A 114,501-nucleotide genomic window follows, 5' to 3' on the forward strand; every position below is an offset into this window, starting at 1 on the left:
AACGGCATCCCCGCCGCTTTGAGCCTTAAACCCGGAAAATTCCAGCTCTCCGTGGCCCAAAATCGGGGTGCACCTCACAGGGTTGCGATGGTGATACCCATATTGGTTGCGCCGCCGGGATCAGCGGGATTGTCTGCATATCCGCCTTCTTCACTAAAAATATAAGGCATGACTTTCTGGAAATTCGACTTCATTGAAAAAGCCTCTAATTTAGTATTTATCGAAAAAAAACAGTAATTTGTAGCTCAGGATATCATTGGTTCTTCAGAAGAAAATAGTGTGAAAACTACTTGTTCATGCATTCAATCAAGATTGGTTCAAAATCATTATTTGATCACGATGTGTCTTGCGTACCGCACGATGATGCGGCTTCATGAGCATCTCATCGCTGCATCATTGACAGGCGGGCAAAAGTGAATTCGGAAATCTTTGGATATGCACCGGACGGGCAGGCGGTTCACCGGCTCACGATCTCCAATGGCCCGCTGACGGCCAGGATCATCAATTGGGGCGCAGCCATTCAGGATCTGCGCATGGAGGGCCATGCGGCTCCGCTGGTGATCGGCTATCGCGACTTTGCCGATTATCCGGCCCATTCACCGCATCTGGGTGCGATTGCGGGTCGTTCGGCCAATCGCATCCGCAATGCCCGGTTTGATCTGGACGGAACGACTTACGAGGTAGAGCCGAATTTTCAGGGCCGCCACAATCTGCACGGCGGCAGCAAGGGGCTCGGCAATCGCGTCTGGAAGATAACCGGAAACGGTCCGGATTTCGTGACGCTTGCGACAGTGGCAACCGATGGCGAGATGGGGTTTCCCGGCAACCTGAATGTCAGCTGCACCTATATGCTCACCGGGGATGGGACGCTAATCGTGCGGCTGGAAGCGGTGACCGACAAGCCGACCGTCTGCAACCTGCTGCATCACAGCTACTTCAATCTCGATGATGGCGGCGAGGGCGATATTCTCGATCATCAGCTCAAGATCGACGCCGACGCCTATATGCCGGTCGATGATGCTCTCATTCCGGACGGACGCGTTCTGCCGGTCAAAGGAACGCCTTTCGATTTCCGGGAGTTCCGTCCGATTCGCTTTGAGGAGAATGGCAGTCAGGTCCAGTATGACAGTAATTTCTGCCTGACCGCAGCGCGGGGACCATTGCGCCCATGCGCGTCGGTCAAGGGCGCTCGTTCCGGTATTCGTCTCGATATCTCAACGACAGAACCGGGCGTTCAGTTCTATGCAGGCAACACCATGGCCAATGATTGCATCGGCCTGATGGGCAAGCCTTACGGAAAACACGCGGGTTTCTGTCTTGAGCCGCAGATATGGCCGGGATCGCTGGAATATCCGTATTTCCCGCAGGCAATATTGCGTCCGGGTGAGATTTACGCCCAGACCAGCCATTTCAGCTTTTCACGCGAAAAATAATCAATCAGCAAAAGCGGCGCGTGCGGTTTCCATCGGAGCGAGCGCGCCGCGTATCTCAACGACACGCGCTGCAACCAGATGCGCCTTGCGGGCTGCATCCACCGGAGCAAGCCCGTTCAATCGCGCAGCAAGATAGGCACCGTTGAAGCTGTCGCCAGCGCCGGTGGTGTCCACGGCTTGCGCCACAACGGACGGTACTGACACACTTTCATCGCCGGAGACGACCAGAGCCGGTTCGGTGCCGTCCTTGACGACGATCTCTTTCACGCCGAGTGCGGCAAGGCGATCTGCACAAGCAGCGGCATCCTTGTCGCCAAAGAGCGCTTGTTCATCGGGAAATGTGGGTAGGGCAATATCCGCAATGCGCATCGCTTCGCTGATGATCTCCTGCGCAACTTTCCGGTCTGGCCAGAGCTGGTGGCGGAAATTCGGATCGAATGCGATTCGTGAGCCAGCGGCGCGGCACTTCCGCAAGACATCGAAAAACGTGTCGCGATGCTCGGGCAGGATGATGGCGATTGAAATGCCCGAAAAATAGATGATGTCACGGCCGGTCAGGCTTTTTTCAAGGGCTTCGCGGTCGCTGGCGAGACGCCTTGCGGCGGCGTCGCTCCGCCAATAGGTGAAGGAACGCTCGGCGCCGTTGAGCGTGATTGCGTAAAGACCGGGATGAAGTCCGTCAATAATGGGGCTATGGGCGATTCCGATTCCATTTGATGTCAGGAATACGCGCTGCTTCTGGGAGAAGCTGTCTTCGCCGAAAGCGGTCACATATTCGACAGGGTAGGATTTCTCCATCAGTGCCCGCATGTACCAGGCGGTGTTCAGCGTATCACCCGCAAAACCCATGCGCCATTGATCGCCTTCATTGCCTGAAAGCTCGATCATGCATTCGCCGATAGACGCAAATCCGCCCATGTCAGTCTCCTCACTTCCAATGGGGCTAACGCCTATACTAATTTGCCGTTATGTAAAATTGGTTTGTCGGTAGTCATCCAGCCTTTATCGACTTGCCACATTCATTGTGTAAGCATCCCCCGACTGCATCGCCCTCAAAATCGGGATAGCTTTTCAAAAGCACGATGCATTACCTGATATTTTGGAGTTCCGCTGACGTCGTGTAGCGAACCTCAGCCAAGGATTTGACATGCGTTATGCGATTTATTTCACGCCGCCATCCAATGATGCGCTTTTGAAGGTTGCCGCAAACTGGCTCGGGCGCAATGCGTTCAGCGGGGAACCGGTCAAGATGCCTGCGATTCGCTCGCTCGCGACCGCTGAAATCGCCCAGCTGACCGAAGAGCCGCGCCGTTATGGTTTTCATGCGACCATGAAAGCGCCGTTCCGTCTGGATGAAGAACATACTGAAAATGACCTGCTTTCCGCATTGATGCATTTCGCATCGTCGGCGTCACCGGTCGTCATTCCCCGTTTGAAGCTGCATGCAATTGGCCCGTTCTTCGCGCTCGTGCCGGAAGAGCCGGTTGCTGAGCTGAACCAGCTCGCCAATGATGTTGTCGTTGCCTTCGACCGGTTTCGCGCACCGCTCACTGAGGCGGAAATTGCAAAGCGGCGGCCGGAGCGTCTCAGCGAGACGCAGCGCCACAATATCGAACGCTGGGGCTATCCCTATGTTTTTGACGAGTTCCGCTTTCATATGACCCTGACCGGCCCGGTGGAGGAGAAGGACCGCGCTCGCGTGGAGCGGACGCTGGACGAATTTTTCACGCCGCTGCTGGATGACGCCGTAGAGGTTGCGAATCTCGCTCTGTTCGTGGAACCTGAGAAAGGGGCTCCTTTCGAGATTCATTCGCTGCATCCTCTGACCGGTGGCCAGGTTGCGTCTGCTCGGGCCTCACGAGCGGTTGGGAGGCCGTAAGCAATGGGAAATGAAACGGTTCTGCGCAACGCCCGTATCGTGCTCTCCGACGATGTCGTTCTCGGTTCTCTGAAGCTCGTCGGCGGCAAGATCGCCGATATCTCTACCGGCACCTCCAGTATTGGCGAAGATATGGAAGGCGACTTCCTGACGCCGGGACTGGTGGAACTGCACACAGATCATCTCGAAGGACACTATGCTCCGCGCCCCAAGGTGCGCTGGAACCCGATTGCCGCCGTACAGGCGCATGATGCCCAGATTGCCGCCTCCGGGATCACCACCGTTTTCGACGCATTGCGTATCGGTTTCGATGACGACGCCGAAACGGGTATCGACGATATGCGCAAGCTTTCGTCGGCGATTGCCGAAGGCCGCGATGCGGGCCGTCTGCGCGCCGACCATTTCCTGCATTTGCGTTGCGAGGTTTCCGCACCCGACTGCCTTCCTGCCTTCGAACAGTTCGGCAATCAGGCGCTGGTCAGGCTGGTATCGCTGATGGATCACGCGCCGGGGCAGCGGCAGTTCACGGATATCGAAACCTACAAGACATATTTTATTCGCAAGCTGAAATTCTCGGAAGAAGAGTTCCGGCTCTATTGCGAGCGGCGTATCGGGCAGTCCCAGCAATATTCCGCGCCGACACGCAAGGCGATTGCCGAATTGTGCCACCAGCGCGGGGTTATTCTGGCGAGCCACGATGACGCGACGACAGAGCATGTCGCGGAAGCACAGGCACAGGGAATACGCGTCGCGGAATTTCCCACGACACATACAGCTGCGAAAGCGTCAAAAGATTCCGGAATGTCGGTGCTTATGGGGGCGCCGAATGTCGTGCGCGGCGGTTCGCATTCGGGAAATGTGTCTGCGCGCGAGCTGGTCGAAGCCGGGCATCTCGATATCATATCGTCGGATTATATCCCGGCCAGCATGATGCAGTCGGCGTTTTTTCTCGCTGATGTCGTCGAGAATATCTCGCTTCCGCAAGCCATTCGTCTGGTTTCCGCCAACCCTGCCAAAGCGGTAGGGCTGGATGATCGCGGCGAGATTGTTGCCGGCAAGCGGGCTGATCTGGTTCGTGTGCAGATTGCCGATCACGTTCCGATCATCCGCACCGTTTGGCGAGAGGGACGGCGGGTTATTTAGAGCATCGATCTGATTGGATCAGACCGACGCTCTAAATATTTCTATTTCAAGCATAATCTTATCGATCCTCGTTTCACTCCGGTCGGATTATGCTCTAACCCACCGAGATGAGCGTGGTCGGTTCCAGCGCCAGTCTGCCATCATCCAGAATATCGAGCTGCAGAGAGCGGTAGCTTTCAATGCTCAGATGGGATGTCTTTGGGGAGTGCGGATGTGTTGCGGTGACCACGACAACGCTCGCACCGGCAGTTTCTCCGGCAACGATACCGGCTGGCGCATCCTCGAACACAAGGCAATTGTGCGCATCGAAACCAAGTCGTTTCGCGCCAAGCTGGAAACATTCGGGGCTCGGCTTGCCACGCTCTACATCTTCGGCGGAAACGATGGTCTTCGGCATCGGCAATCCTGCTGCGGCGACGCGGCGGGTTGCAAGTTCAAGTGGCGCCGAGGTGACGATTGCCCAACGGTCTTGCGGCAATGAACTGAGAAAGTCATACGCGCCGTCGATAGGTGCGATACCGTCCAGATCTGCCATTTCGGCCTGAAACAATATCTCCGCCTCGCGGATCGGGTCCACGCCCGGCAGAGCGAGGCGACGGACGGTTTCGACGGCTCGAACACCGTGGATCGTCGGCAGGAAAGTGACCGGATCGATGCCATGGCGTATCGCCCATTCGCTCCACACACGTTCGGTCGCTTCAATGGAACTCAATATCGTGCCGTCCATGTCGAAAAGAAACGCATCGAATGATTTGCCGAAAGGGGAAAAGGAGGTCACGCTGAATGTCCTTTAACTACGCAGATGAGAATCGGGAGAATGCTTCTGTGATTGATCATAATGTTTATTGGGTGAGAAGACAGTCTTTGGAGCAGCCAGAGTCCCCACATCGGGTATGAAAATTCGCTTCGGCTCACTATATTGAGGAGCGACTGCAATATTGGTGAAACTTGATCATTTCGATCAATTGTGGCTTTTGGCACCCTTCCGAATTCAAATAAATGCCGAAAGCGTCGACGGCGACTGAATCGCATTCTCAGGATTGTTGTATAAATGACTGAAATAAAATCAAAAAAACGCAACTATCCGGATGTGCGCTTTGCTGTTGCGCCCATGATTGACTGGTCGGACAGACATTGCCGCTACTTTCACAGGCTCTTTTCCAGGCACGCATTGCTCTACACTGAAATGGTCGTGGCGGATGCCATCATTCACGGCCCGCGTGACCGATTGTTGGGTTTCGATGCCGCCGAACATCCTGTGGCACTGCAGCTGGGCGGTTCCGATCCGGTGAAGCTGAAAGAGGCTGCGAAGATCGGCGCCGATTACGGTTATGATGAAATCAATCTCAATGTCGGTTGCCCGTCGGATCGTGTGCAGTCAGGTACATTTGGCGCTTGTCTCATGCAGACCCCGGATGTGGTGGCGCGTTGCGTTTCAGCCATGAAAGAGGCCGTTTCCGTGCCCGTTACGGTCAAATGCCGTATTGGCGTTGACGATCAGGATGTGGAAGTTGCGCTCGACACTTTGACCGATCTGACGCTTGACGCGGGCGCTGATGCGCTTTGGGTCCATGCCCGCAAGGCCTGGCTGAAAGGATTATCGCCCAAGGAGAACCGCGAGATTCCACCACTCGACTATGATCGCGTCTATCGCCTCAAGGCGCGGCTTGGTGATGTTTTCGTCGGCATCAACGGGGGGATCAACACACTGGACGAAGCAGAGCAGCACTTGCAGACGGTCGATGCGGTGATGCTCGGTCGCGCCGCTTACCATAACCCCGAGATTTTGGCGGAGGTGGATGCGCGCCTTTATGGCGGCGATCAGGCGGATACCTCGATCGCTGATATCATCGATGACATGTGCGTTTACACTGATCGCCATATCGCGGCAGGTGGCAGGCTTTCGCATGTGAGCCGCCATATGGTCGGGCTTTTTACCGGACAGCCGGGCGCGCGGCGCTGGCGGCAAATCCTTTCGACAGACGCCACCAGGCCGGGCGCAAACAGCGACGTGCTGCGTCAGGCCTATGCCGTCGTGACTGAAGCGGCAGCAGAAGCTGCTTAGAATACGTTTCGATCTGATTGGATCAGATCGGCGCTCTCAGTATTTGTTTCGACGCGCATCTTATCCGAAAACCGTTTCACACTTTTCGGGATGCACTCTAATCAATCAGAATAAGCTGGTCGCCGCGGACAGTGAACCCGCCGAGGGTTTGCAGGAAGTTCATGCCGAGCAGGCTGCCGGTCATCAGGCCTTCCTTTGTCACCATGGCGCGCACATTCTGGCGTTCGATATCGCCAATCTGCAATGTAGCAATATTGATGACTGCTGCACTTGCCGTGCCATTGGCCGTCATGATCGGAACGGAATAGTTGAGCGAGGCGGTGTCTATGCCTGCGCGCTCTGCATCTTGCTGTGACAGGACAACCGAAGATGCGCCGGTATCGACCAGAAAGTGAACGCGTTCGCCGTTTACGCGCCCGTTGACCTCGAAATGACCGTTTGCAGCCTTTGCAAGCGTGACAGTCAGGGCACCATCGGCATTGCGGCCCGAAATAGGACTGCCGGGGATTAGCCCGGCCGTGACCCGGCTCGCGACGTCCTGCAGCTCATAACGATACTGGTAGCCAGCGACGAGACCGAGGATAATCACGGCCCACATGGCCATATTGCGCGCAAAGTCGGTCAGCTTGATGCCGGAGCCGAGCAAGCCAGCGGCAAGCACGACGCCCCAAATGCCCAGATAGGCTGCGCGGGCAAACACGTCATTGCCCATGCCAAGCGTTGAGCCGCTGTCATTGTTGGACATCAGCAGCAGGACAACAATCGCGACTGCCGCAATAATGAGCCAGAAAAAGCGCCCCATCAGCCAATTCTCTTTTCTACAATAATCTCATGCCTGTCGGCGAGAAGCGCCCAGACGGCCATTCGCTCTTCTGCACTCATGCTGGACCAGCGTGCGATTTCATCCAGCGTCCGGGCACAGCCGAGGCAGAAGCCGGTTTCCGTATCTATCGTGCAAACCAATATGCACGGGGATTCGATGGTTGTCGTGTCCATGAATGCAATGTGGTTGCATCAAAGGGCCATGACAAGCCCGGCGAGGACGGCAACCGAACCGATCTGCTGCGCCGTGCCTAGCGTGTCACCCGTCTGTCCGCCGATTTTTGCGATACAAAGTCTGGCAAAGCCGAAAAGCAGACCTGTTGCCAGCACTAGCGCATTGATGAGCGAGAGAAATCCACCCACCGGAATGAGCGTGAAGACAAGAAAGACCAGCCCAATCCCGAAACCGCAAACAACGGTCTCCCATTGTGGCTGGCCAACACTGTCGGACAGTCCACCGGGACGCGCGGAAGGAAGGGCGTGCCAGAATGCCAGCATGCCTGATCGGCTTGCCGCCTCGCAGCCGACCAGCGCAAGTGCTGCGTATCCCGCGCCTGCGCGGTCGATGATCGCCATCAGTAGAGCCGCTTTCAAACCGACGAAGACAATCAGCGTCAGCGCCGCGAAAGTTCCAATGCGGGAATCTTTCATGATATCCAGCCGACGATCAGGCGAAGAAGCACCGAAGAAACCGTCAGCAGTATCGCCCAGACCGTCTTCATGGAGCGCGCCGGTCATAGCCGCCAGGGCACCAATCGCGAGCAGCGCGCAGGCAAGGGGTGGCAGGTTCACTTTATAGGCCATGAAAAGCACAGCGCCTGCCAGCAGGCCCAGAACCGCTCCCGCGAGCGGAAAGGCACGGGCATCGCGCGGCAACGAATCATCGCCGTTCTCGAACCAGCTCTGTGGAAGCGGCAGGCGGCTTAGAAAGCCCAGACTCCGGATCGTGTCGCCAATGAGACTATTTCGCTGCAAGTGACTGTTCCACTTTGTTTCCCGAAACGGATTTCCGCGATAATTCGCCTCAATGTTGCTTCAACTCAAAGAGGTGATTTGAAAATTCGCGTCAGTGCTTATAGGACGAGCCCAACGAATTTACACCTCCCATCATTGATTGGACTGAACTTATGAGCGCCAGCGGCCTACCTTTTGACGATTTCCGAGAATTGATCCGAAATCTGCCGGGGCCTGATCTCGGGGCGGAAAGGGCCGTTCGCGAGCGTGAAGCTACACTGACCAAGCCTGCCGGCTCGCTCGGACGCATGGAAGACATCGTGGCATGGCTTGCCGCATGGACTGGCAAGCGCACACCGCAGATCAATCGCCCGCTGGTTGCGGTGTTTGCTGGCAATCACGGGGTTACGGCCAAGAACATCACGCCATTTCCGCCAAGTGTCACGGCACAGATGGTCGAGAATTTCGCCGCCGGTGGCACAGCCATCAACCAGATCTGCATTGCCAACGATCTGGGGCTGAAGGTTTTCGATCTGGCGCTGGAGCATCCAACCGGCGACATTACCGAAGAACCGGCCATGGATGAGCGCACCTGCGCCGCGACCATGGCTTTCGGCATGGAAGCGATTGCCGGTGGAACCGATCTCCTATGCATCGGCGAAATGGGTATCGGTAATACCACGATTGCGGCGGCAATCGCGCTGGCGCTCTTCGGTGGTACGGCGGAAGACTGGGTAGGGCCGGGCACGGGCTCAACGGGTGAACTGCTGCAGCGAAAGCTCGCCGCCGTTCGTCAGGCCGTAGCGCTCCATCAGGCACACCTACAGGACCCGCTGGAAGTGCTGAGCCGTCTCGGCGGTCGTGAAATCGCAGCCATGGCCGGTGCAATTCTGGCGGCGCGCATGGAGAAAATTCCGGTCATCGTCGACGGTTTTGTGGCAAGCGCTGCCGCAGCTATTCTCTATGCCGCCAATCCGGAAGCCATCGACCATTGCCTGTTCGGCCATGTTTCTGCCGAGCCGGGCCATCGCAAGCTTCTGGAGAAGATGGGCAAGCAGCCGCTTCTTGATATGGGAATGCGCCTTGGTGAAGGAACTGGTGCGGCGCTCGCAGCCAGTATCGTCAAGGCGGCAGCGCTGTGCCACAGCGGCATGGCCACGTTCGAACAGGCTGGAATATCCGGTTCGAAATAACGGTCACCGCATCGTCAAAAAAGCCCGCCATTTGGCGGGCTTATCATTTAAATCAAAGATTTAAGAGCGTCAGTTGTTGTCTTTGTCGAGTACCATGTAGTCGAGCGGCAATTCGGTGGTGTACTTGATCTGCTCCATGGCGAAGGACGAAGACACGTCGCGAATTTCGATCTTGCTGATGAGGCGCTTGTAGAAAGCGTCATAAGCGCCGATGTCCGGCACGGCTACACGAAGCAGATAATCCACATCACCGCTCATGCGGTAGAATTCGATGACTTCAGGGAATTCCTGAACCACTTCAGAAAAGCGCTTCAGCCATTCATGGCTGTGGGAGCTTGTGCGCACCGATACGAACACCGTCACCCGCGCATTGACGCGGATCGGATCGAGAATGGCGACACGGCGCTTGATGACGCCATCTTCTTCAAGTTTCTGGATGCGGCGCCAGCATGGCGTCGTGGAAAGGCCAACTTTCTTGGCAACGTCTGCCACCGCAAGTGTCGCGTCTTCCTGCAATAAGCGCAGTATCTTCCTGTCGAGCCTGTCCATGCGTTTCCGTTCCCGGTTTTAGAAATCGTTTCCCGAACTGTGCGAATAGGTGAAACGTCATACCTTATGGTTCGCAATGATCCGAAGTTACAGGAAAAATATTCTGATGAAAACGAATGGAGTAAAAATTATTTATCGTCTTGGATGAGGTCTCGCACTTTTGCCTGAAGAACAGGCACAACTTCAGCATCGAACCATGGATTTCGCTTGAGCCAGCCGCTGTTGCGCCAGGATGGATGCGGCAAGGGCAGGGCGATTCGACCTGCCGGATTGGGCGTCTCCAAGAAATACCGCCAGTTCCTGACGGTTTCAGTCAGATTGCGGCCCCGATAGTCGGGCAGATGATAGGCAAGAGCGTATTGTCCGACGACGAGAATGAATTCCAGCTGCGGCATTGCCGCGAAAACACGGTCATGCCAGGTCTGGCGGCATTCGCGGCGCGGCGGGAGATCACCGCCATGCTTGTCATAACCGGGAAAGCAGAAGCCCATCGGGACGATGGCAAAGCGTGACGGATCATAAAACTCCTCACGTGAGACGCCGAGCCATTGCCGCAGGCGATCGCCAGACGGGTCGTTGAACGGCAGGGAGGTATTATGCACGCGAATGCCGGGAGCCTGACCGCAAATGGCAATTCTCGCTGTATCCGAGACGATGCAGACGGGATTGGGCTCGTGCGGTAGGGGCGGCGGAAACTGCGGTGTGTCGCGACAGATGCGGCAAGCCCGGATCGAGTGACTGAGTTCGTCCAGTTTTTCCATGAATACTATCAGTTTCGGGGCAGGATCATTTCGATGAAGGTTCGAATATGTTCCCTAATATAGGTAAAGCCATCGCCGATTACAGCCAGCAACGGTTCGCGGCCGGACGGCTGTTCAATTTCAAGATCGCGATAGTCCTTGCGCCATAGGGACGGTTGCTCAAACTGACCGGCCCAGATGCCAAGCCGGTTGCGGCGGGCGTCGCGTTCCTCGCGCTGATAATCGCCGTAGGAGACGGCCCAGCCCTGTTCAACCATCCAGCGGTTGAGGTCGGTTTCCCCAAGATAACAGCGCGCCAGATCGCGATTATACTGATCTCGTCCCTCTTTCTCGCACCGAATCGAGGACTTCCCGATTCTGGCCCGCAAGATGTTGCGGGCTTCCTTGCCGCAATCGTAAGGGGTTCCTGCCCGAACACACTGCTGTTGCATCTCCGGTGCGTCGATACCCTTGAGACGTATATGTTTCTTGCTGAGAACGACAGTATCGCCATCAATCACATAGACCGGCCCGTTCAATGCCTCTTTAGGCGCCGATTGGATTGGCAGATAGGCGATAAGCACGGCTAAAAAAGAAAATAGTAATATAGTCAATAAGATACTGCGAAAGCTTATGCTGTTGCTTTTGCGAGCCGGACGATAGGGACGTCTGTAAGGGCGACGGTATTTGCTCATAGATAGCTTCGCGACTCCCCGGCATCCTTCATTTTGTGCAGACTGCGAGCTCCTGTCGCTGACGTCAACAAGAGCAGATTGTTGATCGGAACAACAGTCAGTTTGTTGTCAATTAGCAACAGTCTTTACCGTTGCTTTAGGTTAGAAAGAGCTCAGGCACATTTTGCCCATTTCCCGCCACAAACTGGCGTCACCGATCATGGAAAGGCAGAAGCCACCAAAGTATTGAGAGCTGTCAGGCTCCAGCAGGATAGGCAGGAATGACGAAGGGCGCGTTGTTGCACAGCAAACGGATTGGGAACAGGATCACCCCTGTTCGCGCACCCTTTATTCTTTCCAATGATGGTAAGGCTTTTTTCGGCCAAGATCGGGTCTCAGTCTTGACGAAAACAGCGTGCATTCTGTCCTCTATGAATGTTTCCTCTGAATGTGAAAGACCAGCGTTGTGATGCGTATCCGCAGTTTTTCATATAGCGCCCTTGCTATGGCTCTCGGCTTGGCCATTGCCTGTAACAGCGCCTTTGCTTTCGACCTTAATGACGATTCCGAAAAGTCGAGAAGCCCGTTTGAACTCTTCAAGTTCGGCTTTTCCGCATACAAGAATGGTCATAAGGACGAAGCGATCAAGGCACTGCGTTATGCTGCGGATCGCGGCCATCAGGGTGCGAAGTGGAAACTGGCCCGCATGTATGCCGATGGCGACGGCGTACCGGAAAATGACTATGAAGCCTATAAGATTTTCGAAAAGATCGTTCGCGAAGGTTCGGAACCGGGTTCGGAAAACGACTCTTATGTGGCTGACGCTCTCGTGGCGCTTGCAGGTTATGTGAAGCGCGGCATTCCGGGCTCGCCGGTCAATGCCAATCCGGGTATGGCACGCAATCTCTATGTGCAGGCCGCCTCGAATTTCGGTGATTCCGCTGCCCAGTTCGAGCTTGGCAAAATGCTGCTCGACGGCGACGGCGGAGAACGCAATTCCATTCAGGCCGCACGTTGGTTCCAGCTTGCCGCCAAGAAGGGTAATGCCGGTGCGCAAGCCATGCTCGGCAACATGCTGTTTCAGGCAGGCAAGACCGTTCGTGGCCTCGCTATGATGACCGCAGCTTTCGAACGCTGCCCGACCGAAGATTGCCCATGGATACGCGATATGCAGGAGCAGGCATTCTCGATTGCCGGCGAAGCGGACCGTCGTAATGCGATTGCACTCTCCAGTGACTACGTCACCAAAGGCGACTTCTGATTTAACTGGAAACGCTATGGTCTTGATTTAGCGTCAGTTCTCAGACCGAAAGCGTTATCGTCACCGGCACATGGTCGGATGGCTTCTCCCACGCACGAACGTGCTTTTCCACATCACTCGATATGAAACGATTGGCCGCCTCCGGCGACAGCATCAGATGGTCGATACGGATGCCGTTGTTCTTCTGCCAGGCCCCAGCCTGATAATCCCAGAACGAGTAAATCCCGCTATCGTCGGTTGACGCACGGATTGCATCGGTAAAGCCCAGATTTTCAAGCCTGCGGAATGCCTGGCGCGATTGTGGCTTGAAGAGCGCGTCGCCCACCCACTGCTCGGGATTCTTGGCATCGTCCGGCTCGGGAATGACGTTATAGTCACCGGCAAGCACCAAAGGTTCTTCAAGAGCAAGGCGATCTTTCGCCCACAGCTCAAGCCGCTGCATCCACGAAAGCTTGTATGGAAATTTCTCCGTGTCCACGGGATTGCCGTTCGGCAGGTAAAGTGAAACGACGCGGACAACGCCCTTGTCTGTCGAGTAGACGCCTTCGATGAAACGTGCCTGCTCATCGCCATCGTCGCCGGGAAGACCGCGATTGACCTCATCCGGTGATTTCTTGGAAAGAAGCGCGACGCCGTTGAAGCCCTTTTGGCCGTGTGTTTCCACATGATAGCCGAGCGCTTCAATCTCCAGGCGCGGAAACTGGTCATCGACCGACTTGATTTCCTGCAGGCAGGCAATATCGGGCGAGGACTCCTTCAGCCAGTGCTGGAGGTTCTCGATACGGGCTTTGACGCCGTTGATGTTCCAGGTCGCGATTTTCATATCGCTATGATTATGCGCTTGGGGAGGTGAGGGCAAGCAGGGCGCAATCGCGCGTCACAGCTTTTCATCGGCCACAATTTCGATATCCGGGGAAAAATCGGCTCAAGACTATTTGTATTGGCGGTTTTGCATTCCTATTTGCTCTGGACAGGAGCCAAACAGGAGATATTCGAATGTTCGACGCCAAGAAACTTCTCGAGCAGTTTCTGGGATCACAAGTACCCGGTACGTCGGGAAGTGTCCGCGACAAGGCCGGGCAGGTGACAGACCTGGCAAAAAAGAACCCGCTTGCAACGGGAGCCATTGCCGCCGCCATTCTTGGCACGAAGACCGGGCGCAAGCTCGCGGGCAATGTAGCGACCGTCGGCGGCATCGCTGCCATCGCCGGATTGGGATATCTTGCCTACAAAAATTACAAGTCCGGTCAGGCACCGCAGACGGCCGAACAGCCGGTCGCGAAGGAGCCCGAGCTTCTTCCTCCGCCCCCGGCCGATTCTCCGTTTCACCCGCAATCTCCCGCTATGAGCAACAGTTTTGCGCTGACACTCGTGCAGGCGATGATTGCTGCCGCCAAAGCCGACGGTCATATTGATGATGCCGAGCGGGCCCGCATCATGGAGAAGGTGAAGATTTCCGGTCTTGATGACGAGGCGGAAGCCTTCCTTGAGAAGGAGCTTGCCGATCCCGTTGATCTCAATGTTCTGGTTTCAGCCGCGCAGACTGAGGAGCAGAAGGTCGAGCTTTATACGGCTTCGCGTCTTGCAATAGACCCCGATAACAGGGCTGAACGTGGATATCTGGATATGCTGGCTGGTCGTCTCGGCCTGCCGGATGCCCTGGTGGATCACATCGAAGCGACGGTCGCTTCGGTAAAGGTTTGAGGCCGGTTGTTTTCCGGCAGCCATGAAAAAAACCGGCCGCCACATGGCAGCCAGTTTTTAAATCTTCTATTCGCGTATTCGCGCGCCCGTCAGATGGCGAAGCTGGTTCCGCAGCCGCAGGCCGAAGTGGCGTTCGGATTGCGGATCTGGAACGACTGTCCCATCAGATCGTCGACGAAATCGATTTCCGAACCATCCATATAGGGAACTGAAATGGAATCGATCAGCACCTTGGCGCCGAGCTTCTCGATGACGATGTCGTCGTCGGTCTGCTCATCAACCAGATCGTATTTATAGGAGAAACCGGAACACCCGCCGCCCTCGACAGAAACGCGAAGGGCAGTCTTTCCCGGTTCCGATCCGAGAATCTTGGCGATCCGCTTTGCTGCGGAATCTGAAACGGTAATGCCTGTCATCTGCCTTGTTCCGTTTGCAATTGCGAATATCGAACCGGGTGATTTCTCCAGATTTCCGATAGCCGCATACTTGCCTTCATGATTAGCTGATAGCTATGAACGCGAACTGCGGAAGTCAATATTCGCACCGGTTTTGTGTAATCATATTACAGTGAAGGATGCATCGCAATGTCGCTGGAAGGAATAGGCTTCGGTTATCGCGAACGCGCGCCCTATGCCTGTGATCCTGCACGGAGCCGTGGTCGTCTGGTGCCAGAGCCGGAAAGCCCGACCCGCACGCCATTCCAGCGCGATCGCGACCGTATCATCCATTCCACAGCATTTCGTCGTCTGAAACATAAGACGCAGGTTTTTATCGCTCATGAAGGCGATCATTACCGCACGCGGCTTACGCATACGATAGAGGTCGCCCAGATTGCGCGTGCGTTGGCGCGCGCATTGCGGCTCGATGAAGATCTGGCCGAGGCGGTAGCGCTTGTCCACGATTTTGGCCACACACCCTTTGGCCATACGGGCGAGGAAGCGCTCAACGATCGCATGAAGGCGTTCGGCGGGTTCGACCATAATGCACAGTCGCTCCGGATCGTGACCAAGCTCGAACATCGATATGCCGATTTCGACGGGCTTAATCTCTCGTGGGAAACGCTGGAAGGGCTGGTCAAGCACAACGGGCCGCTGTTGGGCGCTCATGCAGCACATCCGGATGCCGCTGTTCCGTTGCCGATCCTCGACTTCAATAAACGCTATGATCTGGAGCTCACGCGGTTCGCCAGTCTCGAAGCGCAATGCGCGGCCATTGCCGACGATATTGCCTATAACGCTCATGACATCGATGACGGCTTGCGGGCAGGGCTTTTGAGCCTTGATGCGCTTGACGAAGTGCCGTTGACGAAACGCCTGCTCGATCTCGTGCGGGCGCGTTATCCCGATCTCGATCCCGTGCGAACCGGACATGAGCTGGTGCGCAGGCAAATCACCATCATGGTGGAAGATGTGATCGAGGAGGCCCAGCGCCGTCTGGCAGTGGCAAAACCGCAGAGCGTTGAAGATGTGCATGGCCAGTCGCACGCACTGGTGGCGTTTTCCGATACCATGTGCACCGACGAAAAAGTGCTGAAGCGGTTTCTGTTCAAGAACCTCTATTTCCACGACAGCGTCGTGGTGCGCAGACATGCCGCCGACAAGATATTGCAGGACCTTTTTGATACCTGTTTCACCAATCCGTCGATCATGCCGTCAGAGTGGCAATCGGGCTGCGAGACGCTGGATGAGGCGGCGCGGGCGCGGCGGGTCGCTGACTATCTTGCCGGGATGACTGACAATTATGCCGTGCGAGAACACCGACGATTGTTTGACCACACACCCGATTTAGCTTAATCGGGGGCCAAACGAAGCGGCATCTATCGGCAGTTTGACCGGATTCCGTACAGGATTAGAGCATTTCCAGCAAAAGTGCGAAGCGGTTTTGCGTCGGACAATGCGAAAGAAACAGCATTTCCAGCAAAAGTGCGAAGCGGTTTTGCGTCGGACAATGCGACAAAACAAAGCCCGGCGTAAGCCTGACAGGACAGACCATGAATATCTTTGCAGATTTCGACGCACGTATCAAAAAGACGTTGCAAGATATTGATCTGAAACCGAAAGACGGTGGCGATTTAGACCTATCGCGCATCGGTGTCGAGCCGCCGCGAGATGCTTCCCATGGTGATATCGCAACCAATGCTGCGATGGTGCTCTCCAAGGCCGTCGGTCAGAATCCGCGTGAACTTGCCGGTCGCATCGCCGAGGCTCTTGCCTCGGATACCGACGTCGACACGGTTGATGTCGCCGGTCCGGGCTTCATCAATCTGCGTCTGAAGGCCACTTACTGGCAACGCGAACTCTCGGCGATGCTGAATGAAGGTAAGGATTTCGGTCGCTCCAAGCTTGGTGCAGGATCGAAGGTCAATGTCGAATATGTTTCGGCAAACCCGACGGGCCCGATGCATGTGGGCCATTGCCGTGGCGCAGTCGTGGGTGATGTTCTGGCCAATCTGCTGAAATTTGCAGGCTATGATGTGGTTAAGGAATACTACATCAACGATGCCGGTGCGCAGATCGATGTGTTGGCGCGGTCCGTCATGCTGCGCTACCGTGAAGCACTCGGTGAAAATATCGGTGAAATTCCGTCTGGTCTTTATCCCGGCGACTATCTCGTTCCGGTCGGGCAGGAGCTTGCCAAGGAATTTGGTTCGAAGCTTCTGGAAATGCCGGAAGCCGAAGCGCTTGCTCTCGTAAAGGATCGCACGATCGATGCCATGATGGCGATGATCCGTGCCGATCTCGATGCGCTCAACGTGCACCATGACGTGTTCTTCTCCGAGCGCAAGCTGCATGTTGATCACGCACGGGCGATTCGCAATGCAATCAACGATCTGACGCTCAAGGGCCATGTCTACAAGGGCAAGCTGCCGCCCCCGAAGGGTCAGCTTCCGGAAGACTGGGAAGATCGCGAGCAGACATTGTTCCGTTCGACGGAAGTGGGTGACGATATCGACCGTCCTCTGATGAAGTCCGATGGCGCTTTCACCTACTTTGCAGGCGACGTGGCCTATTTCAAGGACAAGTACGACCGCGGCTTCAACGAGATGATCTATGTGCTGGGTGCCGATCATGGCGGCTACGTCAAGCGTCTGGAAGCGGTCGCAAGGGCTGTTTCCGACGGCAAGGCGAAGCTGACGGTGCTGCTCTGCCAGCTGGTCAAGCTGTTCCGTGATGGCGAGCCTGTGCGCATGTCGAAGCGGTCAGGCGAATTCATCACGCTGCGCGATGTGGTGGATGAAGTCGGCCGCGATCCGGTTCGTTTCATGATGCTTTACCGGAAGAACGATGCGCCGCTGGATTTCGATTTTGCCAAGGTGACGGAGCAGTCGAAGGATAATCCGGTCTTCTACGTGCAATATGCTTCCGCACGTTGCCATTCGGTTTTCCGTCAGGCTGCCGATCAGCTTGGCCTCGCCGATCTCGACCGAGTCGGTATGGCTGCGCATTTCGACAAGCTGACCGATGAGAGCGAAATTGCACTCGTTCGCAAGCTTGCCGAATATCCGCGTCTGATCGAGGCTGCGGCCATTCATCAGGAGCCGCATCGGCTTGCTTTTTACCTCTATGATCTCGCCAGCGCGTTCCATTCGCAGTGGAATAGAGGCACAGAGAACCCGGACTTACGTTTTATTAAGGTTAACGATCCAGACTTGTCATTAGCCAGGCTAGGGCTGGTACAGGTTGTTTCCGATGTGCTGACTTCCGGATTGACGATAATCGGTGCGGACGCTCCAACGGAAATGCGCTAGAGTATAGTTCGAAGGTGAAAGCCTTTTGAGATGGATTATACTCGAAGAATGGTCTCCGCAGCTCACGGGCCGCACTATGTGGTTCGAGATGACTTCGGAGGTCAGGCGGCTGTCACAAAGCTTTTCAGGTCGAAAGACTGATTGAAGGCAAAAGTTGGCAAGTCGAACAGGTGGAAGGCCATAATGAACGCAAGTCATTGGTCTTCCTTCTGGCGCAGGAAACTTCCGTCAACTTTTGCCCACATTGCCTCGCTACAAAGCAATGTATGGAGACGTCTTGCGACGTCCAGGGTTTGAGTTAGGAACACGCTATGACGGACAGCAGTGCAAATCCCCGTAATTACGGCGAGCGTCCGTTGCACGAAGACGATCCACTGATGGAACTGTCGCGGATCATGGACTTCGGCACGCCTGCTGATGACAACGTCGCTTGGAATGAGCGCCGACCTAGTTACTTTGAAGATAACCGGACAGAGCCGGGCTTCGATCCATCGCTGGATCTGGAGCGCGAATTGCTCGGTGACTTCAATGATTATTCTCAGCCTACGGACCAGTCCCAGTTCGCAGCGACCCCTGCACAAGATGATTCTCATCTGTTGGATGAGCCTCTGATTCATGAGGAAGAACTTGCTTCGGCTCTGGAAGACGAGCTTGATCTTCAAATGGATGAAGATGAGCAGGCGCCGGAATTGGAAACGCCCTCATTCGAAGCACTTGAGTTCGAAGAAACTGACCGAACTGAACCTGTGCCGCAATTCGACTACAGTGATTATTCGGCTGCACGCGATTCGAACGAAGAGACCTATGCCGCATCGTCGTCGGTCTACGCTCGCCGGGAAACTGTCGAGCCGCTTCATGTCGATCAGACCGATTACGATCCGACCATCTATCAGCCAGCCATAGAGCCGCATCAAGAGGCTTATCAGCCTGCGCGCGATCATGATTGGAGCGTTCAGGCTGTTGAGCCTGCCGAACAGTCCTATGCCGCCGCTGCGCCGGTTTCGCTTGAGGACGAGCTGGAAAATCTCCTTTTCGGCGATGAGCCGCAGCCAGTGTCTCACGACGAGACCCGGTTTTCTCATGTCGCGCCGGCAGAGGAGCCCTACGTCCACCACGACGTGGTGCCGGTGCAGAATGTTGGATATCAGGACGAGACCGAGCTTGCAGATTTGCATTTCGATGATCTGCAGCTCGATGAGCCGGCTTACGATGCTGCACCACAGACGGCTGCACCCGTTGAAACCTATGCGCCTCAGTCTCAGGTCGTGCCTGCAGGATATCCGTACTATACGCGAAGCAATTTCTCCTCGGGCATTGCAGGGCAGGACGCAGTGGCGACAGCCCCGCAGGCTGACTATGCGCCGGTTACAGAAACAGCGCCTTCTCTTGGCGACGACGACGATTTCTCTTTCGACGACGATTTTTCGTTTGATGTTGAGGAAACAGCAGCTGCAATCGCTGCTGAAGGAACCGAAGACGATCTTTCGGAGCTGGACGAAATCAGCCTTTCGGAAGATGATTTCGGTTTCGAAACGTCCGGCGATGTTTCCAGCATTCAGGATGAGAACGCTTTCAGCGAAGATGATTTCTTCATGGAAGATGATCTCGATCTAAGCTCGGAACCTGAAGAAGAAGCCACCGCCTACGCACATGCGGTGCGTTCGGACGACGATTACAGTTCTTCATCGACTTCGTTCCAGCAGTTCGGCAGTGCTCATACGGCTGCGGTCAGCGCCCCGGCACCCGAAGTCGAAACCTTGAGCGTGGCCGAAGAAAAGGTCGAGCAGACGCATTCCCTCGATTTGCCGGAAATCAACTACGGCGAAGAAGAAACCAACGCCGGTTTGACTGATCTCGAAGCCGAATTCGCCGAGGTCTTCAACACGGTTGGTGTGGATGAATCGGCAAAAACAGACGCACAGAGCGAAGCTGACAGGGCTTTTGAGGACATATTCCGCGAAAGCGCTTCGAGTTATCTGCCAAACTCCGGTGCCAGCCTTGGTGCTGCTGTCGGTGCTGCAGCAGTGGGCGTCGGCGCTGCCGCAGCTGCGGGAGCGTATGGCCGCTCACAGGCAACAGCCCAGGCGCCAGCACAGCCAAAAGCCTCCAATCCGTTGGGCAATGAAGACGACTTCTATAACCATTGGGCAGCCCAGGGTGCACAGACCCTTGAGGGAGGCGACTTTGGCGAACGCGCTGCGATGCAGGCGGACGACGATCTTGGCAGCGCTGCCGAAGCTTATCGCAATCGCCCGGTTCGTGGCCGTCGTGGTCTTATTCTGGCCAGCGTGGCCGGTGCGGCGGTGCTTCTTGGCGGGATCGGCTATCACTTCCTCGGAGGTAGCGGGTCCGGTGAGCCGGTCGTGATTCGTGCCGACAATCAGCCGATCAAAATGCAGCCGGAAAATCCGGGCGGTGCCACGGTACCGAACCAGGACAAGGCGGTTTATGACCGTGTTGCCGGTACGCTGCCGAATAATCCGGAACAAAAGTCCCTGATTACTTCCGGTGAAGAGCCAGTCGACATTTCCGGCACGGATGACAGCGAGAACATGGCGGACAATACGCCTGACGAGCCGCCAGTGACGAATAATGCTTCGGCCGAGAATCAGAACACGAACCACAATGCGCCGTTGGTCCAGCCGCGCGAAGTGGAAACCATGATCGTTCGTCCAGACGGCTCTATTGTCCAGCCTTCTCCGGCTCCGCAGGAAACAGCCTCGCAGCTGCCACCAGCAAACACTGCTCAGCCGGCGGCTCCCGCCGGTGGTGATGAAATTGCTGCGCTGGCCGCTGGCAATGCACCGGCAGAACCGGCTGCGCAAACACCTGCACCGGCTCCTGTGGCACAACAGCCTGAGCCGGCTGCGGAAGCGCCGCGTCTTCCTGTCCGTGCTCCGGTGGTGCCATCACGGCCTGCTGAACAACCGGTCAACATCGTCGGCAATGTTCCGCAGCGCACGCAGGCCCCCGCTGCAACCAATCCTGCTCCGGCAGCGCCGCAGGTTGCATCGGCAGCAGGTGCAGGCGGTTATTTCATCCAGATTGCTTCGCAGCCATCTGCCGAGCTGGCACAGAAGTCCTATGCCAATATGGCCCAAAAGTATGGCAGCGTAATCGGTGGCCGCAGCGTCGACATCAAGCGTGCCGACATTCCGGGCAAGGGCACCTACTATCGTGTCCGCGTTCAGGGTGGTTCCAAGGAAGATGCATCCGCACTTTGCGGACGCCTTAAGTCCGCTGGCGGCAGCTGCTTCGTAACGCAGTGATTTGTCGGACATTGAATATGGAAAGGGCGGCCTCGGTCGCCCTTTTTCATGGTCCACTACCAAGCCTTGTTCTTTTCGGTTAAACCGGGGCAGGGTTGTTTGAGTACAGCATTTCCAGACAATTTTGGGGAAGAGCGCATGAAAGAGTGCAAGGCATGGATTGCCGGTGTGTCGGGAACGAAACTTACTGAGGACGAAATCGCGTTTTTCCGCGATGAAAGACCTTGGGGCTTTATTCTTTTTGCGCGCAATGTCGAAAGTCTGGAACAGGTTTCCGAGCTGACGGCGCACATGCGCGACCTGACGGGCCGGCACCAGACGCCGGTTTTCATCGATCAGGAAGGTGGACGCGTGCAGCGCCTTCGCCCGCCGCTCGTTCCAAACTATCCTTCGGCCTCGGAAGTCGGTGCGATCTATGCGCGTGATCGCGAAGCGGGTCTGCGAGCTGCGTGGCTTCATGCCCGCCTGCATGCATTCGATTTGCTGAAGGTTGGCGTCAATGTGGACTGCCTGCCGGTTCTGGACGTGCCCGTCGAAGGCGCACATGATGTTATCGGCGCGCGAGCCTATTCCAAGAACCCGCAGGCGGTTGCAGAAATGGGGCGAGCTGCTGCTGAAGGCTTGCTTGCCGGTGGTTTACTGCCTGTGGTCAAGCATATGCCGGGGCACGGCCGTGCGTTTGCCGACACCCACAAGGAGCTGGCGCGTGTCACGGTTCCCCTGAATGAGCTGGTTGCGCATGATTTCGTGCCGTTCAAGGCGCTCAATGACCTGCCAATGGCAATGACGGCGCATGTCGTATTCGATTGCATCGATCCGCAGCGCCCTTCGACATTGTCACCGACTGTCATCAACACGATCATTCGCGATGTCATCCAGTTCGATGGTCTTGTCATGAGCGACGACATTTCCATGAAGGCGCTTTCGGGTGGACTCGGTGACATTGCGGACGGCATCATCGGTGCCGGTTGCGATATGGTTCTCTATTGCGCAGGTGTGATGGAAGAACTGAAGCAGGTTGCAGCGCGCGTGCCGGTTCTTGAAGGCAAGGCGAAGCGTCGTGCCGATCTGGCGGAAGTCTATGCGGGCGACCCCGATCTTTCCGATGAGGACGAACTGCGCGCAGAATTCAACGCCATGTTCGAACTGATAGCGTAATCGTCAAAACTTGGTAAACTGACTTCACCGGCGGACTGAACCGCCGGTGGACCTTATCAGCAGGGAAACGGGTTTGGCGGCATCGGGAGCAGACACAGACGGCAAAGACGGCACGCTCGTGCCGATGGATGCGCTGTGGCAGGGCGATTCCGAACGTAGCGAAAGTGAACCGTCGCTTCTCATCGATGTGCAGGGGTTTGAAGGCCCGCTTGATTTGCTGCTCCATCTTGCGCGGAGCCAGCGCGTCGATCTCGCCCGTATTTCCGTTCTTGCGCTTGCAGAGCAGTATCTGGTGTTCGTGGAACAGGCACGCGCCTTGCGCCTCGAACTTGCGGCCGACTATCTCGTCATGGCGGCATGGCTTGCCTATCTCAAATCGAAGCTGCTGATCCCGAAACAACAGGGTGATGATGGAGCGACCGGCGAAGAACTGGCTGCTTCGTTGCATTACCGTTTGAAGAGACTTGAAGCCATGCGCGATGCGGCGGCGAAACTCGTCAACCGCAACCGGCTGGGGCGGGATGTTTTTGCGCGCGGTATGCCGGAAATGGTCATGGTGGACAGGACCAGCCAGTTTTCTGGAACGCTGTACGATCTTCTTACCGCCTATGCTTCGCAGCGCCAGCGACAGGCCGTGTCGCAGGTGCAGATTGCCAAGCGCGCAGTCTGGTCATTGAAGGAAGCTCGTGTGGCACTCGTGCGTTTGATGGGATCGGTGGGCGACTGGATTTCTCTCGATCGCTTCCTGATCGATTATGCGCTTTCGCCCCGAGAAAGAGCTTCGGCGCTCGCGAGTTCCTTCGCCGCCAGTCTTGAGCTTGTGCGTGAAGGCAAACTGGAAGTCAGGCAAAACGCTCCTTTCGAGCCGATCTATATCCGGGCGACAGGAGATATCAGCGAATTGGATGAGGACGAGGATGTCTGAGGCGGAACGTCGAAATCTGGCTGAAATCGATAGTGACGACGATCAGATCGAAACGGAAGTTTCTGTCTTGACGCAGGGGCTTGCTGATCTTGCGCGCATTGTCGAGGCCATTGTTTTTGCGTCCTCTGAACCGGTTTCCGAACGCGCATTGGCTGAACGTCTGCCTGCCAATGTTGACGTCGCGCCAGTTTTGAAACATTTGCAGAAAATATATGAAACGCGCGGCGTGCACCTTGTTCAGGTTGGCAGTGCGTGGGCGTTCCGTACGGCACCCGATCTCGCCTTTCTTATGAGCCGCGAAGCTGTGCAGCAGCGCAAGCTGTCCCGCGCCGCGATGGAAGTGCTTGCCATCATCGCCTATCACCAGCCGGTCACGCGCGCCGAGCTGGAAGATATCCGTGGTGTGGAGACCTCAAAGGGCACACTGGATGTCCTCATGGAGACCGGCTGGATCAAATTGCGCGGACGCCGCCGTACGCCCGGTCGTCCGGTCACCTATGGCACGACCGACTCGTTTCTCGACCATTTCGGCCTTCCGGAAATCCGCGATTTGCCGGGACTGGAAGAGCTGCGCGGGGCAGGGCTGCTCTCGGCACGTATGCCATCGAGCTTTGCCGTTCCGGTGCCGAATATCGACCCGGATGAGCTGACAGAAGATGAAGAGCCGCTCGAAGATATCGATCTGGAAAGCCTTGGCTTGCTCGCCCCACGCGGTGAATAGTCTCAGTATGGCCTTTGGAGCCAATTTTATTTGTCGCAAAGCCGTTCACCGTCACACTTCTGTTTGAAAGATTTGTTGAAAGCGCTTAAATCGTAACTGGCATTGCAGGAACATGCCGCGCGTTCGCGGCAATGAGAGGAATAAAATGGGTAGCTTTTCCATCTGGCACTGGCTGATCGTCCTGGCGGTTGTCCTTCTTCTGTTTGGCCGCGGCAAGATTCCCGAGCTGATGGGTGATGTTGCCAAGGGCATCAAGAACTTCAAGCAGGGCATGTCCGACGAAGACGCCAAGGATGACGCGCGGGATTCGGGTCGTACGATCGACGCCAAGGCTGACGAAACCGTCAACGACGTCAAGAAAACCACCAAGTCCTGATCTAACGGATAAAGCATGCTGCGCACGTGCAAGCGCGCGCAGCATATTTTGCCATTTACAAGTGCGGTTTTCCGCCGAAAGACGGGACGCGCGCGCGAATTGCGCGGGGTATCAAGAATATGTTCGACATCGGTTGGTCTGAACTTCTGATTATTGCGATCGTGATGATCGTGGTGGTCGGTCCCAAGGATTTGCCGAAAATGCTGCGTGCATTCGGCAAGGCGACAGCGCGCATGCGTGCCACCGCCAATGAGTTCAAGCAGCAGTTCGACGAAGCCTTGAAAGAGGCTGAGCTTGACGACGTCAAGAACATCATCGACGAGACCCGCAAGCTAGACCCGCGCTCGAAGATCACGCAGGTATTCGATCCGATTCGAAGTGCGGGCGAGGATCTGCGCTCGGGCCTTCAGTCCACGTCTTCCATGTCTCCGGCGACACCTGAAAAAGTCGCTGAAGTGACGACGCCGGTTGATGCCGGTGGCGCACCGGTTCCGCCTGCTGTGGAAAAAGCCGCAGCGCCCAAGAAGGCGACCCGAAAGACTGCACCGAAGGCAGAGAATAAAGCGGCCGAAGTCACTGTAGCCAAAACGAAGGCTGCGCCGAAGGCGGCTTCCGTTGCAAAGCCTGCTCCCCGAAAGCCCGCAGCGGCGAAAGCGGAAACGGCAAAGGCTGGAACGGTCAAGGCTGCTGCCGCCACAACTGCCAAGAAGGCCACGAAGAAGACAGGAACCAAAGCGTGACACGCGACGAGGACGAAATCGAACAGAGCGCAGCGCCTCTGCTTGAGCACCTGATCGAGCTGCGCCGCCGCCTGATCTGGGCAATTCTGGCATTTTTCGTGGCATTTATTTTCTGTTTCGCTTTTGCCAAACAGCTCTTCAACCTGCTTGTCGTGCCTTATCAATGGGCGCTCGACTGGGCGGGCATGGATCGCTCGAAAGCGGAACTGATCTATACCGCGCCGCAGGAATTCTTCTTCACACAGGTGAAGGTGGCCATGTTCGGCGGCATCGTGCTGGCATTTCCGATCATTGCAGCACAGATTTACAAGTTTGTCGCGCCCGGCCTCTACAAGCATGAGCGCATGGCGTTTCTGCCGTTCCTGATTGCATCGCCGATCCTGTTTTTGACAGGCGGCGCGCTCGTCTACTTCTTCTTCACGCCGATGGTGATGTGGTTCTTCCTCGCAATGCAGCAGACTGGCGGCGCCGGTGAAGTGCAGATTTCTCTCCTGCCGAAGGTATCGGAATATCTGAGCCTTATCATGACGCTCATCTTTGCGTTCGGTCTGGTCTTCCAGCTGCCGGTGGTAACGAGCCTGATGGCCCGTGTCGGACTGGTGACGTCGGCTGGCCTGAAGGACAAGCGCAAATATGCAATTGTCATTGCTTTCGTCGTTGCAGCGGTCCTGACCCCGCCCGATCCGGCGAGCCAGATCGGCCTTGCCTTGCCAACAATCCTTCTCTACGAGATTTCAATCATCGTGGCTCGCATGATCGAGAAGAAGCGGGATGAGGCGCAGGAAGCTTCCGACGCTGAAAACAACGCTTCATCGTCCTGATTTGTCACTATGATTCTGTGAGGTCGCAGGTTGTGCGGCCTCGCTTCTGTTCAATTTCACGAAACGGCTTTTCCCATGCTCGACATCAAATGGATTCGCGAAAACCCTGAAACCCTCGACAAAGCGCTCGCCAAGCGTGGGGCTCAGTCGCTGTCGTCCGAATTGATGGCGCTGGACGAAAAACGCCGCGAATATGTCGGCAAGGTTCAGGCTGCGCAGGAGCGCCGCAATGCCGCTTCGAAGGAAATCGGCAAGGCCATGGCTGCGAAGGACGCGGCGACGGCTGACAAGCTGAAGGCCGAAGTTGCGGAGTTGAAGGATTTTCTTGCGCAGGCTGAGGACGAAGAGCGTCGCCTGACCAAGGAACTGAACGACGCTCTGTCGACCATTCCCAATATTCCGCTCGAAGACGTGCCACTCGGCAAGGACGAAAGCGACAATGTCGAAGTTCGTCGCGTCGGCAACCAGCGAAACTTTGCCTTTCAGCCGAAAGAACATTTCGAGTTGGGTGAGGCGCTCGGTTACATGGATTTTGAACGCGCTGCAAAGCTCGCAGGTTCGCGCTTTACCGTGTTGAAGGGGCCGCTTGCGCGTCTCGAACGTGCGCTTGGCCAGTTCATGCTCGACCTGCACACGATGGAACACGACTATACCGAAACGATGCCGCCGTTGATGGTGCGCGATGAAGCTGTCTATGGCACGGGCCAGCTGCCGAAATTTTCGGAAGATCTGTTCCGCACGACGGATGGTCGCTGGCTGATTCCAACCGCCGAAGTCCCGCTGACCAATCTGGTTGCCGATGAAATCGTCGATACCAAGTCGCTTCCCCAGCGCTATACGGCGCTGACCCCATGCTTCCGTTCGGAAGCAGGTTCTGCCGGTCGCGACACGCGTGGCATGCTGCGCCAGCACCAGTTCCTGAAAGTGGAAATGGTGTCGATCACCGATGCCGACAGCTCGGTTGAAGAGCATGAGCGCATGACCGCCTGTGCAGAAGAAGTGTTGAAGCGCCTTGGCCTGCCGTTCCGCACCGTCGTGCTCTGCACCGGCGATATGGGCTTCGGCGCACAGAAGACCTACGATATTGAAGTATGGCTGCCCGGCCAGAACACTTATCGCGAAATTTCCAGCTGCTCGGTCTGCGGTGATTTCCAGGGCCGTCGCATGAATGCCCGCTATCGTCCGGAAGGCGAGAAGTCGACCCGTTTCGTGCATACGCTGAACGGTTCGGGTGTCGCCGTCGGACGCGCGTTGATCGCCGTCATGGAAAATTATCAGGAAGAAGATGGCAGCATTCATATTCCTGAAGCATTGCAGCCATACATGGGCGGCCTCACGCGGATAGAGAAAGCTGCGTGAATCACATTTATTGATAAATGAAGGAGTGACGACGTGCGAATTCTGCTGACGAACGATGATGGTATCCACGCTGAAGGCCTCGCAGTTCTGGAGCGGATCGCACGCAAGCTCTCCGACGATGTCTGGGTTGTCGCTCCGGAAACCGACCAGAGCGGCCTCGCGCATTCGCTGACGCTGTCGGAACCGCTTCGCCTTCGCCAGATCGATGATCGTCATTTCGCATTGCGCGGCACGCCGACCGATTGCGTCATCATGGGTGTGCGCCACGTTCTGCCGGGTGCGCCCGATCTCATTCTTTCGGGCGTGAACTCCGGCGCGAATATTGCCGACGATGTCACCTATTCGGGTACAGTTGCCGGCGCCATGGAGGGCACGTTGCTCGGTGTGCGGTCTATCGCGCTGTCGCAGGAATATGAATATGAAGGCGATCGCCGCATCGTGCCGTGGGAAACGGCGGAAACGCACGCGCCTGATCTTATAAAAAAGCTGATGGAGGCAGGATGGCCGGAAGGCGTCCTGTTGAATCTTAACTTCCCGAACTGCGGTGCGGATGAAGTCAAGGGAACGCGCGTCACAGCTCAAGGCAAGCTCAGCCATGATGCCCGCCTCGACGAACGTCGCGACGGGCGTGGCTTCCCGTATTTCTGGTTGCATTTTGGTCGGGGCAAGGCGCCGGTTGCGGATGACAGCGACATTGCAGCCATTCGTTCCGATTGCATTTCTGTAACCCCGTTGCACCTCGATCTGACCGCGCATAAGGTTCGGGCAGAATTGAGCGCAGCACTTGGGGTTGCAGAGCTTGGGGGTTGAAGCATGAGGCAGGCAGCGTCTGAGCGCCCACGGCTTTCGGACAGAGAAGGATTCGCATCCTTCGTTATGCGAATGCGCGGGTACGGGATTGACGATCCGCGCCTTTTTGCAGCCATCGAGTCCACACCACGCCAGAGCTTTCTCGCGTCGTCATGGTCTCATCTTTCCTACAGCTCCCGTACTGCGCCGCTCGACTGCGGCGAGTACATGGAGGGCATTGATGATCAGGCTCGCGCCATCGCCGCGCTTAAGCTGGAACCCGGCCATCGTGTGCTGGAGATCGGAACCGGCTCCGGTTTCACGGCTGCTGTTATGTCTTCGCTCGCCGGTCGTGTCACGACGGTCGAACGTTATCGCAAGCTCTGCGACCACGCCTTGCAGCAATTCGTGTCGCTTAAGCGCGAAAACATCATGGTCAAACATGCCGATGGTCGCCATGGAATGCCGGGTGGCCCTTTTGACCGCATCCTGATCTGGCTTGCCTTCGACGAAGTGCCGCGTCATTTCGTTGATCTTCTGGCAACGCATGGCGTGCTGATCGCTCCGATCGGTCCGGGAGATGGTCGACAGATCATGACACGTATCGCCAAGGTCGGCAGCCGATTCGAGCAGGAGGACCTGATGGTGGTCCGCTATCAGCCTTTCATCGAGGGCGTTTCGTCCGTTCTGTGAACGGAGCGCGTATCGATTCGTCAAAATGATGGCTATCAGGCTCTCTTTGGCAGTGCCAGGGAGGGCTTTCGGTCGTTTTGTGCGCTTATGGTATTTAATTGGTGAATCTTTTTTCGAAGATTTGCCGTTCTTAACCAGAGAGTAACATTAACGCGTTTTAATCACCTTACTGAGTTTCGAGTATGGGCGAGTTGAACATGCGTTTACAAATTTTGCAGCACACGTCTGAACGTCTCCTGCGGAATGTCGCGATCGTTCTGATTGCCGGTTTTGGTGCCGGGTGCAGTGCCGATACGATGCGCTTCACTGATGGTATCAGTACGGGCTCTACGTCCAGTCAGCGTGTCGCACAGCAGCCGGCTGGCGATCTTTATGCATCTGCGGCTCCCGTGGCTCCCGCATCGAGCGGTTCCGTTCAGCGCAATTCATTGCCTCCGGTTTCTTCGGCGCCGATGGCAGCACCGGTCGCGGCGGCACGGCAGTCGGTTCAGGCTCCGGTCGCAGCGGCATCCAATAACATTCAGAATCAGGTCGGGCAGGCGCAGGACATGGCCGCAAACCGTGTGAACAACACGGTCAATGCAGCAGAAACCAAAGTCGCCAGCGCAGCAACATCTACGCGCAACACCGTAAATGGTGCGCAGGAAAAGGTTCTCGGGCAGCTTCCGACGAACCCAGCCATGCCCCGGCCAACGGATAATAATATCGCGGTTGTCCCGCAGGCGCCTGCCGTCAACGGCAAGAAGCCTTCGGCGAACGATATGGCTTCGGCAGGCGCAAATGCTACGACGCCGCCGGCGCCGAACGGCACCTACACGGTTAAGAGCGGTGATTCGCTCTTCTCCATCGCGCAGAAGCACAATGTTCCTGTCGAGCAGTTGAAGAAGGCAAACGGTCTGTCTAACGGCGCTATCCGCGTCGGACAGGCGCTCGTCATTCCTTCTGCTGCAGCGGGCAATGCAACGCAGGTCGCAGCGGTTTCACAGCCTCCGGAAAACCCGGCCAAGGCTGCCGCACCAGCCGCCAACGCCGATGTGAAGCCTTACACGCCGCCACAGGCGAGCAACAAAGTGATCGAAGATGCCGAAAAGGATCAGGCGGCAGCGCCTTCTTCCACCGGTATTTCACAGATGCGCTGGCCGGTACGCGGCCGTATTCTCGCAAGCTTCGGCCAGCGTGACGGTACATCGGTAAGCGACGGTATCGACATCATGGTTCCGGAAGGCACATCGGTGAAAGCTGCTGAGAACGGCGTCGTCATCTATGCCGGTGACGGTCTCAAGGAGTTCGGACAGACCGTTCTGATCCGCCACGACAATGGCCTCGTCACCGTCTACGGTCACAACAGCCAGATACTGGTTCAGCGCGGACAGAAGGTTCGCCGTGGCGAAGAAGTTGCAAAATCGGGCATGAGTGGCAACGCGAAATCCCCGAAGCTGCATTTCGAAGTGCGCAAAAATTCGGCCCCGGTCAATCCTTCCAAGTATCTGGAATCGTGATCAAAATCTAATAATGAAAGAAGGCGGGCCAAAAGCCCGCCTTTCTTTTTTTGGTTGGTTCCGTCTTCTTTACATTGCAATTCCGAGGCGACCTGCCAGATCCTGGATATATTGCCAGGCAACGCGCCCCGAACGGTTTCCGCGCGTGGTGGACCATTCCAGCGCTTCGGCATGCATCTTGACCGGATCGTAAGCCAGCTTAAAATGGGCCGCATAGCCATCGACCATCGCGAGATAATCGTCCTGGCTGCATTTGTGGAAGCCGAGCCAGAGGCCGAAACGGTCCGACAGCGATACCTTTTCCTCAATCGCTTCCGAAGGATTGATCGCCGTCGAGCGCTCGTTGTCGATCATGTCGCGCGGCATCAGGTGGCGCCGGTTCGAGGTTGCATAAAAGATCACATTGCCGGGGCGACCTTCTACGCCGCCTTCAAGCGCGGCCTTGAGCGATTTATAGGACGTATCGTCATGATCGAAGGAAAGGTCGTCGCAAAACAGGATGAAGCGATAGTCCGTATCCTTGATGAGGTTCATCAATGTCGGAAGGCTATCGATATCCTCGCGATGAATTTCGATCAGCTTGAGCGGAGCGCGATCCGCCATTTCAGCGTTCACACTTGCCTGTGCAGCCTTGACGAGCGAGGATTTGCCCATGCCGCGCGCACCCCAGAGTAGAACATTGTTTGCCGGAAATCCTTTTGCGAAGCGCCGGGTATTGTCCACGAGCTGATCACGTACCAAATCTACGCCACGGATCAGTGCGATATCCACTCGGTTGACGCGCTTGACCGGATCCAGGGTCAGTCGTTCGGGAGCCCAGACAAAGCAGTCTGCGGCATCAAGATCGGGTGTTTTGGCTTCCGGCGGCGCAATGCGTTCCAGAGCGGCGATCAAACGGTCCAGTTTCTGGCTGAGTATGTCTTCGGTCGTCATTTCATGTCCCTGATGATAGGGCTAAGGGCTAGGGTCTGTTGGGGATTAGTTTTGGAGCGTGGTATGAATGAAAATGGCACAGATTTAGGAGCAAAACCGAGGGTGGAGTGGTTCTCCATCAAGGTTTTGCGACGCAAAGCTGGACCATTTTCATCATATCGCGAAGCGACGTGGCAGATTTTCCTCCTGAATGCGTCGAACATCCCTTGTGGAGAATTACTCCACAGCGGTCTGTTCTCCTGTTCAGGAATAAAATCCGGCTCACGCCACGCCCGAAACCTAATCCCCAACAGAACCTAACATGTCACAGCGGAGGCGAAAAGTGTGCGACCTTGGCGCAGGCGGGATCATCGCCGGTTGCATTTGGCGCGCTAACCATTGTAATGCCGATAATAATTTGTCTTCGAGACTTCAGAGGAGTTCCTAATGTTCGTAACACCGGCTTTCGCTCAGGCATCCGGCGGCGCTGTTGGACCAGATATGCTCATGAGCATTCTGCCGTTCATCCTGATCTTCGTGATCATGTACTTCCTTATCATCCGCCCGCAGCGGACCCAGATGAAGAAGCGTCAGGAAATGCTGACCCAGGTTCGTCGTGGCGATACCGTCGTGACCGGCGGCGGCATTGTCGGCAAGGTTCAGAAGGTTGTTGACGACAACGAACTTGAAGTCGAAATCGCTGAAGGTGTGCGCATCCGCGTTATGCGCAGCACGCTGATGGATGTTCGCGTCAAGGGCGAGCCCGTCGCCGACAACAAGAACAAGTAATTCTTTTTACAACATGCAGGCCCCGGTAAGATTTCCATAACCGGGGCCTGCGCATTATTAGGTAAGCGCTAACATACGATGCGCATGCCACGACGCCGGAGAGCGGTTCGCAACAAGTGAACTCCGGCATGCTCTATCCAAGCTGATACGGAATTGCTGCTCTATGCTCTATTTTTCACGCTGGAAATCTGCCCTGATCTGGCTCGCGGTTCTCGTGAGTTTCATCATCGCATCCCCTAACTTTTTCTCGCGTGAAACGCTGGCAAAACTGCCAAATTTCCTGCCGAAGCAGCAGATCGCTCTTGGGCTCGATCTCTCCGGCGGCTCACGTCTGGTCCTGCAGGTGCAGAATCCCGGACGAGGGGAGCTCGAGCGCACCGCAAATATCATGCGGCAGCGTCTGGAGGAGCTTGGTTATGGCAAACCTCTCGTCGAAGAGGAAAACCGCAATCAGATTCGGGTTGAAGTTCCCGGTGTCTATGACGCGCAGCTTCTGAAAGACATTCTCAGCGTTCGTGGAAATTTCTCTTTCCGTGCTGTTGACAGCACCATGTCGCCGGATGATGCCATTCGCGGCACGCCGCCCGCTGACAGTGAAATCATCTATTCCTATGACGATCCGCCTGTCGGCTACCTCGTCAAGAAACAGCCGATCCTGACTGGCGCCAATGTGACGGATGCCAAGGCGACGCTGTCGGATGACGATAGTGAGCCTGTCATCACGCTGACATTGGACGATGCAGGCCGCAAAAATCTTGCCGAAGCAACATCGCACCTGGTTGGTGGTAGCTTTGCTATCGTCGTCGACAATCAGATCGTTTCCGCGCCCGCCGTTGATGAGAAGCTCGATACGAATGAGCTGCAGATTTCAGGCGCTTTCGATCTTCAGGCAGCCAACAATATGGCCGTTGTGCTGCGTTCCGGCGCGCTGCCGCAAGATGTAACGGTTCTGGAAGAACGCACGATTGCGTCGGCTCTGGGCGAGGACTATGCCAGCGCGGCCGCACTGGCAGCCTTGCTTGCGGCACTGCTCGTCGGCCTGTTCATGGTCTTGTCCTACGGTATCCTCGGTGTGATCGCCATGGTCGCACTGGCCGTCAACATCATCATTCTGACAGCCATACTCTCGCTGATCGGCGCTTCGATCAGTCTCGCCAGCATTGCCGGTCTGGTACTGACCATAGGTTTGGCCGTTGACGCCCACATCCTGATTTATGAACGTGTGCGCGAAGATCGCCGCAAGGGCTATTCCGTTGTCCAGGCGATGGAATCCGGCTTCTATCGCGCACTCTCGACCATCATCGACGCAAACCTCACCACACTTATTGCAGCGCTCGTTCTGTTCCTGCTCGGGTCGGGAACGGTTCATGGCTTCGCGCTGACGGTCGCGGTCGGCATCGGCACCACGCTCTTCACGACGCTCACCTTCACTCGCTTGCTGATCGCGCAGTGGGTGCGCACAGCCAAACCGAAGGAAGTGCCGAAGCGTCGTCTGAAACTGGTTCCGACTGTAACGCACATTCCGTTCATGCGTCTGCAGTTCGTGACGCTCGGCATCTCGGTGCTGGCCTGCGCTATCGTGGTCGCGCTGTTCGTCAATATCGGCTTCAACTACGGCATTGATTTCCGTGGCGGTTCGATGGTTGAACTGCAGGCCCGCAGCGGTGACGCCAATATTGAAGACATCACCGAACGTCTTACCGAACTCAATATCGACAGCGCCCGCGTTCTGCCGGCAAAGTCTCCGCGCTCTGCCCTTGTTATTATCGGCAGTCAGGAAGTCGGCGACGATGCCGAACAAACCGTCGCGGTGAAATTGCGCGGAGAGTTCGAGCAGGACTACTCATTCCAGCGCGTTGAAGTCGTCGGGCCGACTGTTTCGGAACAGCTTTCGCGCGCTGGAGTTCTGGCGGTCATTCTGTCGCTGATCGGTATCTTCATTTACGTATGGGTCCGGTTCCGCTGGCAGCTCGCGCTTGGTGCGGTGCTTTCAACCTTGCACGACGTCATCATCCTCGCGGGCATGTTCATTGTCTTCCGCATGGAGTTCAATCTGTGGAGCGTCGCGGCAATCCTGACGATCATCGGCTATTCGCTGAACGATACGGTGGTGATCTACGACCGCGTGCGTGAGAACCTGCGCGTCTATAAAAGCGCGCCACTGCCTGCCATCATTGATGCCTCAATCAACCAGACGCTGTCGCGTACCTTGCTGACGTCCTTTGTGACCTTTCTCGCGCATATTCCGCTCTATGCCTTCGGTGGCGCGGATATCCGCAGCTTTGCACTGGCACTGAGCGTCGGTATCATTGTTGCGAGCTATTCATCGATCTTCATCGCCGCTCCATTGTTGGTTCAGTTCGGCCTCAAGCCGCGTGGGCCGGATGAATCCAGCGATCAAATGGATGATGAACTGGCACAATCGCTGAATTTGGAAAGCTGAAAATGGCCAAAGGGATAGAGATACGCGAGGCCCATTTTCCGGGCCGTGCTCCCATTGACGCCTATGGCGACGGTGGATTCCGCTTTGCCGAAATGTCGCATCGCGGTTCCATTCTTTGCCTGCCTTCCGGCATTCATGGCTGGGAACCTGCGACGCCGCCGATACTGGCCAAAGCCGATCTCAAGATGATCCTTGAGCAGGCATCCGATATTGAAATTCTGCTGGTAGGCACGGGCATGGATCTGCGCCGTATTCCAGAAGATGTGCGCGCTATCCTGCGCGAACACCGCATTTCTTCCGATCCGATGAGTACAGGTGCCGCCGTTCGCACCTATAATGTGCTTCTGGCCGAAGATCGTGCGGTCGCAGCGGCGTTGATTGCTGTAGACTGACATCATGAACGAGAATGAGGCACATTGCCTGGCATTGCTTCGCCAAGCTGACCGGGACCGCTATCTGTCAGTGCTTTATGCGCCGGAGGATCGTCGCGGCGGTCTGGCTGCGTTGTATGCGTTTAATGCGGAAGTTGCGCGTATCCGTGATTTGGTTCACGAACCGCTGCCGGGCGAAGTCCGGCTGCAATGGTGGCGCGATCTCATCAACGGCGAGGCGAGGGGTAGTGCGGAAGCACATCCCGTTGCCGCAGCGCTGATCAACACCATTGAAAAATATGAGCTGCCTCGAACTGCTTTCGACAATTATTGCGAAGCGCGCATCTTCGATCTTTATGACGATCCGATGCCCAGCCGCAATGATCTGGAAGGTTATTGCGGGGAAACCGCATCGGCAATCATCCAGTTAGCCGGCTTTATATTGGACAGGGATGCCGCGCAGGCACAGACGGAAATAACCGGCCATGCTGGCGTGGCACAGGCCGTAACCGGCTTGCTTCGCCTTATGCCTATTCACCGGCGGCGTGGGCAGCTCTATGTGCCTGCCGATATGTTGCAGGCAGTCGGTGTGACCCGCGAGACTTTCATTGCTGGCGAAGACAAGGCTGCTGTCGAGCGCATGATCAGCATCATGCTGGCTTTCGCGCGTGAACATCTGGCGATTTTCGAGAAGAACAAGTCACAGCTGCCGAAGAGCCTTGTTCCAGCGTTTCTGCCTTTGGCGCTTGTTCCGGCCTATCTGCGAGCAATCGAACGCCTGGGCGCACAGGCTGCGGAAAAGGTGGCGGACATTTCAGCCATCCGGAAGCAATGGCTCATGTTCAGAGCCAACTTCTGAGTAGCCGGAACCGATGGGCTTCAGTCCACTTCGAACCGAAGCCCATCGCAATATCACTCAGCCGGTCCTAGTCCCGAGCCCAGCTCCAAGTCCAGCCCCAAGCCCAGCCATTTTCGGCAATCGGCCAGAGCGCGAGCGGAAAGCGCACGTTTCTTGGCGATAGTCTTTTCCTTGCCGCGCAGACGCTTGCCTTCCGGCTTTGGAACATCGACGGGCGGGAACAGGCCGAAATTCACATTCATGGGCTGGAACGAGCGTTTTCCGGGCTCGTCGTCGGAAACGATATGTCCGCCCGTAATATGACCGAGCAGCGCGCCGAATGCGGTTGTTCCGGGAGGTGGCGTCAACGTCTGCCCCAGCTTTTCTGCCGCAGTGAAACGACCTGCCAGCAATCCAATGGCTGACGATTCGACATAGCCTTCACAGCCCGTCACCTGACCGGCAAAGCGCAGTGTTTCGCGTGATTTCAGGCGAAGCGTACCATCGAGCAGCACGGGAGAATTCAGATAGGTGTTGCGGTGAAGACCGCCGAGGCGGGCGAATTCCGCATTTTCCAGACCCGGAATCATCTTGAAGATGCCGGTCTGCGAGCCGTATTTCAGCTTCGTCTGGAAACCGACCATGTTGTAGAGCGTGCCGAGCGCATTGTCCTGACGGAGCTGCACGACGGCATAAGCCTTCACAGTCGGATTATGGGCGTTGGTAAGGCCCATCGGCTTCATCGGCCCATGACGCAAGGTTTCCGGCCCGCGTTCAGCCATCACCTCGATCGGCAGGCAGCCGTCGAAATAGGGTGTTCCTTCCCATTCCTTGAAGTCGGTCTTGTCGCCTTCGACCAATGCGGCCACGAACGCCTCATACTGCTCCTTGTCCATGGGGCAGTTGATGTAGTCTTTTCCGGTGCCGCCGGGGCCAACCTTGTCATAGCGCGACTGGAACCAGCAGACATCCATATTGATCGAATCAAAATGGATAATTGGAGCAATGGCATCGAAGAAGGCCAAAGCATCCGCTCCTGTTTGCGCCTGAATGGCCTCAGCCAGTGAAGGCGCGGTCAGGGGCCCGGTGGCAACAATGCTCGTTCCCCACTCCTCTGGCGGCAGGCCGGTGATTTCTTCCCGAACGATTGTAATCAGCGGATGGGCTTCAAGCTTGGCAGTGACGGCCTGCGAAAAGCCTTCGCGGTCGACAGCCAGCGCACCACCTGCGGGAACTTGATGTGCATCGGCGCACGCCATGATGAGCGATCCGGCAAGGCGCATTTCGGCATGAAGAACGCCGACGGCATTGGTTTCGGCATCATCCGAGCGGAAAGAGTTGGAACAGACAAGCTCGGCCAGTTGCTCGGTCTTGTGGGCGTCGGTGCCGCGTACGGGGCGCATTTCGTGCAGTATGACGGGCACGCCCGCCTGCGCGAGCTGCCATGCAGCTTCAGAACCGGCAAGACCGCCGCCGACGACGTGAACGGGAGAAAGATCGGATGTGTTTGACATGGGCCATTCCCTTATCGCCTTTGCTGAACGCCTTCAATGGAGAAGGCTCGCTAAGGATGGGAATCGAGCCGCAAAAAGAAATGGCATCCGTCGCGGGAGGAGGAGCGACGGATGCCATTATCGTAAGACCGGCATTGGGAGGAGGAGAACCGGTCTTGTTATCGCAAAACCTGGGAGGAGGATGGTTCTGCGATGAACCAAGTCTGGTGGGAGGAGGATCCAGACTTGGAGAAACCCCTATCGGGAGAAACTGTGAGGCTCGTTAATTAACGGGCCTTGGTCTGGCGAGCCACGAACGGAATGTCCGCGCGGGAGATGCCAAGATCGTTCAGCTCACGGGTGGAGAGCTGGCTGAGTTCATTGACGGTGTCGCGGTAACGGCGCCAGTTGTTGTAAGAGCGGAGGAGGTTCATCGTGCTATTCCTTCATCGTTGAGGAACTGGAGTTCTGTTCAATTCATCTCGTTTGTTGCCCATGATATAAGCTATTGTTTTCGCAGGTTGCAGACCCGAGTTTGCATAGCTGCTCTGCGGGTTCTGCACGACACGTTAAATCGATTAGACTGGTATGGCACAAAATTGCCGCAAAGCGATTTGATCCACTCTTTGCCGGCAGCGCAGTTTCCTATATGTTCTCAAACGCTTACGGTTGCGACAGCAACAACTGACAGAATGACCAGGAGCTAATTTGTCATTTTCCATTTCTGTTGAACGCCTGATCGAGAGATGGCAGCGGGACGGTCTGATCGATGCGGAAACAGCATCGAAACTGAATGCCGACCTTGAAAAGCGCGCTTCGGTCTTCAGCCTTGGTTCCGTTCTGGCCACGCTTGGCGGGCTGCTTCTCGGCGCAGCCGTTATCATGCTGGTTGCCGCGAACTGGCAGGAAATGCCGCGCCTCATGCGCATCGGCCTCATATTCGTTCTTATTTGGGTGAGTTATCTCGGTGGAGCTTGGCGGCAGTCTCGTGGTGACAAGCTGTTTCCGGCTACGCTCTATATTGTGGGTGCTGCATCGTTCGGGGCAGGGCTGGCGCTTGTGGGGCAAATGTATCATTTGTCCGGCGACATCCATTCCGCCGCAATCTATTGGTCCGTAGGCGTTCTGGTTTCGGCTTTTCTTCTACGCGCGCCGGTGCTGGCGGCTTTCGGCGCCGGTGTCGCCTGCTTTTATCTTTCGACCTACGTTTTTGATACGTCGTCCTATGATGACGTGACCTATCGCTGGATCGGACCGCTGCTTTTGCTGTTCGGCGCTGCAGCGGCCTTGTTCACGCGCTCGCGACATGCAGCCCATCTGTGGGCAATGTTCTCCATTGGCTGGGCTTTGCTCGTCTATGCGGAGCATGAGAGCAATACGGTGCTGGTGCTTATGCTGGTCGTGGGAATCGGTCTGATACTGGCTGACGGTTTTGCCCATGATACGGTGCAGAGACTGACCCGCTTCGCTCATCCGCTCGCGGCATACGGGCTGGCTCTCGCGCTGTTGGCGCTTGTCACGCTTCAGATCAACCAGATGTTCTCCTATTCCAGCGTTACCGCAAATCTGGATAGGGACATATTATATAGCATCTTCATACTGGCGCTCGCGATCGGGGCGATTGCTGTTGCCGGTCGAAATAATGGCGGCCTGCGTTCCATCGCCTATGCCGCATTCTCGATCCAGGTTCTCTATCTGGCTTTCGAGACGGTTGGCACCATGATCGGAACATCCGGCTTCTTCCTGACTGCGGGCATTCTCGTGCTGCTGCTGGCTGCTCTTGTGCGACGCATGGAGAACCGGTTCGGAAGGAAAAGCAGCGTGGAGGCCCGCCTATGACTATTCGGCCCAAATGGCTCTATGTTGGGGCTACCATCACCGCCCTGCTGCAAACCGGCATTCTTTATGCAGGCATAGAAAAGCGCGCCTCTGTCCTGCGTTCGGGTGCGGAAGTGACGCTACAGACGGAGCCTTTCGACCCGCGCGATCTGATGCGTGGCGACTATGTCGTTCTGGGGTACGAGATTTCCAGTCTGTCCCGAAAGGATATTCAGGGCGAGCGTCCTGCCGGTTCACGAACTGTCTATGTGGCCGTGAAGCCCGATACAAACGGGATAGCGCGGTTTTCACGCGCGTCATTCGTTCCGCTTTCAGACCTTACCTCCGGTGAGGAGCAGATTCGGGGCGAGGCTGCTTATTCTATATCCGATGATGCGGAATCGAATATTCGTCTCAATTTTGGCATCGAACGGTATTATGTACCCGAGGGGCAGGGACGTGCGATTGAAGACAGTCAGCGCGAGCGGCGGATTACTGCCGTTGTGGCGGTCGATCCGAACGGAACGCCGGTCATCAAAGCCCTGCAGGAAGACGGCCGGCAGCTTTATCAGGAGCCTCTTTATTGATCCTGTCATCACGCCCCGTTTCAAAAGGGTTGGCTGATGCGACAGGATCGCTATATAGAGACGGAAAGGGTAGGAAGAGCTCAGCCTGATCGAACCTTGTAAATCTATGCAAGGAAGGCGGCTTTTTTCCTTTGAACCGGGAAAATTGGATGATATAGAGACGCGCGCTTTCGAGGGGCGGTTCAATATCTGAGACGAATAATGGTGCGTTCTGAGGAATGTGCTTCGGTTCAGAAGCGGATGTGGCGAAATTGGTAGACGCACCAGATTTAGGTTCTGGCGGGAGACCGTGGGGGTTCGAGTCCCTCCATCCGCACCAACTGCCATAAGGCAAAAGAATTTCTCTCCCGCGACAAGGCAAACAAGCCGGTGACGGCGGGACAATGACAAGAAGTGAAGGTTTGAACATGCAGGTTACCGAAACGCTCAATGAAGGGCTGAAGCGCGAGATCAAAGTCGTGGTTCCGGCCAAGGACCTCGAAGCCAAGCTCGCAGAGCGGCTGGAAACTGCGCGTGACCGCGCCAAGATCAACGGCTTCCGTCCGGGCAAGGTGCCTGCGGCTCACCTCCGCAAGATGTACGGCAAGTCCTTCATGGCGGAAATCGTCAACGAAATCCTCAACGACTCGTCGCGTTCGCTTCTCGCTGAACGCAACGAAAAGTCGGCTACTCAGCCTGAAGTCATCATGTCGGAAGACGAAAAAGAGGCCGAACAGGTTCTCGACGGCAAGGCCGATTTCGTTTTCTCGCTGAACTACGAAGTTCTGCCGGCAATTGAAGTCAAGGACTTCTCGAAGATCGCCGTTACCCGTGAAGTCGTCGATATTTCCGATGAGGAAGTTGACGATCAGGTCAAGCGCATCGCTTCGTCGACCCGCGCCTTCGAAACCAAGAAGGGCAAGGCCGAAAACGAAGATCGCGTCACGATCGACTATCTGGGCAAGCTCGACGGCGAGCCGTTCGAAGGCGGCGCGGACAACGATGCGCAGCTCGTTCTCGGTTCGGGCCAGTTCATTCCGGGCTTCGAAGAGCAGCTCGTTGGTGTCAAGGCTGGCGACGAGAAGGTCATCACTGTGACGTTCCCGGCTGAATACGGCGCTGCCCATCTGGCTGGCAAGGAAGCTACCTTCGACATTACCGTCAAGGAAGTTGCCAAGCCGAACGAACTCGTTCTCGATGATGAAACTGCAAAGAAGCTCGGCATCGAATCGCTTGAGCGTCTGCGTCAGGTTGTTCGCGAACAGATCGAAAGCCAGTACGGCCAGATCACCCGCCAGAAGGTAAAGCGTCAGATTCTCGATGCTCTGGACGGCGACTACCAGTTCGCAACGCCGCAGAAGCTTGTTGACGCTGAATTCAACAACATCTGGCAGCAGATCAACTTCGACCTGCAGCAGGCTGGCCGCACGTTCGAAGACGAAGAAACCACCGAAGAAGCTGCTCGCGAAGAATATCGCAAGCTCGCTGAGCGTCGCGTACGCCTCGGTCTGGTTCTGTCGGAAATCGGCGAAAAGGCTGGCGTTGAAGTTTCTGAAGAAGAACTGCAGCGCGCTGTTTACGATCAGGTTCGTCGCTATCCGGGCCAGGAAAAGGAAATCTACGAATTCCTGCGCAAGACGCCGGATGCCGTTGCCAACCTTCGCGCCCCGATCTTTGAAGAAAAGGTCGTTGACCATCTGCTCGCCAACATCAACGTGACCGACAAGAAGGTCTCGAAGGAAGAGCTGACGGCTGAAGACGAAGATGCAGCTTCGGAAGCAAAGCCTGCCAAGAAGGCTGCTCCCAAGAAGAAGGCCGCTCCTAAGAAGAAGGCCGACGAAGGCAAGTCCGAAGAGGCTTGATCTTCACTTCCAGCATGAATTCGGAGAGGCCGCGCATAGCGCGGCCTTTTCGTTTTGCGATCATGGAAATGGTGGCTGAAAAGCTTGCATCCGGTGGGGCTTTGCTCTAGCCAATACAACAATCAGTTTCAGCCCAATCACAGTATTGTCGAGCCAGTAATGTCCCTAATCGATACGCGTATACCTGAACCCAAACGCTTTATCTCCGGCGCGACCGGCGACTGGGAAGTCGTCATCGGCATGGAAGTCCATGCGCAGGTCACGTCAGAATCGAAGCTGTTCTCCGGCGCTTCCACTTCGTTTGGCGCGGAGCCGAATTCGAATGTTTCTCTGGTTGATGCAGCCATGCCGGGCATGCTGCCGGTCATCAATCTGGAATGCGTCAAGCAGGCGGTTCGCACGGGAATCGGGCTCAATGCTCAGATCAATCTAAAGTCGGTTTTCGACCGCAAGAACTATTTCTATCCCGATCTGCCGCAGGGCTACCAGATCTCGCAGTTCAAGCAGCCTATCGTTGGCGAAGGCAAGATCATGATTTCGGTCGGCCCGGACAATAAGGGCCAGTTCGAAGACGTGGAAATCGGCATCGAGCGCCTGCATCTGGAACAGGATGCGGGCAAGTCCATGCACGACCAGCATCCGACCATGTCCTATGTGGACCTGAACCGTTCTGGTGTGGCGTTGATGGAAATCGTATCGAAGCCGGACCTGCGTTCCTCCGATGAAGCACGCGCTTATCTGACCAAGCTGCGCACGATTGTGCGTTATCTCGGCACTTGCGACGGCAATATGGACGAAGGCTCGATGCGCGCTGACGTAAACGTCTCCGTGCGCCGTCCGGGCGGTGAATTCGGCACGCGTTGCGAAATCAAGAACGTCAACTCGATCCGCTTCGTCGGTCAGGCGATTGAATATGAGGCTCGCCGCCAGATTGCTATTCTCGAGGACGGTGGCTCCATCGATCAGGAAACGCGTCTGTTCGATCCGGTAAAGGGTGAAACCCGGTCCATGCGCTCCAAGGAAGAAGCGCATGACTATCGCTATTTTCCTGATCCGGACCTTCTGCCGCTCGAGTTCGACCAGGCATTCGTGGATGCGCTGGCAGCAGATCTGCCGGAACTGCCGGACGTCAAGAAGCAGCGCCTCGTCGAGAAGCAGGGCATCTCGATCTACGATGCATCGATTCTCGTTACCGAGAAGGCCATTGCTGATTATTATGAATCCGTTGCTGCCGGTCGTGACGGCAAGGCCGCAGCGAACTGGGTCATCAACGATCTCCTCGGCGCGCTGAACAAGGCGGGCAAGGACATTGAGGAATCGCCGGTCAGCCCGGAACAGCTCGGTGCAGTCATCGATCTCATCAAGGAAGGCACGATTTCCGGCAAGATCGCCAAGGATCTTTTCGAGATCGTCTGGAATGAGGGCGGTGACCCGAAGAAGCTCGTTGAAGAACGTGGCATGAAGCAGGTTACGGACACCGGTGCCATCGAGAAGGCCGTGGACGATGTCATTGCCGCCAACCCGGAAAAGGTTGAGCAGGCGAAAGCCAAGCCGACGCTGGCTGGCTGGTTCGTTGGTCAGGTCATGAAGGCAACGGGCGGGAAGGCCAACCCGCAATCCGTGAATGAACTGGTCAAGGCCAAGCTCGGGATTGAAGAGTAATGTGGGTCAGAAGCGCGACAGAGGCTGATCTCAAGGCAGTGCATGAGCTGCTTGTATCGACCTGGCACGCGACCTTTGACGACATCCTCGGGCGGGAAACGGTGGATTCCGTTACCGCCCGGTGGCACGGCATCGCTGTTCTGAAGGCCAATCTGAAGAAGCCTTATTCGGAGTTCATTGTCGCCGATAACGGCAATGGTGGCATCGACGGAATGGCTTTTGCCAGCCAGTCCGAAGCAGGCAAGGCTTCGCTGCATCAGCTTTATGTTCGTCCCGACACGCAGGTTCAAGGCATTGGAACGATGCTTCTCGCCGAAATCGAGATGGCTTTTCCTGATGTTCGAACGATGAAGCTTGAAGTGATCGAACGAAACACCAAGGCGGTGAATTTCTACGAGCGCAAGGGCTATACCAAAGTCGGCCGGAACGAGGATTGGGGCGATCCCAATTGCAAGGAACCGGTACTGGTTATGGAAAAGTCGCTTGAAAGCTGGAATATGTAAAGCATGTCTTCCCAAAGTGGGATCCGGTTTGAGGATCAAGGCATGCTAGAATATAAAAGCCTGACGCGCGCGGCGTTTTGGGCCCATCATACTCTTGTGACAGCGGCAACTTGACCCTTGCCATGGCCGGTCGATAGGGCCATAAGCAAGAAAACCCGGTGGTTTCGGTCACCTGTGGCAATAATGGATCTGGAATAGGTCATGAAGAAATTTATTACGCAAGTTTTCACCTGGTGGAACGGCCAGACGCTCGGCACGCGGTTTCATACGTGGCGCAAGGGCGAGCGCGTCGGTGAAGACGAGTTCGGCAATATCTATTATCAGGGCGGCAAGGACTCCGAAGGTCGCACACGTCGCTGGGTAATCTTCAATGGCTATGCGGAAGCAAGTGCTATTCCTCCCGGCTGGCATGGCTGGATGCATCATCGCGTTGACACGCCGCCTACCAAGGAAGACTACAAGCCGCGCGACTGGCAGAAGCCGCATCTGCAGAACCTGACCGGTTCTCCGCTGGCATATCGTCCGAAAGGCGCCATTGCCCGTCCGGGCACGGAACCTGCGGAACGTCCACGCGTGACCGGCGAATACGATGCCTGGACACCGGGCAACTGATAATCGGTTTTGATTTTTGTCCGGCGCGTTCATCCGCGCCGGATTTATTATGTGTCCGCCTTTTGACGCTATAGCGGAAAAGGTTTGAGGATAGACGGCTCGCTTAAGACCAGCGGCAGCATTGCGGCTTGCGACTGGGCAACGAATCGTCACATTTCATGCTTAGGAATTGTTCCGGCTTAATTTAAACCCTTTGGATGCGGATCTCCGTTTTGACGAAGCAATCTCACGGCGCGGCTGGCAACGGAAAAAACCCGATAAAAAGGGCTGTTCAGGTTGCCTTGATTTCGCTCATTGCGACCACCAGCAGCTTTCAAGCAGCAATGGCCGAACGCATCACCAATCCAGTTGCTGAGTTCTCGGGTCTCGATAAAATCACCGGGCGTATTACGACGTTCGACGTCTATATCAATGAGACAGTTCAGTTCGGCGCCCTTCAGGTAACGCCGAAAGTTTGTTATTCGCGCACAGAGAACGAAGCACCACGCACCGATGGTTTCGTTGAAGTCGAAGAGATCACGCTTGACCGAAAGATTCGCCGTATTTTTACCGGCTGGATGTTTGCCGATAGTCCGGGTCTCAATGCTGTCGAGCATCCGATCTATGACGTCTGGCTGAAGGACTGCAAGCAGAAGTCGGAAGTGCCTCCGCCGGATCAGCGCAATTAACCGCAGCTACTTAGAAACGCGCGATACCATCCAGCGCGTTTTCCAGCAGCTTCTCGTATTTTTTCCTTGGAACTTCCACAGCGCCGAATCTTTCAAGATGCGGTGTGGTGAACTGCGTGTCGAGCAGCACGAAGCCTTGCTTCACCAGATGCTGGACCAGATAGGCAAGACAGACCTTTGACGCGTCCCGTTTGCGTGTGAACATGCTCTCGCCGAAAAAGGCACGCCCAAGCGTTACCCCATAAAGTCCACCGACGAGCTGTTCGTCATGCCAGGCTTCGACCGTGTGGCAATGTCCTATCTCGAACAGATTCTTATAGGCTTCGCGGATAGGTCCATTGATCCATGTGCGCGCGCGTTCACCGGTTCCGCTGGCACAACCTTCGATCACACCATCAAAATCGTTATCGAGCTTTATGTCAAAAAGGCCCTGGCGGATGGTCTTCTGGAGGCTTTTCGGCATGTGGAAGCCATCAAGGGGTATGACACCGCGCCTCTCGGGACGAACCCAAAAGACTTCGGGATCGTCGGCTTCTTCGGCCATGGGAAATATTCCCGTGGCATAGGCCCGCAGGAGTAACTCCGGTTCGATTGAATAGTCGTCCGGGGACACTCCTGCGGTCACTTTCGTCAGGCGCTTTCGCTCTTGGTTTTCTTGGCCAGATACTTTTCAAGCCAATGAATGTCGTAATCGCCGTTAGCGATATCCTGATTGGCAATCAAGTCCTGGAAAAGCGGGAGGGTGGTTTTCACACCATCCACCACGAACTCGTCCAGCGCACGGCGCAGACGCATCATGCATTCGACGCGATTGCGACCATGCACGATGAGCTTGCCGATAAGGCTGTCGTAGTAAGGCGGAATGCGATAGCCGGAATAGACGCCCGAATCCACGCGGATGCCGAGGCCACCCGGCGTATGATAATGCGTGATCAGGCCCGGCGAAGGCGCAAAAGTCAGCGGGTCTTCAGCGTTGATACGGCATTCGATGGCATGGCCGGAGAAGCGGATATCCTTCTGCTTTACCGACAGGCCGAGGCCAGCTGCAACGCGAATCTGCTCGTGAACGAGATCGATACCCGTGATGGCTTCCGTAATCGGATGTTCCACCTGAAGACGCGTATTCATTTCGATGAAATAGAATTCGCCGTCTTCATAAAGGAACTCGATCGTTCCCGCACCGCGATAGCCCAGTTCCGCACAGGCGTTGGCGCAGACCATGCCGATCTTGTCGCGTGCTTCTGCATTGAGCGCCGGTGAATTGGCTTCTTCCCAAACCTTCTGGTGGCGGCGCTGCAACGAGCAGTCGCGTTCGCCCAGATGGATGGCATTGCCGGCACCGTCGCCCATGACCTGAACTTCGATGTGGCGCGGCTTTTCGAGATATTTCTCGATATAGACCGCGTCGTCACCAAAGGCTGCACCAGCTTCGGTCCGCGCGGTTGCAAGTGCTACCGAAAGATCTTCTTCGGTGCGGGCAACCTTCATGCCGCGTCCGCCACCACCGGCCGAAGCCTTGATGATGACCGGATAACCGATTTCCTTCGCGATGCGAGCGGCTTCGACGTCATCCGTCACACCGCCGTCAGAACCAGGAACAACCGGAATGCCGAGGCGCTTTGCAGTGCGCTTGGCTTCGATCTTGTCGCCCATGATGCGGATATGCGAAGCGGTGGGGCCAATGAAGGTGATGCCGTGCGCTTCAAGAATTTCCGCGAACTTGGCGTTCTCCGACAGGAAGCCATAACCCGGATGGATTGCGTCAGCGCCCGTGATCTCGCAAGCAGCAACGATCTGATGGATGTTCAGATAGCTGTCGCGCGATGGCGGCGGCCCGATGCAGACACTTTCGTCTGCCAGACGCACATGCATCGCGTCGGCGTCTGCCGTGGAGTGAACGGCGACGGTCTTGATGCCCAGTTCCTTACAAGCCCTGAGCACGCGAAGAGCGATTTCGCCACGATTGGCTATGAGTATCTTTTGAAACATTGCGCTTTGCTGCCCGTTCATTGAATAAGCCGTAATCTGTTGTCTTATTCGATTACGACGAGCGGCTCACCGAATTCAACCGGCTGAGCGTCTTCGATGAGGATGGCCTTGACCGTACCAGCCCGCGGGGCCGGAATCTGGTTCATGGTCTTCATGGCTTCGATGATGAGAAGCGTCTGACCTTCCTTCACCTGTGCGCCGACTTCGATGAAGTTGCGAGCACCCGGAGCCGGAGCGAGATAGGCAGTGCCAACCATCGGCGATGGAACGGCGTTCTTCGACAGATCGGCCTTGGTCGGTTCGGCGGCTGCAGCAGCTGGCGCGGCAGCAACAGCAACAGGGGCTGCGGCTGGCATAACGGTTGCTGCGGCCTGAACCGTGACCTTGCGCGAAACGCGGATACGCAGATCGCCATGTTCGACTTCGATATCGGTCAGGTCGGTTTCATTGAGAATGTCCGCCAGGTCGCGGATCGTTTCCTTGTCGATGACGGAATTTTTGCTGGACATATCAGGCCCCTTTAACGCTTTGCCCGTTGTTTTCTTCTTCTTTGGCAATTGCCGCAAGTGCGCGCAGACCGAGCAGATATCCTTCCGCGCCAAAGCCGCAAATAACGCCTTTGGCGACTGCGGATACATAGGAGTGATGCCGGAAAGCCTCACGCGCATGAATGTTCGAAAGATGCACTTCCACGACCGTTACCTTGGCCGAGCGGATTGCATCATGAATAGCAACCGAAGTGTGGCTGTAAGCGGCTGGATTGATGAGGACATAGGCGTTTCTATCGCCAGCCTCCTGAATCCAGGTCACCAGATCGCCTTCGTAATTGGACTGACGGAAATCGACATCAAGTCCGAGTTGTTCAGCCTCACGCTTGCAGTCCGCCTCGATATTCTCGAGCGTTGCAACACCGTATATCCCCGGTTCTCGTTTACCGAGAAGGTTGAGATTGGGGCCGTTCAAAACAAAAACCGTTTTTGCCATATCCGTCCGCGACTGATAACGCGTTACCGCGAAATTTCGGTACACTTCGCATTTCATATAGAGGGCTTGGAAGCAAGCCGAAACCCTCTAAATCATTGCAGATGTTTTGCCGAACCGGTTTTTCCCGCTATTCTTTGCAAAATAAGCAGCCGATAAGGCAATTTCTCTTCACGCAACATAAACATTGGATGCCACGGCATAAACTGTTTCACAAAAGTGATCAGTCAAGCCATGGCCGATCAGCTTATTTTTTCGCTGCAGCGCGCGCTGCTGCGATTCTCTCAACCAGACCATCGACGCCGATTGCACCTGGAACCAGTTCATCGCCGATGATGTAGGATGGTGTGCCGGTAATGTTGAGCTGTTGCGCCAGCTGATAGGTCTGCTGGAATGCGCCGGTGATGGCCGGATCTTTCATCTTTTCGCGCAGCTGTGTTTCATCAGCGCCTAGCTTTACGGCATCGGCGATGGCGGAATCTTCCGTTGCACGCTCCTGCGCGCCGAGCAGTACTTGGTGGAATTCAGCATATTTTTCCGGCATCAGCGCTCTGAATGCCTGTGCCACGATATGCGCCTTGGCCGAATCCGGGCCAAGAATCGGGAATTCCTTCATGACAAAACGGACATTCTTGTCGGTTTTCAGGATCGCTTCCATGTCGGGCAGTGCCCGCTTGCAATACCCGCAATTGTAATCAAAGAACTCGTAGACCGTCACGTCGCCGTCCGGATTGCCGAAGACTGCATCATGCTTGGGGTCATAAAGGGCAGCGCGATTGGCAGTCAGCACCTGCTTGATCTGTTCCTGCGCCGCGTGTGCCTGCTTGGTTTCCAGCGCGCTTTGCACTTCCAGCATCAGTTCGGGATTCTGGATGAGATAGTTGCGCACGACGTTTTCAATGGCCTGCTGGTTCATCGCTGCCGGGGCTGCGGAAGCAGCAGGGCTTTCCACGGCAGCTGGAGCCTGCCGGGCAGTGCCTGCATAATAACCCGCTGCAAGAGCTGCGATGCCCACAATGCCGCTGGCAACTGTTATGGAAACTATGTTCTTCATTCCAAATTCCAATCTGTCCTTAATATCGCTATCAGGCGCAAACGGCCTTACTTGCTTTTCTTGGCATTAATGATGTCCTGCGCGCGAAGCCAATCGGGCGAACGGGGCTTCATCTGCTTTTGCGCGCGGATGGCGAAGATCTGGGCCTGCTGAAGCTTGCCAGAATAGTAGTTCATATCGGCAGTGGCGAGGTCGGCCAGCGCCATATCGCCTTGCTGGCCATATGCTTGCGCCAGATAACCATATCCGCCCGGAAACTCCGGATCGGAAGCTATACCTGCCTTGATCTCCTTGATCGCCGTCGGCATGTTTGCCTTGGCACCGGTGAGCATGAGCGCACGCCCATAGCTCATGCGCAGCAACGGCGATTTGCGCGGATCGAGCGAAACCGCCTTCTGGAAAGCCTTTGCCGCTCCCGCGGCATCATTGGCTTTCAGCAAGACTTCGCCACGCATTTCCTGGAAATACGGGTTTTTTGGCTGTTCCTTGATCAAGGCATCAAATTTCGGCAGCGCAGAGCGGGCAGAGCCGTTCAGGAATGTTGTGATGGCATTGCCATAGCGGGCAGGTAGTCCGCCGGGATTGCTGCGGAACATGCGCTGCAGCGCGCCCATATTGCCCGAATAAGCAGCAATCTTCGCGCGCGCCATATCGTGCCGCATTTGCAAGGCCGGAGAATCGGTTTTGTTGAAGTACGGGCTCTTTCGTGCAAGCTCTTCCAGATTGGCAATTCGCTCACGCGGGAGAGGGTGGCTGATACGATATTGGTCGATCTGGGTGCCCGTAAGCGACAGAGCCGATGCGAAACGCTCGAACGTATCGAGCATGCCCTTGGTCGACTGACCGGTGGCATTGAGATAGTTCACGGCAAGACGATCGGCGGTCATTTCTTCCGTGCGCTGATAGTTGAGTACGCTGCGCATGGCTATTTCGCTTGAGCCCATAGCAATACCAGCGCCAGCGCCCGCGGCGTTGCCGCTGCCGCTCGCAGCGCCTGCAACGCCGGCGCCAACGCCAAGCAGCATACCAATGATCGCCATGTTGCGGGCGCGGCTGAGCTGTTCACGCAAACGCTCCTGATGCCCGCCTGCAAGGTGTCCCGATTCGTGTGCGATCACGCCAATGATTTCATTGGGCGTTTCTGCCTGCATGATTGCGCCTGTATTTATGAAAATACGCCGTCCATCAACGAAGGCATTGAAGCTTTGCGAATTGACCAGAATAACGCGAACGCCGCGACCACCCAAACCTGCAGCCTTGAGGATCGGCGCAGCGTAATCGGCAACAAGTGCCTCGATTTCCGCGTCCCGGACGATAGGCACACCACCGCCACGCGACTGCGCGAATGCAGGGAGGGCACTGGTAACGGCTATGGACATTGCGGCCACTACCGCGACCGAACGGCGAACCAAACTATGGAAAGAAAATCTCCCAGCTGGGAAAGGTGCAGTCATCGTCCCCATCGTGTTGTTCTTCCTTCTTCAAACCGGCGCGAATCTTATAACCTTTGCATTCAATCATCGATAGGCAGGCGAGACATAATCTCCATCTCGGGATTTGGTCGTAATTTCTCGTAAAGTGCTGTTGCTTTACCAATCCGGCGATTATACGGCGGATGTAGAATGCGAAACTCGCAAGTTTCTGGAGGTAAAGTTGGTCACTCTTTCCAGCCGCAGTGCGGTCGAGCCCTTTCACGCTATGGACGTTTTGGCTGAGGCAAACCGTCGTCGCGCAGCCGGGCACCCGATTATTTCCATGGCGGTAGGCCAGCCTGCGGATCCGGCACCGGTGGTCGTTCGAGAAGCCGCTGAACGTGCCTTGAAGGACGGTCGCATTGGTTACACTGACGCTCTGGGGCTGATTGAACTGAGAGAGGCCATTGCTGGGCATTATGCCGATCATTACGGTGTTTCGGTCTCACCGGAACGTGTTGCCGTCACGACTGGCTCGTCTGCTGCATTCAATCTGGCCTTTGTGGTCTATTTCGATCCGGGCGACAGGGTTGCTATTACCCGTCCCGGCTACCCCGCCTATCGCAATATATTGACGGCGCTAGGCCTTGAGGTTGTGGAAATACCGACCGGCAATGGAACATCGTCGTCACTGACTGCTGAAGCGCTTGCTGCGGCACATGCCGAGAAGCCCCTGAAAGGGGTATTGTTTGCAAGCCCGGCCAATCCGACCGGCGCGATCATCGACAAGCCGGAACTGAAAACGATCATCGAAACGGCGAATGAACTTGGCATTCGGGTCATTTCAGACGAAATCTATCATCGGCTTTCCTATGAAACGGACGATGTCACGGCGTTGGAGATTTCCGATGATGTGACGGTCATCAACTCGTTCTCCAAATACTACTGCATGACCGGCTGGCGTATTGGCTGGATGGTTCTGCCCGAAGACGATATCCGTGCAATCGAGCGACTGAGCCAGAGCCTTTATATCTCCGCACCGGAGCTTTCGCAGCGCGCTGCCATCGAAGCCTTCCATGCAACGGCGGAACTTGAGCGGGTAAAGGATCGCTATCGTCAGAACCGGCTGATCCTGCGGGATCATCTTCCACGCATGGGTCTCAGCCTGGCTGCACCGATGGATGGCGCATTCTATGCCTATTGCGACGTTTCGCGTTTCACCAATGACAGTTTGGAATTTGCTCGCCGCATGATTGCCGAAATCAATATAGCAGCAACACCGGGACGCGATTTCGACCCGCTGGATGGACATCGCACTATGCGATTTTCCTATGCTGGCAAGATCGAAGAAATGGAAGAGGCTGTTCGTCGCCTTGAAGGCTGGCTGCCACAACAGAAAGCCTGAGCCGGTTCCGGTTTCGTCCAACCATTTACCAATATCGAAAGATAAAGAAAAACCGGCGTTTCCGCCGGTTTTTTCATTTCAATCATGAAACAGATCTCAGAAGAAACCCTTCTTCTGCCACCAGCCAGCACGCTTGGGCTTCTGGTCTTCGCTCTCGCTTGAAGTCACAACGGGCTCAGCGCTTTTCTGCGGTTCGGCAATCGTTGCTACTTCTGCTTCGACGGCTACCGTCTCTTCGACTTCGACAGCTGGTTTCGCAGCAGCTCTGCGGGTACGCCGCTTTGGCTTCTCCGCTTCTGCTTCTGCCTCATCGGCGACCGCTACCGGTTCAGCAGGAGCTTCTTCGGCAACCTTCTTGCGGCTACGGGTCTTGCGCGCAGGCTTGGCAGGCTTTTCCTCTGCTACAGCAGCTACGACGTCCTCAGCCGCTTCTTCAGTCTTCGCAGACTTGCGAGCGCGGGGCTTGCGGGCAGTCTTGGCAGGCTTTTCCTCGGCTGTTGCTTCAATAGCCGGAACAGCAACTTCAGCTGCTTGTTCCACCGCTACCGATGCAACTGCTTCGACAACAGCTTCCTCAGCTTTAACCGGCAGAACCGGCGTGTAACCGACGAACTCCGGATCTGGAACCTTGCGTGCACGCGGTTCGTCGTCGCGACGATTCTTGCGTCCGCCCCGGCGACCGCGGCGACGCTTCTTGCGGCGATCTTCTTCGCTCAGCGAAGCATTCGAAGATGATTCCTGCGCGTCATCGGCGTCATCGTCTTCGTCGGAGGCATCTTCCGAAACGGAATCGGTCTTTGCAGCCTGTTCCGGGTTCTCGCGATCACGACCGCCGCGACGACGACGACGGCGGCGACGCTTGCGATCACCTTCGTCACCACGATCTTCGCGAGCCTGAACGTCAGCCGTCGCTTCTTCTTCGGCTTCGTCCTCATCGACCGGGATTTCCGGGTCTTCGATATCGTCTTCAATATAGGCCATCGGCTGAACCGGAGGCTGAGTGATAGGCCGTGTCGACGCCGCGCCCTTGTCGATAACGAAATGCTGATGGCCGACGCTTTCGTCGGCGTCGATGCTGATGGCAACGCCGAAGCGGCCTTCCAGATCCGCCAGCAACTGACGCTTGTGGTTCAGCACATAAAGCGCCGAAGCCGCTGGCGTGCGAACATTGATGTCAAAGCCCGAATGACGCAGCAGATAATCTTCGATGCCGCGAATGATATGCAGCGCCATCGACGAATCCGAGCGGACATGGCCAGTGCCGCCGCAATGCTGGCACACCTGCATCGTGCTTTCCAGCACCGATGCGCGAATACGCTGGCGCGACATTTCCAGTAGGCCGAAATGCGAGATGCGGCCAACCTGAATGCGGGCGCGGTCGTCCTTCAGGCAATCCTTCATCTTCTTTTCGACAGCGCGATTGTTGCGCTTTTCTTCCATGTCGATGAAGTCGACGACGATCAGCCCGGCCAGGTCGCGCAGGCGCAGCTGGCGCGCCACTTCCTCGGCTGCTTCCAGATTGGTCTGGAGCGCGGTGTCTTCGATGGAATGTTCGCGCGTCGAGCGACCGGAGTTGACATCGATGGCAACCAGCGCTTCGGTCTGGTTGATTATCAGATAGCCGCCCGATTTCAGCGTCACCTGCGGCAGCAGCATGCGGTCGAGCTGGGCTTCGACGCCGTTGCGTGTGAAAATCGGCACTTGTTCACGATAAGGCTGGACCACCTTGGCATGGCTCGGCATGAGCATGCGCATGAAGTCCTTGGCCTCGCGATAGCCGTTCTCGCCGGAAACGAGGATTTCCGTGATGTCCTTGTTATAAAGGTCGCGGATCGAGCGCTTGATCAGGCTGCCTTCTTCATAGACGAGGGAAGGTGCTGTCGACTGCAAGGTCAGCGTGCGGACATTTTCCCAAAGGCGCATCAGATATTCGTAGTCGCGCTTGACTTCCGCCTTGGTGCGATTGGCGCCAGCGGTACGCAGGATCACGCCCATGCCCTGCGGCACTTCGAGTTCCTTGACGATTTCCTTCAGGCGCTTGCGATCCTGCGGTTGGGTGATCTTGCGGGAAATGCCGCCGCCACGCGCGGTGTTCGGCATCAAAACCGAATAGCGTCCGGCAAGCGAAAGATAGGTCGTAAGAGCAGCGCCCTTGTTGCCGCGCTCTTCCTTGACCACCTGCACCAGAAGAATCTGGCGACGCTTGATCACTTCCTGAATGTTGTACTGGCGGCGATTGGTACGGGCAGGCGTCGGAAGCTCCTCAAGTGCATCTTCCGAACCAACAGATTCGACCATGTCCTCTTCATGTTCGATGTCGTCCTCGTCGCCGTTATCGAGGGCTTCGGAGATCACATCGCTTTTCTGCGAAAGAGCCATGGCCGGTGTGCCGGGCACGTAATTCTCAAAAGCCGGGCCGACGGGCTCGGCTGCAGGCAATCCCTTGTCGGCTGCATTGGCCTGCGCGTCGCCATTCTGGCCGTCACGACGACCGCGACGACGGTTGCGGCGCGAACGATCGTTCCGGTCGCTGCGCTCGCTTCGTTCACTCTTGGCGCGCGGTTCGTCCTCATCGTCTTCGGCGCGTGCGGCCTTAGCTTCCGCTTCGAGCAGCGCAAGACGATCTGCTACCGGGATCTGGTAGTAGTCAGGGTGGATTTCCGAGAATGCGAGGAAGCCATGGCGATTGCCACCATATTCCACGAACGCAGCCTGAAGCGAAGGTTCGACGCGGGTAACGCGTGCGAGGTAGATATTGCCTTTCAGCTGCTTCTTGTGTTCCGACTCAAAGTCGAATTCTTCAATCTTGTTGCCCCGAGTGACGATAACCCGGGTCTCCTCCGGGTGGGAGGCATCTATAAGCATTTTGTTGGACATTATTGTCTTTCCTGCCGGCGCCAAGACGCAAAACGCGTGCGCCGGACGAAACCCTGAGGGCTGTCGTGCTCACTGCGTTGCATCTGCCGGATGGTTCTGGGTTCGTCGGAAAAAAAGCTGCTGCCTCCGCGCGCGACGGCCTCGTGGCGATCACGGTCTTCAGGCTTGCAGTGGTCAGTCTTGCTTGACCCATAGCTGTTCCGAACGAAACGACCTCATATATGACCCGGAAAAGCCGGGCCGACCTCTGTGCTCTTTTCGAGCGTTGGCGACAGCGCGTAAAGATGCGCAGTCGGCCGATAGAAACGGAGGGCGGGGGAGCCACATCTCCGCTGAATTCTGTACTGGTTATCGGGGGCGACGAATGAATATGCCGCTGTTTTCACTATCATTCCTTGCGGTTCATTTTGAGAACCGGCAAACGATTCTGATAGTTCACCCAAAACCTTTCATAGCTTTTATGGCGTCGTTTGAACGATGACAAGTGCGAATATCATTTGACATTCGCATCGCAATTTCGCCGAAAGCTGAGTATAGGCCCTGTTCAAGGTCGAAATACGGCTGGAAATCCTTCCTTAACTGTAGTTTTGTACGAGTGTTTTAATGGGTATTCGGGCGAGATGGTGCAGGGGCAAGCGTGCCGGTATCGCAATTATTGATACCAGTCATTCAATGATGTTCTTGATTGTGGCAGCCGATGCATTTTCGATACGCTGAAAACGCTATGACACGATTGGCGAGTTTGCGATGCCTTCTGGCGTTGTTCGCTCTCTTGTCGATTTTGCTGTTGCAGGCTGTATCTGTTTCCGCTGCTGATCGCGTGACGTCTCCATTATCAGCACTGACTTTCCGGATGGCCGGCGACGATCTGCGAACGCGCATTGTTGTCATGTTCGATCAGGAGCCAAAGCTGTCGACCCTGCTTCTGGATAATCCACATCGTCTGGTTGTCGACCTGCCTGAGACGCGGTTTGGTTTTGATGAAAAAAGTCTCGAAGCCCGAGGACTGGTATCCCGAGTTCGTTACGGGCTGGTGGGCAAGGGTCGTTCACGCCTCATCCTGACATTACGCGGTCCGTTCAAGGTCGAGGATCTCCGTGTTCTGAAAAATGACAGCGCATCGGGCTATCGCCTTGTGGCCGATATCGTTGCGACTTCGGATCGCGAATTTGCAGATCAGCTCAAGGGGCGCGAGGAAATAACAAGTTCCACGGATCGCAGTGAAAAGCCTGTTCAGGCCGCATCCCAGAGCACGCCTGCCACGCGTCCGTTTACCGTTATGATCGATCCCGGTCACGGTGGTATCGATAGCGGTGCGGAAAGCCTGAGCGGCATCAAGGAAAAAGACCTGACCCTCGCTTTCGGACAGGAGCTCAGAGATCGTCTGGCGCAGGACAAGAATATCAAAGTTCTCATGACGCGTGATGACGACACCTTCTTGCGACTTTCAGAACGGGTGCGGATTGCGCGTCAGCACGAAGCGGATTTGTTCATTTCCATCCACGCCGATACGATCAATCAGCATGATATTCGCGGTGCGACGGTCTACACAATTTCCGACAAGGCATCGGACTCCGTTGCGCGCGCCATGGCTGAGCGTGAAAACAAGTCTGACACCCTTGCAGGTGCGGCGCCTGAGGAGCAGCCCGAGGTCACCGACATTCTTCTCGATCTGACGAGACGCGAAACGCATACATTCTCGCTGAGCTTTGCCGAGAAGGTGATTCATTCGCTGCAAGGACAAGTGAATCTCATCAATAATCCGCATCGCTTTGCCGGTTTTCAGGTGCTGCGTGCGCCGGATGTGCCGTCCGTCTTGATCGAAATTGGATATTTGTCCAATGCCGAGGACGAAAAGCTGATCAGCAATCCTGAATGGCGCAAGAAGCTTGCAGACCGGCTGGCGATTGCGATCAGGGCTTTTGAAGCCTTGAAGCATCCCGCAAGCGTGAGCAAAGGGTAGGGACCTGAAAAGTGGAGATGTCCCACTTGGAGTTACATGCACTTCAGCTTATAAGATGCATGCTTGCAACAGTTTTGTGGATTTTCGTCGTGCAGACGAAAGTGACCGCGTTAAATTGGTAAAAACACGTAAACCATCTTGCCTTTGACTCATTTGCTGGTCACTAAGCCAGTAGTTGCCATACGGCATAATTGGGTTAAAGGGTTGGCTGTTCGTGCTTTGACCCTTATCATGTGAATAATCTGAAGGCAGGATTCCGCATTTATGGTAAGGCTTATCGGATATTTCTTCGGGATCGGAACGGTGCTGATGCTCCTCGTGGCAGGTGGCGTCGCCCTTTACGTCGGAAGTCTCACGAAGGATTTGCCAGATTACGAGGTGCTCGCAAAATACGAGCCGCCCGTCATGACGCGTGTTCACGCCTCGGACGGTAGTCTGATGTCGGAATTCGCGCGCGAGCGCCGTCTTTATATTCCTATTCAGGCCGTGCCGAACCGTGTGAAAGCCGCTTTCGTTTCGGCTGAAGACAAGACCTTCTACGAACATCATGGTCTCGATTTTGCGGGTCTCGCCCGCGCCATGATAACGAACGTCAAGAATATGGGCTCTGGTCGTCGCCCGGTTGGCGCATCCACGATCACGCAGCAGGTTGCGAAGAACTTTCTTCTGACGTCCAAGCAGACCTATGATCGCAAGATCAAGGAAGCCATCCTGGCGATGCGCATCGAGCAGGCCTACTCGAAGGACCGCATTCTCGAGCTCTATCTCAACGAAATCTTCTTCGGTCTTGGTTCCTACGGTATTGCCAGCGCTGCTTTGACCTATTTCGACAAATCGGTCGGTGAACTTTCCATCGCAGAGAGCGCTTATCTCGCAGCCCTGCCGAAAGGTCCGAACAACTACCATCCTTTCCGCCAGCCCGAGCGCGCTATCGAGCGCCGCAACTGGGTGATCGACCGGATGAGCGAAAACGGCTACATCACCGCCGAAGAAGCGACGGAAGCCAAGAAGCAGCCGCTCGGTGTGAAGGAACGTTCAGACGCCCATTATGTGTTCGCGTCGGAATATTTCACCGAGGAAGTGCGCCGCCAGATCATCCAGAAATACGGTGTCGATGCGCTTTACGAAGGCGGTCTTTCTGTTCGCACCACGCTGAACCCGACCTTGCAGGTCGAGGCTCGCAAGTCCCTGCAGGCGGCATTGCTTCGTTATGATGAGGCGCGTGGCTGGCGCGGTCCCATGAAGAATGTCGAGCTTGGCAATGACTGGGGTACGGCCTTCGGTGACATGCAGTCCTACGCGGACGTGCCGGAATGGCAGCTTGCGATCGTGCTCAATGTTTCTGCCGCTGGCGCAGATATTGGTCTGCAGCCGCCGCTTGAGGCATCAGGCTCGCGCAGCAAGGAGCGCAAGCGCGCATTCATCGCCGCTGACGATATGAAGTGGGCCATGCGTGTCGTGAATATTGGTGGCAAGCGCACTAGCGCCAAGTCGCCGGAAGGCGTTCTGAAGGCGGGAGACATTGTCTATGTCTCCAAGGAAGGTGATTCCCGTTTCCGTCTCCAGCAGCCGCCGAAGCTTGAAGGTGCGCTCGTTGCCATGGACCCGCATACTGGCCGTGTTCTGGCCATGGTTGGCGGTTTCTCCTATGCGGAATCGGAATTCAACCGCGCAACACAGGCCTATCGTCAGCCCGGTTCTTCGTTCAAGCCGTTTGTTTATGCTGCGGCTCTCGACAATGGCTATACGCCTGCTTCCGTTGTTCTGGACGGCCCGCTGGAAGTCAATCAGGGTGGTACGCTCGGCGTCTGGGCGCCGAAGAATTATTCCGGCAAGTTCTCCGGTCCTTCTACGCTGCGCTACGGTATCGAACAGTCGCGTAACGTCATGACTGTGCGTCTTGCACAGGACATGGGCATGAAACTTGTAGCCGAATATGCCGAACGCTTCGGTATCTACGACAAGATGCTGCCGGTTCTTTCGATGGCGCTTGGTGCCGGCGAAACGACTGTTCTGCGCATGGTGACCGCATATTCCATCATTGCGAATGGCGGCCAGAGCATAACGCCGTCGATGATCGACCGCATTCAGGACCGCTACGGCAAGACGGTCTTCAAGCACGATGCCCGCCAGTGCGAGGGCTGCAATGCACAGGATTGGGCAAATCAGGATGAGCCGACGCTGATCGACAATCGCGATCAGGTACTTGATCCGATGACCGCCTATCAGATCACCTCGATGATGGAAGGCGTCGTTCAGCGCGGTACAGCGCAGATCTTGAAGAGCCTCGACCGTCCGATGGCTGGCAAGACCGGTACGACAAACGACGAAAAGGATGCCTGGTTTGTCGGCTTCACGCCCGATCTCGTAGTCGGCGTCTTCATGGGTTACGATACGCCGACGCCGCTCGGTCGCGGCAATACCGGTGGTGGTCTGGCAGCGCCTGTGTTCAAGTCGTTCATGGAACAGGCTCTGGTCGGGACGCCGAAAGTCGATTTCCGCGTACCGGAAGGCATGACGGTCATCGCTATCAACCGCAAAACCGGCATGCGCGCCAATCAGGGCGATCCGAATGTGATCATGGAAGCGTTCAAACCGGGGACGGGTCCATCGGACAGCTATTCGGTTATCGGTATGGATTCCTTCCGCGAAGGTTCTCCGGTTGCACCACAGTCGCCGCAGGCAACACGTGCGATCAACTCGGGATCTGGCGGACTTTACTGACCGGGAAAGCAGGGCTTTGCCCTTTACACCGCGCCGCGTGCTGACTATGGTCCGCGGCGCTTGGGCTATTCGTCCATGCCCGAAAGTCTGGGCCTCGTAACGACCGGTTCAGCTTCTCAAATAAATAGAATGATAATGAAGGAACGATTTGCCCATGCGCGCGGAAATCGAGACGCTGGTTGACGAAATCCAGCAGGCCATAAGCCTGCTGAGGAGGCATCTTTGACTGGGATCAGGCGATAAAACGTCTCGGCTATCTCAATCAGAGAGCCGAAGATCCCACGCTTTGGAATGATGCCCAGGAAGCCCAAAAGCTGATGCGCGAGCGCCAGCAACTGGAAGATAGCATCAATGGCATCAACCATCTGAAGCAGACGCTGAACGACAGCATCGAACTTATCGCCATGGGCGAAGAAGAGGACGACAAGTCGATCATTCAGGATGCGGAAAACACCATCCGCGAACTGAAGCAAGAGATCGACCGTCGCCAGATCGATATGCTGTTGTCGGGCGAAGCCGACGCGAACGACACCTATGTCGAAGTGCATGCCGGTGCTGGTGGTACGGAAAGCCAGGACTGGGCGTCGATGCTCCTGCGCATGTATACGCGCTGGGCCGAGCGTAACGGCCGCAAGGTCGAAGTGATGGAAGTGCACGAAGGCGAAGAAGCGGGCATCAAGTCCGCGACCATTCTCGTCAAGGGGCACAATTCATACGGCATGATGAAGACCGAATCGGGCGTCCATCGCCTGGTGCGAATTTCGCCCTATGATTCCAACGCCCGCCGTCATACGTCCTTTGCCAGCATCTGGGTTTATCCTGTCATCGATGACAATATCGATGTGCAGGTTACGGAAGCGGATGTTCGCATCGATACCTACCGCGCTTCGGGCGCGGGCGGCCAGCACGTCAACACCACCGATTCGGCAGTGCGTATCACACATATTGCGACCGGAATCGTGGTGCAGTGTCAGGCGGAACGCTCACAGCACAAGAACCGCGAAAAGGCTTGGTCGATGCTGCGCGCTCGCCTCTATGAAGAGGAACTGAAAAAGCGCGAAGCAGCGACGGATGCGGCGAATGCCACCAAGACCGAAATCGGTTGGGGACACCAGATTCGCTCCTACGTCCTGCAGCCTTATCAGCTCGTCAAGGATCTGCGTACCGGCGTTGAAAGCACCAACCCCCAGGAAGTGCTGGATGGCTCTGTTACGCCGTTCATGGAAGCCGCACTTGCCCACCGAATTCAGGGTGGCGGCGAAATGATCGACGATATCGACTGATCATTCGCAAACATGCGTACAGAAAGCGAAACCCGGCCTTTGGCCGGGTTTTCTCGTTTCAGAGGCTCAGAGCAATGGTTCTATCTGTTTGCCTGCCTTGAGGAAATTGACCGGATTGATCGCCCGGCCGTTTTCGCGGACTTCATAGTGCAGATGACTGCCGGTGGAACGTCCGGAACTTCCTGCCTCGCCGACAATGACTCCCGCGGCAACCTGTTGACCGTCGCGTACCAGAACGCGGCTCAGATGGGCAAAACGGGTCGAGAATCCATTACCATGATCAATTTCGACCATATTGCCATATCCGCCAAAGCGACCTGCCTTTACAACCTTGCCCGCTGCGGTGGACTTCACCGTCTGACCGTATGCCGCACGAAAGTCGATACCGGAATGAAACGCAGCCGTACCTAGAAATGGATCACGGCGCACGCCGAACAGGCTGGTAACGGGTTTGCCCGGAGCCGGATTGGCCAGGGGCAGGGCGCTTACGCGTTTGCGTACCTGATCAAGCCGATCAAGCGCGCTGTCGAGATTGCGCAATTGCATGTCGAAATCATTGACCACCATACCGGGCGACGAAACCGGGATAAGCGGCCCGCCCATTGCAACAGCCGCATCGGCAGGCGTTTCGATACGCAGCCCGGCGGCGTTCAAAGTATCGAGGATGCTGTCGGCCTTTTCATAGGCGGCGTCAGCCAGAACACGCACCTTGCCATTCTGCTCGCTTTCGATGCGATGAAGGTTCTGGGTGATCGTGGCCAATATCTTGTCGGAAGTCTCAAGTGTCGATTCACCCGAAAGTCCGCCAGAAAGACGCAGCCCTATGGAGCCGGCATCGGCGCGGCGATCAGGCTTTCCTGCAGGTGTCTTTCCGGGTACGGGACCGGTAATGATCGGGTCTACACCTGGATATTCACGTCCTGCCAGCGCGTCATCGGGGATAAGCTGGCTATGCTGCTCCTGATCAGGCACGCCTTCCGCCGGCATTTCCGGCATTGGCTGCAATTGCGAAGCTCGTTCCAGCAGAGGTGCGAGTTTTCCGTCGCGCGCATTCAGCGTTTGCTGGCGCTGCATCAGTTCGGCGACCTTGTTCTCCATCACCTGCTGATCGAGCATTTGACGGCTGGTGATGCGATCAACCTCGGTGCGAAGGGCTGAAATGCGGTCCTCATAGAGCTGCTGGTTGCGGGCATGGCGCGCAATACCGGCGCTCATCAGGTCGTCGCGAAGCACCAGATAGGCAGTTGCTCCCAGATACCCGGCCGAAAGCGCCAGAAACGCAGCACCCCCAAGAGCGGCCATCCATGGACGAAATGTGAAATGGCTGATCTTTTCGCCGCGCGCAATAATCAGGACAGGCAGTTCCTTGCGCTCTCCGAACACCTTTTTCGTCGATGTCTTTGCCTGATTCCCAGTCATGCCAGCCGCATGCCCCTTCTCGATTCCCTTGTTTGATTACAACTTATTAGGGTTAACAGACCTTTACATTCGAGGCTTGCGCGGGCCATGCGAGCAGTTTTGTTTTTACTGAAGAGTTTAAAGAAACGACTAGATGGATACCGGTGATAAAGAGCGGTAGAAAGACGGCGTCAGCCCAGCTTCGGCACGTGCCAGTTCATTGAACGGTGGTTTGAGTTCGCCACGGAAATTGGCGCGAACCAGTTCGCGAAATCGCGCTGCCGGATCGATTTTGTTTCGGGCGCAGAAGAAACGAAACCATTTAGCGCCAACAGCGACATGGGTTTTCTCGTCATTGTAGATGACGTCAAGAATTGCTGCAGTCTCGTGGTCGCCGGTTTCGATCATCTTCTCAAGCAGAGATGGCGTGACATCGAGCCCGCGCGCCTCGAGTATGAGCGGCACGACAGCGAGACGGGCCTCTAGATCGTTGCGGGTCTGGTGAGCAGACTGCCAAAGCCCATCGTGGGCAGGCATATCGCCATAGTCTGCGCCAAGTGATTTGAGACGATCACGCAGCAGCGTGAAATGCCGCGCTTCGTCGTCGGCGACTTTCATCCAGCCATCGAAGAAACTGCGCGGTATTGGTTTGGCCGCAAAACGGGCAACGATGTCGAGCGCAAGATCGATGGCGTTCAGTTCGATATGGGCGAGCGCGTGCATCAGCGCAATGCGCCCGTGTTCCGTGTTGAGCGACCGCTTTTTCAACATGCGGGGAGGCACGAGTTCCGGCTTTTCAGGGCGTCCGGGACGCTCAGGCAAAGGCGGATCGAGAGGGCTGCGAACCGACAACGTGCGACCGAACCAGCGAGCAGCGGTATCTCGCGTCAGCCTGACCTTTTCGTCGAGATCGCTGGCGGATATGGCGCGGATGGCATTACCGCGCAGTGTCTGGTCGTATGATGGCTTGCGTGTCATCGCTCAAAGCGCGCGTGCGGCGTCCAGAACCGCCCCGGCATGGCCGTCGACTTTGACCTTGTTCCAGACTTGAGCGATGCGTCCTTCTGCATCGATCAGGAATGTCGTGCGTTCCACGCCCATATATTTGCGGCCATACATGCTTTTTTCAACCCACACGCCATAGGCTTCGAGCGCTACACGATCTTCATCGGCAGCAAGGTCGACGGTCAGATCGTGCTTCTTGCGAAATTTTGCATGTTTCGTCGCGCTATCGGGAGAAAGACCGATGACGCGAACGCCGACCTTGTCGAACTCCGGCTTCAGCAGCGAGAAAGCAATCGCTTCCTTGGTGCAGCCGGACGTGTCGTCTTTCGGATAGAAGTAGATGACAACCGGCTTGCCTTTGAGAGACGACAGGGAGATTTCGCCATTATCCGAAGGCAGAGTGAAATCGGGTGCCGGATCGCCAACTTGGGGATGAGCCATATCTGCGCCTTTCTTTTATGGATTAGGATGGAAACCACCTGTTACAGTCTGAGCTATCGCATTCAGGCAGGGCTTGTGCAACCATTGATGCTGGCGTCACCGCGATGTCGGTTGAAAGGCGCAAGGCTGCCTATGCATGTATGCGATGCGGACAGGAAGCAATTATAAAACAGATAATTACGATCACTTAATGAAGTAAACTCTGAAGGGTCGTATGGAATGGCACTCTTTTTCTGGCTGGGTTGTTGACAGAGAAACCGCAGAAGATCCGCTTCAGCAAGCGGGACATGAAAAGAATCGAGCGTCTCGCCGCTGACGGCGAGGGTGGCTTTTTGCCCGGCCCGGCCCGTCCGAGCCGTTCTTTTTTATCGCGCTGTTCCCATGCGATTTTGTCGATCTGTATCCTTCTGGTTCTCATAGTAGGTGCCGGTTTTGTCATCCTTCGCAGCGGTGTCGATAGCAATCTTCTGCGTGACGAAGCACAGAAAAGCCTGACGCATATTCTCGGTGAAGGTGCGTCCGCCTCCATCGGGAGTGCGGCGCTATCGCTGGATCAGGATAGTCACGTTGCGCTCGAAGCCCGTGATGTATCGATCGCTGATCCGAAACAGGGCGTCGAAATCAGAGGAATCAAATCTGTGCGCCTGGGGCTGGCGCCGTTGCCGCTTTTGACCGGCAAGGTACGTGTTGCTCAGCTCGAGGTGGATGGCGTTTCCTTTGAAATGCCAGAAACGAAAGGTCCGGGATTCTGGAAGTCCTTGCCTTACGACGAACATGGCATTGTCGATTTCGATGCGGTTTCGGGTGAGCTTTTCGCTGCCATGCGCCGCAGTCTGGAGCTTTTGCGTGCGCAGGACACGCATGTCATAGGCATTTTCAACAGCACCGTTGCATTCAAGGTTGGCGATGAACAGCAGGTTCTGGATATCGAACAGGCCCGCCTCATCGAAAATGGTGGGAAGATCGACATCACCGGCAGCGTCATCTGGAAAGGCAAGAAAATTGCACTGGATGGCAAGATCGACCGGCATGCGGGTGACAACAGTCTGGCCGGCTTCGAGCTGAATGTCCGCGATATTCCCGTTGCATTGGGTTCCCCGCCAGAAGTTTCTCCCGTCATAAATGGCAATCGTGTCAATCCGGCCCATTTCGAACTGGAAGCATCGGCACGCTTGTCCTTGACAGGATCGGCTGCCGATGGCGATCAGCCGGAACGTCTTGCAACAGAACTCGCTGTCGACGGCATAGATATGCAGCTCGGCAAGGTTGAAGACGTGCGTGGTGGTATTCGCCTTAATCTTGAACATACGGTAGGAAGCCGCAAGATCGAGATCAAGTCGTCCCGGCTGCAGCTTGGCGGAATGCAGGCACAGTTCAACGGAGCATTTGGTCCAGAACCCGAAGCTGAAAACAATACGGGCGGTCCGACATATCGCTTCGAGGTTCTGACCACTTCGGCGACGAGTATGCCATCGGAATCGACCGATCCGCCGCTATCCTTCGCAACACGGATAGCTGGGCGCTATATGGCCGACCAGCAACGCATCCAGTTTGCCAATCTCGATGTGCAGACGGAAACCGGTCGGCTCTTTGGTCAGGGAAGCATGGGCTTCGGTGCCGGTTCGCCGGAGATGATCTTCCTGCTGCGCATTCCTCAAATGCCGGTTGCAGACGCCAAGCACCTATGGCCCATCGATGTTGCGGATGGCGCACGCGAATGGGTGCTTAAAAACCTCTTTGGCGGAACTCTTAAAGACAGCCGCATCGATATTTCGCTCGCAGGCGGTCGTTTCAACGGACCCGGTCTGCCACCACCGCTGACTGGTGACGAAATCAAGGCTGATTTCAAGGTTTTCGATACACGTTTTGATGTCGTTGGAGAACTGCCGCCCGTGCGCGATGCCGATGGTGAGATATCGGTTCGTGGCGCCTATACGACCATCAAACTTTTGAAAGGCGTGGCCTACACGCCAAACAACCGTAAAGTTGATGTGTCTGACGGCACGCTCATCATTCCATGGGGGCCACAACGGCCGGTTATCGCAGAACTGGATCTCGGTGTTTCCGGTGAGGCATCGGCAATCGCTGAAATTGCCGGGAACAAGCCTATCGACGTTTTGAAGAATGTGCCGTTTCTGCCCGGCGACGTGACCGGTGATGTGAAGTCGCGCGTTAAGGTAAACTTTGCCGTTTCCAAGGATCCGCCGCCCGGCACGCTTCGCTGGAACGCTGACATTGGCTTCACCGGTCTCGACATTTCGAAGCCGATAGCCGGATCGTCCGTCAATGATGCGACAGGCAGTATCAAAGTAGATCAGTCGGCGGCCATTATTACTGCCGATGCAAAACTGGATGGTGTTCCTGCAAAAATCAGCATGGTCGAGCCCGTCAATCGTTCGGGTCCGGTCAAGCGCGAGCAGAAGGTCAAGCTGGATATCGACGACAAGACCCGTGATGCAGTCTTTCCCGGTTTGAATTCCATCTTCTCCGGCCCCATGTCTGTTGATCTTGGGATGGATGATGGCGGCAAGCGCCATGTTTCAGCCGATCTCGGCAAGACGCAGATCGATCTGCCATGGCTCGGATGGCGCAAAGGGGCAGGCATACCGGCGAAGGCAACCTTCGATCTGGTCCAGAGCGCGGACGACAAGAGCAAGATGGACATCAATAATCTTGTCTTCTCTGGCGATGCCTTTGGAGCGAAGGGCGATCTTTCCATTGCGAAAGGCGATTTTCAATCGGCGAGTTTCAGCGAGATACGCCTGAACCGAAACGATAATCTTGCAGTCAAAGCGACCAAGAGCGGCGGCGGCTATCGGGTTAATGTGCGTGGTTCGCAGTTCGATGCGCGGGCTCTGATCAAGCAGGTTTCCGACCTTGGCGAGAAGGGCAGCGGCGGCGGTAAAAGCAATAATCCGCGCGTGGTCGTGAGCGCTCAGATCGATGCAGTCAGCGGCTTTAACGGTGAAGCTTTAAGCAATGTCGCTGTCTCCTACGAGAGCGCGGGCAGCAAAGTATCGGGCGTATCGGTCAATGCTGTAACGTCGTCTGGCGAATCCTTTGTGGCAACGAACAATGACCAGGGCGATGCGCGCTCCATTTCGCTGCAATCGAATGATGCAGGAGCGGTTCTTCGGTTCTTCGATTTCTACGACAAAATGCGCGGTGGCAAGATCACGGTTGGTCTCGCCGCACAGGGCAACGGCCCATTGCGTGGTCAGATCGATGCGCGCAATTTTGCGATCATCAACGAACCGCGTCTTGCGAAAATCGTTTCCAGTTCGCCATCAAGCGGCGGCACAAGTCTCAATCAGGCCGTAAAAAGGGATATCGATGTTTCGCGCGTTGATATCGAGCGCGGTTTTTCGTTGATTGAGAAGGGCAACGGTTATCTGAACCTGTCCAAGGGTGTCGTTCGCGGTCCGACCGTCGGCACGACCTTCCAGGGAACGCTCTATGACAAGCAGGGCAATATGTCGATCACCGGCACATTCATGCCCGCCTATGGTGTCAATCGGCTGTTCGGCGAACTACCCATCTTTGGCGCGCTGCTCGGAAATGGTCGCGATCGCGGCTTGATCGGAATCACTTACAAGCTTACTGGCAGCGCCAAGCAGCCGCAGGTGGTCGTCAATCCGATCTCCGTCATCGCGCCGGGCATATTCCGCTCAATCTTTGAGTTTTGATAACAAAAAAACCGGGCGCGAGGCCCGGCTTTTTTTGGTTCAGTTGTCGCCCGTTTTATGCCGGGCGGATCAGTACATGGCGTTTCTTGCCAAGAGACAGCTTGATAACGCCCTGATCGTTCAGTGCACCAGCATCTACGGTCATGCGAGGATCGCTGACTGGTTCGTCATTGATACGTACGGCGCCACCTTCAACGTGACGGCGCGCTTCGCCATTAGTCGTGCAGAGTTCGGCCAGAACCATCAGCGCCAAAACCCCGATGCCGCTGTTCAGCGTTGCCTTGTGAACGCCGACTGTCGGAAGATTTTCCGACAGTTCGCCATCCTCAAAAGTCTTGCGCGCTGTTTCTGCGGATTCCTCGGCCGCATCGCGACCGTGGAGCATGGCCGTTACTTCCGTCGCGAGGATTTTCTTCGCTTCGTTGATTTCGACGCCTTCGAGCGCCGCCAGCTTGGCAATTTCGTCCAGCGGAAGCGTCGTGTAGAGCTTCAGGAAGCGCTCGACATCGGCGTCCTCCGTGTTGCGCCAGTACTGCCAGAAATCATAGGCGCTCAGCATTTCAGCGTTCAGCCAGATTGCGCCGCCAAGCGACTTGCCCATCTTCTGGCCCGATGCTGTCGTTAGCAGCGGCGAGGTGAGGGCATAAAGCTGCGGGGTTCCCATGCGGTGACCGAGATCGATACCGTTGATGATATTGCCCCACTGATCCGAACCGCCCATCTGCAGACGCAGATCGTAGCGTTTGCTCAGTTCCACAAAATCGTAGGCCTGAAGGATCATGTAGTTGAATTCGAGGAATGACAGCGACTGCTCACGATCGAGGCGCGTCTTCACCGAATCGAACGAAAGCATGCGATTGACCGAGAAATGACGGCCCACATCGCGCAGGAATTCCAGGTAATTGATGTTGCGCAGCCAGTCGGCATTATTGACCATCAGGGCATCGGTGGCGCTGTCACCAAAGGTGAGGTAGTTGGCGAAGACGCGCTTGATGCCGGCAATGTTCTCGGCAATCGTATCTTCGGTCATCAGCTTGCGGGCTTCGTCCTTGAAGGACGGATCGCCGACCATGCCGGTGCCGCCGCCCATCAGCGCAACAGGCTTGTGCCCGGTCTGCTGGAGCCAGTGCAGCATCATGATCTGGATCAGACCGCCCGCATGAAGGCTTGGAGCCGTAGGATCGAAGCCGATATAGGCCGTCACGGTTTCCTTGGCCAACAATTCGTCGAGGCCACTTTCATCGGATATTTGATGAATGAAGCCACGCTCGGAAAGCGTGCGAAGAAAATCGGATTTGAAACCGGACATTCCTTTTCCCTGACTGATAAGGCGAAGTTGAAACTGGTCGCAAGCGGCTGCTTGCACCCCTGTGATATGTCCGCCTTTAGCACCAATCAACCGCCAATAACAAGGAAACTCCCGAATTGATGGGTTGCGAACCAGTAATTTGGCTTCATTGCTCGTTGAGCGCATCCCCGAAAAGTGTGAAACGGTTTTCGGATAAGATGCGCGTCAGAAAACAGTTGGAGCACAGATCTGATTCAATCAGACCGAAACGCGCTCTAGTGTTGCGCCGTGTTCGAAAACAGATTGAGCACAATAACACCGGCAATGATCAATCCCATGCCGAGCACTGCCGCGAGGTCGAGCTTCTGGCCGAACACCAGCCAGCCGATCAGGGCCACGAGCGTGACGCCGATCCCGGACCAGACCGCATAGGCGATCCCGACAGGAATGCTCTTCAAGGTCATGGAAAGAAAATAGAAAGCCAGACCGTAAGCGATGACAACGATCAAGGACGGCCCAAGCCGTGTGAAGCCTTCTGATGCCTTGAGGCTAAGCGTTCCGATGACTTCGGACACTATGGCGATAGCAAGAATGGCATAAACCGGCATGTCACGCTCATGAGATGGATTTGAGAAAACGAATCATTGGATCGCGATGGTAGCATCGCATAAAAAATCCGGCGGGAGACCCGCCGGATGAGACGCTGAAAATCTGGAAAACGACAGCTGAATTTCTTGTAAGCTTAACGCAGGCGCTTCGGACGCGCTTCGACCAGTTCGCCTGCAAGGCGGCGATCCAGATACTCTGCGCAATCCTCGATGAGCTCATCGCCCTGACCGGTGAAGAAGTGGTTCGCGCCCGGAATCGTCGTCTGGGTGATCGTGATACCCTTCTGGGTTTTCAGTTTGTCGACCAGAGCCTGCACATCCTTTGGCGGCGCCACCTTGTCCTGATCGCCATGGATGATGAGACCGGACGAAGGGCAGGGTGCGAGGAAGGCGAAATCATATGTATTCGGCTGCGGCGCAACCGAAATAAAGCCTTCGATTTCCGGGCGGCGCATCAGGAGCTGCATGCCGATCCATGAACCGAACGAGTAACCGGCGACCCAGCACGTCTTGGAATCCGGATGCAGCGCCTGCACCCAGTCGAGTGCGCTTGCAGCGTCCGAAAGCTCGCCCGCACCATGATCGAATTCGCCCTGACTGCGGCCAATGCCACGGAAATTGAAGCGCAACGTGGTGAAGCCGCGCTGCTGGAACATGTAGAAGAGGTCGTAGACGATCTTGTTGTTCATCGTTCCGCCGAACTGCGGATGTGGATGAAGGATAAGCGCGATTGGAGCATTCTTTTCTTTGGAAGGCTGATAGCGACCTTCGAGGCGTCCGGCAGGGCCGTTGAAAATGACTTCTGGCATGTGTACTCCGCTCGTAACGGGAAGACCGGACTGGGGCGGCGAAACTTGACGTCGTTGGACGCCGCTTCTAGAACCGGTTGGAAATTTCGACAGACTGAAAGCGAGTTTCAGTTCCTATGGGGGCTTAATAGGCTTTTCTTGATTGAAAATTCAAGAAAATTGCGCTTCCAGAATTTTGTTTAGGAGATAGGTACGGTGAACGGGAGCGGCAAGAGGCTCTATCTGGATTATAATGCCAGTGCTCCGTTGCTTGATGAAGCACGCGAAGCGGTTATCAATGCGCTCGGCATTACCGGCAATCCATCTTCCGTGCATCGTGAAGGCCGCGCCGCGCGTGCGCTCGTCGAAGCAGCGCGCCGCAGCGTTGCAGCGCTCGTCAATGCCAGGCCAGACCATGTTTTCTTTACGTCGGGAGCAACGGAAGCCGCGTCGACGCTGCTGACACCCAATTATATGATGGGACGTTCGCCGGTCCGCCTGTCACATCTTTACGTGAGTGATACGGAACACCCTTGCATGCTGTCTGGAGGGCAGTTTGCAGCGCAGGACGTCACCGTTCTACCGGTTGATGGAAATGGCATTGTACAACTCGATGCCCTGAAAACTGCGCTTGCCGGTCATGACAAAAGCCAGGGGCTGCCACTCGTGGCCATACAGGCCGCCAACAATGAGACCGGCATCATCCAGCCGATTGCGGAAATTGCCACTATCGTGAAGGCTGCGGGCGGCATTTATATCGTCGACGCAGTCCAGGCGGCAGGACGCATTAAATTAGATATTTCAGATAATTGTGGTGATTATCTCATAATTTCTTCGCACAAGATTGGCGGCCCGAAAGGCGTCGGTGCAATTATCGCCATTTCCGACCTCATGATGCCGCGCGCGCTTGTTCGCGGCGGCGGTCAGGAAAAGGGGCATAGAGCGGGAACGGAAGCTCTGCCGCTGATCGCAGGTTTCGGTGCTGCGGCAGATACCGCTAAGACACGACTGGACGGCGAGGGCTGGTCCCCGGCGATGCGGGACAGGCTGGAGGTCGGGTTGGAGGCGATCGCCCCGGATGCGGTGATCTATGGCAAATCGGTCGGCAGATTGCCGAACACGACCTTCTTTTCCCTTGAGGAGCAAAAGGCGGAAACCGTACAGATCGCCTTTGATCTCGGCGGGATTGCGCTTTCGGCAGGCTCGGCCTGCTCGTCGGGGAAAGTAGGTCCCAGCCATGTGCTGTCGGCCATGGGACATGGAGACAGCCTCGGGGCGATCCGCGTGTCACTCGAACCAACGGCCACACCCGATCAGGTCGATGCGTTTCTCGACGTGTTCCGCAAAATTATCGAGCGTCGCGCCAAGAAGGCGTGATTGCGATTCAAAAATCGAGGCCGAGCTTCTGCTTTGCAGCGGCGATATAGCCCTCGTAGCGCGTTTTAAATTCTTCCCGCTTGGCGATATCAGCGGCGATATCGTCGGAAGCGCTGGCATTTGAAATGTTGAACTTGTCGTGGGCGTCCTGAAAAAACTTCAGCTGATTGATGGTGCGGCCTTCGTCGTTCACCTGTTGTTCGAGAAACTTTACATAGTCCTGCAGATTTTGGGTGTTCATTATGGTCTCCCTTTCCTTTGGCTATCTATGTTCCTACATGCACAAGGCAAGGGCGGGCATGATTCTGATAGGCTGCCCGGAAATTCCAATTCTTCAAAGAAAATCAAGGCGTCAAAGCCGGGATGTGTCGTCTGCGATCGCCGTTTCATCGGACTGTTTCATTAAGTTGATCGTTTTAATCGGCATTTTTAGGGGCAAATTTGAACCCGGTGCTTGAAATTCAGTTTAGAGAGGTTTTAAAGAAGGGCCACGCACACTATATTGAGGCGGTATTGTTCAAGACATATCACCTTGACGTTTGCAACTGTCGGGCCTTGACCCCGACGAGGATGGAGAACGCCAATGCCTGCAGTGCAGGAGACCATTGACCAGGTCCGCGGCCTTGACGTGGACCAGTACAAGTATGGCTTCGAGACGACGATCGAAGCCGAGAAGGCCCCCAAGGGCCTGAACGAAGATATCATTCGCTTCATTTCCGCCAAGAAGAACGAGCCGGAATGGATGCTGGAATGGCGTCTGAAAGCCTATGAACGCTGGCTTACCATGGAAGAGCCGACATGGGCTCGCGTCGATTATCCGAAGATCGATTTCCAGGACGCATATTATTATGCGGCGCCGAAAAACCAGTCCGGCCCGAAGTCGCTCGATGAAGTTGACCCGGAGCTGTTGAAGACCTACGAAAAGCTTGGCATTCCGCTGCGCGAGCAGGAAATCCTTGCTGGCGTTCGCAAGCAGGGCGAGCCGAGCGAAATCGATGGCAATCCTTCCGACAATGTCTATGCGTCCGGCCGCGTTGCTGTTGATGCCGTGTTCGACAGTGTGTCGGTGGTTACGACCTTCAAGGAAGAACTCGCCAAAGCGGGCGTAATCTTCTGTTCGATTTCGGAAGCGATCCGCGAACATCCCGAACTGGTGCAGAAGTATCTGGCTTCTGTGGTTCCTGTTTCGGACAACTATTACGCGACGCTGAATTCGGCTGTCTTCACGGATGGTTCGTTTGTTTACGTTCCGAAGGGCGTTCGCTGCCCGATGGAACTTTCGACCTATTTCCGCATCAACGAAAAGAACACCGGCCAATTCGAACGTACGCTCATCATCGCTGATGAAGGCGCGTATGTTTCCTATCTGGAAGGTTGCACCGCACCGCAGCGCGATGAAAATCAGCTGCACGCAGCTGTCGTTGAGCTGATTGCGATGGAAAACGCCGAAATCAAATATTCGACGGTCCAGAACTGGTTCCCTGGCGACAAGGACGGCAAGGGCGGCATCTACAACTTCGTTACGAAGCGTGGCGATTGCCGTGGCGATAATTCCAAGATTTCGTGGACGCAGGTTGAAACCGGCTCTGCGATCACGTGGAAATACCCGTCCTGCATTCTGCGTGGCGATAATTCGCGCGGCGAGTTCTATTCAATCGCTGTTTCGAATGGCCATCAGCAGATCGACTCGGGCACCAAGATGCTGCACCTCGGCAAGAACACGTCGAGCCGCATCATTTCAAAGGGTATTTCGGCCGGTAAGTCGAACAACACCTATCGCGGACAGGTTTCCGCCCATCGCAAGGCTGAAAACGCCCGCAACTTCACCCAGTGCGACTCGCTCCTGATCGGTAACGATTGTGGCGCGCATACGGTGCCGTATATCGAGGCGAAAAACGCCACGGCGCAGTTCGAACACGAGGCAACCACCTCCAAGATTTCGGAAGACCAGCTGTTCTATGTGATGCAGCGCGGCATTCCGGAAGAGGAGGCAATCGCTCTCATCGTCAATGGCTTCGTGAAGGAAGTCATTCAGGAACTGCCGATGGAATTCGCCGTCGAAGCCCAGAAGCTTATCGGCATCTCGCTTGAAGGTAGTGTCGGCTAACCGATCGCCTCTTTCCCAGTGATTTTTCTGGCCAGCCTTTTCCTGGCATTAGAACAAGGTTTACATTCATGCTTGAGATCAAGAACCTCCATGCAAAGATCGCCGACACGGATACCGAGATCATCCGTGGCCTGAACCTCACCGTGAACAAGGGTGAAGTTGCTGCGATCATGGGTCCGAACGGTTCGGGCAAGTCCACGCTTTCCTATATCCTCGCCGGTCGCGAAGACTATGAAGTGACGGAAGGCGACATTCTCTACAACGGCGAGTCGATCCTCGAATTCGATCCCGCTGAACGCGCCGCCAAGGGCATCTTCCTCGCATTCCAGTATCCGATGGAAATTCCGGGCGTTGCCACGATGGAATTCCTGAAGGTTGCGATGAACAGCCAGCGCAAGGCGCGTGGCGAACCGGAACTGAAGATCCCGGAATTCATCAAGCGCGTGAAGGACGCTGCTGGCAAGCTCAGCATCGACATGGACATGCTGAAGCGTCCGCTTAATGTCGGCTTTTCTGGCGGCGAGAAGAAGCGTGCTGAAATTCTTCAGATGCAGCTTCTGGAGCCGAGCCTCTGCGTCCTCGACGAAACCGACTCCGGCCTCGACATCGACGCGCTGAAGATCGTTTCGGAAGGCGTGAATGCCCTGCGTTCGCCGGACCGCGCCGTGATCGTCATCACGCACTATCAGCGTCTGCTCGAACATATCATTCCGGATAGCGTGCACGTGCTTTACAAGGGCCAGGTCATCAAGTCTGGTGACAAGAACCTTGCGCTGCACCTTGAAGAAAATGGTTATGCCGACGTAATCGGCGAAGCTGCCTGAGGAGGGATGGATCATGAATATCCAGACCGCCCCGGCTACCAAACCGCGAACGCCCGCTGAAAGCGCGCTGATCGACAGTTTTGCCGACCGCATGGGCGACCTGCCGGGCAATGGCGATGTTGTCGTTGCACGTGATGCGGCGCTTGAAACTCTCAAGGAGAACGGCATTCCGTCCCGCCGCGTCGAAAGCTGGCATTACACGGATTTCCGTACGCTTCTGAAGGGCGTGGCGCCATTCGATGCCGCTGCCGGAACACAGGCATTGCCTGCGCTCATCGCCGGTTCGTCCATCGCTGCCACAAGCAATGGCGTGGCTCTTGCCGCGAAAGCGCCTGAAGGTGTGTCGCTGACCCCGGTTCGCGAGGCGTTGGCCGACGGCTCGCTCGTCACCCAGCTTCGGTCGCGCGGCTTCGACGATACGATCGGCCAGATCAACGCTGCCTATGTCAGCGATGGCTGGATGGTTTCCATCGCCGATGACACCGAACTGGAAGCGCCATTGGAGCTTCAGAACATCCAGAAGGCCGGACAGGGACACACTCGTTTTCCTGTCCGCATCGGTGCAAATGTCAAGGGCACCATCGTGGAACGCCAGAACGGCGGCGAAGGCGATGCCTTCTCCACCTCTGTCAACCATGTGACCGTTGGCGACGGCGCTGAAATTCTCTGGATCATCCTGCGTGATTTCGGTCAGGCAACGCAGCTTTCGCAGTTCAATGCGACGATTGGCAAGGGCTCCAAGCTCACGCTCTATATCGTCAATGCGGGCGGCAAGCTGGTTCGTCAGGAAGTGCACGTCAATGTGACGGGTGAGGATTCCGACTTCGAGCTTCGCGGTCTCAATCTTCTGGCTGACGACACGCACACCGATGTCACCATGACGGTCGGCCATCTGGTGGAAAACACGCGTTCGACCCAGATCATTCGCAACGTGGTCAAGGACCGTGCGCGTGGCGTTTTCCAGGGCATGATCCGCGTTGCACAGATCGCCCAGAAGACCGATGCCCGCATGGCCTGCAACACGCTGCTGCTTTCGGATGAAGGCGAGTTCGATGCCAAGCCTGAACTCGAAATCTTTGCCGATGACGTGGCGTGTGGCCATGGTGCGACGGTTGCCGAATTGTCGAGGGACTATCTGTTTTATCTGATGGCACGCGGCATACCCGAAAACGAGGCACGTGGCCTGCTGATCAAGGCGTTCATCGCCGAGATTATCGAAGAGCTGGAAGACGAAACGCTGGTTGAGGCACTGGAAGAAGTGCTGTCCAACTGGCTCGCCACCCACGCCTGATTGATTGAGGCAGAGTGTGCAGATGCACGCTCTGCCTTTTCCTGCCGAAACGGCAAGAGGAACGATCATGGACCAGAAGAATCCGCTTGTAGCGCGCTATGACGTCGAGGCGATCCGTCGCGACTTTCCGATCCTTTCGAGAGAAGTGCACGGCAAGCCGCTGATCTATCTCGACAATGGCGCATCGGCGCAAAAGCCTCAGAGCGTCATCGACGCTGTAACGCACGCCTATTCCAACGAATATGCCAATGTTCATCGCGGCCTGCATTTTTTGTCAAATGCGGCAACGGATGCCTATGAAAAGTCGCGTGAGACGGTACGGCGCTTTCTGAACGCCGGTTCTGTGGACGAAATTGTCTTTACGAAGAACGCGACCGAAGCGATCAACACGGTCGCCTATGGTTATGGCATGCCGAATATCGGCGAAGGCGATGAAATCCTTCTGTCGATCATGGAGCATCACTCCAATATTGTGCCATGGCATTTCATTCGTGAAAGACAGGGCGCAAAGCTGGTCTTCACGCCGGTGGACGATGAAGGCATCTTCCATATCGAGGAATTCGAAAAGCGTCTGACGGAGCGAACCAAGCTTGTCGCAATCACGCATATGTCGAATGCGCTTGGAACGGTGACGCCGATCAAGAAGATCGTCGAGCTTGCCCATGCGCGTGGTATTCCGGTTCTGGTCGATGGCAGCCAGGGCGCTGTGCACCTGCCTGTCGACGTGCAGGATCTCGGCTGCGACTGGTATGTCTTTACCGGCCACAAGGTTTACGGACCATCTGGCATAGGCGTCCTTTATGGCCGTTCGGAAATGCTTGAGAAGATGCGTCCTTTCCAGGGCGGCGGCGAAATGATTGAGGAAGTGACGGAAGAAAACGTCACCTATAACCATCCGCCCCATCGTTTTGAAGCGGGTACGCCGCCTATCGTTCAGGCCATCGGTCTTGGCGCCGCGCTTGAATATATGGAGAAGATCGGTCGTCATGCGATCCTCGCCCATGAGGAAGACCTGCGCGATTATGCTCACGAGCAGCTCGGCCGGATCAACTCATTGCGCATTTTCGGCAATGCGCCGGACAAGGGAGCCATCATCTCGTTTGCGCTGGAGGGAATTCATGCGCACGACGTTTCGATGGTGATCGATCGGGCAGGGGTTGCGGTCCGTGCCGGAACACATTGCGCGCAGCCGCTCTTGAAACGCTTCGGCGTTACCTCTACATGCCGTGCATCCTTCGCCCTGTATAATACCCGTGCTGAAGTGGATGCATTGGCGGAAGCCTTGGAAAAGGCAAGGAAGTTTTTCGGATGACCGATATGGAACAGAAAGTTCAGGACAAAGCCGATACCGCGCCTGTCGAGGGTGGAGAAAAAGCCGAAGGCAATTCGGTGTTTTCCGCTTCTGCCATCCCGCAGGAAGACCTCCTGCGTATGACGGACGACATCATCGCGGCCTTGAAGACGGTTTATGATCCCGAGATTCCAGCCGACATCTACGAACTCGGTCTCGTCTACAAGATCGATATCGAAGATGATCGCACCGTGAAAATCGAAATGACTCTAACTGCTCCCGGCTGCCCTGTGGCAGGCGAGATGCCGGGCTGGGTTGAGAACGCAGTCAGCGCCGTTGAGGGTGTTTCCATGGTGGAAGTCACGATGACATTCGATCCACCTTGGACGCCGGACCGTATGTCCGAAGAGGCCCAGGTGGCTGTCGGCTGGTACTGAAATCTGATCGAAGCAAACAAAATGCGGCTCTTGAGCCGCATTTTTATTTCGTGGACACCTAGACGAAAATTTTATCATTCATCTTCCATTCAATCGCCAGCGCCTATTTTCAATGAGGCGGGAGTGCTGACTATGGAGGATGTAACGATGTCAGTCAGAAGCAGCCTAACTGCTCTTCTTGTTTTCGGTGGTATCATGTCTTTTTCGGCGCCGTCATTCGCTTTGCCAATGCCACAACCCACGAATACGCATGATGCCGGTAGTCTTGCGGAGCAGGTCGGGTGGCGGTGTGGGCCTGGCTGGCACATGAATCGCTATGGACGCTGTGTTCCCAATCGGGCCAGAGCACGTTGCGCCCGTGGCTGGCACTTGAACAGAAATGGCGTTTGTGTGCGAAACCGCCCTGTCCATAAGGTCTGCGCTCGCGGATATCATCTGACACCGCGTGGCTATTGCGTACGCAACTGGTAGTGTGCGTTTTCCTCCCGAAATCGCGACACGACTTCGGGAGGAGAGCCCGGTGGATCAAGACGGATCAAATTGCGCCCGACAGCACGGTAACGTTGGACTAGCGCACTTCAAGCACTTCTCCGGTGCGACGATCAATAACTACACGCATATCGTTGTCTCGACGGTCTATTCCTCGGACAATATACGCGCCTCTGCGTCGTGAAACGCTTTCGACTTCATCCATTCCCTCGCTACGTGCAATCCTCGCAGCCCGGCGTTCACTGATTTCATCCCGTTCTGAACGACGATCAGGAATAACCCGGCGGTCGCTGTCCGGGTTGACTTGAATACCATTAGGACCGATCTCAATACTTTGGGCCTGTGCGGGAACGGCTGAAACAAAAGCCGACATAATCACCATCGCCGCTGCCATTGCCGAAAATTTGTACATGGCACCTATCCATTGTTAGTTTTGCACCCGCCGTCGAAATGAACGAATTGGATCGATGCCGGTTCCCGTTCCGGCGGTCAACTCTCCTAACACGCTGAACATCCTGTGATTATGCCCATGTCGATCCGACCGACGGTCAAAACGATCTAGTATTTATAGGAAGACATTATCGTGATGCGGGCGCTGATCCCAATTGGCCAACAAACAGATTGTCGGGCCAAATCTGTGTGATTCCTTGGCCCGTTATGCTTAGGAGGCTTTTAGTCCTGTGGCTTTCACAGCCAAGGGGGTAGGCACCGCGCACGGTTTCGAAATTTGATGAAAGACGATTGCGGGTCTATAACCCGATTGCTGCTAATGTTGCTCCAACGCAAGAACCGTTAGTTATGGAGGTTCTGTCCATTACTCTCCGGGGGCAGAGGCCGAGGCTGATCACGATCAGGTCAACGCGGCAATGACAGAGTAGTCTTTCCGCACGCGATAAATCTGCCCGGACGCCAATAACCCTCTTCCGATCACGAACTCTGGTCTGGTTCAGGTGGGAACTGATCTATTTGGTGAATATCGAGCCTACTAATTGTTAGTCGCGAAGTAGGTTTGAAAAAAACCCCGCAAAGAACGATGATGTGGATACTCACCCGTGATAGTTATGGTTGTGATTTCTCTAAAAGTGTCACTGCATCAATTCGTGGTTGTGTTACCGCGGTCGGGGGCCAAGGGGTAATTTGGGTATCAATCAGCCTAAATCCTGCACGGTTTGCAAAGTGTCGCATCAACTTTTCAGAGAAAAAATTGCGCCAATGCGGTTCATCTTCATATGTCCCTTCGGGAAAATCTTCACAATTCGAGTAGTGCAAAAGAGCCCGTCCTCCAGGGCGCATAATGCGTGCAATTTCACTTAAGTATCCAATCACGTCGCTGGCTTCAAAGTGAACCATAGCGTCGTAACAAAATAGGGCGGTGACGGTTTCTGTTTTTATTTCGCGAAGGTCTACACCGTTGTTTACAGAGTAAAAGACATTAGAGTTCTGGGAAAACCGTTTGCGGCAAACATCAATGTTTTCCTTATTAATATCAATGACAGTAATGCGTCCGGCCCTGTTCACTATCTGTGCGGTATGGCGCCCGTGTCCGCAAGCCAACTCGACCACGTTTGTCAAGTCTAGTTGATCAAACATTCTCCTAAACAGACTGTCGGTGTTCCAAAAAATGCCGAGGTGATTTGGGTTGTCCACGCCTGCATAATATGGGGTGTCTATATGAACTTTTCCAAGTTTCTCTACGAATTGACTGTACAATCATTCGGATAACTGCAACCACAAGTAGATAAATTCTTGAATTTGCTGCTGTTCTTCATGTGAGACGCTTATCGCCGAGTTAACAGAGGCTACTATTCCAGCCTCGTGTATATCTGTGGCCGGCAGCCATGCATGCAATTGCGATTTGATTCGACAGGAACTGCGACCTTCCAGCAATGGCTTTTATCGCAGCTCGCGTGTCGCCCTGGTAGTACGAGAGTGCCAGGGCGATTTCGTTTTGCAGGTCATGCGCAACTGCATTCATTGCTCGGCTCCAGCGAAGCAGACACATAAGCCACCAAGCATGCCTGTGAGTTTATCGGGTTGCCCTCAGATGTTCCTATTACGTTCACGATGAGAATGGAGAGTCAACAGACTTTCGAAATGGTGTTGAATCGCTCACGTCTAGATGTGCAAGTTCAGGCTGAAAAGGTGAGGGAAAAGAAATGGGATTGTTAAATGGAATCAATGCCCCATTTGGGCCTACAGATGAGGGGATTATGTAAGTGAAACGACGCAATAAGCGATTGTTATAACTCATAAATTATCCCCAAAATGTGAGGATATTTGGTGCCCCCAGAGAGACTCGAACTCCCGACCCCCTGATTACAAATCAGGTGCTCTACCAACTGAGCTATAAGGGCACTTGCGCCCGATTAGCACAAATGCAGCGCGTGTAAAACGAAAATTCATCGCTAGCAGGTCATGGCAACCGGGTTTTTCATGTGATAGCCAATAGCGGGTTGGGGAAACAGTGGCAAACTTGTCAGAGTTGGCCAGATTCGGGACTGTAAATATGGAAGATAAATCGCTCGCGCTGCATTTTCTGTCGTCGGGAACCGAAGAATCACTTGTCGCCCAAAAAGAACTCGTTGCCCGCTACGGTCATGTGGCTGCTGAAGATGCCGATATCATCGTTGCACTTGGCGGCGATGGAACCATGCTTCAGGCGCTTCGCGATTTCATGAACAGCGGTACGCCGATCTATGGCATGAATCGCGGCTCTGTCGGCTTCCTGATGAACGAGTTCAGCGTGGATGACCTGCCGGAGCGCATTCTGGCCGCGCAGATGGAAACCATTCGCCCGCTTGTCATGGTCGCCGAAACAGAATCCGGCCAATCATTCGAGGCTTTGGCGATCAACGAAGTTTCCCTTTTTCGTCAGTCCTATCAGGCTGCGAAGGTTCGGATAACGATTGACGGCAAGGTGCGTCTGGACGAACTCGTCTGCGATGGTGTGATGGTCGCGACGCCTGCAGGTTCCACCGCCTACAATCTTTCAGCACAAGGCCCCATTCTTCCGCTTGAAGCGCCGCTTCTGGCGCTCACCCCGGTGAGTCCCTTCCGTCCGCGCCGTTGGGGTGGGGCGCTATTGCCGAAGCACGTAACCGTTCGCATGGATTTGTTGGAAACCGAAAAACGCCCGGTCAATGCGGTCGCGGACAATAATGAGGTCAAATCGGTCAGGGCTGTTACCGTGCGGGAAGCACCGAACAGCCAGGTGGCCATCCTCTTTGATCGAAATCATTCCTGGGACGAGCGCATCCTGACAGAACAGTTCAGGCATTAGTTTCAGCGTATAAGTGGCGCGTAATTCAGCTACGCAAATGCTCTTTGGCTTTTGATAATTTGAGTAAATTTGTTCAAGTTCCGCATTGATTTCGATTGTCGCAACACAATTGAAGCAATTTGATATCTTTCGATGGTATTTTGGTTGACTTTTGCACGCTGTGGACGTACGCGATGCTGCAAGAAAACGCATATTGCGTTGCAGACGCCTTATTCTGCCTTCGTTCCTGCGCCCGATGACGCGGCTGCAATGACAGGATGGGTGGAAATCATTTCCAAACCAAGAGAGCTGCGCCTCCATTGACGACATTTGCCGAACTCGGTCTTTCCCCGAAAGTGCTCGCTGCTGTAGAAGCGGCGGGATATTCTGCGCCCACACCCATTCAGGCAGGAGCCATTCCTCCAGCCCTTGAACGCAAGGACGTTCTCGGTATCGCGCAGACGGGAACCGGAAAGACCGCGTCTTTCGTGCTTCCGATGCTCACGCTTCTGGAAAAGGGTCGGGCGCGGGCGCGCATGCCGCGTACGCTCATTCTGGAGCCGACCCGCGAACTCGCAGCGCAGGTCGAGGAGAACTTCACCAAATACGGCGTCAATCATCGGCTGAACGTGGCCCTTCTGATTGGCGGCGTGTCGTTCGATGAACAGGAGCGCAAGCTGGAACGCGGTGCCGATGTTCTCATCGCGACACCCGGTCGCCTGCTCGATCATTTCGAGCGTGGCAAGCTGCTCCTGACCGGTGTTGAAATTCTCGTCATCGACGAAGCAGACCGTATGCTCGATATGGGCTTCATCCCGGACATCGAACGCATCTGCAAGCTCATTCCGTTTACGCGTCAGACCCTGTTCTTCTCGGCCACCATGCCGCCGGAAATCACCAAGCTGACCGAACAGTTCCTGCATTCGCCAACGCGCGTTGAAGTTGCAAAGGCTTCGTCTACGGCCAAAACCGTGACCCAACGCCTGGTGAAATCCAGCAAGAAGGATTGGGACAAGCGCGCGGTTCTGCGCGATCTCGTCCGTGCGGAAGGCGATACGCTCAAGAACGCGATCATCTTCTGTAATCGCAAGAAAGACGTATCCGAACTGTTCCGCTCGCTGACACGACACGAGTTCAACGCTGGTGCCTTGCATGGCGATATGGATCAGCGCGCGCGCATGACCATGTTGGCGAACTTCAAGGAAGGCAAACTGCAGCTGCTGGTGGCTTCCGATGTTGCCGCGCGCGGTCTCGACATTCCCGATGTGAGCCACGTTTTCAATTTCGACGTTCCGATTCACTCGGAAGACTATGTTCACCGCATCGGCCGCACCGGTCGCGCGGGGCGTTCTGGCAAGGCATTCACCATTGTGACGCCTTCCGATACAAAATATCTTGCAGCCATCGAAAACATGATCGGCGAGAAGATCGAATGGCTCGATGGTGATCTGTCCACCCTGCCAGCCTCTGATGAGGCAGACGATCCGCGCAAGAGCAAGAATGCACGCGGCAAAGGCAAGGATGCCAAGGGCAAGGACAAGCCGAAAGACAAGGCAAAGGCGAAGCCTGCCGAAGTTCTCGATCTTGCCGAACAGCCGCAACCAGTCATCGAAGCCAGTGAGCGCTGTGATGCGATCCGCGCTTCCAATGACGAACGCCGCGGCAAGCCGCAGCACGAACAGAAACGCCGTCGCGATCGTGACGATGACGGCCCGACGCCTGTTGGTTTCGGCAGCGACATTCCGGCCTTCATGCTGATTCCGACCGGAATCTGACCGAAGCAGTAAAGAAATGAATCAATCGGCTGCGAGGCTAGCGCTTCGCAGCCGATTTCTTTTTGGACCTGGTTTTTTCGCTTCGTAGCGCTGCATCATAGGCAAGGCGCGCCCAATGCGTCATCACTTCCGGATCGTCGAAAGCTTCACTTGGCACGCTCCAGTAAGGCATGGCGATTGGATCACCGCCCTTGCGACCTTCATAGGTCCATTGGGTGGCGCCTGCGTCAATGAAATCCGGGATGGTTACTTCGTCAGCCTTGAAGAGCAACTCGTCGCGAACGACGAGTGCAAAGATCAGGCCCTGATGATAAATGCCCTTGCCGCCAAACATGCGGCGGATGCTGATGGGGCCGAAGTCCTGCAACAGATCGCGAAGAGCTTCGTCATCCATTAGCTGACGGACCTTGTCTTGAGTTAGGCTGCGCCCTGCATCTGGCGGAGGCTTTCCGGGGAGGCCGCTTTGATTTCGACGGATTCGCCGCAGCCGCAAGCTGATGTCTGGTTCGGGTTGTTGAAGACAAAACCCGTCCGCAGCGTCGTTACTTCAAAATCCATCTGGGTGCCGAGCAGGAAAAGAACGGCTTCAGGCGCGATGAAGACTCTCGCGTCATCTTTCTCGATCACATCGTCGCCTGCCTTGGCTTCCGTGACGAGATCGATGGTGTATTCCATTCCGGCACAGCCGCCTTTTTTCACACCCACCCGGATACCAAGAGCGCCGTCCCGCGATGCGATGATCTCGCGAACGCGATCAGCTGCCTTGTCAGTTAGCGTCATGACTGCGAAACGGCCCATTTTCTCTCTTCCGGTATCGTGCTGGCATATGGACGGAGAATCGTCCAATCATGTCGCAACAGGCTGAGTTTCCTCTGCGCCTGCCACGTTTTCACTATAGTTAGTGTTGTAACATCATTACTGCAATACACCAAATCGGGAGCGCCCTCGACGCGTTCCGCAAAAACTTTGCTAGAAAGAGGAGAAGCGAATGTCGAATGACCGGATGAAACCTCTGATGCTGGCTGCTGTAATCGGCCTTCTGGGCACGGGGCTTGCAGGTATTTCGGCTGACAGCGCTTTTGCGCAAAATCCGCCGAAGGCTGCGCCCGAAGAAACGCCGAGAAACGTTCAGGAAAAGCATGACAACGCTTCCAAGCCTGTGGAGGAAACCAAGCCTTCCGAGCAGACGCAGGATGCTGCCGGAGGCGTGACAGTTCCGGATTATCGCGACGATCGCTCGACGCCACAGGCCCTGATCGAATCCTATTACAATGCGATCAATCGCAAGGAATATACCCGAGCCTACGGTTATTATTCCGAGGAAGGGCGTGAGCCGGATTTCAAGACCTTTGTAAAAGGCTATGAGAATACCAAGAGCGTGAAAGTCGCGCTGCGCAAGACTGATCCCGATCCAGGCGCCGGACAGATCTACTGGAGCCAGCCACTGGCCATCGAAGCCGAAACGGCGGATGGCAAGAAGGAAGTCTTTACAGGCTGCTACACGATTCACCTCACAAATCCGGCCATGCAGGAAGAGCCGCCGTTCAAGCCGATGCAGATCATGACAGGGTCTTTGACCAAGTCACCCCTTGAACTGGAAAAGAGCGTGCCGGAGACCTGCGAAGCGCCATAAGAAGAATGGCAGTATAGCCCTTGACCTTACCACGATGGGAAGCCCCATCTTATGTTCAGTCCTGAAAGGAGTGACTGAGTTGATGAAGTTTTCCATTCCCAAGATGAAGTGCGGCGGTTGCGCCGATAGCGTTACCGTCGCACTGCGCAAGCTCGATGCCATCGCACCAATTGAAATCGATCTCGACAAGAAAGAGGTCGAATTCGGCGGCAAGGTTTCGCAGGATGCCGTTCTTTCCGCACTGGCTGAGGCCGGTTATCCGGCATCGAACGCTCAATAATGTGATTTGAGGGGCGCTTGTTTCAAAGTGCTGCGAACGGTAGAGCCCATCCCGAAAAGCGTAAAACGGTTTCGGGCAGGCTGTGTGTCAAAACGGGCGCCGAGATGCCGGGGCGCGGAAAGCTTTCCGGCATCTTCATATCCAGATGCCGACAACTGTAGTGGGTATCAGTGAGCATAAATGCCGCAAATGCTGTGTTTCATTGACTGGACCCCCGATTTTTGCCACATCAACGGCAAATCTCGTTTATGGTGCTCTTTGTGCGTCCAAAAGGATGCACGGCGCTCCAATGGCATGAAACATCGCATTCCGCGACAAGGAAGGGTTTAGGGCTATGGCAGCCGATTTCCAGGATCTTCGCACAAAGATGGTTGACAACCAGATCCGTACGACGGACGTAACCGATCTGGCGGTTATCGATGCTTTCCTGACCGTTCCGCGCGAGGCTTTTGTTCCCGCAGCCCGTCAGGTTCTCGCCTATATCGATGAAGACCAGCTTCTGGAAAGCGAAGGCAAGCAGCCTCGCTACCTTATGGAACCTTCGCCATTCGCCAAGCTCGTGCAGCTCGCCCGTATCAAGAACACCGACGTGGTTCTCGATGTCGGCTGCGGCACCGGATATTCGGCAGCCATCCTCTCCAAGCTTGCTGGCTCGGTGATCGGTCTGGAAAGTGATTCCGTATTGTCGGCTGCTGCGACTGCCCGTCTCGCTGAATTCGGCTATGACAATGTTGTGATCGTTTCAGGCGAACTGCAGGCAGGCTATCCGTCGGAAGCGCCTTACGATGTGATCGTCATTGAAGGCGCTGTCGATTTCGTTCCGGACGCACTTCTCAGCCAGTTGAAAGACGGCGGACGCCTCGTTGCCGTTGAAGGCCGGGGGAACGCCGGAGTTGCGCGGATTTACGTTAAAGAAAATGGTGTTGCATCGGGACGCGGTGTGTTCAACACTGCGGTTCGTCCACTGCCGGGATTCGAGCGCGTTCCGCAGTTCGAATTTTAATTTTAGTGGATGATACAATTCTGCAACGCTGCGGAATTTGTTTGTGCAAGCTCTGGCGGGGGCAATGGAAATAACCGAATTTAGAGGTTATTAGGATTTGCCCGAACCGATCGGTTCGATAGTTGGATTCGTTTGTTCTTAATATGAGGTACCCGGTGTTCAAAACGTGCAAAGGACTGGTAGCGGCCGCAGCATTGTTGTCTGGCACCATTTTAACGGGGCAGGCGGCGTTCTCGGAGACGTTAACCGGCGCTCTCGTGAAGGCCTACAAGAACAATGCTAACCTGAACTACTCCCGCGCAGGTGTCCGCGTCACGGATGAAGGCGTGGCCATTGCCAAGTCCGGTTATCGTCCGCAGATTACCGGTTCTTATAACGTAGGGCGTGGCAAGACACCTTCAAGTCAGGGTTATCGCACGACAGGCACGTTCGGCATCGAGCTGAACCAGATGCTGTTCGATGGGTTTCAAACCAAGAACAATGTCGCCGCCGCAGAAACACAGGTCTTCGCCCAGCGCGAAAATCTCCGCAACGAAGAGCAGAACAGACTCTATGAGGCGGTAACAGCCTATATGGATGTCTATCAGGCTCGCCAGATCGCTGTTCTGCGTGAACGCAACCTTGCAGCCCTGAACGAACAGGTTCGTGCGGCTCGCGCCCGTCTCGATGTGGGCGAAGGTACGCGTACCGACGTTGCGCAGGCAGATGCCAGCCGTTCGACTGCCGTAGCGGCGTTGAATTCCGCACGTGCGGATGTCAAGTCGGCAGAAGCAACCTATGTGCAGGTTATCGGCGTTCAGCCGGACAAGCTTGCGACCGCAGCCGCAGCCAAGAACCTGCCGAGCTCGCCAAATCAGGCTTTCTCCATTGCGACTGCCGGACACCCGGGCATTCTTGCGACCCAATATGCCGTTAATGCCGCTGGATATAACGTGAAGGCCAAGGAGGGCGCTCTGCTTCCGTCCGTCGGCCTTACGGCAAGCGCCAGCCACCTTGATACTTATTCCGGCGAGGGCGGCTCGCAGACCGATGGCAACTCGGCGTCCATCGGCGTCGGCGTCAGTATCCCAATCTATACCGGTGGCCGTAGTTCGGCTCAGGTTCGCCAGTCCAAGGAACAGCTCGGTCAGGCACGTATCGAAGTCGACGTCGTTCGCGATCAGGTTCGTCAGGCTATCGGCTCCGCATGGTCGCAGCTTGAAGCTGCCCGCGCATCGGTCAAGGCAAATCGTGACGGCATTTCCGCCGCACAGCTTGCTCTTGATGGCGTCATTGAAGAGCGCAAGGTTGGACAGCGCACGACGTTGGACGTCTTGAATTCGCAAAACGATCTGATCAATGCTCAGATCGCTCTGGTCGAATCCGAGCGTAACGTTATTGTCGCCAGCTATGCTCTTCTCAATGCGACCGGTCGCATGACTGCCAGCCAGATGGGCTTGCAGGTCGCTCAGTACAAGCCGGAAGAGCATTACGAAGCCGTCAAGGACAAGTGGTTTGGTCTGCGCACGCCGGACGGTCGGTGATTGCTTGCAAGCATAGTGAGAATTGAAAAGGCACCTTCGGGTGCCTTTTTGTTTGCTGCGATTCGATTTTGCAGCGCCCGCAATTCTTAACAAATCCATAAAGCTGTGAGTTTGATCCAGCTTGCCTTGGCCGGGGATTCTCAAACAGAGGATCGTCCGCTACCTTTAATCCATTGATTCTCTGTCTTTTGCAGACAATGTCGCAATACAGGAAAGCGGATAGTAGCCATGGCACAGACATCCAGCGCAGCACGTGAACCGTCGATGGAGGAGATTCTCGCTTCCATCCGCAGGATCATTGAAGATAGTGATGTCACTCGCCAGCCAGCGCCGGTGGCAACGGCCTCTCCGGCTCGTGGAGAGGTTGCGGAGTTCCGTCGTCCAGTCACCGAGCAGCCCGTTGCACAGCCGGAAAAGCCTGCAATGATGCGCAACGTATTCCAGGACGAACCGACATTGCGCGGCCCGATTGGCGAACCGGCGCAGGCAGCGCCAGAGCCTGAAATCGAAGCCGATGACGAGGATGAAGTTGTTCTCAATGCCGAGAATGACGATCATTCTCACGCCAAGGCCACGCAGTCTTTGGAACTGCCTGCAGAGGCGGACATATCTCTGGAAGAAATCGACCTTTCCGTTGAGGCGGAAATTGCCGAAGCAGTCGACGCCTTGCTCGAACCGGAACTCGATGCGGACATGGAGCAGGAACCTGCAGCTCTTGCCGAGCAGGAAACCTCGGTTCGGCCCGAGGCGGTAGCGCCAGTTACTGAGCCCGCTGCAAAGATGCAGCCTGCTGCTCATATGCTGTCGCAGATTGCCGAACGTCAGGTAGCTGCCGCATTTCAGGATTTGAACCATGTGGTTCGGGCCGAGCCACGCCGTTCGTTCGACGATATCGCTACGGAACTGTTACGTCCGATGCTGCAGGACTGGCTCGACAATAATCTGCCGACGCTTGTTGAGCGGCTTGTCCGGGAAGAAATCGAACGTGTGGTGCGTGGCGAGCGATAAACGGTATCAAGCCGATCCATTGAAATATTACCCGCCTGTGCAGCAGGCGGGTTTTCACTTTTAAAGTGACCAAAAGTGGCGCTGTCACTTTTAAAGTGATTTGTCTGCTGTTAGTTGCTATTGAGCCTTCAATCCATTCATCGCGCATAAAGACCGGATAATTCCATGCTTGAGAAGACCTATGACGCCGCGGCGATAGAGCCGAAAATTGCTGAACGCTGGGAAGAAGCGGGTGCATTCAAGGCGGGTGCAGGCGCGAAGCCGGGAGCCGATCCGTTCGCAGTGGTCATTCCTCCGCCGAACGTTACCGGATCGCTGCATATGGGCCACGCGCTCAACAACACGATCCAGGACATTATGGTTCGCTTCGAGCGTATGCGCGGCAAGAACGTGCTGTGGCAGCCCGGCATGGACCATGCGGGCATTGCAACGCAGATGGTTGTCGAACGGCAGCTGGCCGAACGGCAGGAGCCAAACCGCCATACCATGGGCCGCGAGAAGTTCATTGAGCGCGTCTGGCAGTGGAAGGCCGAATCCGGCGGCATGATTTCCAACCAGCTGCGCCGTCTTGGTGCCTCCTGCGACTGGTCACGCGAGCGCTTCACCATGGATGAAGGACTGTCGCGCGCGGTTCTGGAAGTTTTTGTCTCGCTCTACAAGCAAGGTCTCATCTATCGCGACAAGCGTCTGGTCAACTGGGACCCGAAGTTGCTGACGGCAATTTCCGACATCGAAGTCGAGTCGCGCGAAATGAAAGGTAATCTCTGGCATTTCCGTTACCCGCTTGAGAACGTTCCATTCGATCCAGAGAACCCGCATACCTACATCGTCGTTGCGACGACGCGCCCGGAAACCATGCTGGGCGATACCGGCGTTGCGGTTAATCCGAAGGACGAGCGTTACCACGCCCTGGTTGGCAACGATGTCGTGCTGCCGCTTGTCGGTCGCCATATCCCGATTGTTGCAGACGATTACGCTGATCCGGAAGCCGGTTCCGGCGCTGTCAAGATCACGCCCGCGCACGATTTCAACGATTTCGAAGTGGGCAAGCGGAATGAGCTGCGCGCTATCAACATTCTGACGACGAATGCGTCGATCACGATCAAGGACAATGTTGATTTCCTCGAAGGGCTGCAGCTGACACCGGAATTGAAGGCGCTGATCCACGAACTCGAAGGGCAGGACCGCTTCGCAGCCCGCAAGCGCATCGTCGAGCTGATGGACGAGCGCGGCTATCTGGAAAAGATCGAGGATCACACGCACGCCGTCCCACATGGTGATCGCGGCGGCGTTCCGATCGAGCCTTATCTGACTGACCAGTGGTATGTAAACGCTGGCGAACTGGCCAAGCCAGCAATGGCGGCGGTGCGCGAGGGCAAGACAAAGATCGTCCCGACGAATTGGGAAAAGACCTATTTTGACTGGATGGAAAACATTCAGCCATGGGCGGTTTCACGCCAGCTCTGGTGGGGACATCAGATACCGGCCTGGTACGGTCCGGATGGTCAGTATTTTGTCGAAAAGAGCGAAGAGGAAGCGAAAGCCGCCGCACGCGCTCACTATGGCGAAGACGTTGCACTTGAGCGCGATACTGACGTTCTCGATACGTGGTTCTCGTCGGCGCTTTGGCCGTTTTCGACGCTCGGCTGGCCCGACAAGACGCCGGAACTCGCAACCTATTATCCAACCAGTGTTCTGGTTACGGGTTTCGACATTCTGTTCTTCTGGGTTGCCCGCATGATGATGATGGGCCTCCATTTCATGGACGAAATCCCGTTCCATACGGTTTATCTGCATGCTCTCGTTCGTGACAAGCACGGCGCGAAGATGTCGAAGTCGAAAGGCAATGTCATCGATCCGCTCGAGCTGATGGATGAATACGGTGCTGATGCGCTGCGGTTCACTCTTGCCATCATGGCCGCTCAGGGCCGTGACGTTAAGCTCGACCCGGCGCGTATTGCCGGCTATCGCAATTTCGGCACCAAGCTCTGGAACGCAACGCGCTTTGCCCAGATGAATGGCGTGAAGCTTGATGCCGGTTTCAAGCCGGAAAACGCCAAGCTTGCCGTCAATCGCTGGATTCTGACGGAACTGACCAAGGCAACGCAAGCCGTGACGGAAGGCATCGACACCTACCGCTTCAATGAAGCTGCGGGTGCTGCCTATCGTTTCGTGTGGAACCAGTTCTGCGATTGGTATCTGGAGCTGCTGAAGCCGATTTTCATGGGTGACGATGAAGCTGCGAAGGCAGAAGCACAAGCCACGGCAGCCTATTGTCTGGATCAGGTTTATAAGCTTCTGCATCCGTTCATGCCTTTCATGACCGAAGAGCTTTGGACCCTGACTGCAGGTGAGGGACAGAAACGCGATACGGTACTGGCGCTTGCTGCCTGGCCGGAACTGTCGTTTGAGGACGAGGAAGCCGCGGCTGACATCAACTGGCTCGTTGATCTCGTCACCGGCATTCGTTCTGTCCGTGCGGAAATGAATGTGCCCGCCGGTGCGATTGCCCCGGTTGTCGTGCTGGATGCCAACGCGACAAGCGTAGAACGTTTCGCCCGTCACGATGCTGCCATCAAGCGCCTTGCCCGCGTGGAGAGTGTCTCGTTCGAGGCACAGGCCCCCAAGGGCTCAGCCCAGATGCTGCTTGGTGAGGCGACAATCTGCATCCCGCTAGGCAATCTGATTGACCTCAAGGCTGAAGCAGCACGTCTCGCCAAGGAAGCCGGCAAGATTGCCGCTGAAATGGATCGTATCGAGAAGAAGCTCTCCAACGAAAAATTCGTTGCGAACGCGCGTGAGGAAGTCGTTGAGGCAGAGCGTGAGCGGTTGGCTGAGCTGAAGGAATCGGCGCAGCGTGTAGCAACTGCTGAATCACGCATCCGTGATGCGGGCTGATTTGACCTGACGTCAGAAAACGATTCCCTATCGAATCAAACGCCCGGCAGTGCATTTCACTGTCGGGCGTTTTTTATGCGGCTGGACAGAGTTTGGACCCGTTTCAAGGGTTGGACCGGTAGATCGAACTCTGGTTTCGATTGTTTTCGACCAATGTTGCGCTTTCGCAACAAGGCAAAAAAGAGGCGGAAAATTGGCAGATTTGGGCCTGTTTTGTCATGTGTCGGGCGATTTTTGCTAATGAAGTGGCACGATATTTGATGTTTTAGCCATTTTTGACGAATGCTCCGAAAGTACGATGATGCTAATCCAAATTAATGCGACTTGCGGCCTGAATCCTTCCTGATTTACGTTTCCGTCAACGTTAATACCGTTGCTGTTTGGGAGGACATTATGAGTGTACAGCGCGTGAAAATGGCAGGAATGGTCGCAGCTCTCCTCGGAAGCGCGGTTGCTGCCAATGCAGGCGGCTTTGAGCGTAGCTCGCAGGATTTCGATATTCTCTTCGAAAAGGGCAATGCCGTCGAAGCTGGCGGAACCTATGTGGCGCCACAGCGTAAGCTGAAGAATATCCGTGGCTCGCGGGTAGGTGCGGCCACCGGCGGTATCAATCCGATCACGCGACAGCCTTATGAAACCAGCGTCGATGAAGCAAAGAGTTATTGGGTTCCCAAGGCTTCGGCAAAGTTCGACCTGACCGACGACCTTGCCTGTGCGGCGCAGTATCGTCAGCCTTGGGGAATTCACACCGACGTTGGCGTTGATACGGTTCGTATGTTCACTGCCATCGATCAGAAGATTTCTTCGAACGATTACGGCGTAAACTGCTCGTATCGTTTTGCAGCTGGCGAGAAAAGCTATTTCCGTATCCTCGGCGGTGTGAGCTATCAGGAGCTCAAAGGCGAGCAGACCAAGATGATACCTCCTGGCTCTGCATTCGGTGGCACCTTCCGTATCGGTTCCCTGGATGTTGAGGATGAGGCAGTGGGCTGGCGTCTCGGTGCTGCCTATGAAATTCCAGAATATGCGATGCGCGCGACGTTGGTTTATCAGTCCAAGCTCAAGTATAATCTTGAAGGCACGATTGACAATCTGGCGATTGTCGGCGGTCGTGGTATTCCGATCAATGTTGAAAGCGATGTTGATACACCACAGTCGGTTGAATTCAAGTTCCAGACCGGTATCGCTCCGGACTGGCTTGCTTTTGGCTCGGTCAAGTGGACAGATTGGTCATCCATAACACAGGTGGATTTCAACGCATCTGACAACAATGTCACTCGCAAAGGCACCACGATCACCAGTCTGAACCTGTATTATCAGGACGGCTGGACGGTTAGCGGCGGCGTCGGCCACAAGTTTAATGATCAATGGTCGGTGGCCGGTACTGTTACCTGGGATCGCGGAACCAGCACAGGCTTGACCTCGCAGACCGACGTCTGGCTGTTTGGCCTTGGTACCAACTACAAGCCTAATGAACAGTTTGAAGTTCGTCTGGCGGGTGCCGCCGGTTGGCTGTCTTCGGGTGAACTCGACGATACGGTTGTCAACGGTAAGCCAAACCTAACTGGTTCCAAGGGCGAGTTCGGTAACGACTTCGTCGGTGGTCTTTCGCTCACTGCAAAGGTCAAGTTCTAAGCTTGATGCGTGACAAACGAAAAGCCCGGCAATGCCGGGCTTTTTTGTTGAGGATCGTTTGTCTCAGGGCTGTTCCAGCCGCGCAAGCAATGAAGATGTGTCCCAGCGGCTGCCACCGATCTTCTGCACTTCCTTATAGAACTGGTCCACGAGGGCGGTCACAGGCAGAAGTGCTCCATTGCGGTCAGCTTCCTCAAGGCAGATGCCAAGGTCTTTGCGCATCCAGTCGACGGCAAAGCCGAAATCATATTTGCCCTGGTTCATGGTGCCGGACCGGTTTTCCATCTGCCAGGAGCCAGCCGCGCCTTTCGAGATCACCGAGATCAGTTTTTCGATATCGAGACCAGCTTTCTTGCCGAAATGGATACCTTCGGCCAGTCCCTGAACGAGACCAGCAATGCAGATCTGGTTGACCATCTTGGCAAGCTGGCCCGAGCCGACCGGTCCCATGAGGCCGACCATACGCGCATAAGCATCGATAACTGGCCGGGCACGCTCGAAAACGGCTTCCGGCGCGCCGACCATTACCGTGAGAACGCCGTTCTCGGCACCGGCCTGACCACCGGAGACGGGGGCGTCGATGAAATGAAAGCCGCGCTTCTGTGCTTCGATATCCAATTCACGAGCAACCTCCGCAGAGGCTGTTGTGTTGTCGATGAAGATCGCGTCCTTCTTCATGGTTGAGAAGGCGCCATCCGGGCCGATGGTCACGGAACGAAGGTCATCATCGTTACCGACACAGGCAAAAACAAAATCTGCATCGCGCACGGCTTCGGCAGGTGTCGCGGCAAAGTTACCCCCGAATTCCTTGGCCCATTTTTCGGCTTTTGCCGTCGTGCGGTTATAGACCGTGACGTCGTGACCGCCCTTGTTCTTGAGGTGAGCTGCCATGGGATAACCCATGACGCCCAGGCCCAGAAAGGCGACTTTAGCGGATGTCGTCATTCGTTCATTCCTCTGGATAATTCTAGAAATCAGGTGAGAGGCGTCATAACGGCCGCCTGATAGGCCGGACGCTGTTTGAGGCGGCCATACCAGTCTTCAAGGTGCGGAAGAGAGGGACGCTCAATCGGAAACTCAAACCAGGCATAGGCGTAGCATCCGGTGGGAATATCACCGATACCGAAGTTCTCGCCCGAGAACCAGGGAGCTTCCTTCAAGCCCTCATTGGCAATTTGCATTGATTGCGCAAGGCCCTGAAGACCTTGTTCCAGAATGGCTGGATCGCGCTCAGCTTCCGGCAGCCGGATCAGATGCTTCATGACGTTGCTGAAATTGGTGTAGAAGGATGCGGAAGCCCAATCCATCCATTTTTCGGCCTGCGCGCGCTTGGCTGGATCTTCGATCCACAGCGTGCCTTTGCCGTAAGCTGCCGCGAGATACCGCGTGATGGTATTGGATTCCCACAGCACTGTGTCGCCGTCTTCCAGCAAGGGGATCAGCCCATTCGGATTGCGTGCGAGGTAAGCTGGATCTTTCAATCCACCGAACTGGCCACCGACATTGATCTGTTCATAGTCGAGATTGAGTTCGCGCGCTGTCCAGAGCGCCTTCTTCACATTCGTGGAATTGATACGACCCCAGATTTTCATCATGACTCAACCTGTTACCTTACTGTTGGAAGCTGTATTCTAAACAGAACGCCCCCGGAAGCTGCAAGGCTGCCGGGGGCGATATTTTGGTTTTATGCCGGTTTAGTGATCTCTAACGAATGAGATGGCGGGTCAGCCTTCGTTCGAGGAAATCCCAAACGTGCCGCAGGCATTCGACGATAAGCAGATAAATGACTGCAGCCCAGAGATAAGTCTGGAAATCGAATGTCCGCGAATAGGCACGGCGCGTTTCACCCATCAGGTCAAGCACGGTGATGATAGCTACAATGGCCGAACCCTTGATCATCAGGATGATTTCGTTGCCGTAAGGACGCAACGCCACGATGAGCGCCTGCGGAAGAATGACCTTCCAGAACGTCACACGCTTCGAAATGCCAAGCGCCGCAGCGCCTTCCCATTGGCCCAGCGCCACGCTCTGGATAGCGCCGCGCAGGATTTCAGCCTGGTAGGCTGCCGTGTTGAGCGAAAACGCCAGAATGGCGCAATTCCACGCATCGCGGAAAAACACCCAGAGCCCGATGCTTTCCAGAAAAGGACGGAAGGTGCCGAAGCCATAATAGATAAGGAATGTCTGCGCCAGCAGCGGCGTGCCGCGGAAGAAATAGACATAGCCGAAAGCAATTCCGCGCAGCCAGCGATTGTTGGACATGCGCGCGGCCGTGATCGGTAGCGAGAGCAGGGCGCCTATGACAATCGATACGGCAACCAGTTTCAGCGTTATCAGAAGCCCGGACCAGTAGCGTGGCCCATAGGTTTCAAACAGATCGATACGCCATGCATTGTAGAGATAGATCGCAAGGCCAGCGAAAAGAAGGAACCAGAAGGCAACGATGATATGGCCGGCAACGCGCATCCGCGTCCATTGCTTGACCACGGGTGGCGGAGCCATCGCGGGAATTGTCGTAGTGGAAACAGTCTGGCTCATATCATGCACCTCGCGACCGGTTGGCGCCCGCATCAGCCCAGCGGGCAATGCGATTGATGAAGTAGGACGAGATGATTGCGAGAACCAGATAGAGCAGGCAGGCTATGCCGAAGAACAGAAATGGTTCCTTGGTCACGCGTGCCGCGATGGAGGTTTGCCGCAGAATATCGGACAATGTGATGACCGAAACCAGCGACGTATCCTTGAGCAGCACCAGCCAAAGATTGGCAAGGCCGGGCAGGGCGATGCGGATCAGCTGCGGCAGGATGACCTTGCGCATGGTCTGCCAGTGCGACAGGCCAACTGCATAACCGCCTTCATACTGCCCGCGCGGAATTGCGCGAAACGCCGAAAGGAAGACTTCGCTCGAATAGGACGAGAAGACGAAGCCCAGCGCAACCATACCGGCGCCGAACGCATTGATTTCCACATTCGCTTCGATGCCGAACAGACTGAGAAGCCGTTGCAACCCGAGAGAGGCGCCGAAATAAACGAGAAAGAGGGTTAGAAGCTCAGGCAAACCACGAAAGATAGTCGTGTAAATGTTTGAAGCGAGCCGGATCGATGGTTCGGTGGACTGCTTGCCGATAGCAACTAGAAATCCGAGTGCGAGACCAACGGGGAGTGTTGCGAGAGCCAGCGAGACGGTTACCAGAAGCCCCCAGGCAATACTGGCACCCCATCCGTCGGGGCCGAAACTCAACAAAGTGGCGTAGTGTTCCATGCGCCTATTCTTTTTCCTAAAGGCATTTGCCTATGTTTTTATCGCCTGCGAGGTTTTTGCCCGGCAAGGCTTGTACGGCATGCCCATACAAATGTTTTGCGCCGATTTGCGGAAAGCAAACCGGCGCATAGGTGTCAATTTTGATTAATTTTCGGCGCCATAAGCATCGAAGTCGAAGTACTTGTCGTTGACTTCCTTGTATTTGCCGTTTGCGCGGATCGCCTTGATGGCTGCGTTGAATTTTTCAACCAGCTCCGGACGGCCCTTCTTGAAGGCAACGCCAGCGCCCGGACCGTGGATCTCGATAACCGGCGGGAAAGTGCCGACCATCTTGCAGCAGGCGCCATCCGGCGACTTCAGCCATTCGGCCAGTGTCACGCTATCGTCGTTGACGGCGTCGAGACGGCCATTGGCGAGATCAAGACGGTATTCCTCAGCAGTCGGATAGGCCTTGATCGTGCTATCGGTAAAAGTCTTTTCCGAGTAATTGGAGTGTGTGGTGGAAACCTGAACGCCAATGGTCTTGCCAGCGAGGTCTTCCTTGGTCACACCCTTGATGTCGGTATCCTTGGGAGCTGCGATGCCGGGAGGCGTGTTGTAATATTTGTTGGAGAAGTCGACCTGCTTCTTGCGCTCGTCCGTGATGGACATGGAGGCGATGAAGGCGTCGAACTTGCCAGCCTGAAGGGCAGGAATAGCGCCGTCCCATTCCTGGGTGACGAATTCGCACTGCGCTTTCATTTCTTCGCAGAGCGCCTTGGCGATATCGACGTCGAAGCCCGAGAGGGTGCCGTCTGGCTTGATGAAGTTGAATGGAGGATAGGCGCCTTCGGTGCCGATCTTGAGCTTGAGTGGCTCTTCTGCATTTGCAACACCGGCAGTCATGCTACCGATCGTAATTGCCAGCGCAGCAACAGATGCCGCGGCGGCGATACGCTTCAATACGCGCATTTTCAGTCCTCTCGTTTTGTTCTGGCTGGTTCCCTGATTATTTCTTCTGGTTCAGCCGCTTAAGGGGTAGTCACGACCGTGAAACTTTAAATTGCACGTTTGGTAGCGGATTCCCCCCGGCCACTACCAATAGATGGTTGAGCCGATCATGCGCAATATTTTTTCGCGCTTCCGTCCCCACCATCAGATCTGCAAACGATATTCCCACCATTTTGAGACGATTGGCAAGATGGTCTGCGTAATTAAATTGTGTGTCCAAGGGGGGAATTCCTCGGCGTTTTCTGCATGCCTTCACCGGAAAGCGGTGAATTGTGTTGTCAAAGAGGGAAATTATAGAGAGTCTCTCAGAGACCCATAACGCCTTCGATGAAATCGGCTATTTGCTCTATTTCATCGATGCCGAACACCGGCACTTTTTCGCCGGGTTGCTGCTGGTCGCTGGCAACGGCGACGATGGCGGGATCGTCAACGGAGAGAGCCGGCCCGGCGTGGCCGCCTTCGCGACGCAGTTCGATTTTCTTGTGCGTCTCCCGCTTGTAGCCCTCGACCAGAATCAGATCGCAAGGCGCCAGCTTGGCCGCAATCTCCCATAGAGAAGGTTCTTCTTCGCCGAGACCTTCATGCATGATTGCGTAGCGCTGCGACGAGACGATAGCCACTTCCGCTGCTCCGGCCTTTCGATGACGCCAGGAATCGGTGCCTTCATGGTCGATATCGAAATTATGATGGGCGTGCTTGATGGTGGCGATACGGTATCCACGTGCCGTAAGGCATGCGACCAGACGTTCGGTCATTGTCGTCTTGCCGGAGTTTTTCCAGCCGGTAATGCCGAAAAGCTTCTGGTTCATTCCATTGCCTCAACCAGTTTTCGGGCGGCGACAAGATCGTCGGGCCGATTGATATTGAAGAACGGGTCATATGTTTCCGGTCTATCGCCAACGAAGACAAGCGGAAAATCAACCGTTTCAAATCCGATATGTTCGGCGAATGCGAAGACGCTGGCCCTGCTGGTATTGGTGAGCCAGACGGTGAGTTCGTCAGCCAGTCCGGTTTCCCATAGTCCGAAAATCGGATGGACCCGGGTAAGGGAACTGGCGAGAACGATCCGCGCCCCGGTTTGGTTCCGACGTGCAAGAAGGCGGTCCGCGAGGTCGCGAGGCAGGAATGGCGTATCGGCTGCTGTCGTTAGCAGCAATGAGGACTCTTGTGCCTGCTGCGTCAGCGCGGTCAGAATGCCGATCAGCGGGCCGCCATGTTCTGCCGGCAGGTCCTTGATCACCGGCACGCCGAGATCAGTCAGGCGGGGATCATCGCTATTCGCATTGATGACAAGCGCTTCGACCTGCGGTTTGATTCTTCTGACGACATGGGAAATAATAGTGCCGGTGCTGCCGAGCGGCTGAAGGAATTTGTCACCCGCAACGCCGCCTTGCTGCATGCGGCTGGAGAGCCCGCCAGCGATGATTGCGCCTGCAATCATGAGGGTTCCACGCCGGTCGGGATCGTCGCCAATGTGCTTTTGTTGCGCTCCCGCTTCTTCAACACGTTTTCACGATAGACCATATAGACGCCACTTCCGACCACCAGAACCGATCCCATGATCGTATATATGTCGGGTGCTTCGCCAAAAATCAAAGTGCTGAGGCCGATTGCCCAAAGCAGGCTGGAATAGCGGAACGGCGAAACGAATGACACTTCGCCCTCACGCATGGCGAGAATGATGAAGTGATATCCGACGAGGAGAAGGACAGCGGCAATGGCCATGGCGCCGACTGCTGTAATTCCAACGGGCTGCCATCCGCCCATTGGAACGGTCAGCGCGCCGCCGGTCAATGTTATCGCGCCTGCGGTCAATGTCGAGAGATAGAGGGTCGGCACGTGAGCGGGCACACGGCGTGTGGCGATATCCCGCGTGGCGGCAAAGCCTACGCTGGCAAGAAGTACAGCGACGGCAGTAAGGCTTGCAGCACCATCCGTTCCGGGCCGGATGATGATGAGAACCCCGACAAGGCCGACAAGAATACAGGACCAGCGACGCCAGCCCACTTTTTCCTTCAGGAAGAGTGCTGCTCCAAGCGTCACGACAAGCGGCGTTGCCTGAAAGACAGCCGAACAGAACGCCTGCGAGAGATGGCCGAGCGAGTAAATATAGGTGATGGTGGCGACAACTTCGCCTACGACGCGCAGGATCGTCATCTTTTCAAGCGACAGATTGCGCAATGCACCGTGGCGCCAGGCGAGCAAACCGATCAGCACCGTGGCGAATATGCCTCGGATCAGCATGTACTGTCCGCTGTTCATCTCGGTCAGGAGGTATTTTGTGATCGTATCGCCGATGGTGAAGGTGCCCATGGCGAGAAGCATGAAAATACTTGCGCGAAAATTTGCTGACTGCGGCACGATACAGAATCCAGTTTAAGATTGCATACCGTTTTAAAGTCGATCTCGCGACAATTATTTCGGGTTGTGTGCTTTTTTAAGTATAAATCGCTCAGCCGCCGGTAAGACTCATGTGGCGAGCAACCGCCGGTCGATTATGATCGCGGTCGATGATGAAATCATGGCCTTTCGGCTTGCGCGAAATAGCTTCATCAATGGCCTGGCTGAGCAGCAGGTCGCTTTCGCTTTCCCGCAAGGCCTTGCGCAGATCGGCGTCATCATTCTGGCCTAGGCACATATAAAGCATACCGGTGCAAGTAAGCCGGACGCGGTTGCAGCTTTCGCAGAAATTATGCGTCATCGGCGTGATGAATCCGAGCCGCCCGCCGGTTTCCTCAATCGTAACATAGCGGGCAGGGCCGCCTGTACGGTAAGGAATATCTGAAAGCGTGAATTGCTGCGACAGGTCCTCGCGCAGCTGCGAGAGCGGCAGATACTGGTCCGTACGGTCGAACTCGATCTCGCCCATCGGCATTGTTTCGATGAGCGTCATGTCCATACCGCGGCCATGGGCCCAGCGGATCAGTTCGGGAATTTCGTGATCGTTGAAATCCTTCAACGCGACTGCATTGATCTTGACGCGGATACCGGCGCGTTGTGCGGCTTCAATACCCTCAAGAACCCGGGGAAGATCGCCCCAGCGGGTGATCTGGTGGAATTTTTCAGGATCGAGCGTATCCAGCGAGACATTGATACGGCGTATGCCGCATTCCGCCAGCTCGTCGGCAAAGCGTGAAAGCTGCGATCCGTTCGTGGTCAGCGTCAATTCATCCAGCGCACCTGATTTCAGATGGCGCGACAGCTGCCGGATCAGGTGCATGATGTTTTTGCGCACCAAAGGCTCGCCACCGGTCAGGCGCAGTTTCCTGACACCCTTGTCGATAAAGGCGGTGCAAAGCCGGTCCAGTTCCTCAAGCGTCAGCAAATCCTTCTTGGGCAGGAACGTCATGTGTTCCGCCATGCAGTAGGTGCAGCGGAAATCACAACGATCCGTCACTGAAACACGAAGATAGGTAATGGCACGCCCGAAAGGATCAATCATGGGTCCAGTCGGGGAAACAAGTGGCTGGGCTTGGTTTGTGTACATCATTAAGCCGTTGTTTCCACAGGATGCGGAGGAATATCCGCGTCGTCTACCTAGAAATAGGATCTGCGAGCCTCAATGTCCAGTTTCACGCACGCGAAGCTCTTTCAATAATGACCGCGACTATTGCGATATTTTAACGCGGGGCCTATCAAAAGCTGGCGAAGAACCAAGCTGGAGAATGGTGATGAGTGAGGTCTGGCCGACTGAATTGCGTGTCTCACACGACCGCAAACTGATGACTGTGGCGTTCGATGATGGCCAGAAATTCGAGCTGACCGCCGAGTTGCTGCGTGTGCTGTCGCCTTCGGCAGAAGTACAGGGGCATTCGCCGGCACAGCGCATCACAGTTGGTGGCAAGCGGGCTGTCGAAATCATGAAGATGGAGCCGGTCGGCAATTACGCCGTCCGCATAACGTTTGACGACATGCACGATACCGGCCTGTTTTCGTGGACCTATCTCCACAAGCTCGGCACCGAGAAGGACACGTTATGGCAAACTTATCTCGATGAGCTCGCCGAAAAAGGCCTGAAGCGGGATCGTTGATCCCGCCTGCCGGTCATTCTTTCTCCAGCATTTCGGATATGCGCCGCATCACATCGCCCATCGCGTTGCATTGCGCATTTGTCGATTGCGCCATGACGCGGTCAATCAGGTCGGTATAGATCGTCAGCGCATGTCCCAGAAGCTTTTCGCCCTTGGCGGTTAGTGTCAGCCGCATCACGCGCTTGTCTGCCGGGTCGCCCTCGCGCACCAGCAAGCCGCGCTTTTCTAGCTTCGGCAGCAACATGGTGATGTTCGAACGTCCGACGAGAATGCGGCGCGCAAGATCATGCTGGGATTCGCCGGGATGACGATAAACATTCATCAGCACATCGAGATCGGCGATCTTGAGATCGAAGGTCGCCAGCCCCTGGGCGAGGGCGCGTTCCACCGCTTTGCCGGCACGTGCAACGGCAATCCAGTTCTTGAAGCGCGGATTGTCCCACGGCAGTTTTTGAGTCTTGTCTTGCATTTTGTTCATTCTTGTACAATTATTTGTTCAGGATTGAACATAATTGAGGCCCTGTCATGACATCGATTTCTTTGCAGGTTACGCGATTCGGTCTGGGTGTGCTTGGCCGCATTGATGCCGACAAGGCAGGTCGCGCCGCGTTCAGGATTTTCTGTCGAACGCCAAGCCGCAAGCCGAAGACCAAGGCCTATGCCGCGCGGCTTGAACAGGCGAGCAACGAACTCAGTCAGGCAAAGCGGCTCGATCTGATTATCGATCGCGGGCTTATCGCAACCTATTTGTTCGAACCCGATGTTTATGTGGGAAGAACGTCGCTTGTCGTTCATGGCTGGGGATCGCGCACAGCGGATATGATAGCGATCATTCGCGAGCTTGTTGCGCGTGGGGAACGAGTTGTCTCCATCGACCTGCCGGGGCATGGCGCATCGGCAGGCCGCACCCTCAACATGATACAGGCAATCGCCGCCGTTGATGTTGCGTGGCGCCAGTATGGTCCGTTCGATGCGATGATCGGTCACTCATTCGGTGGTGCGGTCATCGTCAATGCCGCAGCGGGTTCTCTCGGGTGCTACCAGTCACATCGCCCAGCAAAGCTGGTGACAATTGCTTCCCCGCACTCCATGGCAGGCGTCTTTGACGGTTTCGGCAAAGTGCTTGGGCTTGGTCGTGACGTGCGCAACGCAATGAAGGAGCAAGTCCGTCATCTCGCAGCGCGCCCGATCACGGATTTCGATACCGACGTTCATCTGCGCCGCATGACAATTCCGACGCTGGTCATCCACGCGCATGACGATAAGGAAGTTCCCGCCATCTGCGCGGAAATGGCCGGCAAGGCAGGCTCTCATGTCAGGGTGCACTGGGCGGATGGCCTTGGGCATCGCCGCATCATTGCGAGTGCTGAAGTGGCGTCCCTGGTGGCGGATTATCTTGATGACGGTCCGCGATTAAGGCTGGTTGCCTGATGATGTTTCGGTGAGAACAAGTTTCTCCCAACCTGCCATGGCGCCCAGTGCCGTTGCGGTGAGATCTTGCCGCGTTCCACCATCGCGTGCGAGAATGGACATGCCGTTCTGGACTGTCGCGTAAAAGGTCGCAACCGCTTCGCAATTGACGGATGCGGGAATATTGCCGTCACGAATGCCGCGTTCGAGCCGCTTTTTCAGGATTTTGATATTGGTCTGGCGGTGATTGCGCAGCACGTCGCAGACTTTGTCGCTTGAATGCGTCCGATGAAGCGTATCCAGAGCAATCATGCAGCCCCGCGGCACGGATTCCTCGCAGTAGGCATCTATCGTGGCAAGCAGAAAACGCTCGAAAGCAGCACGAACATCCGGCGTTTCATCCAGTGTCGACCAGATTTCAATGCCCACTTCACCGGCATAAAGGGTGAGGGCTTCGAGATAGAGTTCTTCCTTGCTTCCGAATGCCGCATAGAGGCTTGGCGCATTGATGCCCATAGCCGTCGTCAGATCGGCCAGCGACGATCCGTCGAAGCCTTTTTCCCAAAATATCAACATTGCAGCACGAAGCGCTGTTTCGCGGTCGAAGCTGCGGGGCCGTCCTTTTTCTGCCACGTGCGAACCTTTCTGTATCGATCATTAAATAAATCGCTTGACGGTTCTGTGCAAGCCTGTCAGCAATTATGTATCAATCAATACAAAAAGGAGATGGTATGTCAGCCGAAGCTTTGAACGGAAAGGTTGCCTTCATCACCGGCGGAAGTCGCGGTATCGGTGCAGCGATTGCACGACGGCTCGCGAAAGATGGCGCGGCAGTTGTCGTCACTTATGTGAACGGCAAGGAAAAAGCTGAAGCTGTGGTTTCCGAAATCGTAGCCAATGGTGGCAAGGCTCTGGCGCTGAAGGCCGACAATCGCGACGCGAGCCAGATTGCGGCGGCAATCGAGAAAGCGGTCAAGGATTTTGGTCGTCTGGATATACTGGTCAACAGTGCTGGCATCTGGCATGCGGCCCCGCTGGAAGAGGTCACACTTGCCGACTTCGATGAGGTTATGGCTGTGAACTTCCGGGCTGTCTTTGCCGCCGTTTCAGCGGCCACACCACACCTCGGTGCTGGTGGACGCGTCATAACCATCGGCTCCAACCTCGCCGAAAGCGTGCCGTGGCCGGGCATCAGCCTTTATGCGGCAAGCAAGGCGGCGCTGATCGGTTTGACGAAAGGTCTGGCGCGCGACCTTGGTCCAAAGGGCGTCACGGTCAACGTCGTTCAGCCTGGCTCCACCGATACGGATATGAATCCGGCGGCTGGAGAACATGCCGAACAGCAGCGGGAGCTTATCGCAACCGGCAGTTTCGGTTCGCCTGACGATATTGCAAGTCTGGTGGCCTGGCTTGCCAGCCCCGAAGGACGTTTCGTGTCTGGAGCTACGCTCACGATCGATGGCGGCACAAATGCCTGAAACAAAAAGGGCGGCTTGCGCCGCCCTTTTTACTTTTTAACCCAGATTGAGTTCCTTGAAGAAGTCATTGCCCTTGTCATCGATGACGATGAAGGCCGGGAAATCTTCCACTTCGATACGCCAGATCGCTTCCATGCCGAGTTCCGGATATTCGACAACCTCGACCTTCTTGATGCAATCCTGGGCCAGACGGGCAGCCGGGCCACCGATGGAGCCCAGATAGAACCCACGGTGCTGGCCGCAGGCTTCGCGCACCTGACGCGAACGGTTGCCCTTGGCGAGCATCACCATGGAGCCGCCAAAGGACTGGAACTGGTCCACATAGGAATCCATACGGCCTGCCGTGGTTGGCCCGAACGAGCCGGAAGCATAACCGGCAGGCGTCTTGGCCGGGCCAGCATAATAGATCGGGTGGTTCTTGAAATAGTCCGGCATGGCTTCGCCGTTTTCAAGCCGCTCGCGAATTTTGGCATGGGCCAGATCGCGCGCCACGATGATTGGACCGGAGAGCGACAGGCGCGTCTTGACCGGGTGTTTCGACAATTCCTTGAGAATGTCCTGCATCGGCTGGTTGAGGTCAATCTTGACCACATGCGACGACAGTTTTTCCTCGTCGATATCCGGCATGTACTTGGCCGGGTTGGTTTCCAGCTTTTCCAGAAAGATGCCGTCCTTGGTGATCTTGCCCTTGGCCTGACGGTCGGCGGAGCAGGAAACACCGATGCCGATTGGCAACGAAGCGCCGTGGCGCGGCAGGCGAATGACACGGACGTCATGGCAGAAATATTTGCCGCCGAACTGAGCGCCGACGCCGAGAGACTGCGTCAGTCTATGGATTTCAGCTTCCATTTCGAGATCGCGGAAAGCATGTCCGGTTTCGGAACCCTCGGTCGGCAAGCTGTCCAGATAGCGCGTCGAGGCAAGCTTGACAGTCTTGAGGTTCATCTCAGCCGAAGTGCCGCCGATGACAATTGCCAGATGGTAAGGCGGGCAGGCGGCTGTTCCCAGGCTCAGGATCTTGTCCTTGAGGAAGTCGATCATGCGGTCATGCGTCAGGAGCGACGGCGTTCCCTGATAGAGGAATGTCTTGTTCGCCGAACCGCCGCCCTTGGCAACGAAAAGGAACTTGTAGGCGTCTTCGCCTTCTTCATAGATATCGATCTGGGCAGGCAGATTGTTCTTGGTGTTCTTTTCCTCGAACATCGAAAGAGGCGCCAGCTGCGAATACCGCAGGTTCTTCTTGTTGTAGGCGTCGAGCACGCCAGCGCCGAGCGCATCGGCATCACCGCCTTCGGTCCAGACGCGACGGCCCTTCTTGCCCATGATGATGGCCGTGCCGGTATCCTGACACATGGGAAGCACGCCGCCTGCTGCGATATTGGCGTTCTTCAGAAGATCGTAGGCGACAAAACGGTCGTTATCCGTTGCTTCCGGGTCTTCAAGAATATGGGCAAGCTGCTGCAGATGGCCGGGGCGCAGCAGATGGTTGATATCGGCAAAGGCCGCTTCCGAAAGTAGGCGAAGCCCTTCCGGATCGACAGTCAGGACTTCCTGTCCCTTGAACGTATCGACAGAGACATGATCGGAAGTCAGCTTGCGGTAAGGGGTGTCGTCTTCACCAAGAGGAAAAAGATCGGCGGCGCTTGCTTCTGCCATCGCGGTACCTCGCTTGCTTGCCAGCTGCGCCAGCCGGAGGTCGTCATCGTTTCCGGCTCGCGCGATATGTGTTGATCGAAGTTCCGAAGAAATGCTTCAGAACCATAGTCTGTGGGGCTTTTAGCGCGATGCGGAGTGGATGCCACTGCGTCACTTTGTTCATTAAGGCATTCCGGGTTTGTCTCCCGAGAAGAAGCCTCAAACAATTGTGATGAACGCAAAACAGAAAATTGCTTCAGGAAACAATAGCGTTAAAAGTTTCTATACGAGATTGGTAAATTCTACGGGTGAGATTCGGACGGATTCGCTTTTGAGCGAACGCATTAACTTTGGCGGTTTGAAATGCAGTTTTCCAGACACTCGCAGATGGATGAAAAGAGCAGCGCCGCACGCGGACAAAATATCCGCCGCGCAGCCGCGATAGCTCTGGCAGCTTCGGTGTTTCTCCCCACGGCACAGGCTCAAGCCGCAAATTCGTTGATGGAACTTTTCCAACAGCGTCGCCAGCAGCAGGTGCAGCCAGCCCAGCCTGTTCAGCCGCAAGTCACTCCTCGCGCACCTGTAGCACCGAAGGCCGTTTCCGCTCCTCGTGCCGCTGTGCGCAGCCTTCCGCCAGTCCAGCGCGTGACCGTCAAAGGGCCGCAGATTTACGACTACAAGCCGGATACTCTGGTCAATATCGATTTCAGCGCGCTCGATATGCAGGTAACTGCAGCAACCGAACCAGTGACCGTCGATCCGCTGACATCGGGCATGTCGCCGATCCGTCCGCAGATTCGCGAAGAAACGCCGGGGCAGCGTGCCTTCGATGCAGCGACGAATTATCTGAAATCCGTGAATGTCAAAGCCGAGAAAGAGATCGCTCAGGCGATCGTCGACTATTATTCAAGTCAGCGCTCTTTCATGTGGTCGGCCGACGATAAAGTGCTCGACCGCGCCAAGAATGTTGCGGCTTTCTTTGCCCGTGCGGACGAAGACGGGCTCAACCCGGATGAATATGCAGTCACGATCCCGGCTGACAATTTCGATGGCGCTGCTGAATCTGAGCGCCAGCAGAAACTCGCAGAATTTGAAATTCGCATGTCTGCCCGCGCGCTGCGCTATGCCATCGATGCGGGTGAGGGACGTGTAATCGCAGACCGCCTCAGTGGTTTCCACGATCTGCCGCGCAACCGTGTCGATCCGAAAGCCGTTCTCGAAAAGCTGGCATCGGAAAGCGATCCGGCTGCCTATCTGCATGGTTTCCAGCCGAGCAATGAGCAATATGCGGCGTTGAAGCGCGAGCTTGCGAATACCGAGCCGCCATCTGCCGAGCCAATCCGCATCTCGCTGAATGGCATCATCAAGCCGGGCGATACCAATGACCAGCTCAGCAAGGTGGTTGCGCTGATTTCGAGACATGCGCCTGCTGGCTATCTGGCACAGCACAAGCAAGTGCTGGACACGCATGCGAGCGGCGACGTCTATGATCCGGAACTGGTTTCTGCAATCAAGGATTATCAGAAGCTTTCGGGCAGCACGCCGGACGGCGTCATCGGTCGCAATACGCTTTCCGCACTTCAAGGCGAGCAATCTTCCATCAAACGCGACCGGATCCTTTATTCCATGGAGCGCCTGCGCTGGCTGCCGCATGATTTCGGCACGCGTTACGTGATGGTCAATCAGCCGGCTTACCGTGCCGAATATTTCGAGGACGGAAAAGAGAAACTGGCCATGAATGTGGTTATCGGCTCTCCAACCCATCAGACCTACTTCTTTTACAACAAGGTCCAGACGGTCGTTTTCAATCCGTCATGGGGCGTGCCGCGCTCGATCATCCTGAACGAGATGCTGCCCAAGGTTATGCGTGATACGAGCTATCTCGACCGCAATGGTTACGAGGTCTATGCAGGCGGCAAGAAGGTTTCCGCCAGTGCCGTCAACTGGAGTGCAGTTGCCGCGGGCAAAGCCCATGTCGGTATTCGCCAGAAGCCGAGCCTCGACAATGCGCTGGGCGAGCTCAAAATTCTGTTCCCGAATACGCATGATATCTACATGCACGACACTCCGGCCAAATCCTATTTCAGCCGCGATATGCGTGCCCTGAGCCATGGCTGCATTCGTCTGGAACGCCCACGCGATATGGCGGCGGCGGTTCTGGGGACATCGGTGACGGATCTGGAAAAATATTTCGGCAAGAATGAGCGCGGCATCAAGGTCAAGGAACCTGTGCCTGTCTTCATTTCCTATTTCACAGCATGGCCGGAAGCGGATGGAAAAATCCATTATTACGGCGATGTTTACGACCGTGATTCCGGATTGCAGAAAGCATTCGACAAGACGGCAGGTTCGCGCCTCGCAGCGCTCTGAAATCCCTCCCATATCAAAACAGAACGGTAATCATCGATGTGTGATTGCCGTTTTTCTTTGCGATCAGAGGCTGTTGGGGAGAAGATCGAAATCTCTTTGGAAACAGGCTTGCGAGACGCTTGACTTATGCAGCCGCTGGCCAGTATATCCGCACCACCTTGATCGAGCTTGGCTCATCGGGCGTGTAGCTCAGCGGGAGAGCATTCGCTTCACACGCGAAGGGTCACAGGTTCAATCCCTGTCACGCCCACCATTCACTTCATTGAAATTAAAGAAAAATCCTTATCCATCAAACTTTCCAACTCGGCAATGGTTGGAAATCGATGCCGCCTGATTTTATCAAAGTACCAATGGCACAAAAAAGAAGATGCCGAGGCAGCGGTTCTGGGATAATGCTCCTCGCGATTGATAGCTGTATGGAAATATTCAGAAGATGGAATGGATTCCGATATTCTTCGTGGTGTTCAAGGTTCTCGTGTTAGGCGTGGCCATGTTCTTCGCCATCAAGTGGCATTACGACGAAGATAAAAAGAAAAAGAATAACGAAATGAGCGGGTCGTAAGAGCCCGCCTCATCACGTACAGCCACCGCACTTATTGCCTAAACAAAAACCCGCCGAAGCGGGGTAGTGACTGCTGACCCTGCGTCGGCAGCACTGGATCGGTTTTGTTCTGCGCCTCGATAACGACGTGTCTACGCCAAAACCAGTTGTGAAGGCGAATATCAGTTCCAGAACAGATAACGATCCTGCCAGACAACTCGGCACTGAGTTTCTATTTCGGCAGTGGATCGATGTGGGAATTCGTCGTGTAGTCGTTCGGCAATCGGATTTAGCGAAAGGGTCTTGGGTATAATCAATTCGGCCCGGTCGGCCTGGGCGCTAATAGCATTCAGCAACAGAGCGTCTTCTGATCTCATCATAGAGTATCCTTATGGTGATGGGCATAAGCCAGTCTTGAAAAATGCAAAGCAGGAAATGTTCGCAAAGGAATTGGCTGAAGGTCTGACAGCAGACGGGCATATCAGCGAGCCGGATTTGAGCCTAATCTTGGCAATAAAATGCGTCTGAAAGCAAATGAAAACATTTTGAAGCGAATTGATGAAATACGCGCCAGGGTGACTGAAAAAGCCGAATGGAAGGCCGTGGGCAGGCTGCGCATGCTCGCTGACATTGCCGAAAAAGCGAAGACGGAAGCTCCACGCATCACCGTATCTGCAATCGCGGAAGCGAACAAAATGCAGGGCAATCAACCGAAGTAGGCCAGGCTATTATTGGATTCGACTGTCGAAGTGGGCCAGTCGCCACGCCCACTCTTTCTGTGGGAAATTTCAGGGACGTTCATATCTCCAAAGCATGATGCACGCCGCAATTACCACCGCAGACGTCAGCACGCCTATGACAATAGAGAATAGAACCATTGCATTACCCCTGCTGCCTTCGTTTTCTTTATTGGGTCAGAGAATGACCGAGGAAATTCACTTCGTCAGGTCGACAATGACGAATCAACATTCCATGCATTTGAATTGACGAGTCGCGGTTTATGGCTTTCCAGCGTGAACTGGAAAACACGCGCAATTATCCGCCTCGCGACGTATATTTCTTGTTGCTGTTATAAAACTTTCACCGTTGCCGGATAGGCGAGGGCGTCCGCTCGTTACGCGGATTGGAAGGGCATAAGGGGCTGAATAAAATTATCGCTGATATGGTGGATTCGTTGCGTGGAGCGGCGATGACAGGAATTACTTTATTCTTATTCTGAATAATTTTGTATTTATAAAATATATATGAAGTAACTTTTATATCACATATAAATAATTCACAAAATATACATTGAATAAACATTGATCAAGTTATTGTGAGTAAATATAGCGGTGGCGTCTAACTCATCTACTGGAGACGCATTTATGAATATCAGAAAAATTCTTCTCGGTTCGGCAGCATCGCTCGTAGCGATTTCTGGCGCGCAAGCAGCCGATGCGATCGTGGCACCTGAGCCGGAAGCAGTCGAATATGTCCGCGTATGCGATGCATATGGTGCTGGCTATTTCTACATTCCGGGAACGGAAACCTGCCTTCGCATTCATGGTTATGTTCGCTACGACGCAAGCGGTGGCGACAACAATTATGCTCGTACTCCCGCACAGCTGGAGCGCGACACCTGGAACAAGCTGGCCCGCGTCAGCCTTCGTTTCTCGACCGCTTCCGAAACAGAACTCGGCACGCTCAAGACCTATAGCGAACTGCGTTACGACTGGAACGGCGACGGCAACGGCAAAGCCAACAATTACAATGGCGGCTCCACCAGCACCTCGCTGCGTTACGCCTATATCCAGCTTGGCGGCCTGCGCGTCGGTCTGGATGAATCGGCTTTCGTCACTTTCACCGGTTACCTCGGCAACGTCATCAGCGACGACGTGATCCTCGCTGGCGGCTACCGTACCAACCTCATCAGCTACACCTTCAAGGGCGGGAACGGTTTCTCGGCCATTGTCTCCTTTGAAGAAGGTGGCAACACCGACTCGAACGTAGACGTCACCATCAAGGATTACATGCCGCATGTGGTCGGTGGCCTGAAATACGAGCAGAGCTGGGGCAAGATCGCCGGTGTCGTCGCCTATGACGCCCGTAACGAGGAATGGGCCGGAAAGGTCCGCGGCGATGTTAACATCACCGATCAGTTCTCGGTCTGGCTGCAGGGCGCATACAAGTCCAACGACGATCATTACGGCACGTCGGGCGGTTATCGCGTCCGTATCATCGACTCGTTCTACGGCACCTGGGGCGGTGACTGGGCAGTCTGGGGCGGCGCAGCCTACAAGGCAACCAGCAAGGCCACTTTCAACGTACAGGCCGCTTATGACGACAGCGAAACCTTCGCTGCAACGGCAAACGTTGCCTACCAGATCGTTCCTGGCTTCACCATCACGCCTGAAGTTTCCTACACCAAGTGGCAGGACAAGAACACGAGCATGGACGGCAAAGACGCCTGGCAGGGCAAGATCCGCTTCCAGCGCTCGTTCTGATATTCTAGCTGATACGCTGGCTAATAGTGCCCGCTTCAGCACACGCATTGTCGTAGAACTATGATGACCTCCAGTCCATGTTTCTAGCGACAGAGGCGGCGGCCCATTCGGCCGCCGCTTTTTTTTGTTTTATAGTGAAACACCTGTTTCGCCATCTTGCTTCCGCCTGACAAAAACCTGTTCGAACTCTGCCTGTCCGGACAAGCTTGGCTTGCTGTCGAGGTTCTCATCACTATCTATATCCAAAAAGGGAGCATAGATGACGGTGAGAATGATGAGCATGGATGCCTATAGTTCGATGACGGAAAAGAAGCCTTTTTCGGTTCCTGCCAATGAAGTCGAGCGACTTGAAAGCGTCCGTAGTCTTGTTTCCGTGTCCAGCCTTGGACTGCCCGAACTGGATACCCTTGTATCGCTTGTGAAAGACGTTTTTGACGTCAGCACATCTGCTCTCAATATCATTGACGAGGACTGGCAGCGTGTTGCTGCCAATGCTGGCGAAAAGGTCAGCAGTTGTCCCCGCGAGTTGACCGCCTGCACCTTCGTGGTGGAAAGCGGTGAGCTCTTCGTGATTGAGGATATGGTCGAGAACGATTTCTTTTGCAGCATGCCTTATGTGACCGGCGAACCGCGTTTCCGCTTTTATGCTGGTGCACCGGTGTCTGTCGATGCCGGATTGACGGTCGGCTCCCTGTGCATTGTCGATAGCAGGCCGCGAAAGATTTCCGATACGGAACGTGCCAAGCTTGAGGATTTTGCCCGCATTGCAAGTGGATTGCTGCGGTTGCAAAAGACCAACAAATTCCTGACTGACGATTCCACCGCTCTCAAGCGCCTCGCACTGACCGACCGCCTGACCAAACTTTATAATCGCGGGGCTCTCACCGAATTTGCCATTCCGATGATCGAAAAAGCCTTGCAGCAGGGCAAGCCGATTGGTGCGCTGCTGATCGATCTCGATCGGTTCAAGGCGGTCAACGACACCTACGGTCACCTGATGGGCGACGCGCTTCTGATCGAAGCGGCTCAACGTTTGCGTTCCGCCTTAAGGGAAACAGATATTCCGGTGCGTGTGGGAGGTGACGAATTCGCCGTCATTCTTCCTGATGAAGATTGCATGGAAATCATCGAGACGGTGGCAGGAAGGGTGGTTGAGGCTTTTCGTGAACCTTTCCTCATCCACGGCGTCAATCTGGATGTTTCGGCAAGCGTCGGGGCAGTTCTCGCACCGCGCGACGGCACAACGCCGGACACGCTCGCCCGCAATGCGGACATTGCGCTCTATGAGGCAAAGGGCAAAGGTCGTAACTGCTATAGTATTTTCGGTGAAGCTGGAAACAAAGTATAATAAAAACAGCGTGATATGTATATTCTCGAGATTCTGTATTAACTAGATAGAAAAAGCCCGGACTGATCAGTCCGGGCTTCTATATTCTTACGTCCGGCTCTTAATCGAGTACGTAGCAGGCTTTAGCCTTACCGCGTGCGGGATCGCCGAAGGCGCGATTGTCACATTGGACGCCATTGCGGAAGACGCCTTCCGTGAACCGGCCGTTTGCGCCGTAGCGGACGCGCTTGCGACCGTAAAAGTCGCAGAACCCGCCTTCCTTCGCACAACGGCTCCAGTCGCGGTCGCGGTCATCATAACGGTCATACGGATCATACCGATCCGGGCGTTCGGGGCGATCAGGGCGGCCCGGACGGCCAGGCCTGTCTTCCCAGCGATCCTGAACCACGAAGGAGCAGCTTTTCTTTTTGCCCGGCGCCGGGTCACCGAAGACGCGGTTCGAACAGGTGACCTGTGGCCGATCAATGAAGCGCGACGTATTTTGTCCGCCGGTGCCATAGACCACTTCAGCCGGGTAGGGCAGCTGGCAGACTCCGTTCTCGCTTGCGCAGCGCTGCAACTTGGCTGCGGACGCCGGCGTTACAAGCGGGGAGAGGACGGCCACCAGGCCGCCAAGGCATAGTGAAGCAACAGTCGTCTTGAGTGCAGGTGTCATGATGAGTCCCTCTGATATCGATGAAATATGCTTTAGTTCCGATATCTTGAACAGAGGATGAATGCGCAGTTCACAAAGAGCTGCAAGCTTGCAACGCCTGACAGGAATTTTGCGGGTGTCGAAGAGCTGGAACGAATGTGGGGTCGACAATCATTTCCTGCTCTGGTTTGCTTGGAGCTGGAGTGAGGACCAGAAATGCACCATCTGCCGTTCAGTTTCAAATCGATTGTCGTTGTTCTGGCGGCCATGATTGCCACTGGATTCTATGTCGGCCACAAGACCAAGGAAGTGCGCCAGACCTCGCTTGATCAGCACGTCGCGCCTTCTGAAGCTGGAATATAATCCATCGACCACTCCTGAACCGCTTCCTTTCCCGCAGCTTTCATGAAATGAGAGTGAAACACTCACGTTCACTCTTTGGAAGGCTGCCCATATGCACGGCGAATACAAAGTCCACGGCGGAAAACTTGTCGTTGTCGATCTGGATGTTCGTGACGGGCGCCTGAGCAATGTGCAGGTGGCGGGCGACTTCTTCCTGGAGCCGGACGAGGCTCTGGAGGATATCCGCAACGCTGTCGAAGGTCTCTCTGCCGATGCGTCGTCGGAGCAGATTGCCGACGCTGTGAGGGCAGGTCTTCGGCCCGACGCCATGATGCTCGGCTTCAGCCCGGAAGCGGTTGCGATTGCCGTCCGGCGGGCTTTGGGTGTTGCCCGCACATGGCGGGATTTCGAATGGCAGATCGTTGAAATGCCTGCGGTTTCCCCTGCCATGCATCTTGCGCTTGACGAGGTTCTGGCACAGGAGGTTGCCGCCGGACGCCGCGCGCCAACATTACGCTTCTGGGAATGGGAACGCCCCGCCATCATCATCGGCGCATTTCAATCACTGCGCAATGAAGTCGATATGGACGCAACGCGGGAATTCGGCGTCGAAACTGTCCGTTGCGTTACCGGTGGCGGCGCGATGTTTGTGGAACCCGGCAGTACCATCACCTATTCGCTTTATGCGCCGGGCGAACTCGTAGGGGACATGAGCTTCGCCGATTCCTACGCATATCTGGATGATTGGGTGTTGAAGGCGCTCAACTCGCTCGGCATCGATGCTTTCTATAAACCGCTGAACGATATTTCGAGCTCCAAGGGCAAGATCGGCGGCGCGGCGCAGAAGCGCTTCTCCAAGGGGACGGTTCTCCACCATGTCACCATGGCTTATGACATGGATGCCGAGAAGATGGTGAAGGTCCTGCGTATCGGGCGCGAGAAGTTGAGTGACAAGGGCACAGCCAGCGCAGTCAAGCGTGTCGACCCGGTTCGCAGCCAGACAGGACTGCCGCGCGAAGAAGTCATCAAGCGCATGAAGGATATGTTCGTGTCGCTGAATGGCGGCGTGAGCAGCAAGATTACGCCGGAAGAATATGCAGCTGCGGAAAAGCTTGCGGTCGAGAAATTCTCGACCCAGCAATGGTTACGTAATATTCCCTGAGCTTTCCATCCGACACTTGATCGCGAAGCGG

At 55.6% G+C, this 114,501-nt stretch carries 107 protein-coding genes, 3 tRNA genes and 1 pseudogene; 65 read left to right on the forward strand and 46 right to left on the reverse strand.

The features are described from left to right. Positions 1-77: 77 nt before the first annotated feature. Positions 78-194, reverse strand: a pseudogene (locus tag AC1RHM_RS00005) (glycosyl hydrolase 108 family protein); the annotation flags it as partial. 219 nt (positions 195-413) lie between these two features. Here AC1RHM_RS00005 and AC1RHM_RS00010 point away from each other — a divergent pair. Next, complete coding sequence (locus tag AC1RHM_RS00010; protein WP_010661221.1) at positions 414-1,433, forward strand: aldose epimerase family protein; 1,020 nt, start codon at positions 414-416, stop codon at positions 1,431-1,433. On the opposite strand, the gene AC1RHM_RS00015 is transcribed toward AC1RHM_RS00010, so the two are convergent. Further along, positions 1,434-2,351 carry a sugar kinase gene (locus tag AC1RHM_RS00015; RefSeq protein ID WP_012092228.1) on the reverse strand — a complete coding sequence of 306 codons (918 nt, stop codon included), beginning with the start codon at positions 2,349-2,351 and terminating at the stop codon, positions 1,434-1,436. Positions 2,352-2,580: 229 nt separating this feature from the next. On the opposite strand from AC1RHM_RS00015, the gene AC1RHM_RS00020 reads away from it, so the two are divergent. Then, a complete protein-coding gene (locus AC1RHM_RS00020) occupies positions 2,581-3,312 on the forward strand; it encodes a DUF1045 domain-containing protein (protein WP_029924986.1) in 732 nt (243 codons plus the stop codon). Positions 3,313-3,315: 3 nt separating this feature from the next. Further along, positions 3,316-4,455, forward strand: a complete 1,140-nt coding sequence (locus AC1RHM_RS00025; protein ID WP_029924984.1) for an alpha-D-ribose 1-methylphosphonate 5-triphosphate diphosphatase — start codon at positions 3,316-3,318, stop codon at positions 4,453-4,455. Between the two features lie 94 nt (positions 4,456-4,549). Here AC1RHM_RS00025 and AC1RHM_RS00030 read toward each other — a convergent pair whose 3' ends face one another. Beyond that, positions 4,550-5,233 (reverse strand): HAD family hydrolase, encoded by a 684-nt coding sequence (locus AC1RHM_RS00030; RefSeq protein WP_122241807.1) that lies wholly within the window; start codon positions 5,231-5,233, stop codon positions 4,550-4,552. 273 nt (positions 5,234-5,506) lie between these two features. Between AC1RHM_RS00030 and dusA the strand changes: the two genes are divergently transcribed. Then, positions 5,507-6,520: a tRNA dihydrouridine(20/20a) synthase DusA gene (dusA, locus tag AC1RHM_RS00035; RefSeq protein WP_105529004.1), complete on the forward strand. Its 1,014-nt coding sequence runs from the start codon at positions 5,507-5,509 to the stop codon at positions 6,518-6,520. Between the two features lie 97 nt (positions 6,521-6,617). Here the strand turns inward: dusA and AC1RHM_RS00040 are convergent, their stop codons facing one another. From AC1RHM_RS00040 to AC1RHM_RS00050, 3 genes are read right to left on the reverse strand one after another with little or no spacing between them, the layout of a single operon-like run. Next, positions 6,618-7,322: a TIGR02281 family clan AA aspartic protease gene (locus AC1RHM_RS00040; RefSeq protein WP_122241808.1), complete on the reverse strand. Its 705-nt coding sequence runs from the start codon at positions 7,320-7,322 to the stop codon at positions 6,618-6,620. Next, positions 7,322-7,516 (reverse strand): DUF1289 domain-containing protein, encoded by a 195-nt coding sequence (locus tag AC1RHM_RS00045; RefSeq protein ID WP_012092224.1) that lies wholly within the window; start codon positions 7,514-7,516, stop codon positions 7,322-7,324. The genes AC1RHM_RS00040 and AC1RHM_RS00045 overlap by 1 nt, the downstream gene beginning before the upstream one ends. Positions 7,517-7,534: 18 nt before the next feature. Beyond that, positions 7,535-8,317, reverse strand: a complete 783-nt coding sequence (locus AC1RHM_RS00050) for an adenosylcobinamide-GDP ribazoletransferase (RefSeq protein ID WP_105529005.1) — start codon at positions 8,315-8,317, stop codon at positions 7,535-7,537. 152 nt (positions 8,318-8,469) lie between these two features. Between AC1RHM_RS00050 and cobT the strand changes: the two genes are divergently transcribed. Then, positions 8,470-9,489 carry a nicotinate-nucleotide--dimethylbenzimidazole phosphoribosyltransferase gene (gene cobT, locus AC1RHM_RS00055; RefSeq protein ID WP_492332335.1) on the forward strand — a complete coding sequence of 340 codons (1,020 nt, stop codon included), beginning with the start codon at positions 8,470-8,472 and terminating at the stop codon, positions 9,487-9,489. Between the two features lie 69 nt (positions 9,490-9,558). Here cobT and AC1RHM_RS00060 read toward each other — a convergent pair whose 3' ends face one another. The 3 genes from AC1RHM_RS00060 to AC1RHM_RS00070 form a co-directional block, all read right to left on the reverse strand. Then, positions 9,559-10,038, reverse strand: coding sequence for an Lrp/AsnC family transcriptional regulator (locus AC1RHM_RS00060; RefSeq protein WP_010661230.1), 480 nt, complete (start codon positions 10,036-10,038; stop codon positions 9,559-9,561). 128 nt (positions 10,039-10,166) lie between these two features. Next, positions 10,167-10,808, reverse strand: coding sequence for a uracil-DNA glycosylase family protein (locus AC1RHM_RS00065; RefSeq protein WP_029376248.1), 642 nt, complete (start codon positions 10,806-10,808; stop codon positions 10,167-10,169). Beyond that, the gene (locus AC1RHM_RS00070) at positions 10,808-11,317 is read right to left on the reverse strand and encodes a thermonuclease family protein (RefSeq protein ID WP_235916865.1); all 510 of its coding nucleotides are present in this window, start codon (positions 11,315-11,317) and stop codon (positions 10,808-10,810) included. The genes AC1RHM_RS00065 and AC1RHM_RS00070 overlap by 1 nt, the downstream gene beginning before the upstream one ends. A 604-nt stretch (positions 11,318-11,921) precedes the next feature. On the opposite strand from AC1RHM_RS00070, the gene AC1RHM_RS00075 reads away from it, so the two are divergent. After that, a complete protein-coding gene (locus AC1RHM_RS00075; RefSeq protein ID WP_010661233.1) occupies positions 11,922-12,713 on the forward strand; it encodes a tetratricopeptide repeat protein in 792 nt (263 codons plus the stop codon). 40 nt (positions 12,714-12,753) lie between these two features. On the opposite strand, the gene xth is transcribed toward AC1RHM_RS00075, so the two are convergent. Further along, complete coding sequence (xth, locus tag AC1RHM_RS00080) at positions 12,754-13,536, reverse strand: exodeoxyribonuclease III (RefSeq protein ID WP_010661234.1); 783 nt, start codon at positions 13,534-13,536, stop codon at positions 12,754-12,756. 173 nt (positions 13,537-13,709) lie between these two features. Between xth and AC1RHM_RS00085 the strand changes: the two genes are divergently transcribed. Further along, on the forward strand, positions 13,710-14,417 hold the full coding sequence (locus AC1RHM_RS00085; RefSeq protein WP_010661235.1) for a tellurite resistance TerB family protein: 708 nt from the start codon (positions 13,710-13,712) through the stop codon (positions 14,415-14,417). 89 nt (positions 14,418-14,506) lie between these two features. Here the strand turns inward: AC1RHM_RS00085 and erpA are convergent, their stop codons facing one another. Next, positions 14,507-14,833: an iron-sulfur cluster insertion protein ErpA gene (gene erpA, locus AC1RHM_RS00090; RefSeq protein ID WP_006471759.1), complete on the reverse strand. Its 327-nt coding sequence runs from the start codon at positions 14,831-14,833 to the stop codon at positions 14,507-14,509. A 168-nt stretch (positions 14,834-15,001) separates the two neighbouring features. On the opposite strand from erpA, the gene AC1RHM_RS00095 reads away from it, so the two are divergent. The 13 genes from AC1RHM_RS00095 (at position 15,002) to dipM (ending at position 30,515) form a co-directional block, all read left to right on the forward strand. Beyond that, positions 15,002-16,210 (forward strand): deoxyguanosinetriphosphate triphosphohydrolase, encoded by a 1,209-nt coding sequence (locus AC1RHM_RS00095; RefSeq protein ID WP_122241810.1) that lies wholly within the window; start codon positions 15,002-15,004, stop codon positions 16,208-16,210. A 197-nt stretch (positions 16,211-16,407) separates the two neighbouring features. Further along, positions 16,408-18,165, forward strand: coding sequence for an arginine--tRNA ligase (gene argS / locus AC1RHM_RS00100; protein ID WP_029924963.1), 1,758 nt, complete (start codon positions 16,408-16,410; stop codon positions 18,163-18,165). A 311-nt stretch (positions 18,166-18,476) separates the two neighbouring features. After that, positions 18,477-21,434, forward strand: a complete 2,958-nt coding sequence (locus AC1RHM_RS00105) for an SPOR domain-containing protein (protein ID WP_151577018.1) — start codon at positions 18,477-18,479, stop codon at positions 21,432-21,434. Positions 21,435-21,572: 138 nt separating this feature from the next. Further along, entirely contained in the window at positions 21,573-22,592 is a 1,020-nt protein-coding gene (gene nagZ / locus AC1RHM_RS00110) for a beta-N-acetylhexosaminidase (protein WP_122241812.1), read from the forward strand. A 73-nt stretch (positions 22,593-22,665) separates the two neighbouring features. After that, on the forward strand, positions 22,666-23,517 hold the full coding sequence (locus AC1RHM_RS00115; protein ID WP_010661240.1) for a segregation and condensation protein A: 852 nt from the start codon (positions 22,666-22,668) through the stop codon (positions 23,515-23,517). After that, entirely contained in the window at positions 23,510-24,238 is a 729-nt protein-coding gene (gene scpB / locus AC1RHM_RS00120; RefSeq protein WP_012092214.1) for an SMC-Scp complex subunit ScpB, read from the forward strand. The genes AC1RHM_RS00115 and scpB overlap by 8 nt, the downstream gene beginning before the upstream one ends. 145 nt (positions 24,239-24,383) lie before the next feature. Next, complete coding sequence (locus AC1RHM_RS00125) at positions 24,384-24,614, forward strand: twin-arginine translocase TatA/TatE family subunit (protein ID WP_010661242.1); 231 nt, start codon at positions 24,384-24,386, stop codon at positions 24,612-24,614. Positions 24,615-24,733: 119 nt separating this feature from the next. Further along, the gene (gene tatB / locus AC1RHM_RS00130) at positions 24,734-25,354 is read left to right on the forward strand and encodes a Sec-independent protein translocase protein TatB (protein WP_036564045.1); all 621 of its coding nucleotides are present in this window, start codon (positions 24,734-24,736) and stop codon (positions 25,352-25,354) included. Further along, positions 25,351-26,175 carry a twin-arginine translocase subunit TatC gene (gene tatC, locus AC1RHM_RS00135; RefSeq protein ID WP_012092212.1) on the forward strand — a complete coding sequence of 275 codons (825 nt, stop codon included), beginning with the start codon at positions 25,351-25,353 and terminating at the stop codon, positions 26,173-26,175. Before tatB ends, tatC begins: the two co-directional genes overlap by 4 nt. 75 nt (positions 26,176-26,250) lie before the next feature. Next, entirely contained in the window at positions 26,251-27,534 is a 1,284-nt protein-coding gene (gene serS / locus AC1RHM_RS00140; RefSeq protein WP_122241834.1) for a serine--tRNA ligase, read from the forward strand. Between the two features lie 33 nt (positions 27,535-27,567). Then, positions 27,568-28,344, forward strand: coding sequence for a 5'/3'-nucleotidase SurE (gene surE / locus AC1RHM_RS00145; RefSeq protein ID WP_010661246.1), 777 nt, complete (start codon positions 27,568-27,570; stop codon positions 28,342-28,344). A gap of 3 nt (positions 28,345-28,347) precedes the next feature. Then, the gene (locus AC1RHM_RS00150; protein WP_012092209.1) at positions 28,348-29,016 is read left to right on the forward strand and encodes a protein-L-isoaspartate(D-aspartate) O-methyltransferase; all 669 of its coding nucleotides are present in this window, start codon (positions 28,348-28,350) and stop codon (positions 29,014-29,016) included. 182 nt (positions 29,017-29,198) lie between these two features. Continuing rightward, positions 29,199-30,515: a cell division endopeptidase DipM gene (gene dipM, locus AC1RHM_RS00155; protein WP_105529016.1), complete on the forward strand. Its 1,317-nt coding sequence runs from the start codon at positions 29,199-29,201 to the stop codon at positions 30,513-30,515. Between the two features lie 69 nt (positions 30,516-30,584). Here dipM and AC1RHM_RS00160 read toward each other — a convergent pair whose 3' ends face one another. Beyond that, entirely contained in the window at positions 30,585-31,448 is an 864-nt protein-coding gene (locus AC1RHM_RS00160) for an ATP-binding protein (RefSeq protein WP_122241814.1), read from the reverse strand. Between the two features lie 426 nt (positions 31,449-31,874). Between AC1RHM_RS00160 and yajC the strand changes: the two genes are divergently transcribed. The 4 genes from yajC (at position 31,875) to AC1RHM_RS00180 (ending at position 35,889) form a co-directional block, all read left to right on the forward strand. Next, on the forward strand, positions 31,875-32,216 hold the full coding sequence (gene yajC / locus AC1RHM_RS00165) for a preprotein translocase subunit YajC (protein WP_010661250.1): 342 nt from the start codon (positions 31,875-31,877) through the stop codon (positions 32,214-32,216). A gap of 163 nt (positions 32,217-32,379) precedes the next feature. Continuing rightward, positions 32,380-34,659, forward strand: coding sequence for a protein translocase subunit SecDF (secDF, locus tag AC1RHM_RS00170; RefSeq protein ID WP_010661251.1), 2,280 nt, complete (start codon positions 32,380-32,382; stop codon positions 34,657-34,659). A 2-nt stretch (positions 34,660-34,661) separates the two neighbouring features. After that, the gene (locus AC1RHM_RS00175) at positions 34,662-35,051 is read left to right on the forward strand and encodes an Mth938-like domain-containing protein (RefSeq protein WP_010661252.1); all 390 of its coding nucleotides are present in this window, start codon (positions 34,662-34,664) and stop codon (positions 35,049-35,051) included. 4 nt (positions 35,052-35,055) lie between these two features. Continuing rightward, positions 35,056-35,889 carry a phytoene/squalene synthase family protein gene (locus AC1RHM_RS00180; RefSeq protein WP_010661253.1) on the forward strand — a complete coding sequence of 278 codons (834 nt, stop codon included), beginning with the start codon at positions 35,056-35,058 and terminating at the stop codon, positions 35,887-35,889. 53 nt (positions 35,890-35,942) lie between these two features. On the opposite strand, the gene trmFO is transcribed toward AC1RHM_RS00180, so the two are convergent. Beyond that, positions 35,943-37,382 (reverse strand): methylenetetrahydrofolate--tRNA-(uracil(54)-C(5))-methyltransferase (FADH(2)-oxidizing) TrmFO, encoded by a 1,440-nt coding sequence (trmFO, locus tag AC1RHM_RS00185; RefSeq protein ID WP_105529017.1) that lies wholly within the window; start codon positions 37,380-37,382, stop codon positions 35,943-35,945. 266 nt (positions 37,383-37,648) lie between these two features. Continuing rightward, positions 37,649-37,795: a DUF1127 domain-containing protein gene (locus AC1RHM_RS00190; RefSeq protein WP_006466676.1), complete on the reverse strand. Its 147-nt coding sequence runs from the start codon at positions 37,793-37,795 to the stop codon at positions 37,649-37,651. Positions 37,796-38,069: 274 nt separating this feature from the next. On the opposite strand from AC1RHM_RS00190, the gene AC1RHM_RS00195 reads away from it, so the two are divergent. The 8 genes from AC1RHM_RS00195 to AC1RHM_RS00230 all read left to right on the forward strand — a co-directional run bounded on the left by AC1RHM_RS00195 (position 38,070) and on the right by AC1RHM_RS00230 (position 45,052). Next, complete coding sequence (locus AC1RHM_RS00195; RefSeq protein WP_122241816.1) at positions 38,070-39,200, forward strand: DUF2157 domain-containing protein; 1,131 nt, start codon at positions 38,070-38,072, stop codon at positions 39,198-39,200. After that, positions 39,197-39,766 (forward strand): GDYXXLXY domain-containing protein, encoded by a 570-nt coding sequence (locus AC1RHM_RS00200; RefSeq protein WP_105529018.1) that lies wholly within the window; start codon positions 39,197-39,199, stop codon positions 39,764-39,766. Before AC1RHM_RS00195 ends, AC1RHM_RS00200 begins: the two co-directional genes overlap by 4 nt. A gap of 236 nt (positions 39,767-40,002) precedes the next feature. Continuing rightward, a tRNA-Leu gene (locus AC1RHM_RS00205) sits at positions 40,003-40,085 on the forward strand. Between the two features lie 88 nt (positions 40,086-40,173). Continuing rightward, the gene (tig, locus tag AC1RHM_RS00210; RefSeq protein WP_029376252.1) at positions 40,174-41,607 is read left to right on the forward strand and encodes a trigger factor; all 1,434 of its coding nucleotides are present in this window, start codon (positions 40,174-40,176) and stop codon (positions 41,605-41,607) included. 159 nt (positions 41,608-41,766) lie between these two features. Further along, positions 41,767-43,269: an Asp-tRNA(Asn)/Glu-tRNA(Gln) amidotransferase subunit GatB gene (gene gatB, locus AC1RHM_RS00215; protein WP_010661258.1), complete on the forward strand. Its 1,503-nt coding sequence runs from the start codon at positions 41,767-41,769 to the stop codon at positions 43,267-43,269. Further along, complete coding sequence (locus tag AC1RHM_RS00220; protein ID WP_105529020.1) at positions 43,269-43,772, forward strand: GNAT family N-acetyltransferase; 504 nt, start codon at positions 43,269-43,271, stop codon at positions 43,770-43,772. The genes gatB and AC1RHM_RS00220 overlap by 1 nt, the downstream gene beginning before the upstream one ends. Positions 43,773-43,973: 201 nt before the next feature. Then, entirely contained in the window at positions 43,974-44,384 is a 411-nt protein-coding gene (locus tag AC1RHM_RS00225; RefSeq protein WP_010661260.1) for an NADH:ubiquinone oxidoreductase subunit NDUFA12, read from the forward strand. A gap of 197 nt (positions 44,385-44,581) precedes the next feature. Beyond that, positions 44,582-45,052 carry a DUF2155 domain-containing protein gene (locus AC1RHM_RS00230; RefSeq protein WP_010661261.1) on the forward strand — a complete coding sequence of 157 codons (471 nt, stop codon included), beginning with the start codon at positions 44,582-44,584 and terminating at the stop codon, positions 45,050-45,052. Positions 45,053-45,062: 10 nt separating this feature from the next. On the opposite strand, the gene aat is transcribed toward AC1RHM_RS00230, so the two are convergent. The 6 genes from aat to AC1RHM_RS00260 all read right to left on the reverse strand — a co-directional run bounded on the left by aat (position 45,063) and on the right by AC1RHM_RS00260 (position 50,539). Then, positions 45,063-45,677, reverse strand: a complete 615-nt coding sequence (aat, locus tag AC1RHM_RS00235) for a leucyl/phenylalanyl-tRNA--protein transferase (protein WP_162998209.1) — start codon at positions 45,675-45,677, stop codon at positions 45,063-45,065. A gap of 5 nt (positions 45,678-45,682) precedes the next feature. Next, a complete protein-coding gene (accC, locus tag AC1RHM_RS00240) occupies positions 45,683-47,041 on the reverse strand; it encodes an acetyl-CoA carboxylase biotin carboxylase subunit (protein WP_010661263.1) in 1,359 nt (452 codons plus the stop codon). A 44-nt stretch (positions 47,042-47,085) separates the two neighbouring features. Next, positions 47,086-47,550 (reverse strand): acetyl-CoA carboxylase biotin carboxyl carrier protein, encoded by a 465-nt coding sequence (gene accB / locus AC1RHM_RS00245; RefSeq protein ID WP_010661264.1) that lies wholly within the window; start codon positions 47,548-47,550, stop codon positions 47,086-47,088. 1 nt (position 47,551) lies between these two features. Continuing rightward, positions 47,552-48,025 (reverse strand): type II 3-dehydroquinate dehydratase, encoded by a 474-nt coding sequence (aroQ, locus tag AC1RHM_RS00250; RefSeq protein WP_105529147.1) that lies wholly within the window; start codon positions 48,023-48,025, stop codon positions 47,552-47,554. Positions 48,026-48,269: 244 nt separating this feature from the next. Next, on the reverse strand, positions 48,270-49,076 hold the full coding sequence (locus tag AC1RHM_RS00255) for a DsbA family protein (protein ID WP_010661266.1): 807 nt from the start codon (positions 49,074-49,076) through the stop codon (positions 48,270-48,272). Between the two features lie 47 nt (positions 49,077-49,123). Next, the gene (locus AC1RHM_RS00260) at positions 49,124-50,539 is read right to left on the reverse strand and encodes a M48 family metalloprotease (RefSeq protein ID WP_105529021.1); all 1,416 of its coding nucleotides are present in this window, start codon (positions 50,537-50,539) and stop codon (positions 49,124-49,126) included. A gap of 190 nt (positions 50,540-50,729) precedes the next feature. On the opposite strand from AC1RHM_RS00260, the gene AC1RHM_RS00265 reads away from it, so the two are divergent. Beyond that, entirely contained in the window at positions 50,730-51,893 is a 1,164-nt protein-coding gene (locus AC1RHM_RS00265; RefSeq protein WP_105529148.1) for a pyridoxal phosphate-dependent aminotransferase, read from the forward strand. Between the two features lie 96 nt (positions 51,894-51,989). Here AC1RHM_RS00265 and AC1RHM_RS00270 read toward each other — a convergent pair whose 3' ends face one another. Then, positions 51,990-54,770: an Rne/Rng family ribonuclease gene (locus tag AC1RHM_RS00270; protein ID WP_151577017.1), complete on the reverse strand. Its 2,781-nt coding sequence runs from the start codon at positions 54,768-54,770 to the stop codon at positions 51,990-51,992. 2 nt (positions 54,771-54,772) lie between these two features. On the opposite strand from AC1RHM_RS00270, the gene AC1RHM_RS00275 reads away from it, so the two are divergent. The 4 genes from AC1RHM_RS00275 (at position 54,773) to prfB (ending at position 60,740) form a co-directional block, all read left to right on the forward strand. After that, the gene (locus AC1RHM_RS00275; RefSeq protein WP_010661270.1) at positions 54,773-54,958 is read left to right on the forward strand and encodes a hypothetical protein; all 186 of its coding nucleotides are present in this window, start codon (positions 54,773-54,775) and stop codon (positions 54,956-54,958) included. Between the two features lie 536 nt (positions 54,959-55,494). Next, complete coding sequence (locus AC1RHM_RS00280; RefSeq protein ID WP_105529023.1) at positions 55,495-56,733, forward strand: N-acetylmuramoyl-L-alanine amidase; 1,239 nt, start codon at positions 55,495-55,497, stop codon at positions 56,731-56,733. A 264-nt stretch (positions 56,734-56,997) separates the two neighbouring features. After that, positions 56,998-59,457, forward strand: coding sequence for a penicillin-binding protein 1A (locus tag AC1RHM_RS00285; protein ID WP_010661272.1), 2,460 nt, complete (start codon positions 56,998-57,000; stop codon positions 59,455-59,457). Between the two features lie 154 nt (positions 59,458-59,611). After that, positions 59,612-60,740 (forward strand): peptide chain release factor 2 gene (gene prfB, locus AC1RHM_RS00290; protein WP_105529024.1). Its coding sequence is split into 2 segments (ribosomal slippage): positions 59,612-59,680 and positions 59,682-60,740, totalling 1,128 coding nucleotides; the frame shifts between segments, so codons are not numbered across the junction. 66 nt (positions 60,741-60,806) lie between these two features. On the opposite strand, the gene AC1RHM_RS00295 is transcribed toward prfB, so the two are convergent. From AC1RHM_RS00295 to AC1RHM_RS00305, 3 genes are all read right to left on the reverse strand, one after another. Next, on the reverse strand, positions 60,807-62,159 hold the full coding sequence (locus AC1RHM_RS00295) for a M23 family metallopeptidase (RefSeq protein ID WP_105529025.1): 1,353 nt from the start codon (positions 62,157-62,159) through the stop codon (positions 60,807-60,809). A 129-nt stretch (positions 62,160-62,288) separates the two neighbouring features. Then, positions 62,289-63,116: a ferritin-like domain-containing protein gene (locus AC1RHM_RS00300; RefSeq protein WP_105529026.1), complete on the reverse strand. Its 828-nt coding sequence runs from the start codon at positions 63,114-63,116 to the stop codon at positions 62,289-62,291. A 3-nt stretch (positions 63,117-63,119) separates the two neighbouring features. Further along, positions 63,120-63,584: a peroxiredoxin gene (locus AC1RHM_RS00305; protein WP_105529027.1), complete on the reverse strand. Its 465-nt coding sequence runs from the start codon at positions 63,582-63,584 to the stop codon at positions 63,120-63,122. 287 nt (positions 63,585-63,871) lie between these two features. Here AC1RHM_RS00305 and AC1RHM_RS00310 point away from each other — a divergent pair, with 287 nt between their 5' ends. Next, positions 63,872-67,270 carry an RNA-binding protein gene (locus AC1RHM_RS00310; RefSeq protein WP_151606722.1) on the forward strand — a complete coding sequence of 1,133 codons (3,399 nt, stop codon included), beginning with the start codon at positions 63,872-63,874 and terminating at the stop codon, positions 67,268-67,270. Between the two features lie 55 nt (positions 67,271-67,325). On the opposite strand, the gene tyrS is transcribed toward AC1RHM_RS00310, so the two are convergent. The 3 genes from tyrS to AC1RHM_RS00325 form a co-directional block, all read right to left on the reverse strand. Beyond that, positions 67,326-68,579, reverse strand: a complete 1,254-nt coding sequence (gene tyrS, locus AC1RHM_RS00315) for a tyrosine--tRNA ligase (RefSeq protein WP_010661278.1) — start codon at positions 68,577-68,579, stop codon at positions 67,326-67,328. Between the two features lie 254 nt (positions 68,580-68,833). Further along, positions 68,834-69,166: a DMT family transporter gene (locus AC1RHM_RS00320; protein WP_105529028.1), complete on the reverse strand. Its 333-nt coding sequence runs from the start codon at positions 69,164-69,166 to the stop codon at positions 68,834-68,836. A 134-nt stretch (positions 69,167-69,300) separates the two neighbouring features. Continuing rightward, on the reverse strand, positions 69,301-69,975 hold the full coding sequence (locus AC1RHM_RS00325) for an alpha/beta hydrolase (RefSeq protein WP_010661280.1): 675 nt from the start codon (positions 69,973-69,975) through the stop codon (positions 69,301-69,303). A gap of 195 nt (positions 69,976-70,170) precedes the next feature. Between AC1RHM_RS00325 and AC1RHM_RS00330 the strand changes: the two genes are divergently transcribed. Continuing rightward, a complete protein-coding gene (locus tag AC1RHM_RS00330) occupies positions 70,171-71,331 on the forward strand; it encodes a cysteine desulfurase family protein (RefSeq protein WP_105529029.1) in 1,161 nt (386 codons plus the stop codon). Positions 71,332-71,338: 7 nt separating this feature from the next. Here AC1RHM_RS00330 and AC1RHM_RS00335 read toward each other — a convergent pair whose 3' ends face one another. Further along, the gene (locus AC1RHM_RS00335) at positions 71,339-71,572 is read right to left on the reverse strand and encodes a hypothetical protein (RefSeq protein ID WP_029924926.1); all 234 of its coding nucleotides are present in this window, start codon (positions 71,570-71,572) and stop codon (positions 71,339-71,341) included. A 342-nt stretch (positions 71,573-71,914) separates the two neighbouring features. Between AC1RHM_RS00335 and sufB the strand changes: the two genes are divergently transcribed. The 6 genes from sufB (at position 71,915) to AC1RHM_RS00365 (ending at position 77,752) form a co-directional block, all read left to right on the forward strand. Next, the gene (sufB, locus tag AC1RHM_RS00340; RefSeq protein ID WP_012092133.1) at positions 71,915-73,438 is read left to right on the forward strand and encodes a Fe-S cluster assembly protein SufB; all 1,524 of its coding nucleotides are present in this window, start codon (positions 71,915-71,917) and stop codon (positions 73,436-73,438) included. Positions 73,439-73,506: 68 nt separating this feature from the next. After that, the gene (gene sufC / locus AC1RHM_RS00345; protein WP_151577015.1) at positions 73,507-74,262 is read left to right on the forward strand and encodes a Fe-S cluster assembly ATPase SufC; all 756 of its coding nucleotides are present in this window, start codon (positions 73,507-73,509) and stop codon (positions 74,260-74,262) included. A gap of 13 nt (positions 74,263-74,275) precedes the next feature. Continuing rightward, positions 74,276-75,553 (forward strand): Fe-S cluster assembly protein SufD, encoded by a 1,278-nt coding sequence (sufD, locus tag AC1RHM_RS00350; protein ID WP_043062139.1) that lies wholly within the window; start codon positions 74,276-74,278, stop codon positions 75,551-75,553. Positions 75,554-75,620: 67 nt separating this feature from the next. Then, complete coding sequence (locus AC1RHM_RS00355) at positions 75,621-76,865, forward strand: cysteine desulfurase (protein ID WP_012092130.1); 1,245 nt, start codon at positions 75,621-75,623, stop codon at positions 76,863-76,865. Then, a complete protein-coding gene (locus AC1RHM_RS00360; protein WP_010661287.1) occupies positions 76,862-77,281 on the forward strand; it encodes an SUF system Fe-S cluster assembly protein in 420 nt (139 codons plus the stop codon). The genes AC1RHM_RS00355 and AC1RHM_RS00360 overlap by 4 nt, the downstream gene beginning before the upstream one ends. A 228-nt stretch (positions 77,282-77,509) precedes the next feature. Next, complete coding sequence (locus AC1RHM_RS00365) at positions 77,510-77,752, forward strand: GCG_CRPN prefix-to-repeats domain-containing protein (RefSeq protein ID WP_376752910.1); 243 nt, start codon at positions 77,510-77,512, stop codon at positions 77,750-77,752. Positions 77,753-77,849: 97 nt separating this feature from the next. Here AC1RHM_RS00365 and AC1RHM_RS00370 read toward each other — a convergent pair whose 3' ends face one another. From AC1RHM_RS00370 to AC1RHM_RS00380, 3 genes are all read right to left on the reverse strand, one after another. Then, positions 77,850-78,182, reverse strand: coding sequence for a PepSY domain-containing protein (locus tag AC1RHM_RS00370; protein ID WP_010661288.1), 333 nt, complete (start codon positions 78,180-78,182; stop codon positions 77,850-77,852). Positions 78,183-78,829: 647 nt separating this feature from the next. Further along, positions 78,830-79,360 carry a class I SAM-dependent methyltransferase gene (locus tag AC1RHM_RS00375; protein ID WP_146113239.1) on the reverse strand — a complete coding sequence of 177 codons (531 nt, stop codon included), beginning with the start codon at positions 79,358-79,360 and terminating at the stop codon, positions 78,830-78,832. 688 nt (positions 79,361-80,048) lie between these two features. Then, a tRNA-Thr gene (locus AC1RHM_RS00380) sits at positions 80,049-80,124 on the reverse strand. Between the two features lie 152 nt (positions 80,125-80,276). Between AC1RHM_RS00380 and AC1RHM_RS00385 the strand changes: the two genes are divergently transcribed. Both AC1RHM_RS00385 and AC1RHM_RS00390 read left to right on the forward strand, forming a co-directional pair. Further along, positions 80,277-81,050 carry an NAD kinase gene (locus tag AC1RHM_RS00385; RefSeq protein ID WP_036583970.1) on the forward strand — a complete coding sequence of 258 codons (774 nt, stop codon included), beginning with the start codon at positions 80,277-80,279 and terminating at the stop codon, positions 81,048-81,050. Positions 81,051-81,349: 299 nt separating this feature from the next. Beyond that, positions 81,350-82,804 (forward strand): DEAD/DEAH box helicase, encoded by a 1,455-nt coding sequence (locus AC1RHM_RS00390; protein ID WP_492332336.1) that lies wholly within the window; start codon positions 81,350-81,352, stop codon positions 82,802-82,804. A gap of 37 nt (positions 82,805-82,841) precedes the next feature. Here AC1RHM_RS00390 and AC1RHM_RS00395 read toward each other — a convergent pair whose 3' ends face one another. Further along, on the reverse strand, positions 82,842-83,198 hold the full coding sequence (locus AC1RHM_RS00395) for a TfoX/Sxy family protein (RefSeq protein WP_105529033.1): 357 nt from the start codon (positions 83,196-83,198) through the stop codon (positions 82,842-82,844). A gap of 23 nt (positions 83,199-83,221) precedes the next feature. Then, positions 83,222-83,602, reverse strand: coding sequence for a Fe-S cluster assembly scaffold SufA (gene sufA / locus AC1RHM_RS00400; protein ID WP_010661292.1), 381 nt, complete (start codon positions 83,600-83,602; stop codon positions 83,222-83,224). Between the two features lie 190 nt (positions 83,603-83,792). Between sufA and AC1RHM_RS00405 the strand changes: the two genes are divergently transcribed. The 7 genes from AC1RHM_RS00405 to AC1RHM_RS00435 all read left to right on the forward strand — a co-directional run bounded on the left by AC1RHM_RS00405 (position 83,793) and on the right by AC1RHM_RS00435 (position 92,784). Continuing rightward, complete coding sequence (locus AC1RHM_RS00405) at positions 83,793-84,437, forward strand: hypothetical protein (protein ID WP_010661293.1); 645 nt, start codon at positions 83,793-83,795, stop codon at positions 84,435-84,437. Between the two features lie 79 nt (positions 84,438-84,516). Then, complete coding sequence (locus AC1RHM_RS00410; protein ID WP_105529034.1) at positions 84,517-84,717, forward strand: heavy-metal-associated domain-containing protein; 201 nt, start codon at positions 84,517-84,519, stop codon at positions 84,715-84,717. A 334-nt stretch (positions 84,718-85,051) separates the two neighbouring features. Next, positions 85,052-85,720, forward strand: coding sequence for a protein-L-isoaspartate O-methyltransferase family protein (locus AC1RHM_RS00415; protein ID WP_010661295.1), 669 nt, complete (start codon positions 85,052-85,054; stop codon positions 85,718-85,720). Positions 85,721-85,863: 143 nt separating this feature from the next. After that, positions 85,864-87,243, forward strand: coding sequence for a TolC family outer membrane protein (locus AC1RHM_RS00420; RefSeq protein ID WP_010661296.1), 1,380 nt, complete (start codon positions 85,864-85,866; stop codon positions 87,241-87,243). A 228-nt stretch (positions 87,244-87,471) separates the two neighbouring features. Then, the gene (locus AC1RHM_RS00425; protein WP_105529035.1) at positions 87,472-88,251 is read left to right on the forward strand and encodes a PopZ family protein; all 780 of its coding nucleotides are present in this window, start codon (positions 87,472-87,474) and stop codon (positions 88,249-88,251) included. A 165-nt stretch (positions 88,252-88,416) separates the two neighbouring features. Continuing rightward, complete coding sequence (locus AC1RHM_RS00430) at positions 88,417-91,149, forward strand: valine--tRNA ligase (RefSeq protein WP_105529036.1); 2,733 nt, start codon at positions 88,417-88,419, stop codon at positions 91,147-91,149. 393 nt (positions 91,150-91,542) lie between these two features. Next, positions 91,543-92,784, forward strand: a complete 1,242-nt coding sequence (locus AC1RHM_RS00435) for an OmpP1/FadL family transporter (protein ID WP_105529037.1) — start codon at positions 91,543-91,545, stop codon at positions 92,782-92,784. Positions 92,785-92,847: 63 nt separating this feature from the next. Here AC1RHM_RS00435 and AC1RHM_RS00440 read toward each other — a convergent pair whose 3' ends face one another. The 9 genes from AC1RHM_RS00440 to moaA form a co-directional block, all read right to left on the reverse strand. Next, on the reverse strand, positions 92,848-93,729 hold the full coding sequence (locus AC1RHM_RS00440; RefSeq protein ID WP_105529038.1) for an NAD(P)-dependent oxidoreductase: 882 nt from the start codon (positions 93,727-93,729) through the stop codon (positions 92,848-92,850). Between the two features lie 29 nt (positions 93,730-93,758). After that, entirely contained in the window at positions 93,759-94,379 is a 621-nt protein-coding gene (locus AC1RHM_RS00445; protein WP_105529039.1) for a glutathione S-transferase family protein, read from the reverse strand. 109 nt (positions 94,380-94,488) lie between these two features. Then, a complete protein-coding gene (locus AC1RHM_RS00450; protein WP_029376257.1) occupies positions 94,489-95,322 on the reverse strand; it encodes an ABC transporter permease in 834 nt (277 codons plus the stop codon). A 1-nt stretch (position 95,323) separates the two neighbouring features. Further along, positions 95,324-96,046 carry an ABC transporter permease gene (locus AC1RHM_RS00455; RefSeq protein WP_010661303.1) on the reverse strand — a complete coding sequence of 241 codons (723 nt, stop codon included), beginning with the start codon at positions 96,044-96,046 and terminating at the stop codon, positions 95,324-95,326. A gap of 144 nt (positions 96,047-96,190) precedes the next feature. Continuing rightward, positions 96,191-96,997 (reverse strand): ABC transporter substrate-binding protein, encoded by an 807-nt coding sequence (locus AC1RHM_RS00460; protein WP_010661304.1) that lies wholly within the window; start codon positions 96,995-96,997, stop codon positions 96,191-96,193. Positions 96,998-97,341: 344 nt separating this feature from the next. Further along, the gene (gene mobB, locus AC1RHM_RS00465; RefSeq protein WP_036586792.1) at positions 97,342-97,845 is read right to left on the reverse strand and encodes a molybdopterin-guanine dinucleotide biosynthesis protein B; all 504 of its coding nucleotides are present in this window, start codon (positions 97,843-97,845) and stop codon (positions 97,342-97,344) included. Then, a complete protein-coding gene (gene mobA, locus AC1RHM_RS00470; protein ID WP_105529040.1) occupies positions 97,842-98,477 on the reverse strand; it encodes a molybdenum cofactor guanylyltransferase in 636 nt (211 codons plus the stop codon). The genes mobB and mobA overlap by 4 nt, the downstream gene beginning before the upstream one ends. Continuing rightward, positions 98,474-99,361, reverse strand: a complete 888-nt coding sequence (locus tag AC1RHM_RS00475; RefSeq protein WP_043062075.1) for a DMT family transporter — start codon at positions 99,359-99,361, stop codon at positions 98,474-98,476. The genes mobA and AC1RHM_RS00475 overlap by 4 nt, the downstream gene beginning before the upstream one ends. A 127-nt stretch (positions 99,362-99,488) precedes the next feature. Next, complete coding sequence (moaA, locus tag AC1RHM_RS00480; protein WP_029924909.1) at positions 99,489-100,478, reverse strand: GTP 3',8-cyclase MoaA; 990 nt, start codon at positions 100,476-100,478, stop codon at positions 99,489-99,491. A 229-nt stretch (positions 100,479-100,707) separates the two neighbouring features. On the opposite strand from moaA, the gene AC1RHM_RS00485 reads away from it, so the two are divergent. After that, complete coding sequence (locus AC1RHM_RS00485; protein WP_105529041.1) at positions 100,708-101,067, forward strand: gamma-butyrobetaine hydroxylase family protein; 360 nt, start codon at positions 100,708-100,710, stop codon at positions 101,065-101,067. Positions 101,068-101,080: 13 nt separating this feature from the next. Here AC1RHM_RS00485 and AC1RHM_RS00490 read toward each other — a convergent pair whose 3' ends face one another. Continuing rightward, entirely contained in the window at positions 101,081-101,545 is a 465-nt protein-coding gene (locus AC1RHM_RS00490; protein ID WP_105529042.1) for a MarR family winged helix-turn-helix transcriptional regulator, read from the reverse strand. Between the two features lie 47 nt (positions 101,546-101,592). On the opposite strand from AC1RHM_RS00490, the gene AC1RHM_RS00495 reads away from it, so the two are divergent. Further along, positions 101,593-102,498 carry an alpha/beta fold hydrolase gene (locus AC1RHM_RS00495; RefSeq protein ID WP_010661311.1) on the forward strand — a complete coding sequence of 302 codons (906 nt, stop codon included), beginning with the start codon at positions 101,593-101,595 and terminating at the stop codon, positions 102,496-102,498. Here AC1RHM_RS00495 and AC1RHM_RS00500 read toward each other — a convergent pair. After that, entirely contained in the window at positions 102,481-103,110 is a 630-nt protein-coding gene (locus tag AC1RHM_RS00500) for a TetR/AcrR family transcriptional regulator (protein ID WP_151612186.1), read from the reverse strand. The genes AC1RHM_RS00495 and AC1RHM_RS00500 overlap by 18 nt on opposite strands. Before the next feature lie 98 nt (positions 103,111-103,208). Here AC1RHM_RS00500 and AC1RHM_RS00505 point away from each other — a divergent pair, with 98 nt between their 5' ends. Then, entirely contained in the window at positions 103,209-103,955 is a 747-nt protein-coding gene (locus AC1RHM_RS00505; RefSeq protein WP_036586781.1) for an SDR family NAD(P)-dependent oxidoreductase, read from the forward strand. A gap of 36 nt (positions 103,956-103,991) precedes the next feature. Here the strand turns inward: AC1RHM_RS00505 and AC1RHM_RS00510 are convergent, their stop codons facing one another. Further along, entirely contained in the window at positions 103,992-105,611 is a 1,620-nt protein-coding gene (locus tag AC1RHM_RS00510; RefSeq protein WP_151576380.1) for a fumarate hydratase, read from the reverse strand. A gap of 366 nt (positions 105,612-105,977) precedes the next feature. Here AC1RHM_RS00510 and AC1RHM_RS00515 point away from each other — a divergent pair, with 366 nt between their 5' ends. From AC1RHM_RS00515 to AC1RHM_RS00540, 6 genes are all read left to right on the forward strand, one after another. Beyond that, positions 105,978-107,960: a L,D-transpeptidase family protein gene (locus AC1RHM_RS00515; protein ID WP_376749531.1), complete on the forward strand. Its 1,983-nt coding sequence runs from the start codon at positions 105,978-105,980 to the stop codon at positions 107,958-107,960. Positions 107,961-108,138: 178 nt separating this feature from the next. Further along, positions 108,139-108,213 (forward strand) — tRNA-Val (locus AC1RHM_RS00520). A gap of 180 nt (positions 108,214-108,393) precedes the next feature. After that, on the forward strand, positions 108,394-108,522 hold the full coding sequence (locus AC1RHM_RS00525) for a hypothetical protein (RefSeq protein ID WP_010660176.1): 129 nt from the start codon (positions 108,394-108,396) through the stop codon (positions 108,520-108,522). 524 nt (positions 108,523-109,046) lie between these two features. Beyond that, on the forward strand, positions 109,047-109,220 hold the full coding sequence (locus AC1RHM_RS00530; RefSeq protein WP_155243321.1) for a hypothetical protein: 174 nt from the start codon (positions 109,047-109,049) through the stop codon (positions 109,218-109,220). A gap of 645 nt (positions 109,221-109,865) precedes the next feature. Next, the gene (locus AC1RHM_RS00535; RefSeq protein ID WP_151576378.1) at positions 109,866-110,984 is read left to right on the forward strand and encodes a porin; all 1,119 of its coding nucleotides are present in this window, start codon (positions 109,866-109,868) and stop codon (positions 110,982-110,984) included. Positions 110,985-111,243: 259 nt separating this feature from the next. Continuing rightward, a complete protein-coding gene (locus tag AC1RHM_RS00540) occupies positions 111,244-112,332 on the forward strand; it encodes a sensor domain-containing diguanylate cyclase (RefSeq protein WP_151576377.1) in 1,089 nt (362 codons plus the stop codon). Between the two features lie 100 nt (positions 112,333-112,432). Here the strand turns inward: AC1RHM_RS00540 and AC1RHM_RS00545 are convergent, their stop codons facing one another. Further along, complete coding sequence (locus AC1RHM_RS00545; protein ID WP_151576376.1) at positions 112,433-112,987, reverse strand: hypothetical protein; 555 nt, start codon at positions 112,985-112,987, stop codon at positions 112,433-112,435. A gap of 195 nt (positions 112,988-113,182) precedes the next feature. On the opposite strand from AC1RHM_RS00545, the gene AC1RHM_RS00550 reads away from it, so the two are divergent. After that, entirely contained in the window at positions 113,183-113,329 is a 147-nt protein-coding gene (locus tag AC1RHM_RS00550) for a hypothetical protein (protein WP_155243322.1), read from the forward strand. Between the two features lie 91 nt (positions 113,330-113,420). Next, complete coding sequence (gene lplAB / locus AC1RHM_RS00555; protein WP_151576375.1) at positions 113,421-114,470, forward strand: lipoate-protein ligase LplAB; 1,050 nt, start codon at positions 113,421-113,423, stop codon at positions 114,468-114,470. Positions 114,471-114,501 lie beyond the last annotated feature (31 nt).

The sequence above is a fragment of the Brucella sp. GW823-FHT04E01 genome (assembly GCF_058796175.1).

Excerpts from the sequence above, each read along its gene's own strand:
- AC1RHM_RS00015 (WP_012092228.1), bottom strand. The coding sequence starts at position 2,351 with ATGGGCGGATTTGCGTCTATCGGCGAATGCATGATCGAGCTTTCAGGC.
- AC1RHM_RS00020 (WP_029924986.1), top strand. The coding sequence starts at position 2,581 with ATGCGTTATGCGATTTATTTCACGCCGCCATCCAATGATGCGCTTTTG.
- AC1RHM_RS00025 (WP_029924984.1), top strand. The coding sequence starts at position 3,316 with ATGGGAAATGAAACGGTTCTGCGCAACGCCCGTATCGTGCTCTCCGAC.
- dusA (WP_105529004.1), top strand. The coding sequence starts at position 5,507 with ATGACTGAAATAAAATCAAAAAAACGCAACTATCCGGATGTGCGCTTT.
- AC1RHM_RS00040 (WP_122241808.1), bottom strand. The coding sequence starts at position 7,322 with ATGGGGCGCTTTTTCTGGCTCATTATTGCGGCAGTCGCGATTGTTGTC.
- AC1RHM_RS00045 (WP_012092224.1), bottom strand. The coding sequence starts at position 7,516 with ATGGACACGACAACCATCGAATCCCCGTGCATATTGGTTTGCACGATA.
- cobT (WP_492332335.1), top strand. The coding sequence starts at position 8,470 with ATGAGCGCCAGCGGCCTACCTTTTGACGATTTCCGAGAATTGATCCGA.
- AC1RHM_RS00060 (WP_010661230.1), bottom strand. The coding sequence starts at position 10,038 with ATGGACAGGCTCGACAGGAAGATACTGCGCTTATTGCAGGAAGACGCG.
- AC1RHM_RS00075 (WP_010661233.1), top strand. The coding sequence starts at position 11,922 with ATGCGTATCCGCAGTTTTTCATATAGCGCCCTTGCTATGGCTCTCGGC.
- xth (WP_010661234.1), bottom strand. The coding sequence starts at position 13,536 with ATGAAAATCGCGACCTGGAACATCAACGGCGTCAAAGCCCGTATCGAG.
- AC1RHM_RS00085 (WP_010661235.1), top strand. The coding sequence starts at position 13,710 with ATGTTCGACGCCAAGAAACTTCTCGAGCAGTTTCTGGGATCACAAGTA.
- erpA (WP_006471759.1), bottom strand. The coding sequence starts at position 14,833 with ATGACAGGCATTACCGTTTCAGATTCCGCAGCAAAGCGGATCGCCAAG.
- AC1RHM_RS00095 (WP_122241810.1), top strand. The coding sequence starts at position 15,002 with ATGTCGCTGGAAGGAATAGGCTTCGGTTATCGCGAACGCGCGCCCTAT.
- argS (WP_029924963.1), top strand. The coding sequence starts at position 16,408 with ATGAATATCTTTGCAGATTTCGACGCACGTATCAAAAAGACGTTGCAA.
- AC1RHM_RS00105 (WP_151577018.1), top strand. The coding sequence starts at position 18,477 with ATGACGGACAGCAGTGCAAATCCCCGTAATTACGGCGAGCGTCCGTTG.
- nagZ (WP_122241812.1), top strand. The coding sequence starts at position 21,573 with ATGAAAGAGTGCAAGGCATGGATTGCCGGTGTGTCGGGAACGAAACTT.
- scpB (WP_012092214.1), top strand. The coding sequence starts at position 23,510 with ATGTCTGAGGCGGAACGTCGAAATCTGGCTGAAATCGATAGTGACGAC.
- AC1RHM_RS00125 (WP_010661242.1), top strand. The coding sequence starts at position 24,384 with ATGGGTAGCTTTTCCATCTGGCACTGGCTGATCGTCCTGGCGGTTGTC.
- tatB (WP_036564045.1), top strand. The coding sequence starts at position 24,734 with ATGTTCGACATCGGTTGGTCTGAACTTCTGATTATTGCGATCGTGATG.
- serS (WP_122241834.1), top strand. The coding sequence starts at position 26,251 with ATGCTCGACATCAAATGGATTCGCGAAAACCCTGAAACCCTCGACAAA.
- AC1RHM_RS00150 (WP_012092209.1), top strand. The coding sequence starts at position 28,348 with ATGAGGCAGGCAGCGTCTGAGCGCCCACGGCTTTCGGACAGAGAAGGA.
- dipM (WP_105529016.1), top strand. The coding sequence starts at position 29,199 with ATGGGCGAGTTGAACATGCGTTTACAAATTTTGCAGCACACGTCTGAA.
- AC1RHM_RS00160 (WP_122241814.1), bottom strand. The coding sequence starts at position 31,448 with ATGACGACCGAAGACATACTCAGCCAGAAACTGGACCGTTTGATCGCC.
- yajC (WP_010661250.1), top strand. The coding sequence starts at position 31,875 with ATGTTCGTAACACCGGCTTTCGCTCAGGCATCCGGCGGCGCTGTTGGA.
- secDF (WP_010661251.1), top strand. The coding sequence starts at position 32,380 with ATGCTCTATTTTTCACGCTGGAAATCTGCCCTGATCTGGCTCGCGGTT.
- AC1RHM_RS00175 (WP_010661252.1), top strand. The coding sequence starts at position 34,662 with ATGGCCAAAGGGATAGAGATACGCGAGGCCCATTTTCCGGGCCGTGCT.
- AC1RHM_RS00180 (WP_010661253.1), top strand. The coding sequence starts at position 35,056 with ATGAACGAGAATGAGGCACATTGCCTGGCATTGCTTCGCCAAGCTGAC.
- trmFO (WP_105529017.1), bottom strand. The coding sequence starts at position 37,382 with ATGTCAAACACATCCGATCTTTCTCCCGTTCACGTCGTCGGCGGCGGT.
- AC1RHM_RS00190 (WP_006466676.1), bottom strand. The coding sequence starts at position 37,795 with ATGAACCTCCTCCGCTCTTACAACAACTGGCGCCGTTACCGCGACACC.
- AC1RHM_RS00200 (WP_105529018.1), top strand. The coding sequence starts at position 39,197 with ATGACTATTCGGCCCAAATGGCTCTATGTTGGGGCTACCATCACCGCC.
- tig (WP_029376252.1), top strand. The coding sequence starts at position 40,174 with ATGCAGGTTACCGAAACGCTCAATGAAGGGCTGAAGCGCGAGATCAAA.
- gatB (WP_010661258.1), top strand. The coding sequence starts at position 41,767 with ATGTCCCTAATCGATACGCGTATACCTGAACCCAAACGCTTTATCTCC.
- AC1RHM_RS00220 (WP_105529020.1), top strand. The coding sequence starts at position 43,269 with ATGTGGGTCAGAAGCGCGACAGAGGCTGATCTCAAGGCAGTGCATGAG.
- AC1RHM_RS00225 (WP_010661260.1), top strand. The coding sequence starts at position 43,974 with ATGAAGAAATTTATTACGCAAGTTTTCACCTGGTGGAACGGCCAGACG.
- AC1RHM_RS00230 (WP_010661261.1), top strand. The coding sequence starts at position 44,582 with ATGCGGATCTCCGTTTTGACGAAGCAATCTCACGGCGCGGCTGGCAAC.
- accC (WP_010661263.1), bottom strand. The coding sequence starts at position 47,041 with ATGTTTCAAAAGATACTCATAGCCAATCGTGGCGAAATCGCTCTTCGC.
- accB (WP_010661264.1), bottom strand. The coding sequence starts at position 47,550 with ATGTCCAGCAAAAATTCCGTCATCGACAAGGAAACGATCCGCGACCTG.
- aroQ (WP_105529147.1), bottom strand. The coding sequence starts at position 48,025 with ATGGCAAAAACGGTTTTTGTTTTGAACGGCCCCAATCTCAACCTTCTC.
- AC1RHM_RS00255 (WP_010661266.1), bottom strand. The coding sequence starts at position 49,076 with ATGAAGAACATAGTTTCCATAACAGTTGCCAGCGGCATTGTGGGCATC.
- AC1RHM_RS00260 (WP_105529021.1), bottom strand. The coding sequence starts at position 50,539 with ATGGGGACGATGACTGCACCTTTCCCAGCTGGGAGATTTTCTTTCCAT.
- AC1RHM_RS00270 (WP_151577017.1), bottom strand. The coding sequence starts at position 54,770 with ATGTCCAACAAAATGCTTATAGATGCCTCCCACCCGGAGGAGACCCGG.
- AC1RHM_RS00280 (WP_105529023.1), top strand. The coding sequence starts at position 55,495 with ATGACACGATTGGCGAGTTTGCGATGCCTTCTGGCGTTGTTCGCTCTC.
- AC1RHM_RS00285 (WP_010661272.1), top strand. The coding sequence starts at position 56,998 with ATGGTAAGGCTTATCGGATATTTCTTCGGGATCGGAACGGTGCTGATG.
- AC1RHM_RS00295 (WP_105529025.1), bottom strand. The coding sequence starts at position 62,159 with ATGACTGGGAATCAGGCAAAGACATCGACGAAAAAGGTGTTCGGAGAG.
- AC1RHM_RS00300 (WP_105529026.1), bottom strand. The coding sequence starts at position 63,116 with ATGACACGCAAGCCATCATACGACCAGACACTGCGCGGTAATGCCATC.
- AC1RHM_RS00305 (WP_105529027.1), bottom strand. The coding sequence starts at position 63,584 with ATGGCTCATCCCCAAGTTGGCGATCCGGCACCCGATTTCACTCTGCCT.
- AC1RHM_RS00310 (WP_151606722.1), top strand. The coding sequence starts at position 63,872 with ATGAAAAGAATCGAGCGTCTCGCCGCTGACGGCGAGGGTGGCTTTTTG.
- tyrS (WP_010661278.1), bottom strand. The coding sequence starts at position 68,579 with ATGTCCGGTTTCAAATCCGATTTTCTTCGCACGCTTTCCGAGCGTGGC.
- AC1RHM_RS00320 (WP_105529028.1), bottom strand. The coding sequence starts at position 69,166 with ATGCCGGTTTATGCCATTCTTGCTATCGCCATAGTGTCCGAAGTCATC.
- AC1RHM_RS00325 (WP_010661280.1), bottom strand. The coding sequence starts at position 69,975 with ATGCCAGAAGTCATTTTCAACGGCCCTGCCGGACGCCTCGAAGGTCGC.
- AC1RHM_RS00335 (WP_029924926.1), bottom strand. The coding sequence starts at position 71,572 with ATGAACACCCAAAATCTGCAGGACTATGTAAAGTTTCTCGAACAACAG.
- sufB (WP_012092133.1), top strand. The coding sequence starts at position 71,915 with ATGCCTGCAGTGCAGGAGACCATTGACCAGGTCCGCGGCCTTGACGTG.
- sufC (WP_151577015.1), top strand. The coding sequence starts at position 73,507 with ATGCTTGAGATCAAGAACCTCCATGCAAAGATCGCCGACACGGATACC.
- sufD (WP_043062139.1), top strand. The coding sequence starts at position 74,276 with ATGAATATCCAGACCGCCCCGGCTACCAAACCGCGAACGCCCGCTGAA.
- AC1RHM_RS00355 (WP_012092130.1), top strand. The coding sequence starts at position 75,621 with ATGGACCAGAAGAATCCGCTTGTAGCGCGCTATGACGTCGAGGCGATC.
- AC1RHM_RS00360 (WP_010661287.1), top strand. The coding sequence starts at position 76,862 with ATGACCGATATGGAACAGAAAGTTCAGGACAAAGCCGATACCGCGCCT.
- AC1RHM_RS00365 (WP_376752910.1), top strand. The coding sequence starts at position 77,510 with ATGCCACAACCCACGAATACGCATGATGCCGGTAGTCTTGCGGAGCAG.
- AC1RHM_RS00370 (WP_010661288.1), bottom strand. The coding sequence starts at position 78,182 with ATGTACAAATTTTCGGCAATGGCAGCGGCGATGGTGATTATGTCGGCT.
- AC1RHM_RS00375 (WP_146113239.1), bottom strand. The coding sequence starts at position 79,360 with ATGTTTGATCAACTAGACTTGACAAACGTGGTCGAGTTGGCTTGCGGA.
- AC1RHM_RS00385 (WP_036583970.1), top strand. The coding sequence starts at position 80,277 with ATGGAAGATAAATCGCTCGCGCTGCATTTTCTGTCGTCGGGAACCGAA.
- AC1RHM_RS00395 (WP_105529033.1), bottom strand. The coding sequence starts at position 83,198 with ATGGATGACGAAGCTCTTCGCGATCTGTTGCAGGACTTCGGCCCCATC.
- sufA (WP_010661292.1), bottom strand. The coding sequence starts at position 83,602 with ATGGGCCGTTTCGCAGTCATGACGCTAACTGACAAGGCAGCTGATCGC.
- AC1RHM_RS00405 (WP_010661293.1), top strand. The coding sequence starts at position 83,793 with ATGTCGAATGACCGGATGAAACCTCTGATGCTGGCTGCTGTAATCGGC.
- AC1RHM_RS00415 (WP_010661295.1), top strand. The coding sequence starts at position 85,052 with ATGGCAGCCGATTTCCAGGATCTTCGCACAAAGATGGTTGACAACCAG.
- AC1RHM_RS00420 (WP_010661296.1), top strand. The coding sequence starts at position 85,864 with ATGAGGTACCCGGTGTTCAAAACGTGCAAAGGACTGGTAGCGGCCGCA.
- AC1RHM_RS00425 (WP_105529035.1), top strand. The coding sequence starts at position 87,472 with ATGGCACAGACATCCAGCGCAGCACGTGAACCGTCGATGGAGGAGATT.
- AC1RHM_RS00430 (WP_105529036.1), top strand. The coding sequence starts at position 88,417 with ATGCTTGAGAAGACCTATGACGCCGCGGCGATAGAGCCGAAAATTGCT.
- AC1RHM_RS00435 (WP_105529037.1), top strand. The coding sequence starts at position 91,543 with ATGAGTGTACAGCGCGTGAAAATGGCAGGAATGGTCGCAGCTCTCCTC.
- AC1RHM_RS00440 (WP_105529038.1), bottom strand. The coding sequence starts at position 93,729 with ATGACGACATCCGCTAAAGTCGCCTTTCTGGGCCTGGGCGTCATGGGT.
- AC1RHM_RS00445 (WP_105529039.1), bottom strand. The coding sequence starts at position 94,379 with ATGATGAAAATCTGGGGTCGTATCAATTCCACGAATGTGAAGAAGGCG.
- AC1RHM_RS00450 (WP_029376257.1), bottom strand. The coding sequence starts at position 95,322 with ATGAGCCAGACTGTTTCCACTACGACAATTCCCGCGATGGCTCCGCCA.
- AC1RHM_RS00455 (WP_010661303.1), bottom strand. The coding sequence starts at position 96,046 with ATGGAACACTACGCCACTTTGTTGAGTTTCGGCCCCGACGGATGGGGT.
- AC1RHM_RS00460 (WP_010661304.1), bottom strand. The coding sequence starts at position 96,997 with ATGCGCGTATTGAAGCGTATCGCCGCCGCGGCATCTGTTGCTGCGCTG.
- mobB (WP_036586792.1), bottom strand. The coding sequence starts at position 97,845 with ATGAACCAGAAGCTTTTCGGCATTACCGGCTGGAAAAACTCCGGCAAG.
- mobA (WP_105529040.1), bottom strand. The coding sequence starts at position 98,477 with ATGATTGCAGGCGCAATCATCGCTGGCGGGCTCTCCAGCCGCATGCAG.
- AC1RHM_RS00475 (WP_043062075.1), bottom strand. The coding sequence starts at position 99,361 with ATGCTTCTCGCCATGGGCACCTTCACCATCGGCGATACGATCACAAAA.
- moaA (WP_029924909.1), bottom strand. The coding sequence starts at position 100,478 with ATGATTGATCCTTTCGGGCGTGCCATTACCTATCTTCGTGTTTCAGTG.
- AC1RHM_RS00485 (WP_105529041.1), top strand. The coding sequence starts at position 100,708 with ATGAGTGAGGTCTGGCCGACTGAATTGCGTGTCTCACACGACCGCAAA.
- AC1RHM_RS00490 (WP_105529042.1), bottom strand. The coding sequence starts at position 101,545 with ATGAACAAAATGCAAGACAAGACTCAAAAACTGCCGTGGGACAATCCG.
- AC1RHM_RS00495 (WP_010661311.1), top strand. The coding sequence starts at position 101,593 with ATGACATCGATTTCTTTGCAGGTTACGCGATTCGGTCTGGGTGTGCTT.
- AC1RHM_RS00505 (WP_036586781.1), top strand. The coding sequence starts at position 103,209 with ATGTCAGCCGAAGCTTTGAACGGAAAGGTTGCCTTCATCACCGGCGGA.
- AC1RHM_RS00510 (WP_151576380.1), bottom strand. The coding sequence starts at position 105,611 with ATGGCAGAAGCAAGCGCCGCCGATCTTTTTCCTCTTGGTGAAGACGAC.
- AC1RHM_RS00515 (WP_376749531.1), top strand. The coding sequence starts at position 105,978 with ATGGATGAAAAGAGCAGCGCCGCACGCGGACAAAATATCCGCCGCGCA.
- AC1RHM_RS00525 (WP_010660176.1), top strand. The coding sequence starts at position 108,394 with ATGGAATGGATTCCGATATTCTTCGTGGTGTTCAAGGTTCTCGTGTTA.
- AC1RHM_RS00535 (WP_151576378.1), top strand. The coding sequence starts at position 109,866 with ATGAATATCAGAAAAATTCTTCTCGGTTCGGCAGCATCGCTCGTAGCG.
- AC1RHM_RS00540 (WP_151576377.1), top strand. The coding sequence starts at position 111,244 with ATGACGGTGAGAATGATGAGCATGGATGCCTATAGTTCGATGACGGAA.
- AC1RHM_RS00545 (WP_151576376.1), bottom strand. The coding sequence starts at position 112,987 with ATGACACCTGCACTCAAGACGACTGTTGCTTCACTATGCCTTGGCGGC.
- AC1RHM_RS00550 (WP_155243322.1), top strand. The coding sequence starts at position 113,183 with ATGCACCATCTGCCGTTCAGTTTCAAATCGATTGTCGTTGTTCTGGCG.
- lplAB (WP_151576375.1), top strand. The coding sequence starts at position 113,421 with ATGCACGGCGAATACAAAGTCCACGGCGGAAAACTTGTCGTTGTCGAT.